The organism is Streptomyces sp. NPDC026394, from assembly GCF_055567735.1.
In genome coordinates this window covers 396847-507193 of the sequence record NZ_JBVHPX010000003.1, presented here as the reverse complement: position 1 = coordinate 507193, position 110347 = coordinate 396847, and the positions used below count along the sequence as shown (strand labels likewise).

Below are 110347 nucleotides of genomic sequence, written 5' to 3'. Positions count from 1 at the left end.
CACCTGGGCAAGCTCACCTTCATCCGGGTGTACTCGGGCCGCCTTGAGGCCGGCTCGCAGGTCACCAACTCGGTGAAGGGCAAGAAGGAGCGCATCGGCAAGATCTACCGGATGCACGCGAACAAGCGTGAGGAGATCGAGTCGGTGGGTGCCGGTGACATCGTCGCCGTCATGGGTCTGAAGCAGACCACCACCGGTGAGACCCTCTGCGACTCGTCGAACCAGGTCATCCTGGAGTCGATGGAGTTCCCGGCCCCGGTCATCCAGGTCGCCATCGAGCCCAAGTCCAAGGGCGACCAGGAGAAGCTGGGTGTCGCCATCCAGCGTCTCGCCGAGGAGGACCCGTCCTTCCAGGTCCACACGGACGAGGAGACCGGTCAGACCATCATCGCGGGTATGGGCGAGCTGCACCTCGACGTGCTGGTCGACCGTATGAAGCGCGAGTTCCGGGTCGAGGCGAACGTCGGCAAGCCGCAGGTCGCGTACCGCGAGACCCTGCGCAAGGCCGTCGAGCGCCTGGACTACACGCACAAGAAGCAGACTGGTGGTTCCGGCCAGTTCGCGAAGGTGCAGATCGCCCTTGAGCCGCTTGAGGGCGACGGTTACGAGTTCGAGAACAAGGTCACCGGTGGCCGTATCCCGCGGGAGTACATCCCGTCCGTGGACGCGGGCTGCCAGGAGGCCATGGAGTTCGGCGTGCTCGCCGGCTACCCGCTGACCGGCGTCAAGGTCGTCCTTCTCGACGGTGCGTTCCACGAGGTCGACTCGTCCGAGATGGCCTTCAAGATCGCCGGTTCGATGGCCTTCAAGGAGGCCGCCCGCAAGGCCAGCCCGGCCCTGCTGGAGCCGATGATGAAGGTCGAGGTGACGACGCCCGAGGACTACATGGGTGACGTCATCGGCGACATCAACTCGCGTCGCGGTCAGATCCAGTCCATGGAGGACCGCCACGGCGCCAAGCTCGTCACGGGCCTGGTTCCGCTCTCGGAGATGTTCGGCTACGTCGGAGACCTCCGCAGCAAGACCTCGGGTCGCGCAAGCTACTCGATGCAGTTCGACTCCTACGCCGAGGTTCCGCGGAACGTCGCCGAGGAGATCATCGCGAAGGCCAAGGGCGAGTAGTACCGGCTCGCACGAGTCGCAAGACGCTTTAGGCTTGACACCGTCTGCCGGGGCCCGTCCCCGCCACCCGCGAGGGGGCCCCGGCGGCCGGCATCCCAGCAAAGATCACCTGGCGCCGATGAGTAAGGCGTACAGAACCACTTCAGGAGGACCCAGTGGCGAAGGCGAAGTTCGAGCGGACTAAGCCGCACGTCAACATCGGCACCATCGGTCACATCGACCACGGTAAGACGACCCTCACGGCCGCCATTACCAAGGTGCTGCACGACGCGTTCCCGGACCTGAACGAGGCCTCGGCCTTCGACATGATCGACAAGGCGCCCGAGGAGCGCCAGCGCGGTATCACCATCTCGATCGCGCACGTCGAGTACCAGACGGAGAACCGTCACTACGCCCACGTTGACTGCCCCGGTCACGCGGACTACATCAAGAACATGATCACCGGTGCCGCCCAGATGGACGGCGCGATCCTCGTGGTCGCCGCGACCGACGGCCCGATGCCGCAGACCAAGGAGCACGTGCTCCTGGCCCGCCAGGTCGGCGTGCCCTACATCGTCGTCGCCCTGAACAAGGCCGACATGGTGGACGACGAGGAGATCCTGGAGCTCGTCGAGCTCGAGGTCCGTGAGCTCCTCTCGGAGTACGAGTTCCCGGGCGACGACGTTCCGGTCGTCAAGGTCTCGGCGCTCAAGGCGCTCGAGGGCGACAAGGAGTGGGGCGACTCCGTCCTCAAGCTCATGGCCGCCGTCGACGAGGCGATCCCGCAGCCCGAGCGTGACGTCGACAAGCCGTTCCTGATGCCGATCGAGGACGTCTTCACGATCACCGGTCGTGGCACCGTCGTCACCGGTCGTATCGAGCGCGGTGTCCTCAAGGTCAACGAGACCGTCGACATCATCGGCATCAAGACCGAGAAGACCACCACCACGGTCACCGGCATCGAGATGTTCCGGAAGCTGCTCGACGAGGGCCAGGCCGGTGAGAACGTCGGTCTGCTGCTCCGCGGCATCAAGCGCGAGGACGTCGAGCGCGGCCAGGTCATCATCAAGCCGGGCTCGGTCACCCCGCACACGGAGTTCGAAGCGCAGGCGTACATCCTGTCGAAGGACGAGGGTGGCCGCCACACCCCGTTCTTCAACAACTACCGCCCGCAGTTCTACTTCCGTACCACGGACGTGACCGGCGTCGTGACCCTCCCCGAGGGCACCGAGATGGTCATGCCGGGCGACAACACCGAGATGTCGGTCCAGCTGATCCAGCCGGTCGCCATGGAGGAGGGCCTGAAGTTCGCCATCCGTGAGGGTGGCCGGACCGTCGGCGCCGGCCAGGTCACCAAGATCGTCAAGTAATTCCTGACGGTCGGGGAGACCCGGCAGCTCTTCCGAGCGCTCTGAGGAGCCCCGCTCGCCTTCGGGTGAGCGGGGCTCCTCGCTGTTTCAGGGCCGGGCCTTCTGCTCCGCCCGCCGGGTGCTTAGCATGTGCGGGTCGGCGCGTACCCCTTCGGGACGCGACCCTCTTCCCGGAAGTGACGCCATGCTGCGCACCATGTTCAAGTCCAAGATCCACCGTGCCACCGTCACCCAGGCGGACCTGCACTACGTCGGCTCGGTGACGGTCGACGCCGACCTGCTGGACGCCGCCGACCTGCTGCCCGGCGAGCTGGTCCACATCGTCGACATCACCAACGGCGCGCGCCTGGAGACATACCTCATCGAGGGCGAGCGCGGCTCCGGCGTCCTCGGCATCAACGGCGCCGCCGCGCACCTCGTCCACCCCGGCGACCTGGTGATCCTCATCAGCTACGCCCAGGTGGACGACGCCGAGGCCCGTACGCTGCGCCCGCGCGTCGTCCACGTGGACGCGGACAACCGCATCGTCGCCCTCGGCGCGGACCCCTCGGAGCCGGTGCCCGGGGGAACGGCCGTGCGCAGCCCGCAGGCGGTCGTACGGGCGGTGGAGCCCGCCTAGGAGGCCAGGGCCGGCGGCCGCGGGACGGCAGGGCTCACGGTGGTACCGGGCGTGCGGGGAAGCCGAAGGCCATCCGGTCGCAGGCCGGCCCCGTGGCGTCGAAGTTGAGACGGCGCATCACGCGGGGCATGCCGGCGGGGACGGGTGTCCTGCCGTGCACCACGGCCGTGTTGTCGGCGATCAGCACGTCGCCGACGGCGAGCTTGAAGCTCAGCCGGTTCGCGGGGGCGGCGAAGAACCGGCACAGCTCCGTGTACTGGTCCCGGACGTCCGCGCGCGGCACGACCCGCGACACGCCGTCCGCCATCCGGAACGTCAGCGTGCAGACGCCGTCCCGGCGCCGGAACAGCGGCTGGGTGCTGGTCCGGTCGGCGCGGGTGATCGTCAGCGCGTCGGGTTCGGCCAGCGCGTCGCGCCGGCCGGGGAAGTGCCGCGCCAGGTACTCGTAGGCGGCCTGGGCGCTGGCCAGGACGGACAGGCCGCCCCGTACGGCGGGCCGGACGCACTGGAGCGTGATCAGGGTTTCGGGGTGGTCACGGAAGGCGCCGTCGGTGTGCAGCAGGTGTTCCACGCGGGTGGAGCCGAGGAAGCCGGCGACCGGCCGGGCCGGGCTGATCGGCACGATCCCGTCGCCGTCCGCGCGCGGGTGCGGCACCGGGGTGCCGAAGCGCCGGCGCAGGCTGAGCAGGTCCTGGCGGCTCCTGGCCCGCTCGGCGCAGCGCAGGATCGTGAAGCCGTACCGGTTGAACGCGGTCAGCATCTCGTGCTCCTGTGCGGCCGACATGCAGCGCATCGAGGGCACCCGGACGATCTGCGCCGCCACGGGCAGTTCGGAGCCGAACGGGCGGCGCAGGTCAGGTGGCGCCATGGCCGGGGGCCTCCGGTCGCGGTGCCGGGGCGAGCGTGGCGAGCCAGCCGCGCAGCACGGCGGCGGCCATCCGCTCGGTACCGGCGCGGTCGTACCGTACGTCACCCGGCGCGGCCCCGAGTCCGTCGGGACGGCGGTGGTGGAAGGCGGTGACGGCCTGGTCGTCGGCCGGGTACTCGGCTCCGCTCTCCACCCGGAGCATGATCTTCGCGAGCAGGGCGGTGACCTTGTAGAGCACCCGCAGGTCGGGTTCGGCGAGCAGGAGCTGCTTGCGGAGGGTGACGGCGGCCTGGACGCCGTCGCGCACACTGACGTCGGCGTACGTGACGGCGTCCGGCACCGGCAGGGCGAGGCCGGGGGCGCACCACAGGGGCGCGAGGGCGCCCGCCCCGCTGAGGGTCAGGACGTGCAGCAGGCGCGGCGGCAGGGCGCCCGCGCGGAACTCGTCCTCGGTGAGGACCGTCATGGTCATCCGCACGCCGTCCAGCACCGGCGCCAGTTCCGTGCGGACGCTCCGGAGCCGGGGGAGGGCGTCCTGCGGTGCCAGGACGAGGACGTCCAGGTCGCTCCAGCCGTGCCGGTACGTGCCCCGGGCCGCGCTGCCGGTCACGGCGACCAGGTCCACCGCCGTACGGGGCCGGGTGAGCCGTTCGCGCAGGGCGCGCAGATATGTCCCGAGGCAGCTCGGGAGGCCCAGGCTGTGTACGGAGACGGGCTTGAGCGGCCGGAACGTCCAGGCGGCGTCGAAGGCGAGGCGGTCCAGGCGCCGGTGGAGGCTGAGCCGGGGCCAGGGGGCGGCGGCTTCCTGAGCGGTGTGCTGAACGGTGGGTTCGGGCGCGGTGTCCTCGTGCGCGGTGTCCTCGGGTGCGGCGCCCGGCACGGAGCCGTCAGGGGCGAAGGAGTGCGGCGCGGGAGCGTGCGGGGCGGCGGCCGGGCCGGTCCCGGGCCCGGGGTGTACGGCGTGCAGCCGGTCGCCGAAGAGCTTGCGCAGTTCCTGGACGGTGGCCCGGTCGCGTACGGGCTCGATGCTCACGCGGTCGAGGAACGGGTGCGCGGCGCAGTAGCGGTCGAGGCCGTCGGCGATGCGTTCGGCCAGGGCCGTGGTGTCGTCGGTGTCCGGTACGGACGGGTCGTGCGACGCGGCGGCGAGGTGCGCGGCGTTGAGCCGGGCGTAGCCGCGTCGGGTACGCAGGTACTCTCCGGCGGCGTCGCGCGCGTGCTCGCAGTCGCCGCCCAGCGCCGCCACCCGTACCCGGGAGAGCGCGCACTCCGGAATCGTGGGGTACAGCCGGTGCAGGCGCTGCCGCAGTTCGTGCTGCACGTCGATCGCGGGCCGGTCGCCGACGACGACGGCCGTGTCGAACCGTCCCTCGCCGAGAAGGCGGTTGATCTGCTCGTGCAGTCGCCGCTGGTAGTACTCCAGGAGGCGGTCAGGGGCCGGGGACCGGGCCAGACCGCGCGCGGCGCTCTGAGCGGGGTCCTCGTCGTGCAGCAGGACGACGCCGCACTCGGTGTCCTCACAAGCGCGCAGGGCGGTGCGGTACGGCGCGAGTGCCGCGCGCGCCTCGCGGGCCGCTCGTGCCGTACCGCACCGCTCGCGTACGGCGGCGACGGCAGCGAGCGTCGCTTCCAGCATGGGCAGGCCCTGCCGTACACAGCGCAGGTACCCACTGGACCGGGGCTGCCGGGCGCGGGCCAGGTAGGCCGTGGCGAGGACGTCTGCCAGCTCCTGGTAGGACGCGCCGTCGAGCCACCATCCAGTCGCCTCCGTGCCGCTCAGGGCGTGCCACCGGGAGGCGTAGGTCTCCGCAGGGGCGGAGGTCTCGATCTGCGGGGTGCGGCGGGCCAGCATGCGGAGCTGGGTGTCCTTGCCCACGTACGCCGGTCCGCTCACGGCGATGACCCGGTGTGCCGCCGGTGGGCGTTCTTCGGCCGGTGGGTTCAGGGGCATGGTGTTTCCTCCGGAGGTTCGCGTTCGGACGGGGTCCGGGCTTTCGGCATAAGGCGGTGTGGTGTGTTTCTTTTCCGTACGGGCGTTTCCGTGTGCGGGCCAGATGGAGGCAGGACAGGTGTTCGCCTCGCGGACCTCGGGAATTTCCTGTAGGGCGGTCTGCGGGGTGTTGCGCGTACGGAGGTGAATACCGGTTGTGCGGGAAAGGCCGGCCCGCGGCCGGGGTTCACGTCTTCGCGGCCGTGTCCGCGTCCCCGTCCGAACGTGTTTCCGCCTCGCACTCCGGCTCGGTGCCGGAATCCGCGCCCGTCGACGCTCTCGTACCCGTCTCCGGCTCCGTCGCCGGACGGGAGAGCGCGCAGCCGACGACGGCGGCCGCCGCGAGCGAGGTCAGGCCGCCGGTGAGGAAGCCGGCGCGGGGTCCGCAGGTCTCGGTGACCCAGCCGACGGCCGGCGCGGCCACCGGTGTGCCGCCCACGAACGCGATCTTGAACAGGCTCATCACCCTGCCCCGCGTCGCGGCGTCCGCGGTGAGCTGGACGTGCGCGTTGGCGGTGGCGGTGACGACCAGACCGGCCATGCCGACCGGGACCAGCAGGGCCGCGAAGAGCCACAGGGCGGGCGCCAGGGCGGCGGCCGTCTCCAGCGCGCCGAACAGCAGCGCCGCCGTGGTCAGCACCCGCCGCGGCGGCGCGAGGCTGCGCGCTGCCCACAGCGCCCCCGCCACCGCGCCCGCCGCCAGCAGCGAGTTGAGCAGGCCGTACACGCCGGAGCCGGTACGGAAGACCTGCACGGTGAACGCGGTCAGCCAGACGGGGAAGTTGAACCCGAACGTGCCGACGAAGGCGACCAGCACGATCGGCCACAGCAGGCCGGGATCGCGCCCGACCTGCCGCAGCGTCGCCCTGACCTGGCCGCTGCCGTGCGGGGCGCGCTCGGCCGGGTGTATCTCGGCGGTGCGCATGAGCAGCAGGGCGGCGAGGGGCGCGAGGTAGGAGAGGGCGTTGAGGAGGAAGGCCCAGCCGATGCCCACCACCGTGATCACCACGCCGGCGACGGCCGGGCCGACCAGGCGCGCGGTCTGGAAGACGGCGGAGTTCAGGCTCACCGCGTTGCGCAGTTGCTCCGGTCCGACCAGCTCGGAGACGAACGCCTGCCGGGCGGGAGCGTCCGCGACGGAGATCAGGCCCAGCACGGCCGCCATGACGTACACGTGCCAGGGCCTCGCCTGGCCGGACAGCACCAGTACGGCCAGGACCAGCCCCGTCGTGCCGAGCGCGGCCTGGGTGTGGAGCAGCAGCCGGCGCATCGGCAGCCGGTCGGCGATCAGGCCGCCGTGCAGCCCGAGGAGCAGCATGGGCGCGTACTGGAGCCCGATGGTGAAGCCGACGGCGGCGGGGGAGCCGGTCAGTTCGACGACCAGCCAGTCCTGGGCGATGCGCTGCATCCAGGTACCGGTGTGCGAGACGGCCTGTCCGGCGGCGAACAGCCGGTAGTTGCGGATGCGCAGCGAGCCGAACGTCGTGGTGGCGTGGCGCACCGAGCCGTCCTCGCGGCGGGGCGGGAGGGCGGCGGATGCGGGGCCCGGTGCCCCGGTCACGCCCGCCGCCTTCGTACGGGGCCCGGGCCGGGGCGTCTCCCGCACGCGGGGGCGGGACTTCTCGCTCCGCGGCGCGATCGGCGTCCGTGGGAAGAACGGTGTCTGGAGCGGGCGCAGCCGCCGCGCCGGAAAGGACGTCCGGAAGGGGAATGCTGCATGAAATCCTCCTTCCTGCTCGCCCGGCCGATATGGTTCAGGGTTCCCCCGGGGGTGCGGCGTAGTCGCCGGGTGCGCAGCTTCAGCCGGAAGGCTTCCATTTCTTGTGAGCTGTAGGATTTTCGGGTTCATTCGATACGGCGTATTTTTGCCCGCGCCGGATAATTCTTTTGCGCTCGGCGCCCGGGGGCGTACGGCGGTGCGCGGGCGTGAGCCGGAGCGGGGGAGCGGGGTGTGCGGCGAGTGGGGTGCGCCGCGCCCCGCGCCGCGCGGTGCGGAAGTTCGGTTCGCGGGTGCGGCGCGCCGGAAATGGCGAGGGACCTTCCGTCATTTGGAGTAACGTACTGATGTCGGAGCGTCACCGCCCGGGGAGGGGCGGCTCGCGCCGAGGGGGTCGGGCGTCGCCAGGAAGTCCAGTCGGCACCAGAGGAGTCAGCCTCTCGTGGTACTTGCTCACCCCGTCACCCGTGTCGCGCCGCGGAGCACCGCCTCCGCGCCCGCCCCGAAGCCGCGCGTGCGCCGCGGACCGCCGGCGTCTTCCGTGCGCGCCGACGGGCGGTGAGCGGGTGGTCGGCAGCGAGATCAGGCCCTGCGATCACCCCAAGAAGGACGTGCGGCGGGTGCTGGAGAAGTGGGCGGCCCGTGGCTGGGTGCTGCGCAAGGACGGGCACTGGGGGCGGCTCTACTGTCCGTGCGCGGGCCGCTGCACGGTCATCCCGGTGGCGGGCACGCCGCGCAGCGCCTCCGCGCACGCGCGCGTGATCGACCGGCTGGCGGCTCGGTGCCCGCTGCCGGACGACGCGGCGAACCGCAGTCTCACGGGGATGCCGCGCGGCGAAGCGTGACCGCGGCGTCAACTGAGGTGGACCGGCGGTGACCGTGCGCTTTACGACGGCTGCCCGTGCAGGCTGCGACATGTTTTGTCATGCTTTGTCTGTTGACGAACGACAACAGACCTGCAACCCTGCCCAAGGACTAGGGGGACGCCGTCATGGACTACGACTTCACCTTCGTCGTCACGGGCGCGACCGTCGACGACCCGGACGCCGTCGACGCGCTGCGCGACACCTGCGACGCCCTCCTGGCGCGGGCCGGCGGCACCGACCTGCTCAGCATCACCTGGCCCGGCGACTGCGCGGTCCGGGCCGCGCTCGAAGCGGCCTCCGCGGCGCGCGCCGCGGTGCCGCGCCTGCGGGTGCGCCGCCTCGACCGCGATGTGGTCGGCATACACGAGATCGCCGAGCGCACGGGACGCTCCCGGCAGAACGTCGCCCAGTGGGCCGCCGGGGTGCGCAAGGCCCAGGGTGCCCCGTTCCCGGCCGCCGAGGGCACCGTCGGGCGCTCCCGGGCGTGGCTGTGGCCGGAGGTCAACCGCTGGCTCGCGGCGTACGGCCTCGACGACGGGGCCGCGTACCCCACGCGCGAGGAGATGGCGGAGATCGACGTGGCGCTGGCCGGCCGGGTCTCGCTGACGTTCCGGTTCGCCGCGACCACGGGCTTCCAGGAGGGACGGCAGCGCGTCATCGACGAGCTGCGCAACCGCCACATAAACCGGTTCCTGGGCATACTGGCGGGGTTCGAGGGCACCACGGACGAGCACGGCGACCATGTGCTGGTCGTGGCCGACGGACGCGAGCCGGCCCGCGGGGTCATGGAGCGGGTGGCGCAGTTCCCGCACGACGTGGTGCTGGTGACCGAGACCGACCAGTTCACGGTCACCGTCCTCGCCAGCCGCGGCCCGGACCGCTCGGGCCGCGTCGTCCCCGTGCCCGGCACGGCGACGGTCGGCGAGTGGCTCCGGCAGATCCGCGACTTCCCGCACGCCACCTTCGCCGTGGAGGGTGACGAGCGTCACGCGGAGGAGTCCGCCCGTATCCAGTGGCAGCTGGCGATCGCGGCGTGAGAGCGGGCCGGCGGCGCCCCGCCGGCGGTCCGTCCCGGCGCGTCGGAGGCGGGTCCGTGCATCCGGGCGGTGTGACGCGGTGTACGATCTCCCGCTCGATTGGCAGCGGCCGCCGCTGATGTGGCACACTGTCCAGGTTGCTCGGTTGAGTGCCGATGCTGCGCGCCTCCCGCCGGGGGGACTGGAAGCGAGTCCTAGGTATTCGTCGTCCCTTATCAGGGGCGGAAGTACGGGAATCTTCCGGGAAGTGCAGCGGGGTGCCTCAGCCAGGCGCCCGGTGGGTGTTCATCCCCCACGTTTTCCTTCTCGAAGGATCGCCCTTGCGGGGATCTGCGGGAAGGAGCGCGACACGCCCGACCGCGTGGGTCGGTGGATGAACGGCAACGTACCGGGTCCCAGAGCGTTACGAGAGACAGGACTACGAAGTAGCCATGGCGGGACAGAAGATCCGCATCCGGCTCAAGGCCTACGACCACGAGGTCATCGACACGTCGGCGAAGAAGATCGTCGAGACGGTGACCCGTACTGGTGCGTCGGTCGCGGGCCCGGTGCCGCTCCCCACCGAGAAGAACGTGTACTGCGTCATCAAGTCGCCGCACAAGTACAAGGACTCGCGCGAGCACTTCGAGATGCGCACGCACAAGCGCCTGATCGACATTCTCGACCCGACGCCCAAGACCGTTGACTCGCTGATGCGCCTGGACCTTCCGGCCGGCGTTGACATCGAGATCAAGCTCTGAGAGGCGCAGTAGAGATGGCTAAGCAGATCAAGGGCATCCTGGGCGAGAAGCTCGGCATGACCCAGGTCTGGGACGAGAACAACCGTGTCGTCCCGGTCACTGTGGTCAAGGCCGGCCCCTGCGTCGTTACCCAGGTGCGCACCAATGACCAGGACGGCTACGACTCCGTCCAGATCGCCTTCGGCGAGATCGACCCGCGCAAGGTGAACAAGCCCCTCAAGGGCCACTTCGCGAAGGCCGACGTCACCCCCCGCCGTCACCTCGTCGAGGTCCGTACCACTGACGCCAGTGAGTACACCCTCGGCCAGGAGCTGACCGCCGAGACCTTCGAGTCGGGCGTCAAGGTGGACGTGACCGGCAAGAGCAAGGGCAAGGGCTTCGCCGGTGTCATGAAGCGTCACGGCTTCCACGGCGGCAAGGCTTCGCACGGTGCCCACCGCGTGCACCGCAAGCCGGGCTCCATCGGTGGCTGCGCCACCCCGGGCCGCGTGTTCAAGGGCATGCGGATGGCCGGCCGTATGGGCAACGAGCGGGTCACCACCCAGAACCTGACCGTCCATGCCGTTGACGCGGAGAAGGGTCTGCTGCTCATCAAGGGCGCAGTTCCTGGTCCGAACGGCGGCCTCGTCCTGGTCCGTACCGCGGCCAAGGGGGCCTGAGGTAACCGATGAGCACCATTGACATCCTTTCGCCGGCAGGCGACAAGGCCGGGACCGTCGAGCTCCCCACGGAGATCTTCGACGCGAAGGTCAGCATTCCGCTGATCCACCAGGTCGTTGTCGCGCAGCTGGCCGCGGCCCGTCAGGGCACGCACAAGACCAAGACTCGTGGCGAGGTCCGCGGCGGTGGCAAGAAGCCGTACCGCCAGAAGGGCACCGGCCGCGCGCGCCAGGGTTCGACCCGTGCGCCGCAGTTCGCCGGCGGTGGCGTCGTGCACGGCCCCGTGCCGCGTGACTACTCGCAGCGGACCCCGAAGAAGATGAAGGCCGCCGCCCTGCGCGGTGCCCTCACCGACCGGGCCCGCAACAGCCGCGTCCACGTCGTCTCCGGCGTGGTCGAGGGCGAGGTCTCCACGAAGGCCGCCAAGGCTCTCCTCGGCAAGATCAGCGAGCGCAAGCACGTGCTGCTGGTCGCCGAGCGCGCCGACGAGGCCGCGTGGCTCTCCGCCCGCAACCTGCCCCAGGTCCACATCCTGGAGCCGGGCCAGCTGAACACGTACGACGTGCTCGTCTCCGACGACGTGGTCTTCACCAAGGCCGCCTTCGAGTCCTTCGTGGCTGGTCCCAAGGCCGCTGAGCTCGAAGGGAGCGCCGCCTGATGACTGAGGCGACCGTTACCAGCAAGTCCTTCTCGGACCCGCGCGACCTTCTGGTCAAGCCGGTCGTCTCCGAGAAGAGCTACGCGCTGCTGGACGAGAACAAGTACACGTTCATCGTCGACCCGCGTGCGAACAAGACCCAGATCAAGCAGGCCGTCGAGGCGGTCTTCTCGGTCAAGGTCACCGGGGTCAACACGATCAACCGCCAGGGCAAGCGCAAGCGCACCCGCACCGGTTTCGGTAAGCGCGCCAACACCAAGCGCGCCATCGTGACCCTCGCCGAGGGCGACCGTATCGACATCTTCGGCGGCCCGGTCTCCTAACGGAGTCCGAGTCGTCCGGAATCGGACGAGGACTGAGAAATGGGTATCCGCAAGTACAAGCCGACGACCCCGGGCCGTCGTGGCTCCAGCGTCGCCGACTTTGTCGAGATCACGCGGTCCACGCCGGAGAAGTCGCTGGTCCGCCCGCTGCACAGCAAGGGCGGCCGTAACAACGCCGGTCGTGTGACCGTTCGCCACCAGGGCGGTGGCCACAAGCGCGCCTACCGCGTGATCGACTTCCGTCGTCACGACAAGGACGGCGTGCCGGCCAAGGTCGCGCACATCGAGTACGACCCGAACCGCACCGCGCGCATCGCGCTGCTGCACTACGCAGACGGCGAGAAGCGCTACATCATCGCGCCGCGTGGCCTGGTGCAGGGTGCTCGGATTGAGAACGGCCAGGGCGCCGACATCAAGCCGGGCAACAACCTGCCGCTGCGCCACATCCCGGTCGGTACGACGATCCACGCCATCGAGCTGCGGCCCGGCGGCGGCGCGAAGTTCGCCCGCTCCGCGGGTGCCTCCGTGCAGCTGCTGGCGAAGGAGGGCTCCATGGCCCACCTTCGTATGCCGTCCGGTGAGATCCGCCTGGTCGACGTGCGCTGCCGCGCCACCGTCGGCGAGGTCGGCAATGCCGAGCAGTCGAACATCAACTGGGGCAAGGCCGGCCGTATGCGCTGGAAGGGCGTCCGCCCGACCGTGCGTGGTGTCGTGATGAACCCGGTCGACCACCCGCACGGTGGTGGTGAGGGCAAGACCTCCGGTGGTCGCCACCCGGTCTCGCCCTGGGGCCAGAAGGAGGGTCGTACGCGTTCGCCGAAGAAGGCTTCGAACAAGTACATCGTCCGCCGCCGCAAGACGAACAAGAAGCGCTAGGAGCGGGTTTAGATGCCGCGTAGTCTCAAGAAGGGGCCCTTCGTCGACGACCACCTGAGCAAGAAGGTGGACACGCAGAACGAAGCCGGCACCAAGAACGTCATCAAGACCTGGTCCCGCCGCTCCATGATCGTCCCGGCCATGCTCGGCCACACGATCGCGGTGCACGACGGCCGCAAGCACGTCCCGGTGTTCGTCACCGAGTCGATGGTCGGCCACAAGCTCGGCGAGTTTGCGCCGACCCGCACCTTCCGCGGCCACGAGAAGGACGACCGCAAGTCGCGTCGTCGCTGATCGACCGGAGTGCGAAGACTATGACTGACACCGAAGGGACAACCATGGAAGCCAGGGCCCAGGCGCGGTACATCCGCGTCACGCCCATGAAGGCCCGCCGCGTGGTGGACCTTATCCGTGGCATGGATGCCACGGAGGCTCAGGCGGTCCTGCGTTTCGCCCCGCAGGCCGCGAGCGTGCCCGTCGGCAAGGTGCTGGACAGCGCCATTGCCAACGCGGCGCACAACTACGACCACACCGACGCCGGCAGCCTCGTCATTTCCGAGGCGTACGTCGACGAAGGCCCGACCCTGAAGCGGTTCCGTCCGCGCGCCCAGGGCCGTGCCTACCGGATCCGCAAGCGGACCAGCCACATCACCGTGGTCGTCAGCAGCAAGGAAGGAACCCGGTAATGGGCCAGAAGGTTAACCCGCACGGGTTCCGGCTCGGCATCACCACCGACTTCAAGTCGCGTTGGTACGCCGACAAGCTGTACAAGGACTACGTCAAGGAAGACGTCGCCATTCGTCGCATGATGACGAAGGGCATGGAGCGCGCCGGCATCTCGAAGGTGGAGATCGAGCGCACCCGTGAGCGCGTCCGCGTCGACATCCACACCGCTCGTCCGGGCATCGTCATCGGCCGCCGCGGCGCCGAGGCCGACCGCATCCGCGGCGAACTGGAGAAGCTGACCGGCAAGCAGGTCCAGCTGAACATCCTCGAGGTCAAGAACCCCGAGACCGATGCTCAGCTCGTGGCCCAGGCCGTCGCCGAGCAGCTGTCCTCCCGCGTCTCCTTCCGTCGCGCCATGCGCAAGAGCATGCAGTCGACGATGAAGGCCGGCGCCAAGGGCATCAAGATCCAGTGCGGTGGCCGTCTCGGCGGCGCCGAGATGTCGCGCTCGGAGTTCTACCGCGAGGGCCGCGTGCCCCTGCACACGCTCCGCGCCAACGTCGACTACGGCTTCTTCGAGGCCAAGACCACCTTCGGCCGTATCGGTGTGAAGGTCTGGATCTACAAGGGCGACGTCAAGAACATCGCCGAGGTCCGCGCCGAGAACGCTGCCGCCCGTGCGGGCAACCGCCCGGCCCGTGGTGGTGGCGGCAACGACCGTCCGCGCCGCGGTGGCGAGCGTGGCGGCCGTGGCGGCCGCAAGCCGCAGCAGAACGCCGCTGCCGAGGCCCCCAAGGCCGAGGCCGCTGCCGCTGCTCCGGCTGCTGAGAGCACCGGAACGGAGGGCTGACCGACATGCTGATCCCTCGCAGGGTCAAGCACCGCAAGCAGCACCACCCGAAGCGCAACGGTATGGCCAAGGGTGGCACCGAGCTTGCCTTCGGTGAGTACGGCATTCAGGCCGTGACCCCCGCCTACGTGACGAACCGGCAGATCGAGTCCGCTCGTATCGCCATGACCCGTCACATCAAGCGTGGCGGCAAGGTCTGGATCAACATTTACCCGGACCGCCCGCTGACGAAGAAGCCGGCCGAGACCCGCATGGGTTCCGGTAAGGGTTCTCCGGAGTGGTGGGTCGCGAACGTCAAGCCCGGTCGGGTGATGTTCGAGCTGTCCTTCCCGAACGAAAAGGTTGCGAAGGAGGCGCTGACCCGCGCCGCCCACAAGCTTCCGATGAAGTGCCGCATCGTGCGGCGCGAGGCAGGTGAGTCGTGATGGCGGCCGGTACCAAGGCGACCGAGCTGCGCGAGCTGAATGGCGAGGACCTCGTCAAGAAGCTGCGTGAGGCCAAGGAGGAGCTGTTCAACCTCCGCTTCCAGGCGGCGACCGGACAGCTCGAAAACCACGGCCGGCTGAAGGCCGTCCGCAAGGACATCGCCCGGATCTACACCCTGATGCGGGAGCGCGAGCTCGGCATCGAGACGGTGGAGAGCGCCTGATGAGCGAGAAGAATGTGACTGAGACGAACGAGCAGCGCGGCTTCCGCAAGACCCGCGAGGGTCTCGTCGTCAGCGACAAGATGGACAAGACCGTCGTCGTCGCTGTCGAGGACCGTGTCAAGCACGCGCTGTACGGCAAGGTCATCCGCCGTACGAACAAGCTCAAGGCGCACGACGAGCAGAACGCTGCCGGTGTCGGCGACCGCGTCCTCCTGATGGAGACGCGTCCGCTGTCGGCGAGCAAGCGCTGGCGCATCGTCGAGATCCTCGAGAAGGCCAAGTAAGGACATTCCCGTTCGGGAATTCCTATAGATACCGCCTGGGGGGTTTCCCCCAGGTCAGTTCCGCCAGGCTCGGCGGTGGGCCTCAGCCATGAGGCCCCCGCCGGGAACCGGCAGACGATCAGGAGATAGACGTGATCCAGCAGGAGTCGCGGCTTCGGGTCGCCGACAACACGGGTGCGAAGGAAATTCTCACCATCCGTGTTCTCGGTGGTTCGGGCCGCCGCTACGCGGGCATCGGTGACGTCATCGTCGCCACCGTCAAGGATGCGATCCCCGGTGGCAACGTGAAGAAGGGTGACGTCGTCAAGGCGGTCATCGTTCGCACCGTCAAGGAGCGCCGCCGTCCGGACGGCTCGTACATCCGCTTCGACGAGAACGCGGCCGTCATCCTCAAGAACGATGGCGACCCCCGCGGCACCCGTATCTTCGGCCCCGTGGGCCGGGAGCTGCGCGAGAAGAAGTTCATGAAGATCATCTCGCTCGCGCCGGAGGTGCTGTAACCGATGAAGATCAAGAAGGGCGACCTGGTCCAGATCATCACCGGCAAGGACAAGGGCAAGCAGGGCAAGGTCATCGCGGCCTTCCCCCGCGAGGACCGTGTCCTGGTCGAGGGTGTCAACCGGGTCAAGAAGCACACCAAGGCCGGTCAGACCGCTCGCGGCTCCAAGACCGGCGGCATCGTGACGACCGAGGCCCCCATCCACGTCAGCAACGTTCAGCTGGTCGTGGAGAAGGACGGCAACAAGGTCGTCACCCGCGTCGGGTACCGCTTCGACGAAGAGGGCAACAAGATCCGCGTTGCCAAGCGGACCGGTGAGGACATCTGATGACTGCCACCACCAACGCGCCGCGCCTCAAGCAGCGCTACCGCGAAGAGATCGCCGGGAAGCTGAAGGACGAGTTCTCCTACGAGAACGTCATGCAGATCCCCGGTCTGACCAAGATCGTGGTCAACATGGGTGTGGGCGACGCCGCCCGCGACTCCAAGCTGATCGAGGGTGCCATCAAGGACCTCACCACGATCACCGGCCAGAAGCCGGCCGTCACCAAGGCCCGTAAGTCCATCGCGCAGTTCAAGCTGCGCGAGGGCCAGCCGATCGGTGCCCACGTCACCCTCCGCGGTGACCGCATGTGGGAGTTCCTGGACCGCCTGCTGTCGCTCGCGCTGCCGCGCATCCGCGACTTCCGTGGTCTGTCCCCGAAGCAGTTCGACGGTCGGGGCAACTACACCTTCGGTCTCACGGAGCAGGTCATGTTCCACGAGATCGACCAGGACAAGATCGACCGGCAGCGGGGCATGGACATCACCGTGGTCACCACGGCGTCCAACGACGATGAGGGCCGCGCCCTGCTTCGTCACCTCGGCTTCCCGTTCAAGGAGAACTGACCGTGGCGAAGAAGGCTCTGATCGCTAAGGCGGCCCGCAAGCCGAAGTTCGCTGTGCGCGCGTACACGCGTTGCCAGCGCTGCGGCCGTCCGCACTCCGTGTACCGCAAGTTCGGCCTGTGCCGCGTGTGCCTCCGTGAGATGGCTCACCGTGGCGAGCTGCCGGGCGTGACCAAGAGCTCCTGGTAACACCCCCTCCCGCACGTCCGACCAGCGCCCTCACGGGCGGTCCGGCGGACGGCAGGAATCATGTGGGTGGTTCCGGAGTCTCTCGGTAAGCATCTGTTCGGCGGGGCCCCGCCCTTTGATCCCGTAGGGTAGAAGGGTTGGGCGCCCCGCCGCCCAGGAACGACTTACTACGCCGAAGGTCCCCGCGCCGCACCCGTCCCGACCCTGCTCGGGGAGAGGGATGGCGCATACAGGAAACCCCGGCGAGAGAGGCCGAAGGCCAATTCATGACCATGACTGACCCCATCGCAGACATGCTCACGCGTCTGCGTAACGCGAACTCGGCGTACCACGACACCGTCGTGATGCCGCACAGCAAGATCAAGTCGCACATCGCGGAGATCCTCCAGCAGGAGGGTTACATCACCGGCTGGAAGGTCGAGGACGCCGAGGTCGGCAAGAACCTCATCCTCGAGCTGAAGTTCGGTCCGAACCGCGAGCGTTCGATCGCCGGCATCAAGCGCATCTCGAAGCCGGGCCTGCGGGTCTACGCAAAGTCCACCAACCTGCCGAAGGTGCTCGGCGGCCTGGGCGTGGCGATCATCTCCACGTCGCACGGTCTCCTCACCGGTCAGCAGGCCAGCAAGAAGGGCGTAGGCGGAGAAGTTCTCGCCTACGTCTGGTAATTCGGGAACGGAGGAATAGCTAATGTCGCGTATTGGCAAGCTGCCCATCCAGGTTCCCGCTGGTGTGGACGTCACCATCGACGGTCGCACGGTTTCGGTGAAGGGTCCCAAGGGCTCCCTGCAGCACACCGTCGCCGCGCCCATCGAGGTCGCCAAGGGTGAGGACGGCTTCATCGCCGTCACCCGCCCGAACGACGAGCGTCAGAACAAGGCCCTGCACGGCCTGTCCCGCACGCTGGTGGCGAACATGATCACCGGCGTGACCCAGGGATTCACGAAGGCGCTCGAGATCAGCGGTGTCGGTTACCGCGTCCAGGCGAAGGGCTCCAACCTGGAGTTCTCGCTCGGTTACAGCCACCCGATCCTGGTCGAGGCGCCCGAGGGCATCTCGTTCAAGGTCGAGTCCCCGACCAAGCTGAGCGTCGAGGGCATCGACAAGCAGAAGGTCGGCGAGGTCGCCGCGAACATCCGCAAGCTGCGCAAGCCCGACCCGTACAAGGCCAAGGGCGTCAAGTACGCCGGCGAGGTCATCCGCCGCAAGGTCGGAAAGGCTGGTAAGTAAGCCATGGCATACGGTGTGAAGGTCGCGAAGGGTGACGCCTACAAGCGCGCCGCCGCCAAGCGTCGCCACATCCGCATCCGCAAGCGGATTTCGGGTACGCCGGAGCGTCCGCGTCTGGTCGTGACGCGGTCCAACCGCGGTATCACCGCCCAGGTCATCGACGACATCAAGGGTCACACCCTGGCGTCGGCGTCGACCCTGGACGCGTCGATCCGCGGTGGCGAGGGCAACAAGACGGACCTGGCCAAGCAGGTCGGTTCCCTGGTCGCCGAGCGCGCCAAGGCCGCCGGCGTCGAGGCCGTCGTGTTCGACCGTGGTGGCAAGCAGTACGCCGGGCGGATTGCCGCTCTGGCCGACGCCGCCCGCGAAGCCGGGCTGAAGTTCTAAGCCCCGGTTCCGTAGCTAGCGGACGTAACAGAGAGAGGTAAATCCAATGGCTGGACCCCAGCGCCGCGGGAGCGGTGCCGGTGGCGGCGAGCGGCGGGACCGTAAGGACCGGCGGGACGGCGGCGCAGCTGCCGAGAAGACCGCCTACGTCGAGCGTGTTGTCGCAATCAACCGCGTCGCCAAGGTTGTGAAGGGTGGTCGTCGCTTCAGCTTCACCGCGCTGGTCGTGGTGGGCGATGGTGACGGCACCGTGGGTGTCGGTTACGGCAAGGCCAAGGAGGTGCCGGCCGCCATCGCCAAGGGTGTTGAGGAGGCCAAGAAGCACTTCTTCAAGGTCCCCCGTATCGGTGGCACCATCCCGCACCCCATCCAGGGCGAAGAGGCCGCGGGCGTCGTCCTGCTCAAGCCGGCTTCCCCCGGTACCGGTGTGATCGCCGGTGGCCCGGTGCGTGCCGTGCTGGAGTGCGCGGGCATCCACGACGTGCTGAGCAAGTCGCTCGGTTCGTCGAACCCGATCAACATCGTGCACGCCACGCGCGCCGCGCTCCAGGGCCTGCAGCGGCCCGAGGAGATCGCCGCCCGCCGTGGCCTGCCGCTGGAGGACGTTGCTCCCGCCGCTCTGCTGCGGGCGCGTGCCGGGGTGAACGCGTAATGGCTTCGCTCAAGATCACGCAGACCAAGTCCATCATCGGCAGCAAGCAGAACCACCGCGACACCCTGCGTTCGCTCGGTCTCAAGAAGATCAACGACGTGGTTGTCAAGGAAGACCGCCCCGAGTACCGCGGCATGGTGCACACCGTCCGCCACCTCGTGACGGTCGAGGAGGTCGACTGACATGGCGGAGAACAACCCGCTGAAGGTCCACAACCTCCGTCCTGCCCCGGGCGCCAAGACCGCCAAGACCCGTGTGGGTCGTGGTGAGGCGTCCAAGGGTAAGACCGCAGGTCGTGGTACCAAGGGCACGAAGGCCCGTTACCAGGTTCCGGAGCGCTTCGAGGGTGGGCAGATGCCCCTCCACATGCGCCTCCCGAAGCTGAAGGGCTTCAAGAACCCCGCCCACAAGCAGTTCCAGGTCGTGAACCTGGACAAGCTGGCCGCGCTCTACCCGCAGGGTGGCGAGGTCACGGTGACCGACCTGGTCGCCAAGGGCGCGGTGCGCAAGAACGAGCTCGTCAAGGTCCTGGGCCAGGGCGAGATCTCCGTGGCGCTGACGGTGACGGTGGACTCCGTCTCCGGCTCCGCCAAGGAGAAGATCACCGCTGCCGGTGGCAGCGTCACCGAGCTCATCTGAGCTCAGTGAATCAACTGACCGGGGATGCCCACGTATTGGGGCATCCCCGGTTGGTCGTTCCAAGGGGGGCATGGTCGCCGGTAAGGTGGCGTGCACTGTTGCTGTATTTTCCGGGGGTTCTTCCCCTGGACCCCCACCGCGTGGGCTAATGTCCTGCGCGGTTTTGGCCGCTTTGTATTCGTCGATCCTCAAGACCGTCACCTCTCGCTCCAGAGGCGGGAGGCGCAGGAGGCACCGTGCTCACCGCGTTCGCCCGAGCGTTCAAGACGCCCGACCTGCGCAAGAAGCTGCTGTTCACGTTGGGCATTGTGCTCGTCTACCGGCTCGGAGCGCACGTTCCGGTGCCCGGGGTGAACTACTCCAATGTCGACACCTGCATGAAGCAGGCCGGCGCCAACGGCGGCCTCTTCGGCCTGGTGAACATGTTCAGCGGTGGTGCGCTGCTCCAGATCACGATCTTCGCGCTGGGGATCATGCCGTACATCACGGCAAGCATCATCCTCCAGCTGCTGACCGTGGTCATCCCCCGTCTGGAGGCCCTCAAGAAAGAGGGCCAGTCCGGACAGGCAAAGATCACTCAGTACACCCGGTACCTGACCGTCGCGCTGGCGGTCCTCCAGGGCACCGGCCTGGTCGCCACCGCCAAGAGCGGCGCGCTGTTCCAGGGCTGCCCCGTCGCCAGCGAGATCGTCCCGAGCGACACGATCTTCACGACCATCACCATGGTCATCACGATGACCGCCGGTACGGCCATGGTCATGTGGCTCGGTGAGCTGGTGACCGACCGCGGCATCGGCAACGGCATGTCGATCCTGATGTTCGTCGGTATCGCGGCCGGCTTCCCCGGCTCGCTGTGGCAGATCAAGATGTCCGGCAAGCTGGCGGACGGCTGGATCGAGTTCTTCGCCGTCATCGTCGTGGGTCTGGCGATGGTCGCCCTGGTCGTCTTCGTCGAGCAGGCCCAGCGGCGGATCCCCGTGCAGTACGCCAAGCGGATGATCGGACGTCGCTCGTACGGCGGTACGTCCACCTACATCCCGCTCAAGGTGAACCAGGCGGGCGTGATCCCCGTCATCTTCGCTTCGTCGCTGCTCTACATCCCGGCCCTGGTGGCACAGTTCAGCGGGTCGAAGGCCGGCTGGGCGACCTGGATCGAAACCAACTTCACCAAGGGCAACCACCCGGTCTACATCGTCACGTACTTCCTGCTGATCGTCTTCTTCGCGTTCTTCTACGTCGCCATCTCCTTCAACCCCGAAGAAGTTGCCGACAACATGAAGAAGTATGGTGGCTTCATCCCGGGGATCCGGGCCGGTCGCCCCACGGCCGAGTACCTCAGCTACGTGCTCAACCGGATCACGTGGCCGGGCTCGCTGTACCTGGGTCTGATCGCGCTGGTGCCCACCGTGGCGTTGGTGCTGTTCAAGGCCAACCAGAACTTCCCGTTCGGCGGGACGAGCATCCTGATCATCGTGGGTGTGGGTCTGGAGACCGTGAAGCAGATCGAGAGCCAGCTCCAGCAGCGCAACTACGAAGGGTTCCTCCGCTGATGCGAATCGTCCTCGTCGGGCCTCCTGGGGCAGGCAAGGGTACGCAGGCCGCGTACCTCGCCAAGAACCTCTCGATCCCGCACATCTCCACGGGCGACCTGTTCCGCGCCAACATCAGCCAGGGCACCGACCTGGGCAAAGAGGCCAAGTCCTACATGGACGCGGGCAACCTGGTCCCCGACTCGGTGACGATCGCGATGGCCGAGGACCGGCTGAACCAGGAGGACGCCCGGCAGGGCTTCCTGCTGGACGGCTTCCCGCGCAACCTGGGCCAGGCCGAGGCGCTGGACACCTACCTCAAGGGCAAGGCCGTGAAGCTGGACGCCGTCCTGGACCTGGAGGTCCCCGAGGACGAGGTCGTCAAGCGGATCGCCGGCCGCCGGATCTGCCGCAACGACAGCAGCCACGTCTTCCATGTGGACTACCACAAGCCGAAGACCGAGGGCGTCTGCGACCTCTGCGGCGGCGACCTGTACCAGCGCGAGGACGACCGCGAGGACACCGTCCGCAAGCGGCTGGAGGTCTACCACACGGAGACCGAGCCGATCATCGACCACTACAAGGCGCAGGACCTGGTCGTCACGATCCCGGCCCTCGGCAAGGTCGACGAGGTCACCCAGCGCGCGATGGCCGCGCTCGGCAAGGCCTGACAGGCACGAGAACCACGCGTACGGCCGCGGTGCCCGGGCACGGGCGCCGCGGCCGTATCGTGTATGTGGCGGCCCGTGCGGCCGCAGCAGCGTCGTAGTAGTCGGTTTGAGGAAGGCGTCAGCCCCCATGGTGGAGATCAAGAACCCCGAGCAGATCGCGAAGATGCGCGAGGCGGGGCTGGTGGTCGCCGCCATCCACGCGGCGACCCGTGAGGTGGCGGTGCCCGGCGCCACCACCAAGGACCTGGACGACGCCGCGCGCAAGGTGCTGGCCGAGCACGGCGCCAAGTCGAACTTCCTCGGGTACGGCGGCTTCCCCGCGACGATCTGCACGTCGGTCAACGACGTCGTCGTCCACGGCATCCCCGACACCGAGACCGTGCTCGCCGACGGCGACATCATCTCCATCGACTGCGGCGCGATCATCGACGGCTGGCACGGCGACGCGGCCTACACCGCCTTCGTGGGCTCCGGTCACGCTCCGGAGCTGGTCGAGCTGAGCCGGGTGACCGAGGAGTCCATGTGGGCCGGCATCGCCGCCGTCCGCAAGGGCAACCGCCTGGTCGACATCTCCAAGGCGATCGAGGGCTACATCCGCCGCCAGCCGCGCCCGGCCAACGGCAAGTACGGCATCGTCGAGGACTACGGCGGCCACGGCATCGGCTCGCAGATGCACATGGACCCGCACCTGCTGAACTACGTCGACCGCAAGCGCGGCCGCGGTCCGAAGCTGGTCCCGGGCTTCTGCATCGCCATCGAGCCCATGGTCAACCTGGGTACGGCCAAGACCCATGTGCTGGAAGACGACTGGACGGTCAAGTCGAACGACGGCGGCTGGTCCTCGCACTGGGAGCACTCGGTCGCGCTGACCGAACAGGGCCCGCTGGTGCTGACCGCCCCCGACGGCGGCAAGGCGAAGCTGGCCGAGCTGGGCATCGAGGCCGCGCCCGACCCGCTGGCCTGAGACCCGCACCCGGCCGGCGGTACGGTCCGGGCCCGAGGCGTAACGATCACTGTCCGTGGGCAATAATCGTGGATTCGTCTTTTCGGGATCGCTGACGTAGACTGACGCGTCGGCTGTCGTGCATCCGTGTGCCTGTTTTCCGGGTATGCGTCCGTACGTAGTCGATCAAGGTAGCCGATTCGAAGGGCGAAGCGTGGCCAAGAAGCAAGGTGCCATCGAAATCGAGGGCACCGTGATCGAGTCCCTCCCGAACGCGATGTTCAAGGTGGAGCTTCAGAACGGTCACAAGGTCCTCGCGCACATCAGCGGCAAGATGCGGATGCACTACATCCGCATCCTTCCGGATGACCGGGTCGTCGTGGAGCTGTCTCCGTACGACCTGACGCGTGGCCGGATCGTCTACCGCTACAAGTAGATCTTGTCGACGCCCCCTCCCGTGGGGTGGCGGCACTGACCCGGAGAACCTCACACCCATGAAGGTCAAGCCGAGCGTCAAGAAGATCTGCGACAAGTGCAAGGTGATCCGCCGCCACGGCCGGGTCATGGTGATCTGCGACAACCTGCGCCACAAGCAGCGCCAGGGCTGACGCACGCCGACCTCTCTGCATTTCGCAGTATCTTCGCGCGACGCAAACGCACAGTAATACGTACATACGCAGACACCCGACCCCCGTGCTCGCTCAGGTAGCGGACGCAGGGGACGACACCCCCGGCTCGGAGGCCGGGGACCCGGCTCGTAATGCTCAAGAGTCTTACGGGAACGGTGCTGCGGAAGACCTCCGAATACCTCAGGAGCCAATCGATGGCACGCCTCGCAGGCGTTGATCTCCCGCGCGACAAGCGCGTCGAGGTCGCCCTCACCTACGTCTTCGGCATCGGGCGCACCCTGTCGCAGCAGACCCTCGCCGCCACCGGCGTGAACCCGGACACCCGCGTTCGCGACCTGGCCGAGGAAGACCTGGTCAAGATCCGCGAGTACGTGGACAACAACCTCAAGACCGAGGGTGACCTCCGTCGCGAGATCCAGGCCGACATCCGCCGCAAGGTCGAGATCGGCTGCTACCAGGGTCTGCGTCACCGCCGCGGCCTGCCGGTGCACGGTCAGCGCACCAGCACGAACGCCCGTACCCGCAAGGGCCCGCGTCGCGCGATCGCCGGCAAGAAGAAGCCGGGCAAGAAGTAGTCCTCAGCGGACGCTCATCAGCGGTCTTCGCTGTAGGACCGACCACCTCCACCGGGAGTAATACATGCCTCCGAAGGGCCGTACGGCCGGCGCCAAGAAGGTGCGCCGCAAGGAGAAGAAGAACGTCGCCCACGGGCACGCTCACATCAAGAGCACGTTCAACAACACCATCGTCTCGATCACCGACCCCACGGGCAACGTGATTTCCTGGGCCTCGGCGGGCCACGTGGGCTTCAAGGGCTCGCGCAAGTCCACGCCGTTCGCCGCGCAGATGGCTGCCGAGTCGGCCGCCCGCCGCGCGCAGGAGCACGGCATGCGCAAGGTCGACGTCTTCGTCAAGGGTCCCGGCTCCGGCCGTGAGACCGCGATCCGCTCGCTCCAGGCCACCGGCCTGGAGGTCGGCTCGATCCAGGACGTCACCCCCACGCCGCACAACGGCTGCCGTCCCCCCAAGCGTCGTCGCGTCTGACGCCGCGCGGCCGTAACAGGCCGCAGCCTGTCGGTCCGCGCTCCGGCGCGGCCCGGCACCGGGCACTTTTCGGGCGGTACGCCGCGACTCCTGGGAGCCGCGCCGTGCCGCCCGTACCCTTGTAGAGACCGCCGGGCCACCGTCCGGCGCAGCTGGCATCAAATAGCGGGTGCCACGACTGGAAGGCGAAACACCTCATGCTGATCGCTCAGCGTCCCTCGCTGACCGAAGAGGTCGTCGACGAATACCGCTCCCGGTTCGTGATCGAGCCGCTGGAGCCGGGCTTCGGCTACACCCTCGGCAACTCCCTGCGTCGTACGCTCCTCTCCTCGATCCCGGGTGCGGCGGTCACGTCCATCCGCATCGACGGTGTCCTGCACGAGTTCACCACCGTGCCGGGCGTCAAGGAGGACGTCACCGACCTCATCCTGAACATCAAGCAGCTTGTCGTCTCCTCGGAGCACGACGAGCCGGTCGTGATGTACCTGCGCAAGCAGGGCCCCGGCCTGGTCACCGCCGCGGACATCGCCCCGCCGGCCGGTGTCGAGGTGCACAACCCCGACCTGGTCCTCGCCACCCTCAACGGCAAGGGCAAGCTGGAGATGGAGCTGACCGTCGAGCGCGGTCGCGGCTACGTCTCCGCCGTGCAGAACAAGCAGGTGGGCCAGGAGATCGGCCGTATCCCGGTCGACTCCATCTACAGCCCCGTGCTGAAGGTCACCTACAAGGTCGAGGCGACCCGTGTCGAGCAGCGCACCGACTTCGACAAGCTGATCGTCGACGTCGAGACCAAGCAGGCCATGCGTCCCCGTGACGCGATGGCGTCCGCCGGCAAGACCCTGGTGGAGCTGTTCGGTCTGGCGCGCGAGCTGAACATCGACGCCGAGGGCATCGACATGGGCCCGTCCCCCACGGACGCCGCCCTGGCCGCCGACCTGGCGCTGCCGATCGAGGAGCTGGAGCTCACCGTTCGGTCGTACAACTGCCTCAAGCGCGAGGGCATCCACTCCGTGGGTGAGCTCGTGGCCCGCTCCGAGGCCGACCTGCTCGACATCCGCAACTTCGGTGCGAAGTCGATCGACGAGGTCAAGGCGAAGCTGGCCGGCATGGGCCTGGCCCTGAAGGACTCGCCCCCCGGGTTCGACCCGACGGCTGCCGCTGACGCCTTCGGCGCCGACGACGACGCGGACGCCGGGTTCGTGGAGACCGAGCAGTACTGAGCCCGTCTGCGGCGGGGTGGCTGACATGTCGGCCGGCCCGCCGCCGGGGCGCAGGCGTTATCGGCCTGCGGCCTCGTCCTCAAGCGCCGGACGGGCTTGTTTTGGCCTGGTCCGGCACGATGGAACAGGCCGCAGGCGGCGCGAAAAATCTTCCACGTGGCACCCGCCCCGTGGGAACTGACACCGGTACCTGATACGGCCGGTGCAGCAATGAAGGAGAAATACCATGCCGAAGCCCGCCAAGGGTGCCCGTCTGGGCGGCAGCGCGTCGCACGAGCGTGCGATGCTGCGCAACCTGGCCACCAGCCTCTTCGAGCACGGCCGGATCACGACGACCGAGGCCAAGGCCCGTCGTCTGCGTCCGTACGCCGAGCGTCTGGTGACCAAGGCGAAGAAGGGTGACCTTCACAACCGCCGCCAGGTCATGACGCTGATCTCGGACAAGAGCGTCGTGCACACGCTCTTCACGGAGATCGCGCCGCGCTTCTCGGAGCGTCCGGGTGGTTACACCCGTATCACCAAGATCGGCAACCGTCGTGGCGACAACGCCCCGATGGCCGTCATCGAGCTGGTCGAGGGCGAGATCGCCAAGAAGGCCACCGTTGCCGAGGCCGAGGCCGCGACCAAGCGCGCGGTGAAGGAGTCCGACGAGGCCGCCAAGGCCGAGGACACCAAGGGCGAGGCCGCCGAGGCCCCGGCCGAGGAGTCGAAGGACGCCTGAGCCTGCCACAGGCCGTAGGACGGGCCCGCTCCCCTCAGGGGGGCGGGCCCGTTCCGCTTGAGAGGATGCACGCGTGAGCGATGAAGTGGAGCCCGGGTTCGTACGGGTGCGGCTGGACCTTTCCTACGACGGGAAGGACTTCTCGGGCTGGGCCAAGCAGCGGGCGCGGCGCACGGTCCAGGAGGAGCTGGAGACCGCGCTGCGGACGGTGACACGGTCGACGGAGACGTACGAGCTGACCGTGGCGGGGCGGACGGACGCCGGGGTGCACGCGCGCGGGCAGGTGGCGCACGTGGATCTGCCGGCCGGGCTGTGGGCCGAGCACGCGGACAAGCTGCTGCGGCGGCTGGCCGGGCGGCTGCCGAAGGACGTACGGGTGTGGCGGGCGGCCGAGGCGCCGTACGGGTTCAACGCGCGGTTCTCGGCGATCTGGCGGCGGTACGCCTACCGGGTGACGGATCACCCGGGCGGCGTGGACCCGCTGCTGCGCGGCCACGTGCTGTGGCACGACTGGGACCTGGACGTCGAGGCGATGAACGCGGCGTCGCAGGCGCTGCTGGGGGAGCACGACTTCGCCGCGTACTGCAAGCGGCGTGAGGGGGCGACCACGATCCGTACGCTCCAGGAGCTGAGCTGGGTGCGGGACGCGGACGGGATCGTCACGGCGACGGTGAAGGCGGACGCCTTCTGCCACAACATGGTGCGCTCGCTGGTGGGCGCGCTGCTGTTCGTGGGGGACGGGCACCGGCCGGTGGAGTGGCCGGGCAAGGTGCTGGCGGCCGGGGTGCGCGATTCGGCGGTGCACGTCGTACGGCCGCACGGGCTGACCCTGGAGGAGGTCGGCTATCCGGCGGACGACCAGCTCATGGCCCGCAACAAGGAGGCACGCAACAAGCGGACCCTGCCGGGGGGCGGCTGCTGCTGAGCCGCCCCGGGCGGGCCCGCGGGGTCAGGACTGGGCGCGGGCGGCCTTGGCCGCCTGGTCCGTGCCGCGCTGCCAGATGCGGTGGAAGGCGTACTGGCCGCCGTCCCGCCCTATCTGGAGGGCCTTGGTGGAGGCGTTGGTGACGGCCGAGCCGTCCAGGTTGCCGGCGATGGTGAAGTAGGCGTAGCGGCCGGTGGCGTTGGCGTACGTGGTGCAGGGCGAGCCCTGGCAGAAGGAGCCGACGCCGTCGCCCGCCAGCGGGGCGAGGCCGGGCTTGCCGGCGGCCTTGACCTTGAACGCGGCGGCCTTGGAGTCGAAGACCGCGACGCCGACGGTGACCGCCACGCCGTCCTTGGCGTAGGTGGCGCGCAGCAGCTTCTTGCAGCCGTTGTGCTTGAGCACCGAGCCCAGGGCGCCGTAGGTGCCGGCCGTGCAGTCGTCGGTGGCGGCGGTGCTGTGGCGGGGGTAGCTGTTCTTGCCGAGCACCATGGTCTTGTCGGGGAAGAGGCCGGCGGGGGTGAGGGCGGCGGTGTCCTTCTTGGGGTCGGTGATGTAGTCCCGCGGGTTCGGCGGCGGGGGGACCGAGACCTCGGAGAAGGACGGCTCGGGGGCGGCGGACTCGGTCGGCAGGGTCACGGGGTGCGGCAGGTCGCCGCCCTTGTTGCTGGTGATGACGGCGGTGGCGACGATGCCGGCCACGGCCGCGGTCGCCAGTGCTCCGCCGCCGATGAGCAGCCATCGTTTGCGGCGACTGCGCGCCTCGCTCTCGTCGGCGAGCGCGTCCCAGTCAGGAGTCGAGGAGTCCGGTCCCCCAGGGCCGAACGGCCCGCCATTCCCAAAGCTCATGCCGCGCATCCTAAACCGGTTGGTGGAACGCGCGGCGGGCGGAGACAATCCGGGGCTATGGGACACGTGGAGGCCGGGCATCTGGAGTACTACCTGCCGGACGGGCGGGTGCTGTTGGGCGACGTGTCCTTCAGGGTCGGTGAGGGCGCCTCGGTGGCCCTGGTCGGCGCCAACGGGGCGGGCAAGACGACGCTGCTGCGGCTGATCGCGGGGGAGCTGCAGCCGCACGGCGGCGCGGTGACGGTCAGCGGCGGGCTGGGGGTGATGCCGCAGTTCGTGGGCTCCGTGCGGGACGAGCGGACCGTACGGGACCTGCTGGTGTCGGTGGCGCAGCCCCGCCTCAGGGAGGCTGCCGCGGCCGTGGACGCCGCCGAGCACGCGGTGATGACCGTCGACGACGAGGCCGCGCAGATGCGGTACGCGCAGGCGCTCAGCGACTGGGCCGAGGCGCGCGGGTACGAGGCCGAGACGGTGTGGGACATGTGCACCATGGCCGCGCTGGGCGTCCCGTACGAGAAGGCGCAGTGGCGGCAGGTGCGCACGCTCAGCGGCGGCGAGCAGAAACGGCTGGTGCTGGAGTCGCTGCTGCGCGGCAGCGACGAGGTGCTGCTGCTGGACGAGCCGGACAACTATCTGGACGTGCCGGGCAAGCGCTGGCTGGAGGAGCGGCTGCGCGAGACGAAGAAGACGGTGCTGTTCGTCAGCCACGACCGGGAGCTGCTGGCCCGCTCCGCCGAGAAGATCGTCAGCGTCGAGCCGGGGCCCGCCGGTTCGGACGTGTGGGTGCACGGCGGTGGTTTCGCCACGTACCACGCGGCACGCAAGGAGCGCTTCGCCCGCTTCGAGGAGCTGCGGCGGCGCTGGGACGAGAAGCACGCGCAGCTCAAGAAGCTGGTGCGCACCCTGCGGCAGGCCGCGGAGAACAGCCATGAGCTGGCCACGCGGTACCACGCCGCACAGACCCGGCTGCGCAAGTTCGAGGAGGCCGGGCCGCCGCCGGAGCCGCCGCGCGAGCAGGAGATCACCATGCGGCTGAAGGGCGGCCGTACCGGTGTGCGGGCGGTGACCTGCGAGAACCTTGAGCTGACCGGGCTGATGAAGCCGTTCGACCTGGAGGTCTTCTACGGGGAGCGGGTCGCGGTGCTGGGGTCGAACGGCTCCGGGAAGTCGCACTTCCTGCGGCTGCTGGCGGGAGACTCCGTGGCGCACACGGGGGCCTGGAGGCTGGGCGCGCGCGTCGTGCCCGGCCACTTCGCGCAGACGCACGCGCACCCGGAGCTGGAAGGCCGCACGCTCCTGGACATCCTGTGGACGGAACACGCCAAGGACCGTGGCAAGGCGATGAGCGCGCTGCGCCGGTACGAGCTGGAGCGCCAGGCCGAGCAGCGCTTCGACCGGCTGTCGGGCGGCCAGCAGGCGCGCTTCCAGATCCTGCTGCTGGAGCTGGCGGGGACGACCGCCCTGCTGCTGGACGAGCCGACCGACAACCTCGACCTGGAGAGCGCGGAGGCGCTTCAGGAGGGGTTGGAGGCGTACGAGGGGACGGTGCTGGCGGTGACGCACGACCGCTGGTTCGCGCGGTCCTTCGACCGGTTCCTGGTCTTCGGCGCGGACGGGCGGGTGCGGGAGACGGCGGAGCCGGTGTGGGACGAACGGAGGGTGGAGCGGAAGCGGTAGCCCCAGGTCACCGCTTGGACGCGTGCGGTGGTGGGGCCGTGGGGGCGGCCCTTAGATGGACGCATGAGCGCGGAGAAGACGGGCACAGCGGGTGCCGGCGAGGGCCGGGACGCGGTGCGGCCCGCGGCCGCGCCGCTCGTCGGGTGGCTGCGCGGGCGGGCCCCGTGGCCGCTGTGGGCGGTGGCCGCCGCCTTGATGGGAGCGGTGATCTTCCATGTCCAGCGGCACAGTCCCACCGTCGGCATGGACAACGACTTCGTCGTGAAGGCGGCGCGGGCGCTGCTGGACGGTGACGCCCCGTACGCCGACAAGCGGTTCCTGTATCTGCCGAGCGCGGTGCCGGCCGCGGTGCCCGAGGCGCTGCTGTCCGCCGGGAAGCTGCGGCTGCTGGTGCCGGTGGTGGGGGTGGGGCTGGTGCTGCTGGGGTGGCTCGTCTCGCTGCGAATCTTCCGGGTTCCCGTACGGAGCCGGCTGGCGGCGCTCGGCGTGGTGGCCCTGGCGTTCTTCGAGCCGTTCCGCAACGTCGTGAACATCGGGAACTGGACGCTGGCCTCCGTGGTGGCGCTGCCCCTGACGCTGCTGCTCGCGCTGCGCTCCCGGTGGATCGCCGCGGGCGCGGTCCTGGGGCTCGCGCTGGCGGTCAAGCCGATGCTGGCGCCGCTGCTGCTGCTCCTGGTCCTCGCGCGGCGGTGGCGGGCGCTCGCGGTGGCGGTGGCGGTGCCGGTCTCGGCGTCCGTGCTGGTGGCGCTGGTGATGCCGCGGCCGGGCATGTTCTTCACCCGTACGCTGCCGTTCCTGCTGCACGGCCAGGACAGCTTCGCGCGCCCGTTCGACGCCTCGCCCGGCATGATCCTCACCCGGCTGGGTGTGCCCGAGACCGCGGCGTACGGCGTGGCGGCGGTGGCGGCGGTCGCGGGGACGGGCTGTGCGTGGCTGCGGTGGCGGCGCGGCGACCCGGGGGCGCAGCGGCTCGTGGAGACGGCCGCGATGCTGATGCTGGCGGCCTTCCTGGTGTCCCGGCCGTCCTTCGACCACTACCTGCTGGTGGTGCTGCCGCCGCTGGCCGCCTCCGTGGTCCTGCCGGACTCCGTGCCCCGTACGGTGTGGTTCTGGGTGGCGCTGGTGCCGCAGATCGGCGGGCTGCCCTGGCCGCACCTGGAGGGACTGCACCGGCGGGCCTTCAAGGACACGGTGATGCTGTGCACGGTGGCCGCCGTGCTGGCATGGACCTGCGTACGGCCGCGGGTGCTGCGAGCGGTGGCTATCATGCCCATGGGGCCCGAGGGCACGGATCGTACGCCGGTTCGGGACGTGTTTTGACCCGGCTGGGGGCGGCCCGGTATTCTGCCAGTTCGTTATGCGTATTGGCTTGCTCTATCTCACGTGAGGGGCCCTTACGCCGGTCCACCGGGCCGATGACCAGCGGCAGGAACCCGGGTTGCGTCACCCGTGGTGCCGCCAGTGCTGGAGATCGACCGAGGTGACCAGTACAGGACCCTATTCACTGAAGAAGCGAAGGCTAACCGTGCGTACGTTCAGCCCCAAGCCCGGCGATGTCCAGCGCCAGTGGCACATCATTGACGCGCAGGACGTTGTCCTGGGCCGTCTGGCCTCGCAGGCCGCGTCCCTCCTGAGGGGCAAGCACAAGCCGGTGTACGCGCCGCACGTCGACACCGGTGACTTCGTCATCATCGTCAACGCCGACAAGGTGCACCTGTCCGGCAACAAGCGCAGCCAGAAGATGGCCTACCGCCACTCCGGCTTCCCGGGCGGTCTGCGCTCGGTGCGCTACGACGAGCTCCTCGACAAGAACCCCGAGAAGGCCGTCGAGAAGGCCGTCAAGGGCATGCTCCCCAAGAACACCCTGGGCCGTCAGATGCTCTCGAAGCTGAAGGTCTACGCGGGTGCCGAGCACCCGCACGCTGCGCAGCAGCCGGTCCCGTTCGAGATCACCCAGGTCGCGCAGTAAGTCCGGCCACCCCCTAAGACGAAGAGAATCTGAGGAGAATCGTGGCTGAGACCACCGCCGAGACCCCGCTCGAAGAGGTAGAGGTCGAGGAGTACACGACCGAGACCGAGGTTCCGCTGGAGGGTGAGTACACCTCCGAGTCCCTCGCCTCGCGCTTCGGCGACCCGCAGCCGGCCGCCGGCCTGGGCCGTCGCAAGAACGCCATCGCCCGCGTGCGGATCATCCCCGGCTCCGGCCAGTGGAAGATCAACGGCCGCACCCTTGAGGGTTACTTCCCGAACAAGGTGCACCAGCAGGAAGTCAACGAGCCCTTCAAGGTGCTCGAACTGGACAACCGCTACGACGTGGTCGCCCGCATCTCCGGTGGCGGCATCTCCGGCCAGGCCGGTGCGCTGCGCCTGGGTGTGGCCCGTGCGCTGAACGAGGCGGACGAGGACAACAACCGCGGCCCGCTGAAGAAGGCCGGCTTCCTCAAGCGCGACGACCGTGCGGTCGAGCGCAAGAAGGCCGGTCTGAAGAAGGCCCGCAAGGCCCCGCAGTACAGCAAGCGCTAATTGCCGCTCGGCTGCTCGCGCGGCTCTTGGCGAACGCCCCGGTGGCACGATCCGTGCTGCCGGGGCGTTCGGCTATCCGGGACCAGCGGCGTATACCTGGACGCAATGCTCTGGTCCACGTACATCAACTCGGAGGACACCAGTGGGACGACTCTTCGGCACGGACGGTGTGCGCGGTGTCGCCAACGCGGATCTCACGGCGGAGCTGGCGCTCGGTCTGTCGGTCGCGGCGGCGCACGTGCTCGCGGAGGCGGGCACTTTTGAGGGCCACCGGCCGGTGGCCGTGGTCGGGCGCGATCCGCGGGCGTCGGGGGAGTTCCTGGAGGCCGCCGTCGTGGCGGGTCTGGCCAGCGCGGGCGTGGACGTGCTGCGGGTGGGCGTGCTGCCGACCCCGGCCGTGGCGTACCTGACCGGGTCGCTCGGCGCGGATCTGGGCGTGATGCTCTCGGCCAGCCACAACCCGATGCCCGACAACGGCATCAAGTTCTTCGCCCGCGGCGGCCACAAGCTCGCCGACGAGCTGGAGGACCGCATCGAGCGCACCTACCGCTCGCACAGCTCCGGCGAGCCGTGGGACCGGCCGACCGGCGCCGGTGTGGGCCGGGTCAAGGACTACGACCAGGGCTTTGACAACTACGTCGCGCACCTGGTGGGTGTGCTGCCGAACCGTCTGGACGGCCTGAAGGTCGTCATCGACGGCGCGCACGGCGCGGCCTCCCGCGTCTCCCCGGAGGCGTTCGCCCGGGCCGGTGCCGAGGTCGTCACCATCGGCGCCGACCCCGACGGCCTGAACATCAACGACGGCTGCGGCTCCACGCACCTCTCCGGCCTGTGCGCCGCGGTCGTCGAGCACGGCGCCGACCTCGGTGTGGCGCACGACGGCGACGCGGACCGCTGCCTGGCGGTGGACCGCGACGGCAACGAGATCGACGGCGATCAGATCCTGGCCGTCCTCGCCCTCGGGATGCGCGAGGCGGGCACGCTGCGCAAGGACACCGTCGTGGCGACCGTGATGTCCAACCTGGGCTTCAAGCTGGCCATGGAGCGCGAGGGCCTGACCTTCGTCCAGACGGCGGTCGGCGACCGGTACGTCCTGGAGGAGATGAAGTCCGGCGGCTTCGCCCTCGGCGGTGAGCAGTCCGGGCACGTCATCGCGCTGGACCACGCGACGACCGGCGACGGCACGCTCACCGGCCTGATGCTGGCCGCCCGCGTCGCGGCGACGGGCCGCCCGCTGGGCGAGCTGGCGGGCGTCATGAAGCGCCTGCCGCAGGTGCTGGTCAACGTGCCGGACGTGGACAAGACCCGGGTCGGTACGTCGCCGGAGGTCACCTCGGCCGTCGCGGAGGCGGAGCGCGAGCTGGGCGCCACCGGGCGGGTCCTGCTGCGCCCCTCGGGGACGGAGCCGCTGGTGCGGGTCATGGTCGAGGCCGCCGACATCGAGCAGGCGGGGGCCGTGGCCGGCCGCCTGGCGGACGTCGTGAAGTCGGCGCTGGGCTAGCAGCCGCCCCTACCGCTGTCGCTGCCCGGCCCAGAAGAATTTCTGGGCCAGCAGCGTCAGCGTGCCCGCCAGGACGATGCCCAGCAGGTTCAGCAGGAGCTGTTCGGTGGAACCCCACGCCTGCCGGTACGAGCCGTAGCCGAAGGCGACGGCCGCGTTGGCGGCGGCCGGGACGGTGGTGACCGAGATCGCCACGCCGACCAGGGCACCGGACTTCGCCGAGGTCAGCGAGAGCACGCCGGCGACTCCGGCGAGGACGGCCACGACGAACGAGAACCAGTCCGGCCGGTAGATGAAGTGGGTGTTCGGCCGCTCCGCGGTCAGCGCACCGGCGTGGAAGAGCCCCACCGCGTCCATGAACAGGCTGAAGCCCACCGTCACCGCCATCGCCGCCGCGAAGCCCACGACCAGGGCCAGCAGGGACCGCCAGGCCAGCCGGGGCGCGCGGCGCACCAGTGCGGTGCAGATCCCGGCCAGCGGCCCGAACTCGGGCCCCACGGCCATCGCGCCGACGATCAGGATCGCGTTGTCCAGCACCACACCGCAGGCCGCGATCATCGTGGCGAGCGTCAGGAACGCCAGGTAGGTGACGGAGAGCGTGGACTCCTCGTGGGTGGCGTCGGTCAGCGATTCCCACAGCACGGCGTCCGCGCCCTCGCCGGGCGCGTCGTCCGCCGCCCGGTCCGCGCGGGCGGACAGGGACAGGTCGATGTGCTCGACGGCGATCGCGCCGTCCCGGTCGATGCCGAGTGCCCGCAGCTCGCGCAGCAGCCCGTCACCGGCCTCGCGGGCCACGTCGCACAGCACCACATCGCCCCGCGGGTCGCGCGCGGCGCCGGTCAGGACGGCGAGGTGGGCGGTGCCGACCGTGCTGTCCACGAGCCGTACGACAGCGTCCGTACGGTCGGCGGGGACGATCAGGCGCAGGTGCAGCACGTGCGTACTCCTCGGGGCGGCGCGACGGTGGTGGGCCGCGTCAGAGTTTGCGCAGCGACAGCCGCTGCACCTTGTGATCGTGCCCCTTGCGCAGCACGAGGTTGGCGCGGCCGCGGGTCGGTGCGACGTTCTGTTCCAGGTTGGGCTTGTTGACGGTGCGCCAGATCATCCGCGCGTAGTCGAGGGCTTCTTCCTCGGAGACCTGGGTGTACTTGCGGAAGTAGGAGAACGGGTTCTGGAAGGCGGTCTCGCGCAGCTTGCGGAACCGGCCCAGGTACCAGCGCTCGATGTCCTCCGTGCGGGCGTCCACGTACACCGAGAAGTCGAAGAAGTCCGCGAGGCCCAGGCGGGTGCGGCCGTCCTTGCCGGGCAGGGCGGGTTGCAGGACGTTCAGGCCCTCGACGATCAGGATGTCGGGCCGGTGCACGGTCAGCCGCTCGCCGGGCACGATGTCGTAGATCAGGTGGGAGTAGACCGGGGCGCTGACCTCGGCCTTCCCGGACTTCACATCGGCGACGAAGCGGGTCAGGGCCCGGCGGTCGTACGACTCGGGGAAGCCCTTGCGCGACATCAGGCCGCGGCGGTGCAGCTCGGCGTTGGGGAACAGGAACCCGTCGGTGGTGACCAGTTCGACGCGCGGGTGCTCCGGCCAGCGGGCCAGCAGCGCCTGGAGGAGCCGGGCGGTGGTGGACTTGCCGACCGCCACGCTGCCCGCGACGCCTATGACGAACGGGGTGCCGGGCTGCGCGCCGTGGCCGCCGCCCGCGTCGCCCAGGAAGGTGTTCAGCGCGCCGCGCAGGTTGCTGGACGCACCCACGTACAGGTTGAGCAGGCGGGACAGCGGCAGGTAGACATCGCGTACCTCGTCCAGGTCGATCACGTCGCCCAGGCCGCGCAGCCGCTCGACCTCCTCGGCGGTCAGCGGCAGCGGTGTCTTCTCCCGCAGGGCGCTCCACTCGGCGCGCGTCAGGTCGACGTACGGCGTGCGCTCGGCGCGGCGGCGGTGCTGCGACTCGGTCGGCTCTGTGGTGAGGGGCACGCGCCCATTGTCCGCAGGCGCGGGGGCCGGTTCACCCCGGGGTGGGGTTGTGGCCGCCCGGTCCGCGTGTCGCGCGTACGGGTCACGGCGGCCCCGGACGGCGCGCGGGCCAGGCGGAGGGTGCGGGTCCGGTGCGCGTCGCCGTTGGCCGGATGGAGCGCGGGGAGGGATCGTACGGCCCCGTAGGCTGCCCTCATGTGCGGAATCGTGGGGTATGCGGGCGGCCGGTCCGCCCTGGACGTCGTGCTCACCGGGCTGAAGCGGCTGGAGTACCGCGGCTACGACTCGGCCGGGGTGGCCGTGCTCGCGGACGGCGGACTGGCGGCGGCCAAGAAGGCCGGCAAACTCGCCAACCTGGACAAGGAACTGGCCGACCGTCCGCTGCCGGCCGGTACGACCGGGATCGGGCACACGCGGTGGGCCACGCACGGCGCGCCGACCGACACCAACGCCCACCCGCATCTGGACAACGCCGGACGGGTCGCCGTCGTCCACAACGGCATCATCGAGAACTTCGCGGCCCTCCGCGCCGAACTGGCCGAACGCGGCCACGCGCTGGCCTCCGAGACGGACACCGAGGTCGTCGGGCACCTGCTGGCGGAGAACTTCTCCTCCTGCGGGGACCTGGCCGAGGCGATGCGCCAGGTGTGCCGCCGCCTGGAAGGCGCGTTCACGCTGGTCGCGGTGCACGCCGACGCGCCGGACGTGGTGGTGGGCGCGCGCCGCAACTCCCCGCTGGTGGTGGGCATCGGCGAGGACGAGGCGTTCCTGGCGTCGGACGTGGCGGCGTTCATCTCGTACACCCGTGAGGCCGTCGAACTGGGCCAGGACCAGGTCGTGGAGGTACGCCGGGACGGGGTGACGGTCACCGGCTTCGACGGCGCGCCGGGCGAGGTGCGGAACTACCACGTGGACTGGGACGCGTCGGCCGCCGAGAAGGGCGGCTACGACTACTTCATGCTCAAGGAGATCGCCGAGCAGCCGAAGGCCGTCGCCGACACGCTGCTGGGCCGGGTGGACGGGGCCGGGGTGCTCTCGCTGGACGAGGTCCGCATCGAGGACACGGTGCTGCGCGAGGCCACCAAGGTGGTGATAGTGGCCTGCGGCACCGCCTTCCACGCCGGGATGATCGCCAAGTACGCGATCGAGCACTGGACGCGCATCCCCTGCGAGGTGGAGCTGGCCAGCGAGTTCCGCTACCGCGACCCGATCCTGGACCCGCGCACGCTGGTCGTCGCCATCTCGCAGTCCGGCGAGACGATGGACACCCTGATGGCCGTACGGCACGCACGGGAGCAGGGCGCGAAGGTGCTCGCGGTGTGCAACACCAACGGCTCGACCATTCCCCGCGAGTCGGACGCGGTGCTCTACACGCACGCCGGGCCCGAGGTCGCGGTCGCCTCGACCAAGGCGTTCCTGACGCAGTTGGTGGCCTGCTACCTCCTCGCGCTGTACCTGGGCCAGGTGCGCGGCACCCAGTGGGGCGACGAGATCCGCGCGGTGGTGCGCGAACTGGCCGCGATCGGCACCCAGGTCGAGCGGGTCCTGGGGACGATGGAGCCGGTCCGGGAGCTGGCGCGCAGCCTGGCGGAGAAGGACACGGTGCTGTTCCTGGGGCGGCACGTGGGCTACCCCGTCGCCCTGGAGGGCGCGCTGAAGCTGAAGGAACTCGCGTACATGCACGCGGAGGGCTTCGCGGCGGGCGAGCTGAAGCACGGGCCGATCGCGCTGATCGAGGAGGGTGTGCCGGTCGTCGTGGTCGTACCGCCGCCGCGCGGCCGGTCCGTCCTGCACGACAAGATCGTCTCCAACATCCAGGAGATCCGGGCCCGGGGCGCGCTCACCATCGTCGTCGCGGAGGACGGCGACGAGGCGGTCGTCCCGTACGCGGACCACCTGGTGCGCATCCCGCGCACGCCCACCCTGCTCCAGCCGATGGTCTCCACCGTGCCGCTCCAGGTCTTCGCCTGCGAACTGGCCACGGCGCGCGGCAACGAGGTCGACCAGCCGCGCAACCTCGCCAAGTCGGTGACCGTCGAATGATCGTCGGGGTGGGGATCGACGTCGCCGAGATCGACCGGTTCGCGGCAGCGCTGGAGCGCACCCCGGACATGGCGACGCGGCTGTTCGTCGAACGGGAGCTGACACTGCCCAGCGGCGAGCGCCGGGGCATCGCCTCGCTCGCCGCGCGGTTCGCGGCCAAGGAGGCGGTGGCCAAGGCGCTGGGGGCGCCGGCCGGGCTGCGGTGGACGGACGCGGAGGTGGCGGTGCTGGAGACCGGGCAGCCGATACTCAAGATCCGGGGCACCGTCGCCGAGCGGGCCGCGGAACTCGGCGTGCGGTCCTGGCACGTGTCGCTCAGTCATGACGCGGGCGTGGCCTCGGCGGTGGTGATCGCGGAGGGCTGAGCGGCGGACGGCCGGTCCGCGCGGGACACCGGCGTCGTGCGGGCGAGCCGGGAGGAATGCCCGCGCCGTCCGGGGTGAGACTGGGGGCATGAGGACTGCGTTCAGCGTGGATGTCGTACGGGCGGCCGAGCGGGACCTGATGGCGCGGCTGCCCGAAGGGGCCCTGATGCAGCGGGCCGCCGCCGGTCTCGCGGTGGCGTGCGCGGAGCTGCTGGGGCGGGTGTACGGATCGCGGGTCGTGCTGCTCGTCGGCAGCGGCGACAACGGCGGCGACGCCCTGTACGCGGGCGCCCGGCTGGCCCGGCGCGGCGCGGGCGTACGCGCCGTCCTGCTGTCCCCGGACCGGGCCCACGCGGGCGGCCTGGCGGCGCTGCGCGCGGCGGGCGGACGGGTGTCCGGCGACGCCCTGGCCGACCTCGCGCGGGCCGACCTCGTCGTGGACGGCATCGTCGGCATCGGTGGCAAGGGCGGGCTGCGGCCGGAGGCGGCCCGGCTGGCCGACGCGGCGCGGCGGTCCCTGGTCGTCTCCGTCGACCTGCCGAGCGGCGTGGACGCGGACACCGGGGAGGTGGCGGGTGACGCCGTACGGGCCGACGCGACGGTGACGTTCGGCGCGTACAAGCCGGGGCTGCTCATCGACCCGGCGCGCGAGTACGCGGGCGCGCTGCGGCTGGTGGACATCGGCCTGGAGCTGCCCGGGGAGGCGACGGCCGAGGCGCTTCAGTACGCGGACGTGGCGGAGCTGCTGCCGCGCCCCACGGCGGAGAGCGACAAGTACCGGCGCGGCGTGGTGGGTGTCGTGGCGGGCTCGGCGCGCTATCCGGGCGCCGCCGTCCTGGCGGTCTCCGGGGCGCTGCGGGGCGGCGCCGGGGCCGTACGGTACGTGGGTCCGGCGGCCGACGCCGTCCTCGCGCAGTTCCCGGAGACCCTGGTGCACGCCGGACCGCCCTCGAAGGCGGGCCGTGTGCAGTCCTGGGTCATCGGCCCCGGCATCGGCGACGAGGGGGACGCCATGGCGGACGTCCTCGACTCGGACGTCCCCGTCCTGGTGGACGCCGACGGGCTGCGCTTCCTGGACCCCGCGCTGGTACGGGGCCGCGGCGCACCGACCCTGCTCACCCCGCACGCCGGAGAGGCCGCGGCCCTGCTCGGCACCGACCGGGCGGACGTGGAGGCGTCCCGCCTGCGCTCCGTACGGGAACTGGCCGAGCGGTACGGCGCCACGGCCCTCCTGAAGGGCTCCACGACCCTCGTCGCCGACCCGGCGGGCGGCCCGGTGCGCGCCAACCCCACCGGCACGGGCTGGCTCGCCACCGCGGGCAGCGGCGACGTGCTGTCCGGCCTGACCGGCTCGCTGCTGGCCACCGGCCTGCCCGCGCGCGACGCGGCCGCCGTCGGCGCGTACCTGCACGGCCTGGCCGCCCGGCTGGCGGCCACCCCGGACGGCGCGCCGATCCTGGCGACGGACGTGGCCGGGGCGCTGGGCGCGGCGTGGCGGGACGTCAGCCGCCACTGAGGGCGCCGGGCCGCGGGCCCGTACCGCGGGCGCCCGCCCGTACCTCCCGCGCCCCCGTCTCTCCCGGCCCCAACACCCCGTTCTGCGACACTGGGTGGATGAACCATGCAGCCATGCGGGCCCGTGCGGCCGTGGACCTCGACGCGGTGCGCTCCAACGTGCGGGCGCTGCGGGCCCGCGCGCCCCGGGCCGAGCTGATGGCCGTGGTGAAGTCCGACGGGTACGGCCACGGCGCGATCCGGTGCGCCCGCGCGGCCCGGGAGGCCGGGGCGACATGGCTGGGCACCGCGCTCCCCGAGGAGGCGTTCGCACTGCGCGCCGCGGGCGACACCGGCCGGCTGATGTGCTGGCTGTGGACGCCCGGCGGGCCCTGGCGGCAGGCCGTCGAGCAGGACATCGACGTGTCGGTCAGCGGCATGTGGGCGCTGCACGAGGTGACCGCGGCGGCCCGGGCGTGCGGCCGTACCGCCCGCGTCCAGCTCAAGGTCGACACGGGACTGGGGCGCAGCGGCTGCCAGCCCGCCGACTGGCCCGAGCTGGTCGCCGCCGCCCGCGCCGCCGAGGCCGAGGGCGCGATACGGGTCACCGGCGTCTGGTCGCACTTCGCCTGCGCCGACGAGCCCGGCCACCCTTCCATCGACGCCCAGCTCGCGGTCTTCGCCGACGCCGACGCGGTGACCCGCCGGGCGGGCCTGGACCCGGAGGTGCGCCACCACGCCAACACCCCGGCGCTGCTCAGCCTCCCGCACGCGCACTTCGACCTGGTACGTGCCGGTATCGGCATCTACGGTGTCTCGCCCAGCCCCGAGATGGGCGTGCCGGAGGACTTCGGGCTGCGGCCCGCGATGACGCTGGAGGCGTCCCTGGCGTCGGTGAAGCACGTGCCCGCCGGGCACGGCGTCTCGTACGGGCACCGCTACACGACGTCCGGGGAGACCACCCTCGCCCTGGTCCCGCTCGGCTACGCCGACGGCATCCCCCGCCATGCGTCGAACAGCGGACCGGTGCTGGTCGCGGGCAAATGGCGGACGGCCGCCGGCACCGTCGCGATGGACCAGTTCGTGGTCGATCTCGGCGGGGACCCGGCCCAGGTGGGAGACGTGGCCGTGCTGTTCGGCCCGGGGGACCGGGGCGAGCCGACCGTCGAGGACTGGGCGCGTGCGACGGGCACGATCGGGTACGAGATCGTCACGCGGATCGGTACCCGGGTGCCACGCGTCTATGTCGACGAGCGCGCGGACACGGGGAGCGGGACATGAGCGACAGGACGGGGGCGGCCGCCGACGCCGCGATCGACGCGGCGGCCGAAGCGGCCACGACGGCCGGCAACTGGACCCGGGCGGGACGGCGCGCGAGCCTCGCGGGCGCCGCGCTCGGCGTGGTCGCCGCGGGCGCCGCGGCGGGCGTCGCCATCGAGCGGCTGACGGTCGGCCGGGGCGTACGGCGCAAGGCGCGGCTCGCGCTGGACGCGGCGGGCCCGTACGGCACGCTGCGCGGCACACCGGGCACGGCGGTGGCCGAGGACGGCACGGAGCTGCACTACGAGATCGACGAGCCGGAGGACGGCAAGGGCAGCAGGAGCAGCAAGGGCGGCGTCGGCGGTGCGCGCCGCAAGCGGCTGCTGGGGCTGCTGGGACGCCGCTCCGGAGCGCCCACGGTCGTCTTCAGCCACGGCTACTGCCTGAACCAGGACTCCTGGCACTTCCAGCGCGCGGCCCTGCGCGGCGCGGTGCGCAGCGTCCACTGGGACCAGCGCAGCCACGGCCGCTCGGAGCGCGGCCGGGCCCAGCGCGACGGCACCGAGCCGGTCACCATCGACCTGCTGGGCCGGGACCTGAAGGCGGTGCTGGACGCCGCCGTGCCCGAGGGGCCGATCGTGCTGGTCGGGCACTCCATGGGCGGCATGACGGTGATGGCGCTGGCCGACCAGTATCCGGAGTACGTCGCGGAGCGGGTGGTCGGCGTGGCCCTGATCGGCACTTCGGCGGGCCGGCTCAGCGAGGTCGCCTTCGGGCTGCCGTCGCTGGGCGTCAAGGCGTTCCACCGCTTCGCACCGGGCGTGCTCAAGGCGCTCGGCGCGCAGAGCGAGCTGGTCGAGAAGGGCCGCCGGGCGACCGCCGACCTCTTCGCCGGGCTGGTCAAGCGCTACTCCTTCGGTACGCCGAAAGAGGTGGACCCGGGGGTGGCGCGGTTCGCCGAGCGGATGATCGAGGCGACCCCGATCGACGTCGTCGCCGAGTTCTTCCCGGCCTTCGCCGTGCACGACAAGACCGAGGCGCTGGTCGCGTTCGACCCCGTACCGGCGCTGGTGCTGGCCGGTGACCGGGACCTGATCACCCCGTCCGACCACAGCGACGCCATCGCCGGCCTGCTGCCGGGCGCGGAGTCGGTGTGCGAGCCGGGGGCGGGCCACCTGGTGATGCTGGAGCGCCCGGAAGTGGTCACCGGTCATCTGGAGACCCTGATCGAGCGGGCGGCGGCGACAGCGGCGGCGGCCCGGTCGGCGCGGGCGTAGCCGCGAGGCCGGGAAGATCCCCGGGCCCGGTGGGCTCGGGGAGCCCGGTGAGGCCGACGTGCCCGGCGGGCCCGACGGCCCCGGCGGCGTCCGCCCGCCGCGGACGGGTTCGAAATGCCGGTTGTGCGCGCCGTACCATCGGCGCATGAGCGCCACCGAGACGATCGAGCACGTAACCGTCAAGTCACCTCAGCGGATGCAGGAGTTGGGCCGCGCACTGGCCGGGCTGCTGTGCCCCGGGGACCTGGTGCTGCTGACCGGGGAGCTGGGGGCGGGCAAGACGACGCTGACCCGCGGGCTGGGCGAGGGCCTCGGCGTGCGCGGCGCGGTCACCTCGCCGACCTTCGTGATCGCCCGGGTGCACCCGCCGCTGGCCGACGGCCCGGCCCTGGTGCACGTGGACGCGTACCGGCTCGGCGGCGGCCTGGACGAGATGGAGGACCTGGACCTCGACGTGTCGCTGCCCGAGTCGGTGGTGGTCGTGGAGTGGGGCGACGGCAAGGTCGAGGAGCTGTCCGAGGACCGGCTGCACGTGATCATCGAACGCGCCGTCGGCGCGGACGCGCCCGTCGTTCCCGCCGACGGTGCGGCGCCGGACGAGGACGACGTGCGCGAGGTCACGGTGCGCGGCGTCGGGCCGCGCTGGGCGGACGTGGATCTGACGGTGCTGGCCGGCGCGTAGGAAGCGCCCGTACCGTAGTTTCCGACAAGCCGTCGGGAAGATGTTGCGCGCGCGGCGCCGGACGTGGTCACATGGGTGCAGAGAGAGCCGGTTAGGTCTGCCTAACTACGCCCGCTTGCCCAGGAGCCACGGGAGGCATCCATGTCGGCCCACCAGCCCGTCACCGCAGCGGTCCGCAACGGCGCGGCCGAACCGACGCCGACCATGAACCAGCTGCTGGCGGCGTGCGCCGCGGCCAGCGCGGTGTCCACGCCCCCGCAGCCGCCGTCCCAGGCCGAGGCCGCGGAAGACACCGAGAACACCGAGAGCGCCGAGGACGACGCCCGCGGCGCCGCGCGGGAGGGCACCGGTCCGGGCCCGCACGGCGCGAGGACGCACGGCGCGGGGGCGCGCGACGCGGCATAGCGGGGGCGCACGCGCCGCGCAGGCTCACGCCCCGCGCAGGCTCACGCCCCGCGTCGGCTCACGCCCCGCGTCGGCTCACGCCCCGCGTCGGCTCACGCCCCGCGTCGGCTCACGCCCCGCGTCGGCTCACGCCCCGCCCAAGCTCACTTCACGACGACGATCTTCGTCTTGTGCAGCGCGAAGTCCCACATCGCCGTGCCGTCCGCCCGCGTCTCCCGGATGCCGCCGGTCTTCTTGGTCGCGTTCGGGTCCGGCATCGAGCCGTCCACCGCCGCGCTGAAGCCGACCACCACACCGTCGGCGACCGTGAAACGCACCACGTGCTCGATCGGCACCCCGTCGGAGCCGGTGACCTTCAACGTCCGGCCGTTGACCTTGTACGTGCCCGGGGCCGGGCTGACGGAGCTCGGTGTGACCTCGTACGTCCGCTTGACCTTGCCGTCCGCCGTGACCAGCCACACCCGCCGCGCGCCCAGCGCGTAGACGACCCGCTCGCCCTCGCCGGAGTCCGGCGGCACCGGCACCTCGGTCTTCCGCTGGTCCGCGCCGCCCTTGCCCGGGGCCGGGCTCGCGGTCGACGACGGCTGCTTGCCCGGGGTGGTGTGATCGGGGGCCGAGGCGGACGCCTGATAGGCCAGGAAACCGACGGCGGCGAGCGCAACCGTGGTCAGAGCGGTGACGATCGAGCTGCTCTTTGCGGACACCGCCGTGCCACCTTTCGTACGCGCGTGACTACGGGTGACGGTAGCACCCGGCAAGGCACCCGCGGCCGCGCCGTAGTCTTGGAGGCGTGCTGCTGCTTGCTCTGGACACCGCAACCCCCGCCGTCACCGTCGCCGTCCACGACGGCTCCCGCGTCCTCGCCGAGGAGCGCCAGGTGGACGCCCGCCGGCACGGCGAACTGCTGCTGCCCGCCGTCGACCGGGTGCTCGCCGAAGCGGGGGTGAAACTCGACGCGGTCAGCGACATCGTCGTCGGCGTCGGCCCCGGCCCGTACACGGGCCTGCGGGTCGGGCTCGTCACCGCCGCGACGTTCGGCGCCGCGCTCGACGTGCCGGTGCACGGCCTGTGCACGCTGGACGGCATCGCGTACGCCGCCGGGCTCGACGAGCCGTTCCTGGTGGCGACCGACGCCCGCCGCAAGGAGGTCTACTGGGCGCGCTACGCCGACGCCCGCACGCGGCTCACCGAGCCCGCCGTGGACCGCCCCGCGGACATCGCCGACGAGGCCGGCGCGCTGCCGTCGGTGGGCGCGGGCGCGCTGCTGTACGCGGACATCTTCACCGGCGTACGGGACGGCGGCCCGGAGCACCAGTCCGCGGGCGCGCTCGCCGCGCTGGCCGCCGAGAAGCTCGCGCGCGGTGATGAACTGCTGCCGCCGCAGCCGCTGTACCTGCGCCGCCCCGACGCGCAGGTCCCCGCCAACTACAAGGTGGTCACCCCGAAGTGACCGCGCGGACGGCGGCCGGGGACGGCGTGCGCGACGGCGCCGTACTCCGCGAGATGCGCTGGTGGGACATCGCGCCGGTCCTGGACCTGGAGCGCGAGCTGTTCCCCGAGGACGCCTGGTCGGCGGGCATGTTCTGGTCCGAGCTGGCGCACGCGCGCGGCCCGGCCGCCAACCGCCGCTACCTCGTCGCCGAACAGGACGGCCGCCTGGTCGGCTACGGCGGCCTGGCCGCCGTCGACGGCACCGGCGACATCCAGACCATCGCCACCGCCCGCGACCAGTGGGGCACCGGCCTCGGCTCCCGGCTGCTGACCGAGCTGCTGTCCGCCGCCACCGCCTTCGAATGCGCCGAGGTGCTGCTCGAAGTACGCGTCGACAACATACGGGCACAGCGCCTGTACGAGCGGTTCGGCTTCGAGCCGATCGGCTTCCGGCGCGGCTACTACCAGCCGGGCAACGTGGACGCCCTCGTCATGCGCCGTACCACCGAGTCCCCCTCCGAATCCCCGGCCGATTCCGCCGCCGGACCGTCCGGCGACGCCCCCTCCTCCCCACCCCCCGCGCAAGGAAACCGGACCCATGGCTGACGAACCGCTCGTCCTCGGCATCGAGACCTCCTGCGACGAAACCGGCGTCGGCATCGTGCGCGGTCACACGCTCCTCGCGGACGCCGTCGCCTCCAGCGTCGACGAGCACGCCCGCTTCGGCGGCGTCGTCCCGGAAGTGGCCTCGCGCGCGCACCTGGAGGCGATGGTCCCCACCATCCGGCGCGCCCTGAAGGAGGCCGGCGTCGCCGCGTCCGACCTCGACGGGATCGCCGTCACGGCGGGTCCCGGCCTGGCGGGTGCTCTCCTCGTCGGCGTCTCGGCCGCCAAGGCGTACGCCTACGCCCTCGGCAAGCCGCTCTACGGCGTCAACCACCTCGCCTCGCACATCTGCGTCGACCAGCTCGAACACGGCGCCCTGCCCGAGCCGACGATGGCCCTGCTGGTCTCCGGCGGCCACTCCTCGCTCCTGCTGGCCCCCGACATCACCTCCGACGTACGCCCCCTCGGCTCGACCATCGACGACGCGGCGGGCGAGGCGTTCGACAAGGTCGCCCGCGTGCTGCACCTGGGCTTCCCCGGCGGCCCGGTCATCGACCGCTACGCACGCGAGGGCGACCCGGACGCGATCCGCTTCCCGCGCGGCCTGACGGGCTCCCGCGACTCGGTCTACGACTTCTCCTTCTCCGGCCTCAAGACGGCCGTCGCCCGCTGGATCGAGGCGAAGCGCGCCGCGGGCGAGGAGGTCCCGGTCGCGGACGTCGCGGCGTCCTTCCAGGAAGCGGTCGTCGACGTCCTGACCCGCAAGGCGGTACGCGCCTGCAAGGACAACGGCGTCGACCACCTGATGATCGGCGGCGGCGTCGCCGCCAACTCCCGCCTCCGCGCGCTGGCCCAGGACCGCTGCGAGAAAGCGGGCATCACCCTGCGCGTCCCCCGCCCCAAACTCTGCACCGACAACGGCGCCATGGTCGCCGCCCTCGGCGCCGAAATGGTCGCCCGCAACCGCCCCGCCTCCGCCTGGGACCTCCCGGCCGACTCCTCCCTCCCGGTGACGGAACCCCACGTACCGGCCCCGGACCACGACCACGGCCCCGGGGGCCACAGCCATACGCACGGCCACGGTCACGGCCATGCGCACGATCACGACCACTTCCACGAGCTGAGCAAGGACAACTTGTACTCGTAGGGGGAGGGGGCGGATGGCCTCGATCACGTTGTTGCACGACGCCGTGGCGCAGGCCACGCCCGCTGCCCTGCCCGCCTTCACCCGTGAGCTGTCCCAGGCCGCCGACAGGGTTCTTCAGGGAGGGGACTTCCTTTCGTTGCGGCGTTTCGCGGCGCAGTGGGCCGTCTACGTACACATCCAGCGTGATCCCGGGACCGCCGCCAGGTTCCGGGAGTTGGAGGACCTGGCGGTGGCCTCCGGCGACCCGGCGGAGGACCGGGGCGCGGTGGGGGAGCTCGGTCGCATTCTGGACGCCGCGCATGCCGCCGTGGCGCACGGCGAAGCGCCGTGATCACGGTGTTCCGGCCTCCGAAGGGTGCCGCCGTGCAAACCTGCCCCGCCCACTCGTGACACCACGTCATACCCTGGCCTAGCCGAAATGCAGACATACGGGGAGGCGGCAGGCTGTGAACTGGTTCTGGTGGGTGTTCGTGTTCTTCATGGCGGGGGGTTTCGCCAAGGTCGCCGATGTGGGGCGGAAGGCGATGGGTACGCGGCACGCGCGGAAGATGGAGCGGCTGGAGAGTACGCGGCGCGAGCGGCTGGAGCTGGAGGCGGCGCAGCGGCCGCCGGAGCCGGTGTGCGGGTGTACGCACCACCTCGCCAAGCATGACAAGCAGGGCAAGTGCCATGAGGTGACGCAGGTTCCGACGGCCTGGGACGCGGAGCAGAAGCCGGTCAGGTACGAGCCGGGGCAGTGCACCTGCCAGCAGTACGTCGGCCCGCAGCCCCTGTCGCAGGTGTTCGCGGAGGAGCTGACGGACCGGGCGTAGGCGTCAGCCCTTCGCGGCCGCAGGGGCCTCCCGGCCCAGGAGCATCGTGGGGGCGCCCGCGACCCGGGTCAGGAAGATGACGCAGGAGTGCGGGCCGGCGAGCTTCAGCTTCTTGCGCAGCTCCTCGGGTTCGACGGCCGAGCCGCGCTTCTTGACGACGGCGACGCCCACGCCGCGTTCGCGCAGCAGCGCCCGGAGCTTCTTGACGTTGAACGGCAGCGTGTCGGTGATCTCGTACGCGGTGGCGTACGGGGTCGGACGGTGCTCGTCGGCCGTGACGTAGGCGATGGTCGGGTCGATCAGGCGGCCGTCCACCCGCTGGGCGACCTCCGCGACGAGGTGCGCGCGGATGACGGCGCCGTCCGGTTCGTACAGCCAGCGGCCGACCGGGCCCGGCGCGGGGTCGGGCAGGCCGGTGCCCAGCAGGAAGTCACCGGCGGGCAGGAGCGTGGCGCGGCGCGCGCCGGGCGCGGTGCCGAACCACAGGACGGCTTCCTTCACGTCGCCGCCGTCGGAGATCCACTCCGCCTCCGCCTCGTCGGGGATGATCTCGTGCGGGATGCCCGGCGCGATCTTCAGGGCGGCGTGCGGTGCCGTACGGGCGGCTTGTACGGCCCAGGAAAGCGGCGGCGAGTACGCCTCGGGGTCGAAGATCCGCCCGCCGCGCCCGCCCCGGCCGCCCCGCCGCGCCGGGTCGACGAACACCGCGTCGTACGCCGAGGTGTCCACCTCGGTGACATCCGCGCAGCGCACCTCGATCCGGTCGGCCAGCCCCAGCGCCTCCGCGTTGGCGCGGGCCGCCGCGCAGGTCAGCGGGTCGCGGTCGACGGCCAGGACATGGATGCCGGCGCGGGCCAGGGCGATGGCGTCACCGCCGATGCCGGAGCACAGGTCGGCGAGCGTGCGGACGCCGAGGGCGGCGAGGCGGGTGGCGCGGTGGGCGGCGACCGTGCTGCGGGTGGACTGTTCGACGCCGTTGGGCGTGAAGTACATGCGCGCGGCGTCCGCCCCGAATTTGGCCGCGGCGCGCTGGCGCAGCCGCGCCTGTCCCAGCGCGGCGGAGACCAGCGGCGCCGGGTGGTCGCGTCGCAGCCGGGTCGCGGTCGCCAGTTCGTCGGCCGGGTCGTGGTCGCGCAGTGCGGCCAGCAGGGCCTGGCCTTCGGGCGTGTGCAGCGCGGAGAAGGAGTCGAGGTCGTTCGCCTGGTTCACCCGGTCCATTGTGGGCCAGCGCGCGGGGTGGGGAGCGGCGGGGCGCTGCGGAGGCCGGTGGTGACCTCCCGGGGTCAGCCGCGTGAGCGGCGGGCGCGGCGGCCGTGGCCCGGCGGACGGCCGCCGGGCCGGGGCATGGCCGGGGCGGGCAGGGCGGCCGGGTCCACGCGCGGGGTGGCCTGGGTGGCGTCCAGGTCCGCCGCGGCGCGGGCGGCGCGCCGTCCCCGCCGCCCGCGCCGTCCGGTCGGCTCTCCTATCGGCTCGCGGCGGCGCTGCGCACTGTCGCTGATGCGGATGAGCAGCGCGACCATGACCCAGTTCGCGACGAGTGAGGACCCGCCCTTGGCCAGGAAGGGCAGTGCTTTGCCGGTGAGGGGGATCAGCCCGGTGACGCCGCCCGCGACGACGAACACCTGGAGCAGCAGCGAGCTGGCCAGCCCGACCGCCAGCAGCTTGCCGAAGGGGTCGCGGGCGGTGAGGCCGACGCGCAGGCCGCGCTGGGCGAGCAGTACGTACAGGAGCAGGACGACCATCACGCCGGCGAGGCCCAGTTCCTCGCCGACGGTGGTGAGGATGAAGTCGCTGTTGCCCGCGAAGCCGATCAGTTCGGGGTGTCCCTGGCCCAGGCCCGTACCGCTGATGCCGCCGCTGCCGAAGCTGAACAGCGCCTGCGCGGCCTGCTCGGATATCAGGCCCGGCGGTCGCTCCTTCTCGGGCAGGAAGATGTCCATGGGGTGCAGCCAGGCCATGACCCGGCCCTTGACGTGCGGTTCGGTCGAGCCGACGACGGCGGCGCCGATCACCGCCATGGCCAGGCCGCACAGCACCCAGCTGGTGCGCTCGGTGGCCATGTAGAGGGTGATCACGAAGAGGCCGAAGAAGATCAGTGACGTACCGAGGTCGCGTTCGAAGACCAGCACCAGGAGGCTGATGACCCAGATGGTGAAGATCGGCCCGAGCTGGCGTCCCGGCGGCAACTGGACGCCCATGACGCGGCGGCCGGAGAGGGCGAGCGCGTCGCGGTTGAGCGTCAGGTAGCCCGCGAAGAACACCGCGATCATGATTTTCACGAACTCGCCGGGCTGCAACGAGAGCGGTCCCACGAAGATCCACCGCTTGGCGCCGAACGTGTCGCCGGGGAAGAACGCCGGGGCCATCAGCAGCACCAGCGCGACGGCCATCGTCAGGTAGATGTACCGCTGGAGGAAGCGGTGGTCGCGCAGCAGCATCAGCACGGCCGTACAGACCGCCACCCCGATCACCGTCCACACCAGTTGCCCGCCGGCCGCCGGGGCCATGTGCAGGCTGGGCTTGGCCGCGTACGTGATGTCGAGGCGGTTGAGCAGCACCAGGCCGAGGCCGGACAGCAGGGTGGCGAGCGGCAGGATCAGCGGGTCGGCGCGCGGCGCGAAGCGGCGCACGACCAGGTGCGGGACGAGCGCCATGAAGAAGACGGCGGCGCTGAAGCCGGGCAGCCCGGCGGGCAGCCGGCCGTTCATCGACAGACCGGTGTACGTGTAGCCGAAGACCGAGATCAGTACGGCGAAGGCGAGCAGCCACATCTCCGTACGCCGCCGGTTCGGGGCCTGGGCGAGCGCGGCGAACGTCATGGTGCGCTCGGCGTCGCTCTCCGGCACCCCGGGGGGCCGGGGCGAGCTCGTCAGTCCACGCACGGGATGCCTCCGCCGTCCATCATGGGAGCCGTCTGCCCGGAACGTTCCGCTCCGGAGCCGGACTCCACCGTCGATGAGGAAGACGAGGGTGACGGTTGCAGGGTTCCCACAGACGGCCGGGGTGCGACAGACCCGCCATCGGGCGCGTCACCGCTGGTGGGAGCAGTGGAATCACCGGCCTCCGGCCTGGTTTCGCGGGCGACGAGCCGCCGTATCTTGTCCGGATCCACCCGGTTCACGTCCTCACCGTGATGCTTGGCGAAGCCCTCCACGGGCAGCGTGGTGAAGCGTACATTCCCGCCCGAAAGGTTCTTCGCCTGCCGGAGGAACGCCAGCAGGTCCCAGCCCTCGTCGATCACCAGGTCCTGCTTCGCGACGTCCGTCAGCTTCAGCAGCCGCAGCGGGTCGGTGAAGGTGCCGGCCGAGTTCAGCTTGTGCGTGGCGGAGGCGAGAAACGCCTGCTGGCGGCGGGTACGGTCCAGGTCGCCGGCGGGCAGGCCGTGCCGCTGCCGTACAAAGGCCAGCGACTGCGGCCCGTCGAGCGTCTGCCGTCCGGCCGGGAAGTCGGCACCCGAGTAACGGTCCCGCACCGCGTGCTTCAGGCACACCGGTACGCCGTCGAGCGCGTCCGCGATGTGCAGGAAGCCCACCAGGTTCACCTCGGCGAAGTGGTCGACCGGCACACCGAGGAAGGCGCGCACCGTCGCGATCTGCGCCCGGCGGCCGGCCTCCCGCCCCTCGTGCTCCAGCCGGTCGTGATCCGTGACGCCCTGCCGCGCCAGCCGCTCCTCCGCCGCGGCCTTGGCCAGCCCGTACGCCTTCTTGATCTTGTCCTTGCCGTGCCCCGGAATGTCCACGAGATCGTCGCGGGGAATCGAGAACGCAGTGGCCCGCCCCCCACCGGCAGGTACATGCAACAGCATCAGCGTGTTGGTGTTGTAACCGCCGATGTCCGACGAGGCGCCCGCGTGCAGCTTCTCCAGCACGTCCTTCGGCAGGTCGTTCCCGTTCTGGTCCTTACGGCTGTCCAGTCCCATCAGCAGGATGTTGACCGCCCCGCCGGACGATCTGGGCGCCCCGTCGCCGAGCGCCCGCGACGAGCCGATCCGCGCGGCGAGATCCCGGTAGAAGTACCACCCGGCGCCCGCCGTGCCCAGCAGGAGCACGGCGACGCACAGGGCCAGCCTGCGCAACACGACACGGCGCCGGCGCCTGTGCCCTCGCGGGTGGGCGGTGTCCGGAGCGGTGGGCCTGCGACGGTGCTTCATCCGAACAGGCTGACGGCCCGCCGCTGAAGAAAATCTGAAAGTCCTGAAGACCCGCTCAGGAGTAACCGCCTCAGGCGGGCCGCCCCCCGTCAGAAACCCCCGGGCCCCCGCTGCCCCCGGTCCGTACGGGCAACACGGCCACGAAGCGGGCACCGGCCCGCCCGTCCTCCCGCCCCCGCACGGTCAGCTCCCCGCCGTGCGCGCGGGCGACCCCCCGGGCGATGGCCAGCCCCAGCCCCGTACCGCCGGTCTCCCGGTCACGCGCCGCGTCGAGCCGGGCGAACCGCTCGAAGACCTTCCCCCGGTCCGCCTCCGGAACGCCTGGCCCGTCGTCCACGACTTCCAGTACAGCCCGGTCGACGGCACCATCGTGTCCGCCTTCCTCCCCCCGCGCCACGACCCGCACCTCGGACGCCGCATACCGCAGCGCGTTGTCGACCAGGTTGGTCAGCAGACGCTCCAGTTGCGCCGGATCACCCCGCACAGGAACGGGTTCACCGGCCTCCACGACCAGCCGCGCCCCACCGCCGCCGCCCGGACGGCGCGCGGCCTCCTCCGCCGCCAGCAACGCCAGATCCACCGGCTCCGCACCACGCGGGGCATGCGCGTCGAGCCGCGCGAGAAGCAGCAGGTCAGCGGCGATCCGCTGTAGACGCTCGGTGTCCCGCAGCGCCGCGCGTACGGACTCCTGATGCTCGCTGTCGCTGTCGCTGCCACCGGTCCCGCCAGCGAGCGCCACCTCCAGCCGGGACCGCACCGCCGCGATCGGATTGCGCAGTTCGTGCGACGCGTCCGCGACGAACTGGCGCTGCCGGGTGACGGCCTGCTCCAGCCGGTCCAGGGTGGCATTGACCGTACGGGCCATCAGCGCGATCTCGTCACCGCCCGCCGGATCCGGCACCCGCCGGTCCAGCTCGCTCTCACTCACAGCGGCCAGCTCGGTCCTGATGGCGGTCACCGGGCGCAGCGCCAGCCCCGTCACCGCCCACGCGATGGCGGCGGCCAGCGCGATCAGCGGCGGGGCGCTGGCCAGCAGGGCCACGCCGATGGCGTGGGTCGCGTCGTCCACGTCCGAGAGCACGGTCACGGCGTACACGTACCGCTCCTGCCCGCCGCCGCCGGGCGGCGACGCCCGGACCACCACCACGTCCGCGCGCGCACCGCCCGCCGCCGCGGCGGGGGAGCCGGTCAGCACGCGGTCGGCGGAATCCTGGCCCGGCGACGGGCGCAAGCCCCGCAACTCGGCGGTCAGCGGTTCGGCGGTACGGAGACTGGTCGCGACGACCCGCCCCGTCGCGTCCAGGACCAGCACCAGATCGACGCCGTCGGCGGGCGAAGGCAGCACCTCCGGCAGGGCACCGGTGTCCGCCTGCGCGGCGACCTTACGGGCCGCCACCTCGGTACGACTGGTGGTGTTGTCCAGAAGGTTGGCGCGCAACAACGCGTAGAGCCATCCACCCCCGACGGCCAGCAGGAGGCCCATCGCGAGCGCCGCGGCCACGGCGGTGCGGCCGCGCACGGACGCGGGCCCGGGCCGGAACCGGCGTTTCTCAGCCGTCATCGGGCGCCATCCGGTAACCCGTCCCGTGCACGGTACGGATGGAATGGCGGCCGAACGGCACATCCACCTTCTTGCGCAGCGACGAGACGTACACCTCGACGATGTTGGGGTCCACGTCGGCCGGCGAGTCCCACACCTCGTCGAGGATGTCCCGCTTGGCGACCGCCTGCCCCTCGCCCGCCATGAGACAGCGCAGCACGCCCAGTTCGCGGGCGGTCAGCTCGATGTCCGTGTCACCGCGGCGACAGCGCCGGGCATCGGCGTCCAGAGTGAGATCACCGCTCTGCAGCGTCCGGGGCCGCTCGGCGGCCCGCCCACGCCGGGTGAGCGCCCGCAGCCGGGCCAGCAGCACAACGAACGAAAACGGCTTGGTCAGATAATCGTCGGCGCCCGCGTCCAGCCCTTCGGCCACGTCGTACTCGCCGTCCTTGGCGGTCAGCATCAGCACAGGCGTCCAGTCGTCCCGGCGCCGCAGCCGCCCACAGATCTCGTACCCGCTGGGCCCCGGCAGCATCACATCCAGCACGATCGCGTCGTACACCCCCGCCAACGCGAGCTCCAGCCCCCGATGCCCGTCCCGGGCCACATCCACCCAGTGCCCCTCAGCAGCCAGCCCCCGCCGCAAGGAGTCGGCGAGCCCCTCTTCATCCTCCACGACCAGTATGTGCATGAACTCATTGTCCCGGTTCCGCCCTATTCCCGACAGGACGGACCGGAGGACCGCAGCAGTGGCGCCCACACCACGTGAGCCTCTCCGCCAGTCGAGCGCGCACCAGAACAATCGTTCTTTCCCACCCCCACAGACCTGGGCTCGCCAATCCGACCGGAGGGGGCGGGTAGGGGACCGTCCCCGCGGGCAGTCCGGACACTGGCCCACGTATCCGATGCACCTCAGCTAAAGGACGCCGTGGGGAGCTAAAGGATGCCTTGGGGGTACCCCCGGCCGAAGGCTGGGGGAGAGTTGGCCCCCTACGCGCCCCCGCCGCCCCCACAACGAACCCCGTCCGAGCCCAGGTCACCCCACAACCCCCGCGCGAAGCGCAACCCAGGATTGCCAAGCCCCCCACCTGGGCAAGGTGCCCCACGAGCAGCCCCCCCCCGAAGAGACGCGCCGAAGGCGCATTGGCACTCCGCTTGACCGAGTGCTAACCGCGTCATAGTCTCGGCTCTGGCACTCTCCACCGGGGAGTGCCAAACACAGCGACGGGCAGGTCCGGCACCCGCGACGACGGATCGACCTGGTCGCCACCTCAGACAGTTAACCCCGTGAGATCTCCGAAGGGGGAGGTCGGATCGTGACGACCGCCAGCTCCAAGGTTGCCATCAAGCCGCTCGAGGACCGCATCGTGGTCCAGCCGCTCGACGCCGAGCAGACCACGGCTTCGGGCCTGGTCATTCCCGACACCGCGAAGGAGAAGCCCCAGGAGGGCGCCGTCCTCGCCGTGGGTCCGGGCCGCTTCGAGAACGGCGAGCGCCTGCCGCTCGACGTCCAGGTGGGTGACGTCGTTCTCTACAGCAAGTACGGCGGCACCGAGGTGAAGTACAACGGCGACGAGTACCTCGTCCTCTCGGCGCGCGACGTGCTCGCGATCATCGAGAAGTAATTCACCGAAGATTGCCTAGTTCTGCGCCCCTGGTTCCCGCGTCTAAACAACCGGTATCCCGGGGCGCAGTTCGTTGCAGAGAACGACTAAGGACACGTAACTCATGGCGAAGATCCTGAAGTTCGACGAGGACGCCCGTCGCGCCCTTGAGCGCGGCGTCAACAAGCTTGCCGACACCGTGAAGGTGACGATCGGCCCCAAGGGCCGCAACGTCGTCATCGACAAGAAGTTCGGCGCCCCGACCATCACCAACGACGGTGTGACCATCGCCCGTGAGGTCGAGGTCGACGACCCGTACGAGAACCTCGGCGCGCAGCTGGTGAAGGAGGTGGCGACCAAGACCAACGACATCGCTGGTGACGGCACCACCACCGCCACCGTGCTGGCGCAGGCGCTGGTCCGTGAGGGCCTGCGCAACGTCGCCGCGGGTGCTTCCCCGGCCGCCCTGAAGAAGGGCATCGACGCCGCGGTCAAGGCCGTGTCCGAGGACCTCCTCGCGACCGCCCGCCCGATCGACGAGAAGTCCGACATCGCGGCCGTCGCCGGTCTGTCCGCGCAGGACAAGCAGGTCGGCGAGCTGATCGCCGAGGCGATGGACAAGGTCGGCAAGGACGGTGTGATCACCGTCGAGGAGTCCAACACCTTCGGTCTGGAGCTGGACTTCACCGAGGGCATGGCCTTCGACAAGGGCTACCTCTCGCCGTACATGGTCACCGACCAGGAGCGGATGGAAGCGGTCCTGGAGGACCCGTACATCCTCATCCACCAGGGCAAGATCGGCTCGATCCAGGACCTGCTGCCGCTGCTGGAGAAGGTCATCCAGGCCGGCTCCTCCAAGCCGCTGCTGATCATCGCCGAGGACGTCGAGGGCGAGGCCCTGTCGACCCTGGTCGTCAACAAGATCCGCGGCACGTTCAACGCCGTCGCCGTCAAGGCGCCCGGCTTCGGTGACCGCCGCAAGGCGATGCTCGGCGACATGGCCGCCCTGACCGGCGCGACCGTCATCGCCGAGGAGGTCGGCCTCAAGCTCGACCAGGCCGGTCTGGACGTGCTGGGCACCGCCCGCCGCGTGACCGTCACCAAGGACGACACGACCATCGTGGACGGCGGCGGCAACTCCGCCGACGTCGAGGGCCGCGTCAACCAGATCAAGGGCGAGATCGAGTCCACCGACTCGGACTGGGACCGCGAGAAGCTCCAGGAGCGCCTGGCGAAGCTGGCCGGCGGCGTCTGCGTGATCCGCGTGGGTGCGGCCACCGAGGTCGAGCTCAAGGAGAAGAAGCACCGTCTGGAGGACGCCATCTCCGCGACCCGCGCCGCGGTCGAGGAGGGCATCGTCTCCGGTGGTGGCTCCGCCCTGGTGCACGCCGCCAAGGTGCTGGAGGGCTCCCTCGGCAAGGAGGGCGACGAGGCCACCGGTGTCGCCGTCGTCCGCCGCGCCGCCGTCGAGCCGCTGCGCTGGATCGCGGAGAACGCCGGCCTTGAGGGCTACGTCATCACCTCGAAGGTGGCGGAGCTGGACAAGAACCAGGGCTTCAACGCCGCGACCGGCGAGTACGGCGACCTGGTGAAGGCCGGCGTCATCGACCCGGTCAAGGTCACCCGTTCCGCGCTGGAGAACGCCGCGTCGATCGCCTCGCTGCTGCTCACGACCGAGACCCTGGTCGTCGAGAAGCCGGCCGAGGAGGAGCCCGAGGCCGGTCACGGCCACGGCCACGCCCACTGAGGCAGCTCACCGCCGTTCGAGGCCCGGTCCCCTTTCGAGGGGGCCGGGCCTCGTCCCGTTGACGGGGCTTCCCGCCGTCATCCCGCGGAACCGTTGGCCAGCGCCGCTCGGACGATGCGGACGGCCTCGTCGGTGCCGATGCCGGCGCGGGTGATGACGGCGGCGTACTCGGCGGCGGCGCGGCGTGCCCGTTCGCGCCCCTTCTCGCCGGCCGCGGACACGAACGAGCCGGCCGCTCCGCGGGTCTCGATCAGCCCTGCCTCCTCCAGCCCCCGGTAGGCCCGGCCGACGGTGTTGGCGGCCAGGCCGAGGTCCGCGGCCAGGCGGCGGATGGCCGGCAGCCGGGTGCCCACGGCCAGTGCGCGGTCCTGGATCTGCCGGGCGAGCTGGGCGCGGAGCTGCTCGAACGGCGGGACGGGGGAGGCCGGGTCGATGACGAGCATCGGTCTCACCGGTCGCTCATGACGTGCTGTGCCACCGTGGAGCTCGGTGCGGTCCGCGCGGTGATCAGGGCGAGCGCGACGACGCTCAGGGCGATGAACGCAAGCCAGGCGACGGTCCACCAGCCGAGCCCGGCAGCGAGCACCGACACGGTCGGCAGGCACCACACCACGGAGGGGGTGGCGACGTAGCGGGCGTCCTCGACCCGCATGATGACGTCGGCGGTCAGCGAGACCTCGTCGTCGGCCACGGCCGGGCGCGCCAGGACATGCCGCAGTTGGACGAGCATGCCGGCCGCGATCCCGCCCAGCCCGATGAGCAGGATGGCCGCCGCGTACCGTGCGGTGGATTCCTGCACGGTCAGGGCATGGATCGCCGGGGCCGTCGCGCCCGCGAACGTGGCAACCGCGAACAGGACACGCGGCCCGCCGAGCACGGTGCGCCAGCCGAGCCGGACCGGGTGGGCCGCCCGCCGCGGCAGCGTCGCCGCGGCCCGCCGGTCGACCTGCCGCACCCGCCGGGCCAGCAGTGACTGGGCCAGCACCAGCCCGGCCACCACCGCCGTCAGGACCAGCAGCGACCAGTGCAGGGGAGGCCCGGTCCCGTCAACCGCGTCGCCGTCGGACCGGTTGACGGTGTGGACGAGGGCGACCGCGATGATGAAAACGGCCAGCAGGACATCAGCGGCCAGGTGGCTGGCCCGCCGGGCCGCCAGGCGCGCGGCCAGCAACGGTGTCGGCCGGACGTCGGCGAGGCCGTGCCAGGTCAGCCACGCGCCGGCCCGTTCAAGGTCGACCGGCCGCACCGACCGGTCGTTGTCCGGAGTCGTTCCTTTCGGCATGACGCCTCCTTGTATCAACCCTTGACTCAACACGGTGCGACAAGGGTTGCGACAAGTCAAGGGCGAAGTGGCCGCAGGCAGCCGGTACTTGACGGCGATCCGGCCTCGCCCCGGCCCTCACGCCGACCGCCCGAGCCCGTCCGGCCGTACGGGATCCGCGAACGGCAACCCCTGCGCGTAGCGCTCCAGTTCGTCCAGGGCCTGGTCGGCCATGCGGTGGAGCTCGCCGCCGAGGGAGCCGGCGAGGTGCGGGGTGAGCAGGACGTTGGGCAGGTCGTAGAGGGGGGAGTCGGGGGGCGGCAGTTCGGGGTCCGTGACGTCGAGTACGGCGCCGATGCGGCCGGTGACCAGCTCGGAGAGCAGGGCCGTCCCGTCGACGAGGGTGCCGCGGGCGGTGTTGATCAAGGTGGCGCCGTCGGGCAGGAGGGCCAGCCGTCGGGCGTCGAGCAGGTGGTGGGTGGCGGGCAGTTGGGGCGCGTGGACGGTGACCACGTCGGAGCCGGCGCAGAGGTCGTCGAGGGAGGCGAGGGCGGCGCCGAGGCGGCCGGCTTCGGCCTCGTCCACGTACGGGTCGTGGAGGAGGACCGTCAGGTCGAAGGGGCGCAGGAGGTCGATGACGCGGCGGCCGATGCGGGAGGCGCCGATCACGCCCACGGTGCGGCGGTGGTTGCCGGCGCCGTCCAGTTCGCGGAGCCAGTCGTGGGGGGCGCGCAGCGCGCGGTAACGGTGTGCGGAGTGCAGGACGCGCTTGTTGGCGAAGAGGATCGCGGCGAGTGTGTACTCGGCGACGGGCTGCGCGTTGGCGGCGGCCGCCGAGGTGACGGCGATGCCCCGCCCCCAACAGGCCTCGGTGACATGGGGTTTGACCGACCCGCCGGCGTGGACGACGGCGCGCAGGCGCGGGGCCCGGTCGAGGACGGCGGCGGTCAGCGGGGTCGCTCCCCACGACGTCAGGAGGACTTCGGCGTCGGCCAGCGCGGTGGCCACGGCCGGGGGCGGGTCGGCCAAGTCGTGGGCCACCAGGCCGGGATCGGTGCGGGCGAGCGCTGTCAGACGGGTGCGGTGGTGGTCGGCGAGCAGACGGCCGGCGAGGCCGGGTTGCATGGCGAGCAGCAGGGTGGGGCGGGAAAGTGCCTGGTCAGAGGAATTGTCAGTGGTGTGGTGCATGGTGGAAGCGTGCTCCTGGTTCGGGGCGTCACTTGACGCTTCCGGCGGCGAGTCCGGCCTTCCAGTGCCGCTGGAGGGTCACGAAGGCGATGATCAGGGGAAGGACGGCGAGGAGGGAGCCGGTGACGACGAGGGGGTAGAAGGACGGCTCGCCGTGCGCGTTGCCGCTCCAGGCGTACAGGCCGAGGCTCACGGGGAAGAGCCGCTGGTCGGAGAGCATCACGAGGGGGAGGAAGAAGTTGTTCCAGATCGCGGTGAACTGGAAGAGGAAGACGGTCACCAGGCCCGGCGCGACCATACGCAGGCCGATGGACCAGAAGACGCGCAGCTCGCCCGCGCCGTCGATACGGGCCGCTTCGAGCGCCTCGTCCGGGATGTAGCCGGCGCTGAAGACCCGCGCCAGGTATACGCCGAACGGGTTGACGAGTACGGGCACCAGCACCGACCAGTAGGTGTTGACCACGCCGGTGCGGCTGGCCAGCAGGTAGAGGGGGAGGGCCAGCGCGGTGGTGGGGACCAGCACCCCGAGCAGGACGACGCCGAACAGCTTCTCCTTGCCCGGGAACCGGTACTTGTCGAAGGCGTAACCGGCTGCCACGCAGATCAGGGCGCAGAGCGCGGCGCCGGCGCCCGCGTAGAGCAGGCTGTTGGCGTACCACCGGAAGTAGATGCCGTCGCCCTCGGAGGCGAGGCGGGAGAGGTTGCCGGCCAGGTCGAAGCCCTCGAAGGACAGGGAGTCCCCGGCCAGCAGGCCGCCCGCGTCCTTGGTGGCGGCGGTGACCAGCCAGACGAGGGGGAAGAGCGTGTAGAGGACGGCGAGGGCGAGGGCCGCGTTGACGGCGGCGGGGGAGAGCCAGCGGCCGCGCGGGTGACGGCCGGCGGCGCGTACGGACGGGGTGCGCGAGGGGCGTACGGGCGCGGGGGCCGCCGGGCCGGCGACGGCGGTGCGGGGGGTCAGCGCCATCAGGGCCTGCCCTTCGGGTGGGCGAGCGGGACACGGGAGGCGTCCGGCAGGCGGCGACCGGGCCGGGAGGAGCGGCCGGAGAGGCGGGTGACGGCGAAGGACAGCAGCGCGGCGGCGAGGGCGAGCAGGACGGACGCGGCGGCCGCGAGGCCGTAGTCGTTGCGGGCGAAGGCGGCGGTGTAGGCGTACATGTTCGGCGTCCAGGAGGAGGTGACGGCGGAGCCGGAGCCCTGGTTGAGGATCAGCGGCTCGGTGAAGAGCTGGAGCGAGCCGATGACGGTGAAGAGGGCCACCATGACGAGGGAGGGGCGGATGAGGGGGATCTTGACGCCGGTCGCGACGCGCCAGGCGCCCGCGCCGTCCACCGTCGCGGCCTCGATCACGGAGCGGTCGACGGCCTGGAGGGCGGCGTAGAAGATGACCATGTTGTAGCCGAGCCACTCCCACAGGGCGATGTTGACGACCGAGGGCAGCGCTCCGGAGGGGGACAGGAAGTCGAAGCCGAGACCGCCGGACTCCATCGCGGCGACGACCGGGCTGAGCTGGGGCGTGTAGAGGTAGACCCAGGTCAGGGCGGCGATGATGCCGGGCACGGCGTGCGGCAGGAACAGGGCGAGCTGGAAGAAGCGCCGGGCGCGGGCGAGGGCGGAGTCCAGCAGCAGGGCGAGCGTCAGCGCCCCGGCCAGCAGGAGGGGGAGGTAGAGGGCGCAGTAGCCGAGGAGGACGAGGAAGCCGTCGCGGAAGGCGTGGTCGCCGAGCGCCGCCGCGTAGTTGCCGAGTCCGCTGAAGACCGTGCGCGTACCGCCGAAGCCGAGGCCGGACTGCTTCTCGGTGAAGAGGCTGAGCCAGACCGCGTACCCGATCGGGACCACCATGACCACGGCGAACAGGGCGAAGAAGGGGGTGAGCAGGACGGTGGCGGCGCGCGCCTTGGCGTTCACCGGCCCATGACCTTCAGGCCGCGCTTCCGCAGTTCGCGCACGGTCGCGTCGCTGCCGGCGCGTACCGCGGCGGTGAGCGAGCCGGTGCCGCCGCCCGCGCCCGCGACCTTGCCGAACTCGTCCTTGAGGGTGGTGTTGGTGGTGCCGGTGGCCGGGCCCCAGCCCCACGCGCCGTTGACCGAGGCGGCCGCGGCGTCGAAGAGGGCGTAGACGTCCTGGCCGCCGTAGTAGCGGGTGTCGAACGCCCGCCGGGCCACCGGGCGCAGTGCCGTGGCGGCCGGGTAGGCGCTGGACTCGCCGGAGGTGACCCGGGCCTTGACCGCGTCGGCGGAGGTGGACATCCAGGTCGCGAACCGTACCGCGGCCTCGGGGTGGCGGCTGTTCTTGGTCACGGCGGTCGTGGAGCCGCCGAGCATGCCGCTGGCGGGCCTGCCGTCCCAGCTCGGCACGGGCGCCGCGGCCCACTTGCCGCTCTGGTCGGGCAGGGTGCCCTTGAGGACGCCCGCGCCCCAGGAGGCGCCGAGGTAGCCGACGGTGCCGCCGCTCTTGAGCGAGTTGGTCCACCCGGGGCTGAAGGAGGCGTGGGTGTGCACCAGGCCGTCCCGGAGGAGGCCCTGCCAGTAGTCGGTGACCTTCCTGGTCGCCGGGTCCGTGGTGTTCAGCTTCCAGGAGTCGCCCTCGGTGGCGAACCAGTGGGCGCCGGCCTGCCAGGCCATCGCCTCGAAGGTGGTCGGGTCGTCGGGGAAGAAGGTGCCGGCGCGCGCTTTCGGGTCGGCCCTCTTCACGGCGGCGGCAGCGGCGCGGAAGGCGTCCCAGGTCCGCGGCACCTCGATCCTGTGCCGGGTGAAGAAGTCCTTGCGGTAGTAGTAGACCTGCGGCGCGGCGTCGAAGGGGACGGCCCAGGCGCGGCCGCCGAGGGTGGTGAGCCGGACGGCCTGCGGCAGCAGCTTCCGCTTCAGCTCGGGCGTCACGTACGGGGTGATGTCCCGGACGGCGCCCTGGCTGACGAACTCCGGGAGGGTCGGGTACTCGACGCTGACCAGGTCGGGCGCGTTGCCCGCCTTGACCGCGTTGGAAATCTTGGCGTAGCCGCCCGCGGTGCCCGAGGGGATCTCCTCGAACCGTACCTTCGTGTCGCGGTGGGTGGCGTTGAACGCGTCCACGGCCTGTTTCGTGCCCTTGGTCCAGCCCCAGTACGTCAGGGTCACGGGGCCTTCGCTCCCGGCGGCGCCACTGCCGCCGCAGGCCGTCAGCAGGGTCAGGGCGGTGAGGCCGCCGGCTAGCGCGAGCGTCGTTCTGCTCCAACTGGGGCTCATGGCGCGGCTCCTGAGCATGGGGGGCGCGGCGCGAAGGTGATGGCCGCGATCCGCGATCCTTGGGCCGGCCTTGAGCGAAGTCAAGAGCGAAAGATTGATTGATCGAAAAAAGAACAGGATGGGGGAGGCGGGTGCGGCGTCCGGAGGTGGCCGAGCGGCCGGGGAGTGGGGAGGGGCGGAATGCGGGAGCGGGTGGCGGGAGGGGGGCAGACGGGTCAGGTGCCTTCGCCCGCACCCGCGCCCGTACCGCTTCCCGCGCCCGCCTCCGTACCGCTTCCCGCCCCGGTACCGCTCCCCGCCCCGCACGAAGCGCGGACCCGCAGTGTCGGCAGCAGGGTGAGGTGGCGCCGCGGACCCGGCCCCCCGAGACCTTCCCCGCCCGGCTCCCCGCCGCCTGCCGCCCCACCGCCACCCCCTCCGGCCCGCTCGCGCAGCCGGTGCATCAGCAGGCCCGCCGCCTGCCGCCCCACCTCCCGCTTGGGCGGCGCCACGGCCGTCAGCGGTGTGTCCGCCAGCGCCGCCACCTCGTCGTCGTACGCGACCAGCGCCAGGTCGCGCGGCACCCGTACGCCCAGTTCGGCGAGCCGCTGCACCATCTGGATCGCGTCCACGTCGTTGTGCACCAGCGCCGCCGTCGCCTCCCCCGAGGCCACCGCCGCCCGCAGCTCCCGTACGGCCCGCTCGAAGCCCGCCGGGTCCAGTTCGGCGGGCACCGACCCAATCGCCGGCCGCGGCCGCGGCACGCCGAGGGCCCGCAGCGCCGCGTCGTACCCTTCGCGTACGGCGAGCGCCGTCGGGCTGTCGGCGCGGGCCACCAGCAGTGGCGCCGCGTGTCCCCGCGCGATCAGGTGGCGCAGCGCGAGCAGCACCCCGTGGCCGTGGTCCGAGCACACCCGGTCCAGCCCCGCCAGCGGGCTGCCCGGCGGCACACTGCGCTCCAACAGCACGACGGGCACCGGGAGTTCGGCGACCCAGCCGCCGTACTCGGCCGGGTCGCCCGGGCCGCGCCAGCCCGGCGCGACGAGCAGCCCTTCGGCGCCGGCGGACAGCAGTCCTTCGGCGCGCGCCGGGTCCTCCTCGGGCCGGTAGTCGGATATCCGCAGGACGAGCCGGGCCCCGGCCCGCGCCGCGGCCTCGTGGGCGCCGCGGATCACGTCGGCGAAGTAGTACGTGGCCGAGGGCGCCAGCAGGCCCAGCACCGGCCCCTCGGCGGCGGGCGCGCGGCCGTCGGCGGCCCGGTCGCGCCGCCGGGGCCAGGACACCGCGCCGTGCACCCGGTCGAGCAGGCCCTTGCCGGTCAGCGCCTCGACGTCGCGCCGTACGGTGACGGGTGAGACGCCGAGCTGGTCGGCCAGGTCGGTGACGCGGGCCGAGCCGCGCTGCCGTACCAAGGACAGCAGGCGGTCATGACGTTGCACAGCACGCTCGCGCACGGCGGCAGCCCCCTCGCGGTGTGGTGGACGGGTGCCGGCCGGGACGGCGGCCGGTCCCGGACCCGGCCCGTCTCCAAGAGAAACAAGAGAAAACGGTGCGGACGCACCCTAGTGCAGCGTGATCGAACGGCCCAGCAAACGGTCGTTCGATCAGGTGGTCTTGACGTTCGATCGCGGCGAGTTGAGGATTCCTGGGGTCGTCGACCGTAAGGGAAGCGCTCATGACCGTGCCCCAGCCCGCCCAGCCCCCGCAGTCCGCCCGGCCCGCCGGCCGGAAGACCGGCGCCCTGCCGCCGGAGGACCGCGAGCGCAGTCCGTACACCGGCTGGACCCGTGCGCACTGGGAAGCCACGGCCGACGGCCTCCTGCAGGCGGTCGTCCCGTACGCGTCGCCCCGCAACGGCCTCATCAACCTCCCCGGCGCCCGTCCGAGTTGGGCCGGACCGCGCTCGGACGGCCTCGAAGGCTACGCCCGTACCTTCCTCGCGGCCGCCTTCCGGGTGGCCGGGAGCGGTGGCCGGGACCCGCACGGCTACCTGGCGCGCTACGGCGAAGGGCTCGCCGCGGGCACCGAGCACCCGGTGACCGAACCGGGACTGGACGGCAAGGACCCCGACGCCTGGCCGGTCATCCCGGACACCCGGCAGGCCATCGTCGAGTCCGCCTCCGTCGCCCTCGGCCTGCGGCTGACCCGCCCCTGGCTGTGGGACACCCTGGACGACAAGGTCCGCACCCGGGCCGTCGACTGGCTGCTGCCCGCCCTCGACCCGCCGCCCATCGACAACAACTGGTGGCTGTTCGGCCTGACCGTCGGCGGTTTCCTCCTCGACGCGGGCGTCGAGACGGAACGCGCGCAGGCGTCCGTCGACCGCGCGCTGGAGCGGATCGACGGCTGGTACCGGGGCGAGGGGTGGTACAGCGACGGCGACAACCAGGCGTTCGACCACTACAACGGCTGGGCGCTGCATTTCTATCCCGTCCTGCACGCCCATCTCTCCGGCGACCGCGCGCTGCTCGACACGTACGGCGAGCGGCTGCGCGCCCACCTGGACGGCTACCGCCGCATGTTCGACGCCAACGGCGCCCCGATGCCGTTCGGCCGCTCGCTCACCTACCGCTTCGCCACCCTCGCCGCGCCCTGGCTCGGCGCGCTCACCGGCCACACCCCGCTCAGCCCCGGCGCCACCCGCCGCCTCGCCTCCGGCACCCTGCGGCACTTCGTCGACCACGGCGCCGTGACGGACGAAGGGCTCCTGCCGCTCGGCTGGTACGGCCCGTACGCCCCCATGCTCCAGGGCTACTCCGGGCCCGCCTCCCCGTACTGGGCGTCCAAGGGGCTGCTCGGCCTGCTGCTGCCGGACGGCCACCCCGCCTGGACCGAGCGCGAGGAGCCGCTGCCGGCGGAGACCGAGGACGCCGTCACCACGCTGCGCGCACCCGGCCTGCTCGTGCAGGCCACGGCAGCCGACGGGCTGGTCAGGCTGCACAACCACGGCAGCTCCTCGGTCTTCGGCCCGGCCGACCCGAACTACGCGCGGTTCGCCTACTCGACGCGTACGGGGCCGTCGGCCGCCGAGGAGGCCGTGGCGATCGTGGACACGGCGGCGAACCCCGGTTCCGACACCACCCCCGTCGCGACCCCGGACAACCACTTCGCGCTGCTGGTGGACGGCGCGTCCACCGGCCGCGGCCCGGTCGAACCGCTGGGCAGCGGACCGGGCTGGGCCGCCTCGGCGCACACACCGCGCCGCGCGGACGGCTCCGAACTCGCCGGAGTACGGGTCCGGTCCGCGACGCTGGCGCACGGCCGCGCCGAGGTACGCGTCCACCTCGTCACCGGGGCCGCGCCCGGCACGCCCGTACGCCAGACCGGCTGGGCCGTCCCGGACGACGGGCCGACCGCCCAGCTCCACGCCGTACACGGTTTCACCCAGGACGGCGGGCAGCCGCGGACCGTACCGACCGGCAGCACGCCTTTCGGGGAGCACACCCGCACCGCCTGCCTCGACGGCACGGTGCCGGACGTCCCCGAAGCCGCCCTCTTCGTCTCGATCGCCTCGCTCACCGCCGAGGCCGACCCGGCGCCGGCCCGCACGCTGGCCGAGGTCCGGCTCAGCGGCTCCCACGCCATCCACGTGACCTGGAAGGACGGCACCACCAGCACCCTGACCCTGACCGCGGACACCGCCACCGCCCCGTAACGGAGGCCCACGGACCATGCGACCCGGACCAGGAACCGCACCAGGAACAGGGCCATGAGACCCGGACCGCGCGCCGCCGCGCGCGCTTGGCCCACCGTGCTCGCTCTGTCCGCCGCGCTCACGCTTGTCGCAGCCCCCGGCGCGTGCGCCGCCGACCGCCCCTCCGCTTCGGCAGGCCACGCCTTCCACGTCGACTGCGCCGCGCCCGCCGGGGGCGACGGCTCGCGCGCCCGCCCCTGGTCCACCCTGGCCCAGGCCAACGCTCAGCCGTACGGGCCTGGCGACCGCCTGCTGTTCCGCCGCGGCATCACCTGCACCGGCACCCTCGCCCCCAGGGGCGAGGGCTCCGCCACCGCGCCCTTCACCATCGCCGACTACGGGAGCGCCGCCGCCCGTGCCCGACTGGACGGGGCCGGCGCCCACGACACCGTGCTGCTGGGCAACACGCAGTACGTACGGCTCAGCGCGCTGGAAATCGTCAACGCGGCACGCTTCGGCAGCGAACGCAACGGCGTACGGCTGCGCCTGACCGACTACGGCACCGCCCGCGGTATCGCGGTCACCGGGCTGTACGTGCACGACGTACGCGGCGGCGACGCCAAGACCCTGACCGGGTCCAGCGGCATCCATGTCGCGGTCGAGGGCACGGCGCGGCCCAGCCGCTACGACGGGCTGGAGATCGCCGGGAACCGCATCGAGGACGTCGACCGGGAGGGCGTGTACTTCAAGTCCACCTGGTCCAGGCGCCCCCTCGTCGGCAACCAGCAGGATCCGCACACCTACCCCGGCGCCTGGACCCCGAGCACCCGGGTCCGCGTCCACCACAACACCCTCAGGTCACTGGCGGGCGACGGCATCAAGCTGGACACCACGGCGGGCGCCGTCGTCGAGCACAACCGGGTGGACGGTTTCCAGCTCCGCTCGCCCTCGGCCAACGCGGGGGTCTGGACGTTCAACACCGACGACACCCTCGTCCAGTTCAACGAGGTCTCCGGCGGCGGCAACACACACGACGGCATGTCCTTCGACGCCGACGGCGCCTCCCGGAACACGGTGTTCCAGTACAACAACAGCCACGACAACAAGGGCGGCTTCCTGCTGCTGTGCCCGTACAGCGGCGCCAAGACCGTCGGCACCACCGTCCGCTACAACGTCAGCCGCAACGACGGCGCGCGCCTGATCCAGAACTGCGCGGGTCCCGTCCTCGACACCCGCATCTACAACAACAGCTTCCTCAACACGGACCGCATCCCCGCCTACCTGGTCCAGGACGACACCTCGTCCCCCACCACCACCGACCACCAACTGACCGTCCGCAACAACATCTTCGTCAGCCGCGGACAGGGCGGTTACGCCCTCAAGAACCCCACACCCGGCCTGCGCTTCGACCACAACGTCTTCCACGGCCTGCCGCCGGCGCACCTGCCCGCCAACCCCGGCGGCACCACGGCCGACCCCGGACTGCGCGACGACTTCCGCCTGACCGCCGGGTCACCTGCCCACGCCGCCGGACGGCACGTGGCGGGCAACGGCGGCCGCGACTACTTCGGCACACCGCTGCCCGCCGGAGCCCCCACCATCGGCGCTTACGAGGGCCCCGGCGTCCACTGACGACTCCAGGACGGTACGGGCCGCGCCCTAAGGCCCGTACCACCCACGGCCCGTACCGCGCCGCGTCACTGCGGCCCGTACTTGCGTCCCGTCTTCGACGTGATCCCGCCGAGGAGGTTGCGCGGCGCCAACTTCGCCACGCCCATCAGCGCCTTGTAGCGCGGGTCCGGGATCGACAGCGACTTGCCGCGCGCCAGGTCCTTCATCGCAGCGTCCACCAGTTTGTCGGGGTCCAGCCACATCCAGTCGGGGATGTTGTCCGTACCCATTCCGGCCCGTTCGTGGAACTCGGTCCGCACGAAGCCCGGACACAGCGCCATCAGCCGTACGTTGCTGCCCGCCAGGTCACGGGCGGCGCCCTGGGTGAACTGCACGACCCACGCCTTGCTCGCCCCGTACGTGCCGCGCGGCACGAACGCGGCCACCGAGGCCACGTTGACGACCCCGCCACGACGCCGCTCGCGCATCCCCTTCAGCGCCTCCGACGTCAGCCGCAGCACCGCCTCGCAGTGCACCTTGAGCATCATCAGCTCGTCGGCCATCGGCACGTCCAGGAACTCGCCCTTGTTGCCGAAGCCCGCGTTGTTGACCAGCAGGTCCACCGGGTGGGTGCGGTCGCCGAGCCGCTTCTCGACCGCGGCGATGCCGTCCTCCGTCGCCAGGTCGGCGACCAGCACGGACACCTCGACGCCGTGCCGGTCGTGCAGCTCGGTGGCCTGCTCGCGCAGCCGCTTCTCGTTGCGCGCCACGAGCACCAGGTTGTGGCCGTCGCCCGCCAGCCGGCGGGCGAAAGCGGCGCCGATGCCCGCCGTCGCTCCCGTAATCAATGCAGTCGTCATACGGGCACGCTATCCGCATCCGCGCACGCCGACCGCCCCGGCCGGTGCCCGTCGGCCGGGGCCCGGGCGCCCCGTTCAGGCGGGTTCAAGCCTCTTGTGCACGGATGTACTTGAGCGCCCATTCGCGCAGCTCGGGGTGGAGTGCCGCACCCGTCTCCAGGAGCCGCGGCAGCACCTCGCGCTCGGTGGTCATGCCGCGGAAGGCGAGGGCGATGGTCACGTCGTGGTCCGGGCGGTGCTCGACGGTGATCGTGTCCCCGGCCCGGATCTCGCCCGGCTCCAGGACCCGCAGATACGCGCCGGGCACCCCGGCCCGCGTGAAGCGCTTGATCCAGCCCGGCTCGCCCAGCCGCCCCTGGAAGGTCATGCAGGGGATGCGCGCGGAAGTCACCTCCAGCAGCAGCCGAGGGCCGACGCGCCAGCGTTCGCCGATCAGCGCGTACGTCACGTCCAGGCCGCTGGTGGTGAGGTTCTCCCCGAACATCCCGGCGGGCAGCGTGCGGCCCAGTTCCTTCTCCCAGACGTCCAGATCCTCGCGGGCGTAGGCGTACACCGCCTGGTCGTCGCCGCCGTGATGCTGGAGATTGACCACCGCGTCCCCGGCCAGACCACTGCCGGCGACGCCCTTGGGGCCGGGCGCGGAGACCGCCACCGGCCCGTCGACGGGCTGCTTTCCGATGCCCGTACTGCCCGTCGCACCGGGGTACTCCATGGGCCCCGGCCGCCCCACGTTCACAGACAGAAGCTTCATGGCGGCACGCTACTGGCATCCGGCCAAAGCAGCGAGTCATTATTTCCCGCTCACCCCAAGGTCCGCTTATGCTCGGAGCATGATCGAGGCCCGCCATCTCCGTGTGCTGCGCGCTGTCGCCCGGACCGGTTCCTTCTCCGCCGCCGCCCGCGCGCTCGGCTGCACCCAGCCCGCCGTCAGCCAGCAGATGAAGGCCCTCGAACAGTCCGCAGGCACCCCGCTGCTGATCCGTACGGGCCGCGAGATGCGGCTGACGCAGGCGGGCGAGGCGCTGGTGCGCCACGCCACCGGCATCCTGGCCGGGCTGACCGCCGCCGAGGAGGAGGTCGCCGCCATCGCCGGGCTGCGGGCCGGGCGGGTGCGGCTGGTCTCCTTCCCCTCCGGCAGCTCGACGCTGGTGCCCACCGCCCTGGCCGCCATGCGCGCCGACCACCCCGGCACCCGCGTCTCCCTGGTCGAGGCCGAGCCGCCGCGCTCGGTCGAGATGCTGCGCAACGGCGACTGCGAGATCACGCTGGCCTTCCGGTACCCGGAGGTGCGCGGCGCCGACCCCGCCGCCGAGGCGGAGTGGGACGACCTGGTCGTCCGGCCGATCCTGGTCGACCGGCTGGTGGGTCTGGTCCCGGAGACGCACCGGCTGGCCGACGCCGGGACGGCGGGCTACGCCGACCTGGCCGGCGAGCCGTGGATCGCGGGCTGCCCGCGCTGCCGGCGGCACCTGGTCGAGGTCTGCGAGGGGGCGGGCTTCACCCCGCGCATCGACTTCGCGACGGACGACTACCCGGCGGTGATCGGCCTGGTGGGCGCGGGTCTGGGCGTCGCCGTACTGCCGGAGCTGGCGCTGGAGTCGGTACGGCACAAGGGGGCCCGTACGGTCGCGATGGAGCCGTGCGTGCAGCGCGAGGTCGTGGCGCTCACCCTGCCGGACCTCGCACAGGTCCCGGCGGTCGAGGCGATGCTCGGGCGGCTGGCGGGCGCGGTCGGGCGCTGAGACGTCCGGCCCTGGCCATGACTCCGGCCCTGGACCCGGCGCGGGCTCGAAGGCGGCGATCGGCGCCCGGCGGGGACCCGGCCTGACTGCGCCGATCGGGTGAAGTTTCCGAGGAAACGTTTCTTCAGTCCGGGCTCTCAGCCACCCCCGGCGCCGAGGTGTCCCACCACCGCCGTCGCCGGCACCAGCCGGTGCCGCGCCCGGCCCATCAGCTCTTCGCGCTCGTCCTCCGTCAGCCCGCCCCACACCCCGTACGGCTCGCGGACGGCGAGGGCGTGCGCCGCGCACTGGGCGCGCACCGGGCAGCGCATGCACACCTCTTTCGCCGATGTCTCACGCGCGCTGCGGGCGGCGCCGCGTTCGCCCTCGGGATGGAAGAAGAGGGAACTGTCCACGCCACGGCACGCGGCGAGCAGCTGCCAGTCCCAGAGATCTGCGTTCGGGCCCGGAAGGCGCGAGAAATCTGCCATTGCTAGTCCCCTCGAAGCGATACCGGTTCGGGCTCGGTGCTCACGACCGTACATCTACTGTCTAAGTAGATGTAAATATGACTCATTGCGAATCTAGCCACAGACACCGTGAAAACGGAAGAAAAGCCACCGAATAGGGCATAGCGTGATGAAGCGGGGCGATACTCGGCCGTGCATCTTCTGCGTGTCCGAGCCCTCACGTAGAGTGCCGAAGGCGGCTGTCGAACCCGTAACTCTTTCGAGTGACCGTCGTTGAGAGGGCGGAAGCGGTTGGCGGAGGTAGGTCTCGGGCAGGTGTCCGAGGCGGTCGATCGCTCAGGTGACGATACGTACCAGCCTGGAGGCTCAAGGTGACGCGCATCAGCTGCGGAGGGCGGTCATGACATCCGTCCTCGTCTGTGACGACTCCCCGCTTGCCCGAGAGGCGCTCCGCCGCGCGGTCGCGACCGTGCCCGGTGTAGAGCGTGTGACGACGGCGGCCAACGGCGAGGAAGTCCTCCGCCGCTGGGGCGCCGATCGCTCGGACCTGATTCTGATGGACGTGCGGATGCCCGGACTGGGCGGGGTCGAGACGGTTCGCCGGCTGCTCTCCGCCGACCCCGGGGCCCGCATCATCATGCTCACGGTCGCCGAGGATCTGGACGGGGTCGCTCTGGCGGTCGCCGCCGGCGCCCGCGGCTATCTGCACAAGGACGCCTCACGCGCCGAGCTGCGCGCGACGGTCACCCAGGCGCTCGCCGACCCCACCTGGCGGCTCGCCCCGCGCCGGCTGCGGTCCGCCGAGATGGGGGCCGCGCCGACGCTCACCGCGCGTGAGATCCAAGTGCTGGAGGGCATGAGCCACGGCCGCTCCAACGCGGAGATCGGACGTGAGCTGTTCCTCTCCGAGGACACGGTCAAGACCCACGCCAGGCGGCTGTTCAAGAAGCTCGGCGCCTCCGACCGGGCCCACGCGGTCGCGCTCGGATTCCGCTGGGGTCTGGTCCGCTAGGACGGCCGTGACGTGCAGCGATGCGGGGGAATGAGGGGCCCCGCCCACCGCATGGCGGGCGGGGTGGCAGCAGGTCCCGCAGGTGCCGGGCCGGGAGTGCCGTCCCGGTTCGGCGCGCGGTGCCGCATCCTTGAGGTATGGAGTTCCTCGGGGACGGGCCGATCCGGTGCGAGGGGAGGGCGCGGGAGATGACAGCCGGCGCACCTGCCGCGCATAACGCTTCGGTGCACAAGTACGGACCTGATGCCGCGGATCGCGCCGCGCCAAGGCACCATGGACCGATGCGCGATGACGGGATTCAGGAGATCGGCGATCTCGTCGCACGCGCCGTGGAAGGGGATCGCCGGGCCACCCACGACCTGCTGGCCCATGTGCACCCCCTCGCCCTGCGCTACTGCCGCACCCGGCTGTCCCGGCTGCCGGGTGACGCGCGGCACTTCGTGGAGGACCTGGCGCAGGAGGTCTGCGTCGCGGTGCTCTGCGCGCTGCCGCGCTACCGGGACACCGGCAAGCCCTTCGAGGCGTTCGTCTTCGCCATCGCCGCCCACAAGGTCGCCGACCTCCAGCGGGCCGCGATGCGCGGTCCCGGCAGCACGGCCGTGCCGTCCAACGAGATGCCCGAGCAGCCGGACGACTCGCTGGGCCCCGAGGAGCGGGCGCTGCTCAGCAGCGACGCCGAGTGGGCCAAGAAGCTGCTGGCCAACCTGCCGGATAACCAGCGTGAGCTGGTGCTGCTGCGGGTCGCGGTCGGACTGACGGCCGAGGAGACCGGGCAGATGCTGGGGATGTCGCCGGGTGCGGTGCGGGTGGCGCAGCACCGGGCGCTGAGCCGGCTGCGGGCCCTGGCCGAGCAGTAGCCGGACCGGCGGGGGCGCGCGCCCCGGCGATGGTCCGGTGTCCGGCGGGGGGCTGTCCGGTGCCCGGCTCGGAGCGGCGTTCCGGTCCCCGGCGGAGGTCGGGGCAGCCGGACGCCGCGGGGGAACGTACAGTCGAAGAAACGCGCAGCCGTAGGAATGTACGTCCGTACCGCGGTCATTTCATAGGAACGCACAAGTGATGCGCTCCTCACCGGTTGTGGAATGAGACGCCTGTGGTGGCCGTTAGCATGGGTGTCCGCGCTGAGGCAAGACCATTTGGGAAGGTGTCATGACTGACAACGTCGACGGAATGCCCGCCAAATTCGCGATGCTCGGTCTGACATATGACGACGTGCTGCTGCTGCCCGGCGCCTCCGAGGTGCTGCCGAACGCGGTCGACACGGCGTCCCGGGTCTCGCGCAACGTGAAGGTCAACATCCCGCTGCTGTCCGCCGCGATGGACAAGGTCACCGAGGCGCGGATGGCGATCGCCATGGCGCGGCAGGGCGGCGCGGGCGTACTGCACCGCAACCTCTCCATCGAGGACCAGGCCAACCAGGTCGACCTGGTCAAGCGCTCCGAGTCCGGCATGGTCACCGACCCGATCACGGTCCGCCCGGACGCCACCCTCGTCGAGGCGGACGCGCTCTGTGCGAAGTTCCGCATCAGCGGGGTGCCGGTGACCGACCCGGCGGGCAAGCTGCTGGGCATCGTCACCAACCGCGACATGGCCTTCGAGCTGGACCGCAGCCGTCAGGTGCGCGAGGTCATGACCCCGATGCCGCTGGTCACCGGCAAGGTCGGCATCTCCGGCGAGGACGCCGTCGAGCTGCTGCGCCGCCACAAGATCGAGAAGCTGCCGCTGGTCGACGACGCGGGCGTCCTCAAGGGCCTGATCACGGTCAAGGACTTCGTGAAGGCCGAGAAGTACCCGAACGCGGCCAAGGACGCCGAGGGCCGCCTGGTCGTCGGTGCCGCGGTGGGCGTCGGCGACGAGGCGTTCGACCGTGCCCAGGCGCTGGTCGAGGCCGGCGCGGACTTCCTGGTCGTCGACAGCGCGCACGGCCACAGCCGCGGCATCCTCGACATGATCGCCAAGGTGAAGTCCAACGTCCGCGTCGACGTGGTCGGCGGCAACGTCGCCACCCGTGACGGCGCCCAGGCGCTGATCGACGCCGGCGCGGACGGCATCAAGGTCGGTGTCGGCCCGGGTTCGATCTGCACCACCCGCGTGGTCGCCGGTGTCGGCGTGCCGCAGGTCACCGCGATCTACGAGGCCGCGCAGGCCGCCAACGCGGCGGGCGTGCCGCTGATCGGCGACGGCGGCCTGCAGTTCTCCGGCGACATCGCCAAGGCCATCGCGGCCGGTGCCGACACGGTCATGCTGGGCTCGCTGCTGGCCGGCTGCGAGGAGTCGCCGGGCGAGATGGTCTTCATCAACGGTAAGCAGTTCAAGTCGTACCGCGGCATGGGCTCGCTCGGCGCGATGCAGTCCCGCGGCCAGGCGCGTTCCTTCTCCAAGGACCGCTACTTCCAGGACAACGTCCTCTCCGAGGACAAGCTGGTCCCCGAGGGCATCGAGGGCCAGGTCCCCTACCGCGGCCCGCTCGGCTCGGTGGCCCACCAGCTCGTCGGCGGCCTGCGCGCCTCCATGGGCTACGTCGGCTCCGCGAGCATCGAGGAGCTGAAGGACAAGGGCCGCTTCGTCCGCATCACGGCGGCGGGCCTGAAGGAGAGCCACCCGCACGACGTGCAGATGGTGACCGAGGCGCCGAACTACGCGCGGCGCTGAAGCCGGTAGGCTTGAGGCGCCTGTTTGAGGGGGCCAGATGTTGTACTCGGTGAGTTACAGCGAACGCGCGGCCCAGATCCGCGACAGTTTGCCCGAGGGCTGCAGGGCTTTGCTGGAGCGGGGCCTCAGGAAGCTGGCGGACGATCCGCGGCCGAAGATTTCCATACCGATCTCAAGCGACGAGAACACCAGGTCGCTGGCGCTCACGCAGAACATCGCGGTCGAGTACGTCATCAGCGACGGCCTGCTGATCGTTGTCGTGGTCCACGTCGTGGACACTTCCCAGGTGCTCCTCGACAACGAAGACTGATCAAGCCCTGATACGTCCCCAGCGTCCCCGGTCGGGGATACTGGGGACGTAATCGTATGGAAGGGCCACACACGTGACTGAGATCGAGATCGGGCGCGGCAAGCGCGGCCGCCGGGCGTACGCCTTCGACGACATCGCCGTCGTACCGAGTCGGCGCACCCGCGACCCGAAGGAGGTCTCGATCGCCTGGCAGATCGATGCCTACCGTTTCGAGCTGCCGTTCCTGGCGGCCCCGATGGACTCGGTCGTCTCGCCGCAGACCGCGATCCGCATCGGTGAGCTGGGCGGCCTGGGCGTACTGAACCTGGAAGGGCTCTGGACGCGCTACGAGGACCCGGAACCGCTGCTCGCGGAGATCGCGGAGCTGGACGGCGAGGCCGCCACCAAGCGCCTCCAGGAGATCTACGCCGCGCCGATCAAGGAAGAGCTGATCGGGCAGCGCATCAAGGAGGTGCGCGACTCCGGTGTGGTCACCGCCGCCGCGCTCTCGCCGCAGCGCACGGCCGAGTTCTCCAAGGCCGTGGTGGACGCGGGCGTGGACATCTTCGTGATCCGCGGCACCACCGTCTCCGCGGAGCACGTCTCCTCGGCCGCCGAGCCGCTGAACCTGAAGCAGTTCATCTACGAGCTGGACGTCCCGGTGATCGTCGGCGGCTGCGCCACGTACACCGCGGCCCTGCACCTGATGCGCACCGGCGCGGCGGGCGTGCTCGTCGGCTTCGGCGGCGGCGCCGCGCACACCACCCGCAACGTGCTCGGCATCCAGGTGCCGATGGCGACCGCGGTGGCCGACGTGGCCGCTGCCCGCCGTGACTACATGGACGAGTCCGGCGGCCGGTACGTGCACGTCATCGCCGACGGCGGCGTGGGCTGGTCGGGTGACCTGCCCAAGGCCATCGCCTGCGGCGCCGACGCGGTCATGATGGGCTCGCCGCTGGCGCGCGCCACCGACGCGCCCGGCCGCGGCCACCACTGGGGCATGGAGGCCGTGCACCCGGACGTGCCGCGCGGCAAGCGGATGGACCTGGGTGCCGTCGGCACCACCGAGGAGATCCTGTGCGGTCCCTCGAACACGCCGGACGGTTCGATGAACTTCTTCGGCGCGCTGCGCCGGGCGATGGCGACCACCGGCTACTCCGAGCTGAAGGAGTTCCAGCGGGTCGAGGTGACGGTCGCGCCGTCGCAGCACGACAAGCCCTGAGGCACGACGCGCAGACGCCGAAGGGCCCGGACCGCACACCTCGTGCGGTCCGGGCCCTTCGGCGTGCGTGCGGGTGTCAGGCCCCGAGCTTCTTGGCGACCTGGAAGCCGCCGGCGGCCGCCAGCAGGTAGAAGACCACGTCGATCGCGCCGAGGTACTCCTTCCACACCGCGTGGACCAGGTCGAAGTGGTCGAAGACGATCTCGGTGAACGTGACGTGCGCGGCGTCGGCCGTTAGCAGGGCCATGCCGAAGACCTGGCCGAGGTAGAGCCCGAGCAGGCCGAGCACCGCGCTGACGACCGGCAGCGCGGCGTTGCGGCCGCCCAGCTTGCCCACCACGGCGCCGATCAGCGCGCCGACGGCGAGTGCCGCGTAGCCGATCGAGGCGCCGTCCACGGCCTTGAGGACCCCGCCGTAGACACCGGCCGCGACCAGCATGGTGACGACACCGAGCACGACGGCCAGGCCGGCGTTGCCCTGGCGGGCGGGCGGCGGAGCCGTCGGAGCCGGGAAGCCGCCCGGTGCGGGAGCGCCGTACGGAGCCTGCGGCGGCTGGTGGGGCTGCTGCGGCTGCTGCGGCGCAGGCGGCATGGACTGGCTCATGAAGATTCCCCCGAGGTGGAAGACCGTCGCGGTGCTGGGCACGGGACCGGTCGGCATGGACGCGCACACGTTCGATGCGCCGGAACAAATTAACAGACCGGTCTGACATGTCCGCTACGGAATACCGCCGTGCTCAGAGCCGGTGCGCGGCCCCCGTCGGCGTCGCCCCCCGGGTGTCCAGGAGGAGCTGCGCCTTCACCGCGAGGCCCTGGAGGTCGTACGTGCGGTGATGCTGGAGCAGCAGCGTGAGGTCGGCCCCGGCGGCCGCGTCGTAGAGGGCGTCGGCGCGCGGGACGGGCCGGTCCCGGACCTGCCACTGGTGGACGTACGGGTCGTGGTACGTGATGTGCGCGCCCAACTCCATGAGCCGGGAGGCGACTTCGCGGGCCGGGGAACCTTCCTCGTCGCCGGTGTCCGGCTTGTACGTGACGCCCAGCAGCAGGACGCGGGCGCCGCGCGCGGACTTGCCGTGCTCGTTGAGCAGGGTCGCGCAGCGCTGTACGACGTAGCGCGGCATCCGGCTGTTGACCTCCTGCGCCAGCTCGACCAGGCGCAGCGGGTAGCCGAGTGAACGGCCTTTGTAGGAGTAGTAGTTGGGGTCGATGGGGGCGGTGTGGCCGCCGACCCCGGGGCCGGGGCGGAACGCCTGGAACCCGAACGGCTTGGTCTCGGCGCAGCGGATGACGTCCCACAGGTCGACGCCGATGTCGTGGCAGAGCACCGCCATCTCGTTCATGAGCGCGATGTTCAGGTGCCGGTAGTTGGTCTCCAGCAGTTTGGCCGTCTCCGCCTCGCGCGGGCCGCGCGCGCGGACGACCTTGTCGGTGAGCCGGGCGTAGAACGCCGCCGCGGCCTCCGTGCAGGCCGGGGTCAGGCCGCCGATGACCTTCGGGACGGTGCCGTAGCGGTGCGCGCGGTTGCCGGGGTCGTGGCGGGCGGGGGAGCAGGCGAGGTGGAAGTCGCGTCCCGCGGTCAGACCGGAGCCTTCTTCCAGGAGGGGGCGCAGGAATTCCTCGGTGGTGCCCGGGTAGACGGTGGACTCCAGGACGACCGTGGTGTGCGGGCGCAACTGCGCCGCCAGTACGCGGGCGGCGTCGGCGACCGCGGTCAGGTCGAGGGCGCCGTCCGCGCCGAGTGGAGTGGGGGCGCAGATGACAGCCGTACGGACCCGGCCGAGCGCGGTGGGGTCGTCGGTGACGCGGAAGCCGGCCGCGAGCAGCCGGCGGGTCTCGGACGCGGTGAGCGGGCTGTGCGCGGTGGCGGCCGGGCGGCTGTCCGGGGGCGCGGCAGCGGGGGTGTCCGGCGCGGCCGTCGCCGGCGGCGGTCCGGGGTCGTAGCCGATGGTGCGGACGCCGGCGAGGGTGGCGGCCTGGGCGAGGGGGAGACCGATATGGCCTAGTCCGATGACGGCGAGGTCTGCGGGCATGGCTGGCTGCCGTCCTTCCCGAGCGGTTCCGGATGAGGCGGTGAAGCATAAGAGCATAAATAGACTAAGCGGACATTTGGCCCAGAATGGGGATTGGCGGATCGGGGGCGGCGGGGTGTTGCCCGGCTCGCCGGAGGGTGGATACGGGCCGGTGGCGCGGCCAAAATCGACGGACGGGGAGTGTGGCCCCGACCACAGCGGGAGGCAGCGGTGAGGACAGCGACACTCGGACCGGCCCAGCGTGCCGAAGCACTCGCACGGATGGCGGAACGGGAGCTGGACATTTTGGTGGTCGGCGGCGGAGTCGTCGGCGCCGGCACGGCACTGGACGCGGCGACCCGCGGCCTGGACACCGGACTGGTCGAGGCCCGCGACTGGGCCTCGGGCACGTCGAGCCGGTCGAGCAAGCTCATCCACGGTGGGCTGCGGTACCTGGAGATGCTGGACTTCGCGCTCGTACGGGAAGCCCTGAAGGAGCGCGGGCTGCTGCTGGAACGGCTCGCGCCGCACCTGGTCAAGCCGGTGCCGTTCCTCTACCCGCTGACCCACAAGGGCTGGGAACGCTGGTACGCGGGCTCCGGCGTCGCCCTGTACGACGGGATGTCGGTCTCCTCCGGGCACGGCCGCGGCCTGCCCGTCCACCGGCACCTCTCGCACAAGCGCGCCCTGCGGGTCGCGCCGTGCCTGAAGAAGGACGCCCTGGTCGGCGCGTTGCAGTACTACGACGCCCAGATGGACGACGCCCGCTTCGTGATGAACCTCGTCCGCACCGCGACCGCCTACGGGGCGGACGCGGCCAACCGGGCCAGGGTGGTCGGCTTCCTGCGCGAGGGCGAACGCGTCGTGGGCGCCCGGGTGCAGGACGTGGAGGCGGGCGGTGAGTACGAGGTACGGGCGCGCCAGGTGGTGAACGCGACCGGCGTGTGGACCGACGACACCCAGGCCCTGATCGGCGAGCGCGGCCAGTTCCACGTACGGGCGTCCAAGGGCATCCACCTGGTCGTGCCCAAGGACCGCATCCACTCGACGACCGGGCTGATCCTGCGCACGGAGAAGAGCGTGCTCTTCGTCATCCCGTGGGGCCGGCACTGGATCGTCGGCACGACCGACACGGACTGGGACCTGGACAAGGCGCACCCGGCGGCGTCCAGCGCCGACATCGACTATCTGCTGGAGCACGTGAACTCGGTGCTCGCCACACCGCTGACCCGCGACGACGTCGAGGGCGTCTACGCGGGACTGCGTCCCCTGCTGGCCGGTGAGTCGGACGCGACCAGCAAGCTGTCGCGCGAGCACACGGTCGCGCACCCGGTGCCGGGCGTCGTCGTGGTCGCGGGCGGCAAGTACACCACGTACCGGGTGATGGCCAAGGACGCGGTGGACGAGGCGGTGCACGGACTCGACCAGCGGGTGGCCGAGTGCGTCACCGAGGACACGCCGCTCGTCGGCGCCGAGGGCTACCGGGCGCGGTGGAACGCGCGGGCCCGCACGGCGGCGCGCACCGGCCTGCACGTGGTGCGCGTCGAGCACCTGCTGAACCGTTACGGCTCCTTGGCCGACGAGGTCTTCGAGCTCGTCCTCACCGACCCGGGGCTCGGCGAGCCGCTCGCCGCCGCCGACGACTACCTGCGCGCCGAGGTCGTCTACGCCTGCACCCACGAGGGCGCCCGGCACCTCGACGACGTCCTCACCCGGCGTACGCGCATCTCCATCGAGACCTTCGACCGGGGCACCCGCAGCGCCCGCGAGTGCGCGGAGCTGATGGCGCCGGTCCTGGGCTGGGACGCGGACCAGGTCGACCGCGAGGTGCAGCACTACGAGAAGCGGGTGGAGGCGGAGCGCGAGTCGCAGCGGCAGCCGGACGACCTGACCGCCGACGCGGCCCGGCTGGGGGCGCCGGACATCGTGCCGCTGTAGGGGGTACGAACCTCAGCCGGCCGGTTCTGCCGGGCGGGCCCGACGCGACCGGGTCCGCCCGGCAGAACTCTTTCCCCGGCACCGGGGGCGACCCGGTCACGGTGCCGGCGCCCGGTCACGGTGAGGGTGAGCAGGCGAAGGAAGGTGCGGCGGGTGGGGTGCGTGCGGCGCGGGGAGAACCGGAGGGGGTGGTGTCGGCGTGGAGGGTAGGGAGGCCGGAGCCGGACAGGGTGACGGAAGGGACGCGGGAGACGCTGGAAGAGATGAGGCCGGTGGTGTCGGAGACCCGGGAGGGGCGGGCGGTGCGTCGTGAATCCGTTCTTGTCCCTGTCGTCACCTGTCGTTTCCTGCTGCCGTCCGCCGTCCCGGCGCCCGCCGGCACCGCGCCGGTGATGCCCTCGTCAGCGGGGACGCCGCCCTCCCGGGCCGTCATGGCGGGTGCGCAACGGGCGCCGAGTCGTGGACCCTGGCCTTCCCCACGGGCGCGGATGAGAGAGAATGAAGGCTCCGCCAGGGTGGGTTGTCCGAGTTGGGCCAGTTTGGTGATCGACAAGTGTTCGAGATGCCAACTCGGCTGGATTGCAGAGGGGATTCAGTGGGCGACGAGGTCGAGATGGACGGCAAGGAGGGCAGGCTGCTCGCCGGCCGGTACCGGCTCGCCGAAGTCCTCGGCCGGGGCGGAATGGGTACGGTCTGGCGCGCACGGGACGAGGTGCTCGGCCGTACGGTCGCGGTCAAGGAACTGCGCTTCCCTGGCGGAGTCGAGGAGGACGAGAAGCGCCGCCTGATCACCCGTACGCTGCGGGAGGCCAAGGCGATCGCCCGGATCCGCAACAACGGCGCGGTCACGGTCTACGACGTGGTCGACGAGGACGACCGCCCGTGGATCGTCATGGAGCTGGTCGAGGGCCGCTCGCTCGCCGAGGTGGTGCGCGACGACGGCCCGCTGACGCCGCGCCGGGCGGCGGAGGTCGGCCTCGCCGTCCTCGACGTGCTGAACGCCGCCCACCGCGAGGGCATCCTGCACCGCGACGTGAAGCCCTCCAACGTCCTGATGTCCGACGACGGCCGGGTCGTGCTCACCGACTTCGGCATCGCCCAGGTCGAGGGCGACCCCTCGGTGACCTCCACCGGCATGCTCGTCGGCGCGCCCTCGTACATATCGCCCGAACGGGCCCGCGGCCAGAAGCCGGGCCCGCCGGCGGACCTGTGGTCGCTGGGCGGCCTGCTGTACGCCTGTGTCGAAGGCGTGCCTCCGTACGACAAGGGGTCGGCGATCGCCACCCTGACCGCCGTGATGACCGAGCCGCTGGAGCGGCCGAAGAGCGCCGGTGTGCTGGAAGAGGTCATCTACGGGCTGCTGGTGAAGGACCCGGCGGCGCGGCTCGACGACCGGGCGGCGCGGGCGCTGCTCCTGGACGCGGCCAGCGCGCCGGAGGACACCGGGCCGGAACCGCCCGCTCCGGACGCGACCCGGGCGATGGCCCTGCCGGTCGTCCCCGAGGAGCCCGCGGCGCAGTCCGAGGTCCGCGGCCGGGACAAGGACCGGGACCGGGAGACGGCGCGGTCGAAGCCGTCGATGCCCCGCCCGCAGTGGAAGCCCAAGACGCGTGGCAAGGACGCCGAGAGACGCGCACCGGAAGCCGGGCACGGTTCCTCGCGGCCGGACGCGCCGGCTGCGCGCGCGGCGTCGGCCGCCGGTCCGCGCACGGCGCCGGGTCCCCGTACCGGATCGGGCGCCCGTACCGGATCGGGCACGGGCACGGGCGCAGGCACCACGGGTACGGGCACGGGCTCCGGGGCCAAGGCGGCGACCGCCTCGACGACGCGGAGCACCACCGGTCAGTCGTCGGCGCAGACCGGCTCGACGAACGGGCCGAAGAACTGGCCGACGGCGGTCGGCTCGGCCGGCCGGACGGGCTTCGAGTCGGAGGGCGCGAAGGAGAAGGTACGGACCGCGCTCCAGGCGGTGCGCAAGGCGGCGGCCGCCGCGGCCGCCGCCGCCAGGCCGGAGCCGAAGCCGGACGACGGCACGCGCCCGTCCGGCCCGCCCCGGGCGTCCGTCACCGACGTCGTACCCCGCCGTACGCTCGTCATCGCCGCCGTGGTCGTGGTGCTCGCCGTGCTCGGCACGGTGCTGGCCTTCGCGCTCAGCGGGAGCGACGAGAAGGACGGCGGCCGGGCGGCGGGCGCCGGCAAGGCGGCCACCGACGCGGCCGGTTCCGCCCCGGCGAGCGCCGGGGACACCCCCGGCGAGCCGACGACGGACGGCAAGCCGGGCGGCGGTCAGGGCGGCAAGCCGGGCGGTGACGGCAAGGACAAGGCGCTGCCGCAGGGCTACGGGACGGTGGCCCACCCCGGCTTCCACTTCGCCGTGGCGCTGCCGTCCGGCTGGAAGCAGACGGACACGGCCGGTCAGAACTCCGGCGCGATCTACAGCGCGTCGGGCGGGTTCCCGCGCGTCCAGATCGACTACAACGCCAAGCCCGGCAGCGACGCCGCGGCCGCCTGGCGCAGCCTGGAGCCCGCCGTCCGCGGCAGCGTCCAGGACTACCGGCGCATCGACATCAAGCCGATCGAGTGGCGGGGCTACCCGACGGTCGCCGACTGGTCGTTCACGCGCAAGCAGAGCGGCCAGGACGTCCGCGTGCTCAACCGCGGTTTCCGCGCGGACGACCAGCACGGCTACGCCATCATGGTCACCTGCAAGGCGGACACCTGGGACGCGGCGGAGTGCCGGCGGCTGCGGGACACCGCGTTCGCGACCTTCCAGGTGAAGGACTGACCTGCCGCGGCCCGCGTACCGAGAGGTGCGCAGGCCGACGAGGTGTGCGCGGTGACGGTCGCAGGGCGCGAGCGAAGTCCTGGGGGAACTGTTGGCCGGAGCGCTCCTCAACCCACGCCCCCGGCACGTATCGTGAGACCCCGAAGACCGTACGCAGCCGCAATCGGAGGGAATGCGACCGGTTTTGACCACTGGGGGTAACCAGTGGAACCGGGAGCTCCCGGACAAAGCCGGGCAGGCGGCGTGAATCGCGCGCTGGGGAGGCGTCGTGGACGAGTACGCGGGAAGAGTGCTCGCCGAGCGCTACCGCCTGCCGGTGCCACCGGCGGACGAGTACGAGTTCGCCGAGACCCGCGCCTTCGACACGTACAGCGGGCAGGAGGTCCTCGTACGCCAGGTGCCGCTGCCCGAAGTCGTGGACGCGGAACTCCTGGACCCGGGGCATCCGGGCGGCCGCCCCGCGCCGGGCGGATACGGGTACGGACCGGGCCACGGCCACCGGGTGTCCGGGGCCGACCGTACGCCGCGGGACCCCGCCGTACGGCGTGCCCTGGAGGCCGCGACCGCCGCGGCCCGGCTGCCCGACCACCCGCAACTCGACCAGGTCTTCGACGTCTTCGCCCAGGACGGCAGCCTCTGGATCGTCAGCGAACGCGTCGCCGCCCGCCCGCTCGCCGCGCTCCTCGCCGAACGCACCCTCACCCCGCACCGGGCGGCGGAGGTCGCCGCCGACATCCTCACCGCCCTGCGCGCCCTGCACGCGCACGGCTGGACCCACCGCAACATCACTGTCCGCACGGTCCTGGTCTGCGACGACGGACGGGCGATCCTGACCGGTCTGGCCGCGGGCGCGGCGGAGGAAGCGCTGTGCGGGTACGACCCGGTGCCGGGGGAGGGGGCGGGAGCGGACGCGGGGGAGCGTGCGGCGGCGCCGGGGCAGGCGCCCATACCGGGGGCTTCCGCGGCGGGGCAGGCTTCCGTGCCGGGGCAGGCCTCCATTCCGGGGCAGGCTTCCGCGGCGGGTGAGACGGTGGCGGAGCCGGCCGGTCCCGAAGCGGCGACCGGAGACGGTGGCGGGGAGCCGGACGCGTCACCCGGAGCGGACCCACGCCGGGCCCGGGCCGGGGCGATAGCCGCCTACCAGGCGGGCACCCGGGCAGCCGCCGCCCGTACGGGCACCGGCGAGGACGCGGCGGCCACCGACCCCGCACACCCCGCCGACCCGCACTTCAGCCCGTACCGGGACCACATCACCGCGCCGACGCCACCGGCCGCCCCGTCGCGGCCGGGCAGCGTCACGTACGGCGGCAGCCTGCCGGGGCCGGGGGCCGGGCCGCGGCCCGGAGGCATCCAGGTGCCGCATCCGCTGCCGGTGCAGCGCCCGGCGCCGGAGGCGGGACCCTCCTTGCCCGAGGAGGGTGCGGAATCGAATCATCCGGAGGGGCCGGGGCAGTCGAAGCGTCCGGAGCGCTCGGAGCACGCGGACCACCCGGACCAGGCCGTTCCGTACGGGCGCCCGGGCGCGGCCCTGGCCGCCGAGCGGGCACGGCAGGTGCGGATCAACGTCGTCGGCCCGGTCACCGAGCGCTGGGCGCCGGAGCAGGCCGGCCCGGTGCACGCCAACTGGCAGCTCGCGCCGCCGATCGGCCCCGCCACCGACCTGTGGGCGGTCGGCGCGCTGCTGTTCCGGATCGTGCAGGGGCACTCCGCCTACCCCGAGGACAGCGCCGCCGAGCTGGTGCAGTCGGTGTGCTCGGAACCGCCGTCGTACGCCGAGGAGTGCGGCGCGCTGCGGCCGGTCGTCGAGTCGCTGATGCGGCAGGATCCGGCCGACCGTCCGGACTTCGAGGAACTGCGCGGCTGGCTGCGGTCGCTGATCCGGACCGCGCCGGAGCCCGAGGTGGGCAGCCGGGTCGTGACCGTGCCGTCGCTGGAAGGGCCGTCCGACTCGCGGCGGCTCCCGATCCTCCGGCGCCGGGGCGAACTCGTACGCAAGGGCCGGCACAAGAAGGCGCGCCGGTCCCGGCCGCAGCGCCCGGCCAAGCCGCCGCGGCAGCCGAAGGGCAAGCGCCCGGCCGTGGCGTACCGGGAAACCACCCAGCACGCCCAGCCCGGCCTCTCCGAAGCGCCCGCCGACCAGCAGCCGCAGCCCTTCATACCGCCGACGGACGACCCCCGGGGCAGATCCCACTTCCAGCCCCCGTCCCCACCTCAGTTCCAGTCACCGCCGCAGTACCAGCCTCCTGCCCAGCCGTTCACGCCCACCACCCAGGACGGCCGACACCCCCACGAAAGCGACCGAGCCCACCAGCCTCAGCAGCCCCACCATCCCTCCGCCCCGCCCACGCACGCGGCGGCCACGGTCCCGCCGCCGCACCGGGCCGAGCCGGCCCGCGCCCCCAAGCAGTCCCGCCCCGCCCGGCAGCCGCGCCCGGCCAAGCAGATCCGGCGGATCGAGGGCGCCGTGCCCCCGGGCGGACGCAGCCCGCGCCGCCTCGGACTGCTTCTCGTGGGGTTGGTGATCCTGCTGGTGGTGGGCACGATTCTGGTCGCGGTGCTGTTCATGCCGAAGGCCGGTCCGGGGGCGGGCGCCGCGGACAGCGTCCGCGAACGCAGGGGCGCCGTGGGCACGCAGAGCTCGACACCTGACGGCGGCTCCGGCGGTCGGCCCGGCGACCAGGGCTCGCGCAAGCAGCAGCCGCAGACGACCGAACCCGTCGACCTCGCCGAAGGCTTCGCGGTGCGCAAGGACCCGGAAGGCTTCCAGGTCGCCGTCCCGAAGGGCTGGCAGCGCCGCGGGGAGAACGAGCGCGGCCAGGTCCGTTACCTGGGGAACGACTTCGAGCTGCTGATCGTGCCCGGCCGCGACACCACGTCCCGCCACGGCACCGACCCGATGGCCTACCAGCAGGACAAGGAGGCGGAACTGGCCCCGTACCGGGAGTCGAGCTGGTCCGGCTCCTCCGGCCTGCGCCGTATCGACGTCGGCCGGGCCGCGATGGCCGAGGGCACCTTCACCTGGCAGGACAGCAGCGGCCGCCAGGTGTACGTACGCAACCTCGCGATGATCCACAACGGCCGCTACCACGTCATCCAGGTCATCGGCCCGGACAACGAACGCCGCGAGGTCGACCGCCTCTACGACCAGGCCACGGGCTCCTACCGGCCCAACTAGCCGATCATCCCGCTGTCGATGGCGACACGGGTCCCCGCCCTCGTCGCCCTCCCCGCACCCTTGCCCGCCCTCGTCGCCCTCCCCGCGAGTCCTCGGCACACCCCTGCCCGCCCTCGTCGCGCGCCTGCGTGCCCCGCCGCGCGCCTTGTCGGCTCCGAGGCGCGCGGCTAGCCTCGTAACTGACGGGCCGTCAGAAAGCGCTTGGCGTACGTCCGTCGGGCACCGGTCGGAAGAACCGTGTGAGGGGAACCGGATGGAGCTACCGCGCATCGTCAGCGTCGACGACCACGTCATCGAGCCCGCGCACCTCTTCGAGACCTGGCTGCCGGCGAAGTACCGGGGACGGGGCCCGCAGCCGCTGACCGCGGGCATCGGCGAGCTGGCGTACACCGGCGGCAAGTATGTGATCACGATGGATCCGGACGGGCCGCCCACCGACTGGTGGATCTACGAGGACCTGAAGTTCCCGTACAAGCGCAACATCGCCGCCGTCGGCTTCGACCGCGACGCCATGACGCTGGAGGGCATCACCCGCGCCGAGATGCGCCCCGGCTGCTGGGACCCGGCCGAGCGGCTCAGGGACATGGACCTCAACCACGTCGAGGCGTCGCTGTGCTTTCCGACCTTCCCCCGGTTCTGCGGCCAGACGTTCGCCGAGGCGCGGGACAAGGAGGTCGCCCTGGCGTGCGTGCGCGCGTACAACGACTGGATGGTGGAGGAGTGGTGCGGGGACAGCGGCGGGCGGCTGATCCCGCTGTGCATCGTCCCGCTGTGGGACATCGGCCTGGCCGTGGCCGAGATCCGGCGGAACGCGGCGCGCGGGGTGCGGGCCGTGACGTTCAGCGAGATACCGACCCACCTCGGACTGCCGTCGATCCACTCCGGCTACTGGGACCCGTTCTTCGCGGTCTGCGAGGAGACCGGGACGGTGGTCAACATGCACATCGGGTCCAGTTCGCAGATGCCGGCCGCCTCCCCCGACGCGCCGCCCGCCGTCCAGGCGTCACTGAGCTTCAACAACGCCATGGCGTCGATGATGGACTTCCTCTTCAGCGGGGTGCTGGTGAAGTTCCCGCTCCTCAAACTCGCGTACAGCGAGGGGCAGATGGGCTGGATACCGTACGCCCTGGAGCGCGCGGACGACGTGTGGGAGGAGCACCGCGCCTGGGGCGGGGTGCGCGACCTGATCCCCGAGCCGCCCTCCACGTACTACTACCGGCAGATCTTCTGCTGCTTCTTCCGCGACAAGCACGGTGTCGCCTCACTGGACGTGGTCGGCCGGGACAACGCCACCTTCGAGACCGACTACCCGCACGTGGACTCGACCTTCCCGCACACCAAGGAAGTCGCCCTGGACCACGTGAAGGGGCTGGACGAGGAGACCGTGTACAAGCTGATGCGCGGCAACGCGATCCGCATGCTCGACCTCGACCTCGTCTGATGGACCTGACGTACTCGCCCGAGGAGGAGGAGTTCCGGGTCCGGCTGCGGGAGTGGCTCGCCAAGACGCTCCCCGGCCTTCCCGCCCGGCCCGATCCGCTGGACTGGCCGGGCCGGCGTGCCTACGACCTCGGCTGGCAGCGGCGGCTGTACGACGCCGGGTACGGTGCCGTGCACTGGGACGCCTCGCCCACCCGGCGGCTGATCTTCCTGGAGGAGACGGAGCGCGCCGGTGCGCCCTACGTGGGCGCCAACTTCGTCGGGCTGCTGCACGCCGGGCCGACCATCGCCGCCGAGGGCACGGACGAGCAGCGCGCCCGCTGGCTGCCGCCCGTCGTGCGCGGTGAGGAGGTCTGGTGCCAGGGCTTCAGCGAGCCGGAGGCGGGCTCCGACCTCGCCGCCCTGCGCACCCGTGCCGTACGGGACGGCGACGACTACGTGGTCACCGGGCAGAAGATCTGGACCTCGCACGCGGAGATCGCGGACTGGTGCGAGTTGCTGGTGCGTACGGACGCGGAGGCCCCCAGGCATCGGGGTGTCTCCTGGCTGGCGATGCCGATGGACGCCCCCGGGATCACCGTACGGCCGCTGCGTACGCTCGCCGGCCCGGCCGAGTTCGCGGAGGTCTTCCTCGACGGGGTGCGGGTGCCGGTGGCCAACCGGGTCGGCGCCGAGCACGACGGCTGGCGCGTCACCATGGTCACGCTCTCCTTCGAGCGGGGCACCGCCTTCGTCGGCGAGGTCGTGGCCTGCCGCCGTACGCTCGGCGAGCTGGCCCGCGCGGCACGGGCGAACGGGCGCTGGGACGACCCGGTGCTGCGCCGTCGGCTGGGCCGGCTGAACGCCGAGTTCACGGCGTTGTGGCGGCTCATCCAGCGCAACGTCGGCGCGGCCCGGGACACGGGCGGGGTACCGGACGCGGGCGGCTCGGTCTTCAAACTGCGCTACTCGCAGACCCGCCAGGAGCTGTACGACGCGGCCGCCGAGGTGCTGGGGCCGTCCGGCGCGCTCGACGCGGACCAGCGGTGGACGGCGGACCGGCTGTCGTCCCTCTCGTACACGATCGCCGCCGGAACGTCGCAGATCCAGCGCGACATCATCGCCGAGCGCATCCTCGGCCTGCCGAAGGGACGGTGAACGGGCACCGTGGACCTCCGACCCACCGCTGATCAACGCGCCTTGCAGGCGGGAACCCGCGAACTGCTGACGCGGCGCTTCGGCAGGGACCGGCTGCGGGAGGCGGTGGAGGCCCCGGCGCTCGACCGCGCGCTCTGGCGTGAGCTGGGCGCGGCCGGGTTCTTCGCGCTGCGGCTGCCGGCGGCGGACGGCGGGGTGGGGCTCGGCCTGCCGGACGCGGTGCTGGTCTTCGAGGAGGCCGGGCGGGCGTTGCTGCCGGGGCCGCTGGTGGCGGGAGAGCTGCTGGCGGGGGTGGTGCCGGGGGCGGCCACGGGGGAGCGGGTGGTGGGGTTGTGCGATGCGGGGAGGGGCGGGGAGCGGCTGTGGGAACACCCTGGGGACTGCGACGAGTTGATCTTGCTGGAGGGCGGCGATCCGGGAGAGAGCCGTGAGCTGGGGGAGGGCGGCGATCTGGGCGAGAGCGGGGAGTCGGGCGAGGGCGGGGAGCCGGGCAAGACCGGCAGGGCCTTCTGGAACGCCCCCGACTGGCCGGTCCTGGAGCCCGTCCGCTCGGTCGATCCGCTGACGCCGCTCGCGCGCGTGACGTCCTACCCGCGCCGCGCGCCGCGCTCTCTGGACGTGCCCCGGCTGCGCCGCGAGGCCGCCCTGCTGACGGCGGCGCTTCAGCTCGGCAGCGCTGCCCGTACGGTCGAGATGGCCGTGGAACACGCCCGGCGCCGAGAGCAGTTCGGCGTACGCATCGGATCGTTCCAGGCGGTGAAACATCTGTGCGCCGAGATGCTGATACGAGTGGAAATAGCGAGAAGCGCCGTATATGCGGCTTCACTCACCGATCAGTCACTCCCCGTAGTCGGCGCCAAGTTGCTCGCCGACGAGGCCGCCGTGCGCAACGCCCGGGACTGCCTTCAGGTGCACGGCGGAATGGGCTTCACCTGGGAGGCCGACGTCCATCTGCACCTCAAACGGGCGTGGTGGCGAGTCGAACAGTGGCAAAGCGGCGGAAAGGCGGAGGAAGCACTCGCCGAGGCTCTGTTGGTCGACGATTTCGGCGTGTAGGGCATTCTGGTGCGGAATGTCGGTTTCCGTACACACAAGCGGTCACAGAGGGTCGATATCGGGTGGTGTCCCAGGCATAACTCGTCACAGGGGGGAGTCGGCGCCCCGCTCGGGTACGCTCCCTTGGGTGCGAGTGGTTCTGAGGCGCAACTGTTCCCGTGGGGTCGTGGCGACCGACCCGGGATGCCGAACGCGCTCCGCTCGCCCCCGAAGGAGGGGCGTGAAGCCCTCTTGTTCGACTCCCGGCAATGCGCGTCGCACAGTATGCACCACGCATACTCCCTTGCGCTGGAATATGCCCGAAGCGCTTGTTGGGGTGACTGAACGTCAACCATGCTGTGCATCACCGAGGTCACGGAGTGTGACCTCGATGAGGTGCGAGGCGATGTGTCCGCCGGTTCGGATGGTGTGAGCGGTGCAGGTGCTTCAGGTGCAGTTGGAAGTCCGGCCTGACCCCGCGGAGGTGGGGCGGGCCCGGAGGTGGGCCAGGTCGCGGCTGGCCGGCTCGGGCATAAGGGCCGACGAGCCGTTGGCGGAGACGCTGATCCTGCTGATCTCGGAGTTGGTCACCAATGCCGTCGTGCATACGGGCAACCCCGCCGAGCTGCGGATGTGCTTCTCGGGTTCGGGTGCCGTGGTGGGCACCGTACGGGTCGAGGTCGCGGACCGCAGCACCCGCGCGCCACGCCCCCGGCGCGCCGACGGTGACGACACGAACGGCCGCGGCCTGGAACTGGTCGACGGCCTGGCGGACCGCTGGGGCTGGCGGCCCGAAGGGACCGGCAAGAGCATCTGGTGCGAGGTGGACCGCGGGCAGTCGATGCTGATGGCGGCCGGGTCGGACCTGGGGGCGTACGACCCGCACTGCGCCGTACCGCACCGCGCCTGACCGAAGGAAAGTCCAGACCAGGTGTTGACGTGGCGTGGCTACGTGATCACGCTGGGGTGGAGCGATCCGCCGTGAGGGGACGCCGAGGGTACGGGGCCGGGGCCTCGGCGAGTGCGGGTCGTGTCCCGTAGCCGGGTGGTGGTCCGCGGTGCCACGCTCGGGGTGCGCATGGGCGTACCGCCACCCGGCTGGGGCAGTGCCGCTGCCCGTACGGCGGCCGGCCCGCTTCCGTCCGGCCTGTCGCAGGCCGGCCCGCTTCCGTCCGGTCCGCCTTCCCGGCGCGGGCGCTCCCGCGCCGGTGCGCAGCCTCAGAGGACCGCGACCGGCGCCACCGGTGTGCCGGTGCCGCCCACGAACGGTTCGGCCATCGCGGCGAGGAAGAACGCGTAACGGTTCTCCTGCGCGCAGGCCCCGGCCAGCTCCTCCAGATTCCAGTTCTGGCCCTGGATCATGCCCATCTCCACCAGGTGGAGCGCGTGCACGGGCATCCAGAGGCCGTCGATCTCCGGCGGGAAGATCTCGAAGGTGAGGGTGTCGTCGGCGACGGCCGCGACGTCGCGGGCGTGGAACCACTCGGGCGTACGGACCGACAGTCCGGGCGACGGGTGGGCGTACGCGTCCCGGTCGCCCGCCAGGTAGTGCTGGATCTGCCCGGTACGGATCAGCACGATGTCGCCGGCCCTTACCCGCGTCCCGGCCAGTTCCTCCGCCGCGTCCAGGTCCTCCGGCGTCACCGCGTGACCGGCGGGCAGCCTCCCGGGCCCGTCGGAGTCCCCGCGGTGGGCGCGGGCCACGTCGAGCAGGACGCCGCGCGAGACGATCGGGGGCGCCTTCTCGATGCCGAGGACGGTGGCGCCGCCGTGCGCGGTGACGGAGTCGGCGGGGCGGTTGTTGTAGAGCCGGCCGGAGTGCGAGACATGGGCCAGGCCGTCCCAGTGGGTGGCCGCCTGGAGGCCCATGGTGACGGCGTCGTCGGAGGTGGCGACCGTCCCCGGGCCGAAGATCTCCTGGTTGATCGCGGTCATGGTGTGCAGGGGGTTGACGCGGCCGGAAATCAGGCCGGTCTGCACGCCGTCCTGCCGCAGTGGCAGCGCGAGGCCGATGCGGCGGCCGGAGCGGACGGCGGAGGCGGCCTCCCGTACGACGCCGGGCGTGAGCAGGTTGAGCGTGCCGATCTCGTCGTCCGCGCCCCAGCGGCCCCAGTTGTTCACGCGTTCGGCGAGGGCGTGGAACTCGGCGGGCAGTGGCATTCCGGTCCTCCTCGGGGCGGTGCGGGGGTGTGCGTCGTGCCGCGTTCCGGGCTGCGCCGGGTCTTGTGCTCGGTGCGGGTCTGCTCAAAAATCTAACGGGCCGTCAGAAACTGCGGGAAGGGGCGCGGCATGGGGAACTTCTTGACGGACAAGGTGGTCGCCGTCACCGGTGCGGGCCGCGGCATCGGGCGCGCGGTGGCCCTGGCCTGCGCCGCCCAGGGCGCCCGGGTGGTCGTCAACGACTACGGGGTGGCGGTGGACGGCGCCGGGCCGAGCAGCGAGGTCGCCGAGGCGGTGGTCAAGGAGATCGAGCAGGCGGGCGGCGAGGCGGTCGCCGTCGCGGACGACGTGTCCACGATGGCGGGCGGGCAGCGGGTCGTCGACACGGCGCTCACCCGCTACGGGCGCGTGGACGGCGTGGTGTGCGTGGCCGGCATCCTGCGCGAACGCATGCTCTTCAACATGACCGAGGAGGAGTGGGACCCGGTCGTCGCCACCCACCTGAAGGGCACCTTCACCGTGTTCCGGGCGGCCTCGGCGGTCATGCGCCGGCAGCGGTCCGGCACCCTCGTCGGCTTCACCAGCGGCAACCACCAGGGCAGCGTCTCGCAGGCCAACTACGCCGCGGCCAAGGGCGGCGTCATCTCGCTGGTGCGCAGCGCCGCACTCGGTCTCAGCCGGTACGGCGTGACCGCCAACGCGGTCGCCCCCGTCGCCCGTACGCGGATGTCCGCCGGCGTGCCGACGGAGCTGACGGAGATCGGCGAGCCCGAGGACGTCGCGGCTCTCGTCGTCTACCTGCTCAGCGACCGCGCCGTGCAGGAACGCGTCACCGGACAGGTCTACACGGTCGCCGGGCCGAAGATCGCGGTGTGGGCCCAGCCGAGGGAACTGCGTGCCGGGTACGCGGAGGGCGGGTGGACGCCGGAGAAGATCGCGGAGTTTCTGCCGGGGACGGTGGGGACCGATCCGATGCCGTTGCTGTCGCGGGTGGAGGCGATGGCCGCTGACGCGGCCGGGGGGCGGCGGCCCAACGTGTAGTTCCAAGTGGCGCTCTTTGGGCGCGGGGTCCGGGGCGCCGGTTCGCTTCTGGCTGCGGGTTCGTCGCGCCTGCGGCGGGCTGTGGCCGCTGCGCGGGGCTGTCAGGTTCGGGGGCGGGCCTGCGCGGCAGGCCGCTCCGGCCCGCCCCCTTCCGTGAGGGGGTGGGAGGAGAGGTGGATCGGGGCTTGTCCCGGTGGGAGGGTGGCGGTGGATTTTTCGGTCGGGGTCGAAGATCAGGTGTTTCGGGGTGAGGTGCGTTGTTGGCTGGCGGAGCATCTGTGTGAGGAGTTGGTGGCCCGGCGCTCGGAGTTCGGCGTACGGCGTGCCTGGGAAAGGGAGTTGGGGCGCGGCGGGTGGGTCGGGATCGGGTGGGACCGTGCGTACGGTGCGTTCGGGAACCGGGGGGCCACGCTGACGCAGCAGGTGGTGTGGGCCGAGGAGTGCGCGGCGGCGCGTGCGCCGGAGCGGGTGGGACACATCGGGGAGCAACTGCTGGCACCGACGCTGCTCGCTTACGGGGACGACGCGCAGCGGAAACGTTTCCTGCCGCCCGTCGCGCGGGGCGAGGAGCTGTGGTGTCAGGGGTACAGCGAGCCCGGCGCGGGCTCGGACCTCGCGGCGGTCCGTACGGCGGCCGTGCGGGACGGGGACACGTACCGGATCAGCGGGCGGAAGATCTGGACCTCGCTCGCGCGGGAGGCCGACTGGTGCTTCGTGCTGGCCAGGACCGATCCGGGGGAGCGGCGGCACCGGGGGCTGTCCTTCCTGCTGGTGCCGATGGACCAGCCGGGGCGCATCGAGGTCCGGCCGATCCGGCAGCTTACGGGGACGTCCGAGTTCAACGAGGTGTTCTTCGACGGGGCGGTGGCGCGCGCCGCGCATGTGGTGGGCGGGCCCGGCGCCGGGTGGCGGGTGGCGATGGGGCTGCTGGCGCTGGAGCGCGGTGTCTCCACCCTCGCCCAACAGGTCGGCTTCGCCGCCGAGTTGCGCGAGGTCGTCCGTGAGGCGGTGCGTACGGGCGCGGTGGACGATCCCGTACTGCGGGACCGGATCGTACGCCAGTGGGCCGAGCTGCGGGTGCTGCGGTGGAACGCGCTGCGCACGCTCGGTCCGGCAGCCGGGGACGCGGGCGCGCCCAGTGTGGCGAAGCTGCTGTGGTCCGGCTGGCACCAACGGATGGGGGAACTGGCGATGCGGGTACGGGGAGCGGGCGCGGCGTGCGGCCCGGAGCCGTGGACGGCGGACTCCGCGTACGCACTCGACGCGGCGCAGCGGCGGTTCCTCTTCAGCCGGGCCGACACGGTCTACGGCGGTTCGGACGAGATCCAGCGCACGGTCATTGCCGGGCGGGTGCTCGGCCTCGGCGGAGGGCGGGAGCGATGATGCGAGGCGTCATGTTCGAGGGTGGCCGGCCGCGGGTCGTCGACGACCTGGAGGTACGGGCTCCGGGGCCCGGCGAGGTGCTGGTCGGCATCCGGGCGGCGGGGCTGTGCCACAGCGATGTGTCAGTGGTCGATGGGACGATTCCTTATCCGGTGCCGGTGGTGCTGGGGCATGAGGGCGCGGGTGTGGTCGAGGAGGTGGGGGACGGGGTCACGCATGTAGCGGCAGGAGATCATGTCGCGCTGTCCACGCTGGCCAACTGCGGGACGTGCGCGGAGTGCGACCGCGGCCGGCCGACGATGTGCCGCGCCTCGATCGGGATGCCCGGGAAGCCGTTCCGGCACGGCGGCCGGGAGGTGTACAGCTTCGCGTCCAACTCGGCCTTCGCCGAGCGTACGGTCGTCCGGGCCGTGCAGGCGGTACGGATCCCCCGCGGGATACCGCTGACGTCGGCGGCGCTGATCGGGTGCGGCGTGCTGACCGGGGTCGGCGCAGTCCTGAACCGCGCGCGGGTGGGGCAGGGCGACACGGTGGTGGTGATCGGCACGGGCGGCATCGGGCTGAACGTGCTCCAGGGTGCCCGGCTGGCCGGTGCCTCGGTGATCGTCGCCGTGGACGTCGAACCGGCCAAGGAGGCGATGGCGCGGCTGTTCGGCGCGACGCACTTCGTGGACGCCTCGGCGGTGCCGGACACCGTCGAGGCCGTGCGCGGTGTCCTGCCGGACGGCGCCGACCACGCCTTCGAGTGCGTGGGCCGTACGGAGCTGATCCGGCAGGCCGTGGACCTCCTCGGCCGGCACGGTCAGGCGGTGCTGCTGGGCGTGCCCCCGGCCACCGCCGAGGCGTCGTTCCTGGTCTCGTCGATGTATCTGGACAAGTCCATCCTGGGCTGCCGCTACGGCTCGTCCCGCCCGCAGCGCGACATCGCGCGTTACGCGAGGTTCTACGAGGAGGGCCGCCTCCTCCTGGACGAGCTGGTGACCAGGACGTACGCGGTCAAGGACTTCGACGGGGCGGTGGCGGACCTGCGGCGGGGCCGGGTGGCGCGCGGAGTGCTGACGTTCTGACGTACGGGCGTACCGCCCTCCGGCCCCGGTGCCCGGCGGGCGGTTCCGTCCTACGCGCTGAAGCGGCCGAAAGCGCCCCGGTGGAAGAGGAGCGGGCCGGCCCCGGCGGTTCCCGGGTCCGTGCCGAGGGCGGCGACCCGGCCCACGACGATGAGGTGGTCGCCGCCGGTGTGCACGGCCTGGATCACGCAGTCGATCCAGGCCGGGACGCCCGCCAGGCGCGGTGATCCGGTGACCGGGGCGGGTGCGTGGGAGACGCCCGCGAACTTGTCGGCGCCGCTGACCGCGAAGGCGCGGCACAGGCCCTCCTGGTCCGCGCCCAGGATGTTGACGCAGAAGACGCCCGCGCGGGCGATCCGGGGCCAGGTGGTGGACGTACGGGCCACCATGAACGTGACCAGCGGCGGGTCGAGGGAGAGCGACGCGAAGGACTGGCAGGCGAAGCCGGCCGGGCCGTGCGCGGTGGTGTCGCCGGGGCCGGCCGGGCGGGGTGCGGGCGCGGTGACGACCGTGACGCCGCTGGCGAAGTGGCCCAGCACGGCGCGGAAGTCGGCCGGGTCGAGCGGGGCGCGCTCGTCCTCCCGTACGGCTCTGAGGGCGGGGCGCGGCACTGTGCCGGCGCGCCCGGCGGGATCCGGCGGCGTGGCGGAGGTCGGCGCGCCCACCGACCGCAGATAACGCACCGCGGTGGCCGCCATACCGGCATGTCCCATCATGCTTCCATTGAACCTGATGGCCCGTCAGATTTGAAGGTGCGGGCGGGGCCGCTCTGCCGGAGCTCACCGCCCCCGGTACGTGGGCCGGCGGCGCTCCACGAAGGCCGTGACCCCCTCCCGCGCGTCCGCCGTCGTCATGTTGATCTCCTGGGCCGCCGCCTCGGCCGCGAACGCCGTGCCCCGGTCGGCCTCCAGTGAGGCGTTGACCAGGTGCTTCGTGAGGGCAAGGGCCCGGGTCGGGCCGGCGGCGAGCCGTTCCGCCCAGTCCCGCGCGGCCTTCTCCAGACCCGTGTCCGGCACGACCCGGTTGACCAGCCCCATGCGTGCGGCGTCGGCCGCCGTGACGGCGTCGCCGAAGAACAGCAGTTCCTTCGCGCGCTGCGGCCCGACGAGCCGGGGCAGCAGGTACGCGCCGCCGCCGTCCGGTACGAGGCCGCGCCGCGCGAACACCTCGACGAACGTCGCGGACTCGGCCGCCACCACCAGGTCGCAGGCGAAGGCGAGGTGCGCGCCGAGCCCGGCGGCGGTGCCGTTGACGGCGGCGAGGACGGGTTTCTCGCAGTCCAGTACGGCGGATACGAGGCGCTGGGCGCCGCGCCGGATCAGACGGGCCACGTCGCCCGCGGCCCGCTCGGCCGGCTGCGTGGCGGCACCGCCGCGCAGGTCGGCGCCGGCGCAGAAGCCCTTGCCGACGGCGGTGATGACGACGGCCCGTACGTCCGGGTCGGCGGACGCGTCGGAAAGTTGCGCGATGATGCGTTCGCGCTGGTCAGGGGTGATGGCGTTGAGAGCGGCCGGGCGGTTGAGGGTGATCCGCAGCACGCCGTTGTCAGTGGTGTGGAGTATCAAGGAGTCAGCGGGGACGGATGCGGGGGAATCGGGGGTGGGGGCCATGGTGAGGCGGCTCCGAGTTCTGTGGTCGACGGTGGGAGCGCTCGGGCGGGCGGGCGCCCGGGCGGCCGCGCGGGCCGCCGGGCCGCCCGCCCGGTCAGTGGCAGACGGCGAGCGCGTCGAGCGCGACGGCGCCCTGGCCGCGCGGCAGCACCATCAGCGGGTTGATGTCCAGCTCGGCGAGTTCGCCGCTCAGGTCCAGCGCCATCCGCTGGACGCGCAGGACGACTTCGACGAGCGCGTCCACGTCGGCCGGCTGCCCTCCCCGTACGCCTTCCAGCAGGGCGTGTCCGCGCAGTTCGCGGAGCATCGCGCGGGCCCGGTCCGCGCCGAAGGGCGGCACGCCGACGGCGGTGTCCCGCAGGACCTCGACGAGCACCCCGCCCAGCCCGACCGTCACGGTCGGCCCGAAGAGGCGGTCGGCGGTGACGCCCACGACCATCTCCACGCCCCGCTCGATCATCTGGCAGACGAGCACCCCGTCCAGCTCGATGCCTTCGTGGCGGGCGATGTCGGCCAGCTCCCGATAGGCGTCCCTGACCTGGCTGGCGGAGGTCAGTCCGGTCTTGACGAGCCCGAGTTCGGTCTTGTGCGCGAGCTGCGGCGCGGACGCCTTCATGACGACGGGGTAGCCGACGAGACTCGCGGCGCGCACGGCCGCCGCCGCGCTGGTGACGAGCTGTTCGCGCGGCACCCTGATCCCGTAGGCGCGCAGGAGCTGTTTCGCCGCGTGTTCGCTGAGCTGCTGTCCCGGGCTCATCAGGTCGTGCGCCTTGCGCGCGGAGGGCGACGGGGTGCGCGGGGCGTCGTCGAAGGGGGAGCGGTAGCCGGCGGTGAAGCGGTGGTGGGCGAGGTGGGCGCGGACGGCCGTGATGCAGTTGGCGAAGGTGCGGAAGGTCGCCACGCGCCGGGAGCCGAGGAGGGTGTGCCGGTAGGCGTCCTCGGTGCCGACCGGCGAGCCCCAGACGACGCACACCAGCTTGTCCGTCTGTTCCGCCGCGTCCACGAGGTCCTGGGCCAGCTTGTCGCTCATCGGGGGGAACGGTCCGGTGATCGGGCAGATCAGTACGCCGATGGACGGGTCGGCGAGGAGCGCGTCGATGATTTTTCGACCGCGCCGGTCGCCGACCGGGTGGCCGCCGCTGTCCACCGGGTTGGCGACGTTCAGACAGTCCGGGATCCACTGGTGCAGCTCGTCCTGCTTCGCGCGGTCCAGGGTGGGCAGCGTGAGCCCGGCGGCCGTCGCCAGGTCCGCGAAGTGGGCGCCGGTGCCCCCGGATATCGAATAGACGACGACGCCGTCGGCCGTCGGGGTACGGGCCCGGGCGAGCAGGGCCGCGGTGTCCTGCAACTCGTCCAGCCCGTCCACCCGGATCACCCCGAACTGCCGCATGGCCGCGTCCACCACCGCGTCCGCACCGGTCAGTTTGCCGGTGTGCGAGGCGGCGGTACGGGCCCCGGCCTCGGTGCGGCCGACCTTGACGGCGACGACCGGGACCTTGTTGCGGGCCGCCCGGTCGGCGGCGAGCAGGAAGCTGCGGCCGTCCTTGAACCCTTCGATGTACGCGGCGACGGCACCGACCTCGGGACGGGAGGCGAAGTAGGAGAGGAAGTCGGCGGTCTCCAGATCGGCCTCGTTGCCGGTCGGGGCCCAGTGCGAGAGGCGGATGCCCAGTTCCTGGAGGGAGAAGACGGGGCGGCCCTGGTGACCTGACTGGGTGATCAGGGCGATGGCGGGGCCGTCCAGGTCCTCGCGGAACGACGCGAAGGCGTTGAGGTTGGTGTTCGGGCCGAGCAGCCGGATGCCGGTACGGGCCACGGCCTCGGCGAGCCGGTCCTGGGCGGCGGCACCGGCCGCCCCGGTCTCTGCGAAGCCGGAGGCGAAGGCGACCGCGAACCTGATCTTCGCGTCGGCCAGTTCCTCGATGACCGGTACGGGGTCGGCGACCAGCAGTACGGCGAGGTCGGCCTGCTCGGGCAGGTCGGAGACGGAGGTGAGGCAGGGCAGGCCGAAGACACGGTCGCGGCCCGGGTTGACCGGGTACAGGCGGGCACCGACACGTTCGGCCCACGCGATGAGCTGCCGGGTGATGCCGGTGTTCGGGCGGCCCTCGCTGTCCGAGGCGCCGACCACCGCCACCGCCCCGGGCCGGAAGAACCGGTCCAGGTCGGGGACGGGGGCGTACAGCGGGCGCCCGCTGACGTCCAGGTCGGGCCCCGTGGCGCCGGCGGGTGTGCCGTCGGCGTGCGGGCCGCCCGCGGGGGGCGCGGCCGTGCCGTGCACGGTGTGCGGTGGGGTCGCCCCGCACGCCACTACGCGGGCCGGGCTGGAGTGAGTGCTGAGGCTGCCGTAGGTCGATCCAAGCATCGCTGACGCCCGCTCCCGTGTGACGAGTGCCGATTCGACTGACGCCTCGTCAGGTTAGGGCAACTGACGTTCAGTCAGGAATGGGTCGTGCGGGATCGGGTGCGGGCGGGCACGGGGTCCGGGCCCTGACGGGCGTGGGCCTCGGCGATGGCGTGCGCGATGCGGCGGGCGTCGTGCGCCAGTTCGCGGAACATGCCGCTGATGGGGTTGGTGTAGCCGGTGAAGTGGAGGCCCGGGCAGGAGGGGAGGGTGCGGGGGCCGTGGACGCGCGGGCGGCCGCGGGTGTCGAGGAGGCCGAGGTGGCCGACGAGGCCGTCCAGGCCGCGCCGGTAGCCGGTGGCGGCGATGACGGCGTCCGGTTCGATCGCGTCGCCGTCCGCGAGCCGTACGACGTCACCGTCGAAGGACGCCACGGCCGCCACCGGCCGTACCGCTCCGCGCTGTACGGCGTCGATCAGCCCCACGTCCTGTACGGGGATCGCCCCTTCCAGGACCCGGCTGTACAGCCCGGTGTCCGGTATCGGCAGGCCGTGCGCCGACAGGTCCGGCACGGAGAGGCGGCGCATCACCCGGGCCGCCCGGTCCACCGCGCGCGGCGGCAGACGGCGTACAAGGATGCCCGTCGCCTGGGCGGGCCAGCCCGCCGTCGAGCGGCGCACGATGTGCGGGGCGGTACGGACCGCCAGCCGCACCCGCGCCGCGCCGCCTTCGGCCAGGTCGACGGCGATCTCGGCTCCGGTGTTGCCGGTGCCGACGACCAGGACGTCCTTGCCCGCGTACGGGGCGGCGTTGCGGTAGTCGCCGGCGTGCCGGAGATCGCCGGAGTAGCTGTCGCGGCCGGGCCAGTCGGGGAGGTGCGGGGTGTGGTTGTAACCGGTGGCGATCACGACCGTACGGGCGGCCGGCGCGCGCCCGCCGTTCGCGTGGAGCACCCATCCGCCGTCCGCCGCGCGGTCCACGCGCCGCACTACGACGCCCGTGGCGACTTCGAGGTGATGGTGCTCGGCGTACTGCTCCAGGTAGCGCACCACGTCGTCGCGCGCGACCCACCGCCCGTAGGCGCGCGGGATGGGCAGGCCCGGCAGGCCGGAGAGGCGGCGTGTGGTGTGCAGTCGCAGACGGTCGTAGTGGCCGCGCCAGGAGGCGCCCACCGCGTCGGCCTTTTCGAGGACGACGGCACGGATGCCGTAGGCACCGAGGGCGGCGGCCGTGGCGAGCCCGCCCGGCCCGCCCCCGATGACATACACGGGTGGGTCGGCGGCGGGCGGTGCGGTGCTGGATGCGGAGGAGCTGGCGTGCGCTGCGGCGTCCGGCATGCCGGTGAGGGTAACCGCGTACGGCGCGCATGTCGCCGTACGGGGCGCTGCCCGTGCCCGCACCCTTGCGCAGCCCGGCCGTCGTCGAGTGAACTGACGGGCCGTCAGGAAAAGCAACGCGCGCTGTGGGCCGTGCGCCGCGCGCCGAGGTGAAGCGGGTGGTCCGGAGTGAGGCCGAAGGCGACATCCACGTCCGAACCCGAGGGGCCTGCGGCGGCGCCGTCCGCCGTGCCCAGGTACGACCTGCCCGGCACCGACGCGTTCAGCCGCGTCTACTGGGACGCGGCTGCTCAGGGCCGCTTGCTGCTGCGCCGCTGCCGCGCCGACGGCTGCGGGGCGGCGCACCACTACCCGCGCGAGTTCTGCCCGCGTTGCTGGAGCGAAGACGTGGAATGGGAGGAAACGAGCGGCCGGGCCACGCTCTACACGTGGTCGGTGGTGCACCGTAACGACCTCCCGCCGTTCGGCGGGCGTGTGCCGTACGTGGCCGCGGTGGTGGACCTCGCCGAGGGCCCGCGGATGATGACGGAGGTCGTCGACTGTCCGGAGGCGGCCCTGCGCATCGGCATGCCGCTACGGGTGCGTTTCCGCACCGCGGACGCTTCAGGAATTGTCGTCCCCGTATTTCGCGCCGCCTGAACTCCACGTGACAGGGAACTGCTGCCGTGAGACGCGCGTTTTACGGTCATGGTGACGCGTAAGTCCCGAAGACTCACCCTGGTGTCGGCCGGTGCCGGTGCGATGACCCTTGTCGCGATCTCGGGGTGCGGTGCGACATCGGCCGGGAGCGCCGGGGCGGGGCGCGGTTCGTCGGCGTACGCCTCGTCCGCCCCGGACGCGAGGAAGGGGCCGGACGGTGCGGGCGGGCTGTTGGCCCGTGGGGTCTGGTCCGTGCGCGCCTTCAAGGGAAAGGAGGTGCCGTACGCATTCTTCGGGACGTCCGTCGGACGTCCGTGGATCGAATTGCATGATGACGGGACCGCGTCCGGCGCCTACGGGTGCGAGGCGTTCCGGATGGAAGCGAAGCTGGGGGCGGCCGAGCTGACTCTGGGAGGAAAGGCGGGCGAGCCTCCGAAATGGCCGGGCCCGCAGAAGAAAGCCCGGTGCGGCGACGAAGTGACCTACGCCGAGGGAGCGGTGCAGTACGAGGAAGGCCTCAAAGCCTTCCTCCAGGGCCCGTTGACGATCACCGAAAAGCCCGAAGACGCTGACCCGGAGTCCGCGAAGCCCCGAAGCCCCCGTTCTTCCCTGGAGCTGAAGAACGACCGCGGTGAGACGGTCACTCTGGTGCCCAACCGTCCCGAGGAGTTCTTCGACACCCGGTACCGGCCGGTGCGAGTGCAGGTGTACGACTCCCCGTACGGTTTCGACTCCGGCACCGAGCTGTATTTCGACTGCCACCCGGACGGCACTGTCACCGGACAGCTCGGTTGCAACGACTTCACCGCCAAGGCCGACTTCGCCGGCACGCACGTCTTCTTCCACGACCCGGAGCTCGCCACGGACCACTCCTGCTCCGAAAAGGAACGGGACGACGCACAGATGGTGCTCCCACTCCTGAAGTCGCAGCCCTACCAGTACGTGGCCGACCGCGACGGCATGACGATACGTTGGGGCGACGACCCCTACATCACCACCCTTGACTTCACCGGCAGTCCACGGCCGTAGCCGCTCTCCCACCGGGCCCGGAAAATCGCTGGCTCCCAGCGTCCGCCCCCGGCATGCTGGCGCGCGTGCTGATCCGAGAAGCGAACGCGGCCGACTGGCCCGCGATCTGGCCGTTCTTCCGTGCCATCGTCGCGGCCGGCGAAACGTACACCTACGACCGCGACACGGACGAGGCGACCAGCCGTGCGATGTGGATGCTCGATCCGCCGAGTCGCACGGTCGTCGCCGTGGACGACGGCGGTACGGTCCTCGGCACGGCCAAGATGAACGCCAACCACATGGGCGGCGGCGCCCACATCGCGAGCGCGTCCTTCATGGTCGATCCGGCCCACGGCGGCCGCGGAGTGGGCCGCGCGCTCGGCGAGTACGCCGTCGGCTGGGCCCGTACGAGCGGCTTCCGGGCCATGCAGTTCAACGCGGTGGTCGAGACCAACACCCATGCCGTCGCCCTCTGGAGGTCCCTCGGCTTCGAGATCATGACGACCCTTCCCGAGGGTTTCCTGCACCCCACCGAGGGCTACGTCGGGCTGCACATCATGTATCGGCGCTTCTGACGGCACACGGCACACGGCACACGGCCGTGACCCGCGACCCACGGCCCACGACCGCCGAACCGTGCGGCGCGGGCCGTCAGCCGTCCGCAGTGATGACTTCGTACTGCTTCGCCGTGGGCGGGATGCCCGTGTGGAGCTTGGCGTTGACCAGGGCGAGCGTGCTTCCGAAACGCGCCGCCGTCGACGGGGTCCGGAACAGCCCCGACCTGATCGTCTTTTTCGCCTTCCCGCTGTTCAAAGGCCCGTTGAGCGTGACCCGCCGCACCTGGCCGAGGAAGCCCTGGACGGCCCACACCGTGCGTCCGTGCAGCACGATGCCGTCGACCCCCGGTACGGACACCCCGGAGACGGCCGTACTGCGCCCGCTCGCGGGATCGACGGTGAAGAGGGCGCCCTTGGAGGAGTGCGCGACGATCAGCGTCCGCCCGTCGGGCGTGGCCTGGATGCCGTTGAGGTTGAACCGGCCGGCGAGGACGGCGGCCGGGCCGCTGACGCGGAGGGCGGTGTGGTGGCCGAGCCGCCCGCGCCGGTCGACGGGTACGAAGTAGAGCCGGGGCCGGGAGGAGTCGGTGAACCAGGCGCCGTAGCGGGTCAGGACCACGTCGTTGACGAACGTCGTGCCCGCGGGGCCGAACCGGTAGCTCGCCACCGTGCGCCCCGTCCCGGTGTCGTAGACGTACGCCCGCCCGGTCCGGCCGCCGCCGACGAACAGCAGGTCGTGTCGGGGGTGTGCCTTCATGCCGAGGGCGTGACGGCCGCGCGGCGCGTCGATGAAGCGGGCGGCGGTACCCGCCTCGATGTCGCCGCGGTAGATGTCGCCACCGAAGTAGTCGCCCGCGTAGAAGGTGGAACCGCGCCCGGCGGCGATGCCCTCCGCCGAGGTGGCGCCCGGCAGCACGATCGTCTTCCCGTGCGCCGCCGCCTGCCCCCGTGCCGGTGCCGGTACCGTCGCCCCGGCCAGGGTGGCGAGCACCAACAGGGGCAGCAGCCCGCGCCGCACCGGGCTCCCGGTCGTACGGCGCATCGGCAGTTCTCCCTCACCTCGGACGGGACCGCTGTATCTCCCGGCACCGTAACGGCGGGGCGCGCGCGGCGCCGTCCTGGTTGGCCCGAATGCCGTAGGGAGGGCCGGGTATGGGCGGGACGTAGGGTGAATGGGTGGAAACGATCGAGTACCGACCCGCGTCCCGCTGGTGGCAGTGGATCGCCCTGGCCTTCGCCTTCGTCGGCGGGGTCGTCCCGCTGTGCGTGGTCACCTTCGGCATGGGGTGGCAGGAGTTCGGGCGCCGCTTCTACGCGGAGCCGCGCGGCAGTGACCTGCGCGAGCTGACCGTCGCGCTCGGAGTGTTCGTGCCGCTTTCCCTCGTCCTGTACTACTGCACCGCCAGCCGTACGTACGTCGGCGACGAAGGCATACGGGTCAGGTCTCCGCTGCGGCGGCGACGCATCGCCTGGCGTGACGTCGCGGGCGTCGGCGTCGACCGCCACGAGGGCACGTCCCTCTACGGCCGTAAGGGCACGCCTCACCACCGCATACGGCTGGACCTGGTGAACGGCGAAAGGATTTTCCTGCCCGCCCCGGTCAAGGAGGAGTTCGACTCGGCCATGGAGGCCGCCAAGGGGGAGGTCATCCGCCGCTGGAAGGCCGCGACGGTACCGGCGCGGGAGGGCGTCGGCCCGGTCTACGGCCAGAAAGGTTCCGGCCCGGCCTAGGGCCAGAGGAGTTCGCGGGTCCAGGCCCCGTTCTCGTCCGCACGGCGGTAGTTGACACGTACGTGCCGTCGGCGGGCGTCGCCCTGGAAGAACTCCACCTCGTCGGGGCGCAGGACGTACAGGGTCCAGCTCGGTACAGGGGCGGTCGGCTCCGCCTGGGCGCGGGCCCAGGCGGCCTCCGAGGCACGTTCCAGTTCGGCGTACGAGGCGAGGACTTCACTCTGGTGGCCGACGAGGGCGGCGGCCAGCGCGCCCGTCGAGCGGCGGTGGAGGTCGGCCGCGCTCTCCTCCGGACCCGCCTCGGTGACCCGGCCCCGTACGCGGACCTGGCGGCCGAGGCCCGCCCAGTAGAAGCCGAGGGCGGCGCGCGGGCGGTCGGCGAGTTCGCGGCCCTTGCGGCTGCCGCGGTGGGTGGCGAAGTGCCAGCCGCGCTCGTCGGCGTCGTGCAGCATCAGGGTGCGGACGTTCGGATCGCCGGACGCGTCCGCCGTCGCGAGCGTCATGGTGTGCGGCTCGGGCACGCCCGCCTCCGCGGCCTCCCGCAGCCACTGCCGGAAGAACGGCAGCGGGTCGGCCGGGGCGTGCGCCGGGTCGGGGTCGATGCCGGGCAGCTCGCAGTCCCAGACGCGGAGGGAGCGGAGGAGGGCGTGGAAGCGCTCGTCGGAGTCCGGGCCCGCGCCCGTACCCGTACCCGTGTCCATGTGCGGGGGCGCGTTCTCTGCCGGGTGTTCGACCATGGCCGGCAGCCTAGTCCGCCGGTCTGCGGGCGGCGGACCAGGCAGTGCCTGTCGCGAGTCGCCCTAGCGGCGGATGACCGAACGGATCCAGGCGAGTTGCTGGGAGACCTCTCCGGCCTGGGCGACCGTCTCCCGGTCCGAGCCGTTGAAGACGCCGAGGAGCGTTTCGCTGCCCTGCGCCCCGATGCTCATCACCGGACCGCCGGAGTCGCCGCCGGCCGGAATCCCGGTCACCTTCTCCATGCAGAAGTCGGGGCCGCCCGGTGCCGTGTAGCCCTTGCAGCGGCGGTCGTCCGGTCGCACGATCCGAAGGTCCGACTGCTTGAGCACGGGGGACTGGCAGGCGTTCTCGTCGTCGGTGCAGGTGGCGCCCCACCCGTACTGCCGCACGGTCTGGCCGACGCGGACGCCGGTCGTGGCCAGGCGCGCCGTGGGGATGTTCATCTTCGGGACCTTGACGAGCATCATGTCGGCGGTGCTGCCCACCCGCTTGCCGGGCAGCGGCCGGACCGTGGTGCCCTTGCGCATGTCGAGGTTGCCGACCCGGAAGGAGATCCGCTTGTCGGCGACCGGCTGCGCCTGCTCGTAGAAGCAGTGCGAGGCGGTGAGTATCCACTGGGGGGCGACCGCCGTCCCCGTACAGGTGGGCTGGCCGTCGATGAGCATGCGTACCGCCCATGGGCCGTAGGTGCTCTTCGCCCCGCCGATGACGGCGGAGGCCGGTGCGGACCAGATCACCGAACCTGTCAGCAGCAGTGCGGCCGTCAACAGCAGCACACGAACTCGACGCACCATCCGAACAACTCCTCCACCTGACCGGGCCCTTACGGGTGAAGAGATGACCCGCCGGGGCAAAAGGTTCCGGCTTGCGCCGATGTGAGAGCCGGGGCCGGTGCTGGGGCCGGGCGGTGGGTGCCGTACGGCTTGAGGGTGATCGCGTGGGCGCAGCGCTGTACGTCCTCGGCGAGCTTCTTCGCCACGTAGTTCTTCCACGGCAGGTGGGGCAGCATCCGCAGCATCACGTGCCGGAACCGGATGGCGGCCCGGGAGGTGGGCGTCATCTGCGGTACGAACTTCTCCGCCATCCGCTGGTTCGCCGTGACGTACGGGCGCATCTCCCCCTCGTAGCGCGCGAAGCCCGTACGGGGGTCGCCGCCCGCCGCCGCGAGTTCCCCGGCCAGTACGTACGCGCCGACCAGCGCCATCCCCGTCCCCTGCCCCGACGCGGGTGACGCGCAGTGCGCGGCGTCGCCCAGCAGCACCACGCGCCCGCGCGACCAGCGGTCCATTTCGATCAGGTCGAGCCCGTCGAGATAGAAGTCGGTGGCGGCGCGGGAGGCTTCGAGGAGGCGCGGCACCTGCCAGCCGACGCCTTCGAAGGCGGTTGCCAGCAGCGCGCGTTGGCCGTCCGCGTCGCGGGGGTCGTAGTCCAGCCGGGGCGAACGGAAGCAGAGCCACGCCTTGGCGCCGTTGGCGCCGTGTTCACCGGACGCGCTGTACGTGCAGATGAGGCGGCCGGGCGTGAGGTGATACAACTCCTCGCCGGGTGCCGCCAACCCGTCCGGAATGCTGAAGGCCGCTATGTACGCGCCGATGCGCCTCAGGTAGCGCGACTCGTCGCCGAAGGCCAGGCGGCGGACGGTGGAGTGCAGGCCGTCCGCGCCGACGACCAGGTCGAAACGGCGCGGCGTCCCGCGTTCGAAGGTGACGTTCACACCCGTGCCGTCGTCCGTGAGCGAGCTGATCGAGTCGCCGAAGACATACTCCACGTCGTCGCGCGTGCGGGCGTGGAGGATACGGGTCAGGTTGCCGCGCATGATCTCGTCGTCGCCGTCCACCCGGGCGCCGAAGATGTCGGCGGGCAGCGTGGCCACCCGCCGCCCGTCGTCGTTCACGTACGCGCCGGTGCGCATGTCCGTACTGGCGCGCCGGATCTCCGGCAGTACGCCCATCCGGTCCGCGACCTCGATCGCGACGCCGCGCAGGTCGACCTTGTAGCCGCCGGTCCGGAGTACTGGCGCGCGCTCCACGACGGTTACGGCGTAGCCGTAGCGGTGCAGCCAGTAGGCGAGGGCGGGGCCGCCGATGCCGGCGCCGGAGATGAGGGCGTGGGGACGGGATGTCGAGGTCACGCAGCGACTATACGAGCGTCATATACGCTTGTCTATGACGCTTGTTTAGGTTCCCGCTGCTCACGGTGCGTGACATGTTCAAGGCAGGCGGCGGCCCCGGCTGTCCGCCACGCGCACGGCGTCGCTGAGCGATTCGGTGAGGCGGTTGGTGATGAACAGCAGTTCCGCGCGCTCGGGCGGCTGCTCCCTGTTCAGGGCCGCGCGCGAATGGTCCAAGAGCTGCACTGCCATGGAGAGTTGCATCTCCTCCAGCCCGTCGGCCAGGTCGGTCACGGGGCCGCGTCCTTCGCTGATCACGTAGCAGGGCTTGCCGTCCTGACCGGCCCAGGGGAGGAGGCGTGGCTCTCGGGGGTGGTTTTCGGTCGTCATGGCTTCAATGGTCGGCATGTGTGCGTAGCGTCACCAGAGAGAAAGCGTCCACAAGGCGGGTTGTAGGGAGGAGTTGGTCATCGTGGCCGTTTGGATGGAGCCGTCACCGGCGCGGGAGCACGTCGGAGGGCTCATCAAGCATTTCCGTCAGCGCACAGGCATGACGCAGAAGCGGCTGGCCTACGAGACGCATGTCTCCGAGTCGCTGGAGGGGGCGTACGAGCGAGGGGAGCGCATCCCGAGCGCCGGGTTCCTGATCGATGCAGACCGACACATGGCGGCCGGCGGAGTGTTGGAGACGTGCGTGAAGCTGATGGAGCAGGAATCCAGCCGTGCACAGTATCTGGAGTGGCGGCTGTTGGAAGCTGAGGCGCTGAGCCTCAGCGGATACGTGGACACGGTGCTGCCTGGGCTGCTTCAGGCTCCTGATTACATGCGTGCGCTGTTCAGGTCGCGGGTTCCGGCCTTCAGCGCTGATGAGGTCGAACGCTTGATGCGCAGGCGGCTGGACAGGCAGCCCGTGCTTCTCCGAAACCCTGCCCCAACCGTGAGTTTCGTAGTGGAGCAGTCGGCGTTGGAGCGGCCGCTCGGGGGGAAGCAAGTCCTCAAAGGGGCTTTGCTCCACGTCCTGGAGACCGTCCGCGCCCTGAGTCACGTCACGCTACAAGTGATGCCCACGAACGTGGAGACGCACTCTGGACTCGAAGGTTCACTGCAGTTGCTGTCCTCCCCCGACGGGCGGAGGAGCGTCTACTTCGACGTGGAAGGGAAGGGTAAGTTGCTCACCAGGCCGGTCGAGTCCGTTCAGTACGTTGAGCAGTACGGTGCCATTCGTGCTCAGGCACTCTCCCCGGCGAAGTCCCTGGACCTGATCGAGAGACTGGCAGGTGAATGATGAACGTCGCACTGGCCTGGCGGAAGTCCAGCTACAGCAGCGAACAATCCGCCGACACCAATTGTGTCGAGATCGCCACCACCCCCACCACCATCCACATACGCGACTCCAAGAACAAGACCGGCCCCGCCCTCTCCGTACCCCCCACCTCCTGGGCCGACTTCCTCCGCCTCATCTCGTAGCGCGGGACGCGTCGTACTCGATGACGCGTTCGTTCATGGCTTGCAGGTGGTCGTCCCAGGAGTAGACCCGCCGGAGGCTGTAGCCGCCCTTGCCGGCCGGTTCGCGGACGATCACGTCCTGGCCTGAGAGTTCGACGGACAGGGGTGTCACTCCGGCGTCCATGATCTGGGTGACCACCCCGTCCTTCGCGGTGAACCCCCACAGGAACAGAAACGTTTTCCCGGACTCGATGCCGAGCAGCAGCTCGTCCTTGCCGTCCCCGTTCAGGTCCCGGTACTGCGGCGCCAGTACGGGGCACCCCTTCTGCCCGGCGGCCCGGCACTCCCCGATCTTCCTGTGGGTGCCGTCCTCGTCCAGCGCGCCGGTCATGGACGCGACCTTGGCCTGCGCGACGGCCAGCGCCGAGACCCGGTGCATGTCACCGGACGGGACGCGCGGCGCCGACCGCAGCGGCGTCGGGCGCTCGGCGGAGTTCGGCTCGTACGTCTGCTCCGGCGCGGGCGTACGGCCGGGCCACAGCAGGGCAGGCGCCGATGCCCCCGCCGTACGCCCCGCACTCTTCGGCTCGCCCGTCCCGTCGCACCCGCTGACCAGCGCGCACGTGGCGGTCAGGGCGAGCGCCACGGCCGGCAGGGAACGGAGCATCGGTACGTCATTTCCGGTCGGGGCCTGAAGGGAGACGGCGGGCGGGGGCCACACCGCACATGATGTTGTCTGCCCTTTGTTGCGGCAATTCGGCGGCGGCGTAACGGCACGCCGTAGACGGAAGTGCGGTGGTGTTACGGGCCTGGAAATGTCCCCCGGATGTAGGACACTCCCTGTCCGCCATGGCGCCTAGCGTCGTTCTCGTCGGCCAGCGCGGCCACCCGGCCGCCCCGTACCGTGAGGAGCACGTCATGAGCCGTGTCACCGGCAATCAGCCCGACGGAACGCCCACCTGGATGGAGCTGGCCGTTCCCGACCTCGACCGTGCCATGGACTTCTACGGGGCGCTGTTCGGCTGGACGTACGAGACGGAAACCATGGAGGGCGGGCGGTACGCCGTCGCCCTCGTCGGCGGGCAGCGCGCCGCGGGCCTGATGGAACGGCCCGACGCGGCGGGCGGCGGGTGGACGATGTACATGGCGGTGGACGACTGCGACGGCACGGCCAAGCGGATCGCCGACGCGGGCGGCCGGGTGCTGTGGGGCCCGGTGGAGATCCGGGACTACGGACGGGCCGCGATCGCCGAGGACACCGTGGGGGCCCAGTTCGGGCTCTGGCAGGGGCGTACCCACGTCGGCTGCGAGATCGTCAACGAGCCCAACTCCCTCGTACGCAACGACCTGGTGGCGCCGCCCGCCCACGCCGCCCGGGCCCGCGACTTCTACGCGGCGGTCTTCGCCTACACGCTGGACGGCAACCCGGACATGCCGGGCGTCGACTTCACGTTCCTGCGCCGCCCGGACGGGCACGAGATCGGCGGGATCATGGGCGACGCGTCCGCCGGGGCCGCGAGCTGGGGGACATGCTTCGAGGTGGCGGACACGGACGCGGCGGTGGCGCGGGCGGCCGCGGCCGGCGGGACGGCGACCGAGCCGGAGGACACGGTGTACGTACGGCAGGCGCGGGTGACGGACCCGTTCGGTACGGAATTCGTGATCGGCGCGCGTCCGACGGCGTGAGGCTGCCGCCGCAGTCCACACAGCTTTGAGCAGCCCCGTACAGCCCGCGCAATCGCGCGCCCGGCGGCCGGCCACGGGGGACCGGCCGCCGGGCGCGCCTGCTTCCGTCGAAGGTCAGCCGCGCTCGGCGGCGGTGCGGCGGCGGCCCGCGACCATCAGGCCCGCGCCCGCGGCGACGGCGACGGCGGCGCCGCCCGCGGCCCACGGGGTGACCGGGCTGACGCCGGTCGCGGCCAGGCTGCTGCCACTGGTGCTGCTGTCGCTGCCGGTGGACGTGACGGCGGTGCCGGAGGCCGTGCCGGAGCCGGTGGTGCCGTGGCCGCCCGCGGGCTT

116 protein-coding genes (2 of these 116 running past the window's edge) are annotated in these 110347 nt (G+C 71.6%); 80 read left to right on the top strand and 36 right to left on the bottom strand.

The annotated features are described in order from the left end of the window. The 3 genes from fusA to panD form a co-directional block, all read left to right on the top strand. Positions 1-1122, top strand: partial view of an elongation factor G gene (gene fusA / locus ACZ4QV_RS10690; RefSeq protein ID WP_361149170.1) — the 3' portion only. Its footprint begins 999 nt before the window's first position; only the last 1122 of its 2121 coding nucleotides appear in the window; the start codon falls outside the window, past its left edge; its stop codon occupies positions 1120-1122. Between the two features lie 155 nt (positions 1123-1277). After that, positions 1278-2471 (top strand): elongation factor Tu, encoded by a 1194-nt coding sequence (gene tuf, locus ACZ4QV_RS10685; RefSeq protein WP_361149173.1) that lies wholly within the window; start codon positions 1278-1280, stop codon positions 2469-2471. A 184-nt stretch (positions 2472-2655) separates the two neighbouring features. Beyond that, positions 2656-3090 (top strand): aspartate 1-decarboxylase, encoded by a 435-nt coding sequence (gene panD, locus ACZ4QV_RS10680; protein ID WP_361584315.1) that lies wholly within the window; start codon positions 2656-2658, stop codon positions 3088-3090. A gap of 34 nt (positions 3091-3124) precedes the next feature. Here panD and ACZ4QV_RS10675 read toward each other — a convergent pair whose 3' ends face one another. The 3 genes from ACZ4QV_RS10675 to ACZ4QV_RS10665 form a co-directional block, all read right to left on the bottom strand. Then, entirely contained in the window at positions 3125-3958 is an 834-nt protein-coding gene (locus tag ACZ4QV_RS10675) for a TauD/TfdA family dioxygenase (protein ID WP_467762777.1), read from the bottom strand. Next, entirely contained in the window at positions 3945-5909 is a 1965-nt protein-coding gene (locus ACZ4QV_RS10670; protein WP_467762776.1) for a nucleotidyltransferase domain-containing protein, read from the bottom strand. Before ACZ4QV_RS10670 ends, ACZ4QV_RS10675 begins: the two co-directional genes overlap by 14 nt. Before the next feature lie 226 nt (positions 5910-6135). Continuing rightward, the gene (locus ACZ4QV_RS10665; protein WP_467762775.1) at positions 6136-7509 is read right to left on the bottom strand and encodes an MFS transporter; all 1374 of its coding nucleotides are present in this window, start codon (positions 7507-7509) and stop codon (positions 6136-6138) included. 722 nt (positions 7510-8231) lie between these two features. On the opposite strand from ACZ4QV_RS10665, the gene ACZ4QV_RS10660 reads away from it, so the two are divergent. The 33 genes from ACZ4QV_RS10660 to truA all read left to right on the top strand — a co-directional run bounded on the left by ACZ4QV_RS10660 (position 8232) and on the right by truA (position 27436). Continuing rightward, positions 8232-8510, top strand: a complete 279-nt coding sequence (locus ACZ4QV_RS10660) for a hypothetical protein (RefSeq protein ID WP_361149184.1) — start codon at positions 8232-8234, stop codon at positions 8508-8510. Positions 8511-8656: 146 nt separating this feature from the next. Next, positions 8657-9568: a helix-turn-helix transcriptional regulator gene (locus ACZ4QV_RS10655; protein WP_361149187.1), complete on the top strand. Its 912-nt coding sequence runs from the start codon at positions 8657-8659 to the stop codon at positions 9566-9568. Between the two features lie 431 nt (positions 9569-9999). Continuing rightward, positions 10000-10308, top strand: coding sequence for a 30S ribosomal protein S10 (gene rpsJ / locus ACZ4QV_RS10650; protein ID WP_004571821.1), 309 nt, complete (start codon positions 10000-10002; stop codon positions 10306-10308). Positions 10309-10322: 14 nt separating this feature from the next. Beyond that, positions 10323-10967 carry a 50S ribosomal protein L3 gene (gene rplC / locus ACZ4QV_RS10645; RefSeq protein WP_030016992.1) on the top strand — a complete coding sequence of 215 codons (645 nt, stop codon included), beginning with the start codon at positions 10323-10325 and terminating at the stop codon, positions 10965-10967. An 8-nt stretch (positions 10968-10975) separates the two neighbouring features. Further along, positions 10976-11626 (top strand): 50S ribosomal protein L4, encoded by a 651-nt coding sequence (gene rplD / locus ACZ4QV_RS10640; protein WP_361149190.1) that lies wholly within the window; start codon positions 10976-10978, stop codon positions 11624-11626. Continuing rightward, positions 11626-11949, top strand: coding sequence for a 50S ribosomal protein L23 (rplW, locus tag ACZ4QV_RS10635; protein WP_030016990.1), 324 nt, complete (start codon positions 11626-11628; stop codon positions 11947-11949). Before rplD ends, rplW begins: the two co-directional genes overlap by 1 nt. A gap of 39 nt (positions 11950-11988) precedes the next feature. Continuing rightward, positions 11989-12825 carry a 50S ribosomal protein L2 gene (gene rplB / locus ACZ4QV_RS10630; protein ID WP_030016989.1) on the top strand — a complete coding sequence of 279 codons (837 nt, stop codon included), beginning with the start codon at positions 11989-11991 and terminating at the stop codon, positions 12823-12825. Between the two features lie 12 nt (positions 12826-12837). Continuing rightward, positions 12838-13119: a 30S ribosomal protein S19 gene (gene rpsS, locus ACZ4QV_RS10625; protein ID WP_030016988.1), complete on the top strand. Its 282-nt coding sequence runs from the start codon at positions 12838-12840 to the stop codon at positions 13117-13119. Positions 13120-13163: 44 nt separating this feature from the next. Beyond that, positions 13164-13511 carry a 50S ribosomal protein L22 gene (gene rplV / locus ACZ4QV_RS10620; protein WP_006604878.1) on the top strand — a complete coding sequence of 116 codons (348 nt, stop codon included), beginning with the start codon at positions 13164-13166 and terminating at the stop codon, positions 13509-13511. Next, complete coding sequence (gene rpsC / locus ACZ4QV_RS10615) at positions 13511-14341, top strand: 30S ribosomal protein S3 (protein ID WP_030016987.1); 831 nt, start codon at positions 13511-13513, stop codon at positions 14339-14341. Before rplV ends, rpsC begins: the two co-directional genes overlap by 1 nt. Before the next feature lie 5 nt (positions 14342-14346). After that, the gene (gene rplP, locus ACZ4QV_RS10610) at positions 14347-14766 is read left to right on the top strand and encodes a 50S ribosomal protein L16 (RefSeq protein ID WP_004571829.1); all 420 of its coding nucleotides are present in this window, start codon (positions 14347-14349) and stop codon (positions 14764-14766) included. Continuing rightward, the gene (gene rpmC / locus ACZ4QV_RS10605; protein WP_030016986.1) at positions 14766-14990 is read left to right on the top strand and encodes a 50S ribosomal protein L29; all 225 of its coding nucleotides are present in this window, start codon (positions 14766-14768) and stop codon (positions 14988-14990) included. Before rplP ends, rpmC begins: the two co-directional genes overlap by 1 nt. Further along, a complete protein-coding gene (gene rpsQ / locus ACZ4QV_RS10600; RefSeq protein WP_004571831.1) occupies positions 14990-15274 on the top strand; it encodes a 30S ribosomal protein S17 in 285 nt (94 codons plus the stop codon). The genes rpmC and rpsQ overlap by 1 nt, the downstream gene beginning before the upstream one ends. Positions 15275-15405: 131 nt before the next feature. After that, positions 15406-15774, top strand: coding sequence for a 50S ribosomal protein L14 (rplN, locus tag ACZ4QV_RS10595; RefSeq protein ID WP_003974257.1), 369 nt, complete (start codon positions 15406-15408; stop codon positions 15772-15774). Between the two features lie 3 nt (positions 15775-15777). Continuing rightward, positions 15778-16101: a 50S ribosomal protein L24 gene (gene rplX, locus ACZ4QV_RS10590; protein ID WP_031003050.1), complete on the top strand. Its 324-nt coding sequence runs from the start codon at positions 15778-15780 to the stop codon at positions 16099-16101. Continuing rightward, on the top strand, positions 16101-16661 hold the full coding sequence (gene rplE, locus ACZ4QV_RS10585; RefSeq protein WP_030016984.1) for a 50S ribosomal protein L5: 561 nt from the start codon (positions 16101-16103) through the stop codon (positions 16659-16661). The genes rplX and rplE overlap by 1 nt, the downstream gene beginning before the upstream one ends. 2 nt (positions 16662-16663) lie before the next feature. Next, on the top strand, positions 16664-16849 hold the full coding sequence (locus tag ACZ4QV_RS10580) for a type Z 30S ribosomal protein S14 (protein WP_004571834.1): 186 nt from the start codon (positions 16664-16666) through the stop codon (positions 16847-16849). A 266-nt stretch (positions 16850-17115) separates the two neighbouring features. Next, positions 17116-17514 (top strand): 30S ribosomal protein S8, encoded by a 399-nt coding sequence (rpsH, locus tag ACZ4QV_RS10575; protein ID WP_004571835.1) that lies wholly within the window; start codon positions 17116-17118, stop codon positions 17512-17514. A 22-nt stretch (positions 17515-17536) separates the two neighbouring features. After that, a complete protein-coding gene (gene rplF, locus ACZ4QV_RS10570; RefSeq protein WP_073768965.1) occupies positions 17537-18076 on the top strand; it encodes a 50S ribosomal protein L6 in 540 nt (179 codons plus the stop codon). Between the two features lie 3 nt (positions 18077-18079). Then, complete coding sequence (rplR, locus tag ACZ4QV_RS10565) at positions 18080-18463, top strand: 50S ribosomal protein L18 (protein ID WP_030375637.1); 384 nt, start codon at positions 18080-18082, stop codon at positions 18461-18463. A gap of 46 nt (positions 18464-18509) precedes the next feature. Then, complete coding sequence (gene rpsE / locus ACZ4QV_RS10560) at positions 18510-19115, top strand: 30S ribosomal protein S5 (RefSeq protein ID WP_030016981.1); 606 nt, start codon at positions 18510-18512, stop codon at positions 19113-19115. Next, positions 19115-19297 (top strand): 50S ribosomal protein L30, encoded by a 183-nt coding sequence (gene rpmD / locus ACZ4QV_RS10555; RefSeq protein ID WP_030016980.1) that lies wholly within the window; start codon positions 19115-19117, stop codon positions 19295-19297. Before rpsE ends, rpmD begins: the two co-directional genes overlap by 1 nt. 1 nt (position 19298) lies before the next feature. Beyond that, entirely contained in the window at positions 19299-19754 is a 456-nt protein-coding gene (gene rplO, locus ACZ4QV_RS10550; protein WP_030016979.1) for a 50S ribosomal protein L15, read from the top strand. Between the two features lie 236 nt (positions 19755-19990). Next, entirely contained in the window at positions 19991-21304 is a 1314-nt protein-coding gene (secY, locus tag ACZ4QV_RS10545) for a preprotein translocase subunit SecY (RefSeq protein ID WP_125046327.1), read from the top strand. Next, complete coding sequence (locus tag ACZ4QV_RS10540; RefSeq protein ID WP_361149201.1) at positions 21304-21954, top strand: adenylate kinase; 651 nt, start codon at positions 21304-21306, stop codon at positions 21952-21954. The genes secY and ACZ4QV_RS10540 overlap by 1 nt, the downstream gene beginning before the upstream one ends. A gap of 127 nt (positions 21955-22081) precedes the next feature. Beyond that, entirely contained in the window at positions 22082-22918 is an 837-nt protein-coding gene (map, locus tag ACZ4QV_RS10535; protein WP_361149203.1) for a type I methionyl aminopeptidase, read from the top strand. 193 nt (positions 22919-23111) lie between these two features. Continuing rightward, positions 23112-23333, top strand: coding sequence for a translation initiation factor IF-1 (infA, locus tag ACZ4QV_RS10530; protein WP_003956442.1), 222 nt, complete (start codon positions 23112-23114; stop codon positions 23331-23333). Positions 23334-23391: 58 nt separating this feature from the next. Next, the gene (rpmJ, locus tag ACZ4QV_RS10525; protein WP_003956441.1) at positions 23392-23505 is read left to right on the top strand and encodes a 50S ribosomal protein L36; all 114 of its coding nucleotides are present in this window, start codon (positions 23392-23394) and stop codon (positions 23503-23505) included. 215 nt (positions 23506-23720) lie between these two features. Beyond that, the gene (rpsM, locus tag ACZ4QV_RS10520) at positions 23721-24101 is read left to right on the top strand and encodes a 30S ribosomal protein S13 (protein WP_004571844.1); all 381 of its coding nucleotides are present in this window, start codon (positions 23721-23723) and stop codon (positions 24099-24101) included. Positions 24102-24165: 64 nt separating this feature from the next. Beyond that, positions 24166-24570 (top strand): 30S ribosomal protein S11, encoded by a 405-nt coding sequence (rpsK, locus tag ACZ4QV_RS10515; RefSeq protein WP_004571845.1) that lies wholly within the window; start codon positions 24166-24168, stop codon positions 24568-24570. Positions 24571-24767: 197 nt separating this feature from the next. Further along, positions 24768-25790 carry a DNA-directed RNA polymerase subunit alpha gene (locus tag ACZ4QV_RS10510; protein WP_003956430.1) on the top strand — a complete coding sequence of 341 codons (1023 nt, stop codon included), beginning with the start codon at positions 24768-24770 and terminating at the stop codon, positions 25788-25790. 226 nt (positions 25791-26016) lie between these two features. Continuing rightward, positions 26017-26511 (top strand): 50S ribosomal protein L17, encoded by a 495-nt coding sequence (gene rplQ / locus ACZ4QV_RS10505; protein WP_125055658.1) that lies wholly within the window; start codon positions 26017-26019, stop codon positions 26509-26511. Positions 26512-26584: 73 nt separating this feature from the next. Then, positions 26585-27436, top strand: a complete 852-nt coding sequence (gene truA / locus ACZ4QV_RS10500; protein WP_467762774.1) for a tRNA pseudouridine(38-40) synthase TruA — start codon at positions 26585-26587, stop codon at positions 27434-27436. 24 nt (positions 27437-27460) lie between these two features. Here the strand turns inward: truA and ACZ4QV_RS10495 are convergent, their stop codons facing one another. Continuing rightward, positions 27461-28282 (bottom strand): hypothetical protein, encoded by an 822-nt coding sequence (locus tag ACZ4QV_RS10495; RefSeq protein ID WP_361149211.1) that lies wholly within the window; start codon positions 28280-28282, stop codon positions 27461-27463. Between the two features lie 57 nt (positions 28283-28339). Here ACZ4QV_RS10495 and ACZ4QV_RS10490 point away from each other — a divergent pair, with 57 nt between their 5' ends. The 5 genes from ACZ4QV_RS10490 to glmM all read left to right on the top strand — a co-directional run bounded on the left by ACZ4QV_RS10490 (position 28340) and on the right by glmM (position 33983). Then, a complete protein-coding gene (locus ACZ4QV_RS10490; RefSeq protein ID WP_361584352.1) occupies positions 28340-29959 on the top strand; it encodes an ABC-F family ATP-binding cassette domain-containing protein in 1620 nt (539 codons plus the stop codon). A 63-nt stretch (positions 29960-30022) separates the two neighbouring features. Further along, positions 30023-31279: a glycosyltransferase family 87 protein gene (locus tag ACZ4QV_RS10485; protein WP_361879070.1), complete on the top strand. Its 1257-nt coding sequence runs from the start codon at positions 30023-30025 to the stop codon at positions 31277-31279. 205 nt (positions 31280-31484) lie between these two features. Next, positions 31485-31928, top strand: a complete 444-nt coding sequence (gene rplM / locus ACZ4QV_RS10480) for a 50S ribosomal protein L13 (RefSeq protein ID WP_031003068.1) — start codon at positions 31485-31487, stop codon at positions 31926-31928. 41 nt (positions 31929-31969) lie between these two features. Next, entirely contained in the window at positions 31970-32482 is a 513-nt protein-coding gene (gene rpsI, locus ACZ4QV_RS10475) for a 30S ribosomal protein S9 (RefSeq protein ID WP_361149219.1), read from the top strand. A gap of 142 nt (positions 32483-32624) precedes the next feature. Next, the gene (gene glmM / locus ACZ4QV_RS10470) at positions 32625-33983 is read left to right on the top strand and encodes a phosphoglucosamine mutase (RefSeq protein ID WP_361634667.1); all 1359 of its coding nucleotides are present in this window, start codon (positions 32625-32627) and stop codon (positions 33981-33983) included. A gap of 9 nt (positions 33984-33992) precedes the next feature. On the opposite strand, the gene ACZ4QV_RS10465 is transcribed toward glmM, so the two are convergent. Beyond that, the gene (locus ACZ4QV_RS10465) at positions 33993-34919 is read right to left on the bottom strand and encodes a DUF389 domain-containing protein (protein WP_361149223.1); all 927 of its coding nucleotides are present in this window, start codon (positions 34917-34919) and stop codon (positions 33993-33995) included. 40 nt (positions 34920-34959) lie between these two features. Beyond that, complete coding sequence (gene coaA / locus ACZ4QV_RS10460; protein WP_361149225.1) at positions 34960-35958, bottom strand: type I pantothenate kinase; 999 nt, start codon at positions 35956-35958, stop codon at positions 34960-34962. 195 nt (positions 35959-36153) lie between these two features. On the opposite strand from coaA, the gene glmS reads away from it, so the two are divergent. From glmS to ACZ4QV_RS10425, 7 genes are all read left to right on the top strand, one after another. Further along, positions 36154-38001: a glutamine--fructose-6-phosphate transaminase (isomerizing) gene (gene glmS / locus ACZ4QV_RS10455; RefSeq protein ID WP_361879073.1), complete on the top strand. Its 1848-nt coding sequence runs from the start codon at positions 36154-36156 to the stop codon at positions 37999-38001. Next, positions 37998-38366 carry a holo-ACP synthase gene (locus ACZ4QV_RS10450; RefSeq protein WP_031003078.1) on the top strand — a complete coding sequence of 123 codons (369 nt, stop codon included), beginning with the start codon at positions 37998-38000 and terminating at the stop codon, positions 38364-38366. The genes glmS and ACZ4QV_RS10450 overlap by 4 nt, the downstream gene beginning before the upstream one ends. Positions 38367-38454: 88 nt before the next feature. After that, the gene (locus ACZ4QV_RS10445) at positions 38455-39882 is read left to right on the top strand and encodes an NAD(P)H-hydrate dehydratase (protein ID WP_467762773.1); all 1428 of its coding nucleotides are present in this window, start codon (positions 38455-38457) and stop codon (positions 39880-39882) included. Positions 39883-39980: 98 nt separating this feature from the next. After that, positions 39981-41141, top strand: coding sequence for an alanine racemase (alr, locus tag ACZ4QV_RS10440; RefSeq protein WP_361149232.1), 1161 nt, complete (start codon positions 39981-39983; stop codon positions 41139-41141). Beyond that, positions 41138-42397, top strand: a complete 1260-nt coding sequence (locus ACZ4QV_RS10435) for an alpha/beta fold hydrolase (RefSeq protein WP_361634676.1) — start codon at positions 41138-41140, stop codon at positions 42395-42397. The genes alr and ACZ4QV_RS10435 overlap by 4 nt, the downstream gene beginning before the upstream one ends. A gap of 145 nt (positions 42398-42542) precedes the next feature. Then, the gene (gene tsaE, locus ACZ4QV_RS10430; protein WP_361149238.1) at positions 42543-43079 is read left to right on the top strand and encodes a tRNA (adenosine(37)-N6)-threonylcarbamoyltransferase complex ATPase subunit type 1 TsaE; all 537 of its coding nucleotides are present in this window, start codon (positions 42543-42545) and stop codon (positions 43077-43079) included. A gap of 141 nt (positions 43080-43220) precedes the next feature. Continuing rightward, complete coding sequence (locus ACZ4QV_RS10425; RefSeq protein ID WP_361634680.1) at positions 43221-43484, top strand: hypothetical protein; 264 nt, start codon at positions 43221-43223, stop codon at positions 43482-43484. 143 nt (positions 43485-43627) lie between these two features. On the opposite strand, the gene ACZ4QV_RS10420 is transcribed toward ACZ4QV_RS10425, so the two are convergent. Then, a complete protein-coding gene (locus ACZ4QV_RS10420) occupies positions 43628-44188 on the bottom strand; it encodes a hypothetical protein (RefSeq protein ID WP_467762772.1) in 561 nt (186 codons plus the stop codon). An 86-nt stretch (positions 44189-44274) separates the two neighbouring features. Here ACZ4QV_RS10420 and tsaB point away from each other — a divergent pair, with 86 nt between their 5' ends. The 5 genes from tsaB to ACZ4QV_RS10395 all read left to right on the top strand — a co-directional run bounded on the left by tsaB (position 44275) and on the right by ACZ4QV_RS10395 (position 47480). Further along, positions 44275-44934 (top strand): tRNA (adenosine(37)-N6)-threonylcarbamoyltransferase complex dimerization subunit type 1 TsaB, encoded by a 660-nt coding sequence (tsaB, locus tag ACZ4QV_RS10415; RefSeq protein WP_361584376.1) that lies wholly within the window; start codon positions 44275-44277, stop codon positions 44932-44934. Positions 44935-44987: 53 nt separating this feature from the next. Further along, positions 44988-45521, top strand: a complete 534-nt coding sequence (gene rimI, locus ACZ4QV_RS10410) for a ribosomal protein S18-alanine N-acetyltransferase (RefSeq protein ID WP_361150152.1) — start codon at positions 44988-44990, stop codon at positions 45519-45521. After that, the gene (gene tsaD, locus ACZ4QV_RS10405) at positions 45514-46668 is read left to right on the top strand and encodes a tRNA (adenosine(37)-N6)-threonylcarbamoyltransferase complex transferase subunit TsaD (RefSeq protein WP_467762771.1); all 1155 of its coding nucleotides are present in this window, start codon (positions 45514-45516) and stop codon (positions 46666-46668) included. Before rimI ends, tsaD begins: the two co-directional genes overlap by 8 nt. 13 nt (positions 46669-46681) lie before the next feature. Further along, a complete protein-coding gene (locus ACZ4QV_RS10400) occupies positions 46682-46999 on the top strand; it encodes a hypothetical protein (protein ID WP_361634689.1) in 318 nt (105 codons plus the stop codon). Positions 47000-47114: 115 nt separating this feature from the next. Continuing rightward, on the top strand, positions 47115-47480 hold the full coding sequence (locus ACZ4QV_RS10395) for a hypothetical protein (RefSeq protein ID WP_361149252.1): 366 nt from the start codon (positions 47115-47117) through the stop codon (positions 47478-47480). Positions 47481-47483: 3 nt separating this feature from the next. Here the strand turns inward: ACZ4QV_RS10395 and ACZ4QV_RS10390 are convergent, their stop codons facing one another. The 5 genes from ACZ4QV_RS10390 to ACZ4QV_RS10370 form a co-directional block, all read right to left on the bottom strand. Beyond that, on the bottom strand, positions 47484-48698 hold the full coding sequence (locus ACZ4QV_RS10390) for a class I SAM-dependent methyltransferase (protein ID WP_361149255.1): 1215 nt from the start codon (positions 48696-48698) through the stop codon (positions 47484-47486). 65 nt (positions 48699-48763) lie between these two features. After that, complete coding sequence (locus ACZ4QV_RS10385) at positions 48764-50299, bottom strand: FtsW/RodA/SpoVE family cell cycle protein (protein ID WP_361150154.1); 1536 nt, start codon at positions 50297-50299, stop codon at positions 48764-48766. A 50-nt stretch (positions 50300-50349) separates the two neighbouring features. Beyond that, positions 50350-51558: an LCP family protein gene (locus tag ACZ4QV_RS10380; protein WP_361584383.1), complete on the bottom strand. Its 1209-nt coding sequence runs from the start codon at positions 51556-51558 to the stop codon at positions 50350-50352. Between the two features lie 142 nt (positions 51559-51700). After that, positions 51701-53191 (bottom strand): sensor histidine kinase, encoded by a 1491-nt coding sequence (locus ACZ4QV_RS10375; RefSeq protein ID WP_361584386.1) that lies wholly within the window; start codon positions 53189-53191, stop codon positions 51701-51703. Beyond that, positions 53181-53861, bottom strand: coding sequence for a response regulator transcription factor (locus ACZ4QV_RS10370; RefSeq protein ID WP_361149261.1), 681 nt, complete (start codon positions 53859-53861; stop codon positions 53181-53183). Before ACZ4QV_RS10370 ends, ACZ4QV_RS10375 begins: the two co-directional genes overlap by 11 nt. A gap of 625 nt (positions 53862-54486) precedes the next feature. On the opposite strand from ACZ4QV_RS10370, the gene groES reads away from it, so the two are divergent. Together groES and groL are read left to right on the top strand one after the other, a co-directional pair. Then, a complete protein-coding gene (gene groES, locus ACZ4QV_RS10365; RefSeq protein WP_030022440.1) occupies positions 54487-54795 on the top strand; it encodes a co-chaperone GroES in 309 nt (102 codons plus the stop codon). 103 nt (positions 54796-54898) lie between these two features. Then, the gene (gene groL / locus ACZ4QV_RS10360; RefSeq protein WP_030022439.1) at positions 54899-56521 is read left to right on the top strand and encodes a chaperonin GroEL; all 1623 of its coding nucleotides are present in this window, start codon (positions 54899-54901) and stop codon (positions 56519-56521) included. A gap of 77 nt (positions 56522-56598) precedes the next feature. On the opposite strand, the gene ACZ4QV_RS10355 is transcribed toward groL, so the two are convergent. From ACZ4QV_RS10355 to ACZ4QV_RS10325, 7 genes are all read right to left on the bottom strand, one after another. Next, entirely contained in the window at positions 56599-56964 is a 366-nt protein-coding gene (locus ACZ4QV_RS10355) for a GntR family transcriptional regulator (protein ID WP_467762816.1), read from the bottom strand. 5 nt (positions 56965-56969) lie between these two features. Then, on the bottom strand, positions 56970-57803 hold the full coding sequence (locus ACZ4QV_RS10350; RefSeq protein WP_361584391.1) for a hypothetical protein: 834 nt from the start codon (positions 57801-57803) through the stop codon (positions 56970-56972). Between the two features lie 117 nt (positions 57804-57920). Beyond that, the gene (locus ACZ4QV_RS10345; RefSeq protein ID WP_361879087.1) at positions 57921-58970 is read right to left on the bottom strand and encodes a hydroxyacid dehydrogenase; all 1050 of its coding nucleotides are present in this window, start codon (positions 58968-58970) and stop codon (positions 57921-57923) included. Between the two features lie 28 nt (positions 58971-58998). Beyond that, complete coding sequence (locus ACZ4QV_RS10340; RefSeq protein WP_467762770.1) at positions 58999-59934, bottom strand: carbohydrate ABC transporter permease; 936 nt, start codon at positions 59932-59934, stop codon at positions 58999-59001. After that, positions 59934-60875 carry a carbohydrate ABC transporter permease gene (locus ACZ4QV_RS10335; protein ID WP_361634703.1) on the bottom strand — a complete coding sequence of 314 codons (942 nt, stop codon included), beginning with the start codon at positions 60873-60875 and terminating at the stop codon, positions 59934-59936. Before ACZ4QV_RS10335 ends, ACZ4QV_RS10340 begins: the two co-directional genes overlap by 1 nt. After that, positions 60872-62191 (bottom strand): ABC transporter substrate-binding protein, encoded by a 1320-nt coding sequence (locus tag ACZ4QV_RS10330; RefSeq protein WP_467762769.1) that lies wholly within the window; start codon positions 62189-62191, stop codon positions 60872-60874. Before ACZ4QV_RS10330 ends, ACZ4QV_RS10335 begins: the two co-directional genes overlap by 4 nt. A 215-nt stretch (positions 62192-62406) precedes the next feature. Beyond that, positions 62407-63624, bottom strand: a complete 1218-nt coding sequence (locus tag ACZ4QV_RS10325) for a substrate-binding domain-containing protein (RefSeq protein ID WP_467762768.1) — start codon at positions 63622-63624, stop codon at positions 62407-62409. Positions 63625-63845: 221 nt separating this feature from the next. Between ACZ4QV_RS10325 and ACZ4QV_RS10320 the strand changes: the two genes are divergently transcribed. Next, positions 63846-65825, top strand: a complete 1980-nt coding sequence (locus ACZ4QV_RS10320; RefSeq protein WP_467762767.1) for a DUF2264 domain-containing protein — start codon at positions 63846-63848, stop codon at positions 65823-65825. A 54-nt stretch (positions 65826-65879) separates the two neighbouring features. Next, positions 65880-67436, top strand: a complete 1557-nt coding sequence (locus tag ACZ4QV_RS10315; protein WP_467762766.1) for a right-handed parallel beta-helix repeat-containing protein — start codon at positions 65880-65882, stop codon at positions 67434-67436. 65 nt (positions 67437-67501) lie between these two features. Here ACZ4QV_RS10315 and ACZ4QV_RS10310 read toward each other — a convergent pair whose 3' ends face one another. Further along, the gene (locus tag ACZ4QV_RS10310; protein ID WP_361149286.1) at positions 67502-68275 is read right to left on the bottom strand and encodes an SDR family NAD(P)-dependent oxidoreductase; all 774 of its coding nucleotides are present in this window, start codon (positions 68273-68275) and stop codon (positions 67502-67504) included. Between the two features lie 85 nt (positions 68276-68360). After that, positions 68361-69026: an MOSC domain-containing protein gene (locus ACZ4QV_RS10305; protein WP_361149288.1), complete on the bottom strand. Its 666-nt coding sequence runs from the start codon at positions 69024-69026 to the stop codon at positions 68361-68363. Positions 69027-69105: 79 nt separating this feature from the next. Between ACZ4QV_RS10305 and ACZ4QV_RS10300 the strand changes: the two genes are divergently transcribed. After that, complete coding sequence (locus tag ACZ4QV_RS10300; protein WP_361584408.1) at positions 69106-70017, top strand: LysR family transcriptional regulator; 912 nt, start codon at positions 69106-69108, stop codon at positions 70015-70017. 137 nt (positions 70018-70154) lie between these two features. Here the strand turns inward: ACZ4QV_RS10300 and ACZ4QV_RS10295 are convergent, their stop codons facing one another. Then, positions 70155-70487 (bottom strand): WhiB family transcriptional regulator, encoded by a 333-nt coding sequence (locus tag ACZ4QV_RS10295; protein ID WP_361149293.1) that lies wholly within the window; start codon positions 70485-70487, stop codon positions 70155-70157. Positions 70488-70866: 379 nt separating this feature from the next. Between ACZ4QV_RS10295 and ACZ4QV_RS10290 the strand changes: the two genes are divergently transcribed. The 5 genes from ACZ4QV_RS10290 (at position 70867) to ACZ4QV_RS10270 (ending at position 75638) form a co-directional block, all read left to right on the top strand. Beyond that, the gene (locus ACZ4QV_RS10290) at positions 70867-71478 is read left to right on the top strand and encodes a response regulator transcription factor (protein WP_003948568.1); all 612 of its coding nucleotides are present in this window, start codon (positions 70867-70869) and stop codon (positions 71476-71478) included. A 281-nt stretch (positions 71479-71759) separates the two neighbouring features. Continuing rightward, positions 71760-72335: a sigma-70 family RNA polymerase sigma factor gene (locus ACZ4QV_RS10285; protein ID WP_361149296.1), complete on the top strand. Its 576-nt coding sequence runs from the start codon at positions 71760-71762 to the stop codon at positions 72333-72335. 289 nt (positions 72336-72624) lie between these two features. Next, a complete protein-coding gene (gene guaB, locus ACZ4QV_RS10280) occupies positions 72625-74127 on the top strand; it encodes an IMP dehydrogenase (RefSeq protein ID WP_361149298.1) in 1503 nt (500 codons plus the stop codon). A 49-nt stretch (positions 74128-74176) separates the two neighbouring features. Beyond that, positions 74177-74437: a hypothetical protein gene (locus ACZ4QV_RS10275; protein ID WP_467762765.1), complete on the top strand. Its 261-nt coding sequence runs from the start codon at positions 74177-74179 to the stop codon at positions 74435-74437. 73 nt (positions 74438-74510) lie between these two features. Continuing rightward, positions 74511-75638, top strand: coding sequence for a GuaB3 family IMP dehydrogenase-related protein (locus ACZ4QV_RS10270; protein ID WP_361149303.1), 1128 nt, complete (start codon positions 74511-74513; stop codon positions 75636-75638). A gap of 76 nt (positions 75639-75714) precedes the next feature. Here ACZ4QV_RS10270 and ACZ4QV_RS10265 read toward each other — a convergent pair whose 3' ends face one another. Next, the gene (locus ACZ4QV_RS10265) at positions 75715-76299 is read right to left on the bottom strand and encodes a hypothetical protein (protein ID WP_361149306.1); all 585 of its coding nucleotides are present in this window, start codon (positions 76297-76299) and stop codon (positions 75715-75717) included. Positions 76300-76375: 76 nt separating this feature from the next. After that, positions 76376-77668, bottom strand: coding sequence for a nucleotide sugar dehydrogenase (locus ACZ4QV_RS10260; protein ID WP_361584415.1), 1293 nt, complete (start codon positions 77666-77668; stop codon positions 76376-76378). 210 nt (positions 77669-77878) lie between these two features. On the opposite strand from ACZ4QV_RS10260, the gene ACZ4QV_RS10255 reads away from it, so the two are divergent. The 7 genes from ACZ4QV_RS10255 (at position 77879) to ACZ4QV_RS10225 (ending at position 90067) form a co-directional block, all read left to right on the top strand. After that, positions 77879-79585 (top strand): glycerol-3-phosphate dehydrogenase/oxidase, encoded by a 1707-nt coding sequence (locus ACZ4QV_RS10255; RefSeq protein WP_361149312.1) that lies wholly within the window; start codon positions 77879-77881, stop codon positions 79583-79585. A 613-nt stretch (positions 79586-80198) separates the two neighbouring features. Then, a complete protein-coding gene (locus ACZ4QV_RS10250; protein WP_467762815.1) occupies positions 80199-82370 on the top strand; it encodes a serine/threonine-protein kinase in 2172 nt (723 codons plus the stop codon). Between the two features lie 268 nt (positions 82371-82638). Beyond that, complete coding sequence (locus ACZ4QV_RS10245) at positions 82639-85545, top strand: protein kinase (protein ID WP_361584421.1); 2907 nt, start codon at positions 82639-82641, stop codon at positions 85543-85545. A gap of 253 nt (positions 85546-85798) precedes the next feature. Next, positions 85799-86986, top strand: a complete 1188-nt coding sequence (locus ACZ4QV_RS10240; RefSeq protein ID WP_361584424.1) for an amidohydrolase family protein — start codon at positions 85799-85801, stop codon at positions 86984-86986. Continuing rightward, positions 86986-88122, top strand: a complete 1137-nt coding sequence (locus ACZ4QV_RS10235; protein WP_361149323.1) for an acyl-CoA dehydrogenase family protein — start codon at positions 86986-86988, stop codon at positions 88120-88122. The genes ACZ4QV_RS10240 and ACZ4QV_RS10235 overlap by 1 nt, the downstream gene beginning before the upstream one ends. A gap of 9 nt (positions 88123-88131) precedes the next feature. After that, the gene (locus ACZ4QV_RS10230) at positions 88132-89178 is read left to right on the top strand and encodes an acyl-CoA dehydrogenase family protein (RefSeq protein WP_361584427.1); all 1047 of its coding nucleotides are present in this window, start codon (positions 88132-88134) and stop codon (positions 89176-89178) included. A 415-nt stretch (positions 89179-89593) separates the two neighbouring features. Beyond that, the gene (locus ACZ4QV_RS10225; protein WP_361149327.1) at positions 89594-90067 is read left to right on the top strand and encodes an ATP-binding protein; all 474 of its coding nucleotides are present in this window, start codon (positions 89594-89596) and stop codon (positions 90065-90067) included. A 308-nt stretch (positions 90068-90375) separates the two neighbouring features. Here the strand turns inward: ACZ4QV_RS10225 and ACZ4QV_RS10220 are convergent, their stop codons facing one another. Next, entirely contained in the window at positions 90376-91317 is a 942-nt protein-coding gene (locus ACZ4QV_RS10220) for a cyclase family protein (protein WP_361616036.1), read from the bottom strand. Between the two features lie 129 nt (positions 91318-91446). On the opposite strand from ACZ4QV_RS10220, the gene ACZ4QV_RS10215 reads away from it, so the two are divergent. The 3 genes from ACZ4QV_RS10215 (at position 91447) to ACZ4QV_RS10205 (ending at position 94808) form a co-directional block, all read left to right on the top strand. Next, a complete protein-coding gene (locus ACZ4QV_RS10215) occupies positions 91447-92358 on the top strand; it encodes an SDR family NAD(P)-dependent oxidoreductase (RefSeq protein ID WP_361149333.1) in 912 nt (303 codons plus the stop codon). 207 nt (positions 92359-92565) lie between these two features. Beyond that, positions 92566-93741, top strand: coding sequence for an acyl-CoA dehydrogenase family protein (locus ACZ4QV_RS10210; protein ID WP_361584433.1), 1176 nt, complete (start codon positions 92566-92568; stop codon positions 93739-93741). Next, positions 93741-94808 (top strand): Zn-dependent alcohol dehydrogenase, encoded by a 1068-nt coding sequence (locus ACZ4QV_RS10205; RefSeq protein ID WP_361150159.1) that lies wholly within the window; start codon positions 93741-93743, stop codon positions 94806-94808. Before ACZ4QV_RS10210 ends, ACZ4QV_RS10205 begins: the two co-directional genes overlap by 1 nt. 50 nt (positions 94809-94858) lie before the next feature. Here ACZ4QV_RS10205 and ACZ4QV_RS10200 read toward each other — a convergent pair whose 3' ends face one another. From ACZ4QV_RS10200 to ACZ4QV_RS10185, 4 genes are all read right to left on the bottom strand, one after another. After that, a complete protein-coding gene (locus ACZ4QV_RS10200) occupies positions 94859-95524 on the bottom strand; it encodes a flavin reductase family protein (RefSeq protein ID WP_361584436.1) in 666 nt (221 codons plus the stop codon). Between the two features lie 63 nt (positions 95525-95587). Next, complete coding sequence (locus ACZ4QV_RS10195) at positions 95588-96418, bottom strand: enoyl-CoA hydratase/isomerase family protein (protein ID WP_361584439.1); 831 nt, start codon at positions 96416-96418, stop codon at positions 95588-95590. Between the two features lie 94 nt (positions 96419-96512). Then, a complete protein-coding gene (locus ACZ4QV_RS10190; protein WP_361584442.1) occupies positions 96513-98783 on the bottom strand; it encodes an acetate--CoA ligase family protein in 2271 nt (756 codons plus the stop codon). A gap of 74 nt (positions 98784-98857) precedes the next feature. Continuing rightward, entirely contained in the window at positions 98858-100099 is a 1242-nt protein-coding gene (locus ACZ4QV_RS10185; RefSeq protein WP_361584445.1) for a flavin-containing monooxygenase, read from the bottom strand. Positions 100100-100327: 228 nt separating this feature from the next. Between ACZ4QV_RS10185 and ACZ4QV_RS10180 the strand changes: the two genes are divergently transcribed. The 3 genes from ACZ4QV_RS10180 to ACZ4QV_RS10170 all read left to right on the top strand — a co-directional run bounded on the left by ACZ4QV_RS10180 (position 100328) and on the right by ACZ4QV_RS10170 (position 102321). Continuing rightward, the gene (locus ACZ4QV_RS10180; RefSeq protein WP_361584448.1) at positions 100328-100738 is read left to right on the top strand and encodes a Zn-ribbon domain-containing OB-fold protein; all 411 of its coding nucleotides are present in this window, start codon (positions 100328-100330) and stop codon (positions 100736-100738) included. A gap of 375 nt (positions 100739-101113) precedes the next feature. Then, positions 101114-101767 carry an META domain-containing protein gene (locus ACZ4QV_RS10175; RefSeq protein WP_361584451.1) on the top strand — a complete coding sequence of 218 codons (654 nt, stop codon included), beginning with the start codon at positions 101114-101116 and terminating at the stop codon, positions 101765-101767. A 65-nt stretch (positions 101768-101832) separates the two neighbouring features. After that, positions 101833-102321 (top strand): GNAT family N-acetyltransferase, encoded by a 489-nt coding sequence (locus ACZ4QV_RS10170; RefSeq protein WP_361149354.1) that lies wholly within the window; start codon positions 101833-101835, stop codon positions 102319-102321. A 76-nt stretch (positions 102322-102397) separates the two neighbouring features. Here ACZ4QV_RS10170 and ACZ4QV_RS10165 read toward each other — a convergent pair whose 3' ends face one another. Then, positions 102398-103345 carry an SMP-30/gluconolactonase/LRE family protein gene (locus ACZ4QV_RS10165; protein ID WP_361584454.1) on the bottom strand — a complete coding sequence of 316 codons (948 nt, stop codon included), beginning with the start codon at positions 103343-103345 and terminating at the stop codon, positions 102398-102400. 134 nt (positions 103346-103479) lie between these two features. Here ACZ4QV_RS10165 and ACZ4QV_RS10160 point away from each other — a divergent pair, with 134 nt between their 5' ends. Beyond that, the gene (locus ACZ4QV_RS10160) at positions 103480-104034 is read left to right on the top strand and encodes a PH domain-containing protein (protein WP_361149360.1); all 555 of its coding nucleotides are present in this window, start codon (positions 103480-103482) and stop codon (positions 104032-104034) included. Here ACZ4QV_RS10160 and ACZ4QV_RS10155 read toward each other — a convergent pair. The 4 genes from ACZ4QV_RS10155 to ACZ4QV_RS10140 form a co-directional block, all read right to left on the bottom strand. Beyond that, positions 104031-104735: a pyridoxine/pyridoxamine 5'-phosphate oxidase gene (locus ACZ4QV_RS10155; protein ID WP_361584520.1), complete on the bottom strand. Its 705-nt coding sequence runs from the start codon at positions 104733-104735 to the stop codon at positions 104031-104033. The genes ACZ4QV_RS10160 and ACZ4QV_RS10155 overlap by 4 nt on opposite strands. A gap of 99 nt (positions 104736-104834) precedes the next feature. Then, a complete protein-coding gene (locus tag ACZ4QV_RS10150) occupies positions 104835-105566 on the bottom strand; it encodes a S1 family peptidase (protein ID WP_361149361.1) in 732 nt (243 codons plus the stop codon). A gap of 29 nt (positions 105567-105595) precedes the next feature. Next, positions 105596-106903, bottom strand: coding sequence for an FAD-dependent monooxygenase (locus ACZ4QV_RS10145; RefSeq protein WP_361584458.1), 1308 nt, complete (start codon positions 106901-106903; stop codon positions 105596-105598). 78 nt (positions 106904-106981) lie between these two features. After that, complete coding sequence (locus ACZ4QV_RS10140) at positions 106982-107272, bottom strand: hypothetical protein (protein ID WP_361584460.1); 291 nt, start codon at positions 107270-107272, stop codon at positions 106982-106984. 82 nt (positions 107273-107354) lie between these two features. On the opposite strand from ACZ4QV_RS10140, the gene ACZ4QV_RS10135 reads away from it, so the two are divergent. Further along, positions 107355-108167, top strand: coding sequence for a helix-turn-helix domain-containing protein (locus ACZ4QV_RS10135; protein ID WP_361584463.1), 813 nt, complete (start codon positions 107355-107357; stop codon positions 108165-108167). Continuing rightward, the gene (locus ACZ4QV_RS10130) at positions 108164-108349 is read left to right on the top strand and encodes a DUF397 domain-containing protein (RefSeq protein ID WP_361879118.1); all 186 of its coding nucleotides are present in this window, start codon (positions 108164-108166) and stop codon (positions 108347-108349) included. The genes ACZ4QV_RS10135 and ACZ4QV_RS10130 overlap by 4 nt, the downstream gene beginning before the upstream one ends. Here the strand turns inward: ACZ4QV_RS10130 and ACZ4QV_RS10125 are convergent. After that, positions 108339-108995 (bottom strand): hypothetical protein, encoded by a 657-nt coding sequence (locus ACZ4QV_RS10125; protein WP_361149374.1) that lies wholly within the window; start codon positions 108993-108995, stop codon positions 108339-108341. The two genes, ACZ4QV_RS10130 and ACZ4QV_RS10125, sit on opposite strands and share 11 nt — an antisense overlap. A 251-nt stretch (positions 108996-109246) precedes the next feature. On the opposite strand from ACZ4QV_RS10125, the gene ACZ4QV_RS10120 reads away from it, so the two are divergent. Continuing rightward, a complete protein-coding gene (locus ACZ4QV_RS10120) occupies positions 109247-110014 on the top strand; it encodes a VOC family protein (protein WP_361149377.1) in 768 nt (255 codons plus the stop codon). A 114-nt stretch (positions 110015-110128) separates the two neighbouring features. Here ACZ4QV_RS10120 and ACZ4QV_RS10115 read toward each other — a convergent pair whose 3' ends face one another. Next, positions 110129-110347 carry the final stretch of an ALF repeat-containing protein gene (locus ACZ4QV_RS10115; protein WP_467762764.1) on the bottom strand. Its footprint extends 777 nt past the window's final position, so the window shows 219 of its 996 coding nt (coding positions 778-996); the start codon falls outside the window, past its right edge; it ends in the stop codon at positions 110129-110131.

What these genes read in the sequence shown, in the direction of transcription:
- ACZ4QV_RS10250 (WP_467762815.1), top strand. Translation starts at nt 80,199, where the DNA reads ATGGACGGCAAGGAGGGCAGGCTGCTCGCCGGCCGGTACCGGCTCGCC.
- rpmJ (WP_003956441.1), top strand. Translation starts at nt 23,392, where the DNA reads ATGAAGGTCAAGCCGAGCGTCAAGAAGATCTGCGACAAGTGCAAGGTG.
- ACZ4QV_RS10450 (WP_031003078.1), top strand. Translation starts at nt 37,998, where the DNA reads ATGATCGTCGGGGTGGGGATCGACGTCGCCGAGATCGACCGGTTCGCG.
- ACZ4QV_RS10320 (WP_467762767.1), top strand. Translation starts at nt 63,846, where the DNA reads ATGACCGTGCCCCAGCCCGCCCAGCCCCCGCAGTCCGCCCGGCCCGCC.
- ACZ4QV_RS10540 (WP_361149201.1), top strand. Translation starts at nt 21,304, where the DNA reads ATGCGAATCGTCCTCGTCGGGCCTCCTGGGGCAGGCAAGGGTACGCAG.
- ACZ4QV_RS10165 (WP_361584454.1), bottom strand. Translation starts at nt 103,345, where the DNA reads ATGCGCCGTACGACCGGGAGCCCGGTGCGGCGCGGGCTGCTGCCCCTG.
- ACZ4QV_RS10390 (WP_361149255.1), bottom strand. Translation starts at nt 48,698, where the DNA reads ATGGACCGGGTGAACCAGGCGAACGACCTCGACTCCTTCTCCGCGCTG.
- rpsK (WP_004571845.1), top strand. Translation starts at nt 24,166, where the DNA reads ATGCCTCCGAAGGGCCGTACGGCCGGCGCCAAGAAGGTGCGCCGCAAG.
- ACZ4QV_RS10375 (WP_361584386.1), bottom strand. Translation starts at nt 53,191, where the DNA reads ATGACGGCTGAGAAACGCCGGTTCCGGCCCGGGCCCGCGTCCGTGCGC.
- ACZ4QV_RS10190 (WP_361584442.1), bottom strand. Translation starts at nt 98,783, where the DNA reads ATGCTTGGATCGACCTACGGCAGCCTCAGCACTCACTCCAGCCCGGCC.
- ACZ4QV_RS10240 (WP_361584424.1), top strand. Translation starts at nt 85,799, where the DNA reads ATGGAGCTACCGCGCATCGTCAGCGTCGACGACCACGTCATCGAGCCC.
- ACZ4QV_RS10435 (WP_361634676.1), top strand. Translation starts at nt 41,138, where the DNA reads ATGAGCGACAGGACGGGGGCGGCCGCCGACGCCGCGATCGACGCGGCG.
- guaB (WP_361149298.1), top strand. Translation starts at nt 72,625, where the DNA reads ATGACTGACAACGTCGACGGAATGCCCGCCAAATTCGCGATGCTCGGT.
- ACZ4QV_RS10350 (WP_361584391.1), bottom strand. Translation starts at nt 57,803, where the DNA reads ATGCCGAAAGGAACGACTCCGGACAACGACCGGTCGGTGCGGCCGGTC.
- ACZ4QV_RS10445 (WP_467762773.1), top strand. Translation starts at nt 38,455, where the DNA reads ATGAGGACTGCGTTCAGCGTGGATGTCGTACGGGCGGCCGAGCGGGAC.
- tsaE (WP_361149238.1), top strand. Translation starts at nt 42,543, where the DNA reads ATGAGCGCCACCGAGACGATCGAGCACGTAACCGTCAAGTCACCTCAG.
- glmS (WP_361879073.1), top strand. Translation starts at nt 36,154, where the DNA reads ATGTGCGGAATCGTGGGGTATGCGGGCGGCCGGTCCGCCCTGGACGTC.
- tsaD (WP_467762771.1), top strand. Translation starts at nt 45,514, where the DNA reads ATGGCTGACGAACCGCTCGTCCTCGGCATCGAGACCTCCTGCGACGAA.
- ACZ4QV_RS10490 (WP_361584352.1), top strand. Translation starts at nt 28,340, where the DNA reads ATGGGACACGTGGAGGCCGGGCATCTGGAGTACTACCTGCCGGACGGG.
- rplO (WP_030016979.1), top strand. Translation starts at nt 19,299, where the DNA reads ATGGCGGAGAACAACCCGCTGAAGGTCCACAACCTCCGTCCTGCCCCG.
- ACZ4QV_RS10655 (WP_361149187.1), top strand. Translation starts at nt 8,657, where the DNA reads ATGGACTACGACTTCACCTTCGTCGTCACGGGCGCGACCGTCGACGAC.
- panD (WP_361584315.1), top strand. Translation starts at nt 2,656, where the DNA reads ATGCTGCGCACCATGTTCAAGTCCAAGATCCACCGTGCCACCGTCACC.
- map (WP_361149203.1), top strand. Translation starts at nt 22,082, where the DNA reads ATGGTGGAGATCAAGAACCCCGAGCAGATCGCGAAGATGCGCGAGGCG.
- rpsH (WP_004571835.1), top strand. Translation starts at nt 17,116, where the DNA reads ATGACCATGACTGACCCCATCGCAGACATGCTCACGCGTCTGCGTAAC.
- rpsM (WP_004571844.1), top strand. Translation starts at nt 23,721, where the DNA reads ATGGCACGCCTCGCAGGCGTTGATCTCCCGCGCGACAAGCGCGTCGAG.
- ACZ4QV_RS10215 (WP_361149333.1), top strand. Translation starts at nt 91,447, where the DNA reads ATGGGGAACTTCTTGACGGACAAGGTGGTCGCCGTCACCGGTGCGGGC.
- ACZ4QV_RS10310 (WP_361149286.1), bottom strand. Translation starts at nt 68,275, where the DNA reads ATGACGACTGCATTGATTACGGGAGCGACGGCGGGCATCGGCGCCGCT.
- ACZ4QV_RS10290 (WP_003948568.1), top strand. Translation starts at nt 70,867, where the DNA reads ATGACATCCGTCCTCGTCTGTGACGACTCCCCGCTTGCCCGAGAGGCG.
- rplB (WP_030016989.1), top strand. Translation starts at nt 11,989, where the DNA reads ATGGGTATCCGCAAGTACAAGCCGACGACCCCGGGCCGTCGTGGCTCC.
- rplR (WP_030375637.1), top strand. Translation starts at nt 18,080, where the DNA reads ATGGCATACGGTGTGAAGGTCGCGAAGGGTGACGCCTACAAGCGCGCC.
- ACZ4QV_RS10155 (WP_361584520.1), bottom strand. Translation starts at nt 104,735, where the DNA reads ATGGACACGGGTACGGGTACGGGCGCGGGCCCGGACTCCGACGAGCGC.
- ACZ4QV_RS10235 (WP_361149323.1), top strand. Translation starts at nt 86,986, where the DNA reads ATGGACCTGACGTACTCGCCCGAGGAGGAGGAGTTCCGGGTCCGGCTG.
- rplV (WP_006604878.1), top strand. Translation starts at nt 13,164, where the DNA reads ATGGAAGCCAGGGCCCAGGCGCGGTACATCCGCGTCACGCCCATGAAG.
- ACZ4QV_RS10510 (WP_003956430.1), top strand. Translation starts at nt 24,768, where the DNA reads ATGCTGATCGCTCAGCGTCCCTCGCTGACCGAAGAGGTCGTCGACGAA.
- rplX (WP_031003050.1), top strand. Translation starts at nt 15,778, where the DNA reads ATGAAGATCAAGAAGGGCGACCTGGTCCAGATCATCACCGGCAAGGAC.
- ACZ4QV_RS10265 (WP_361149306.1), bottom strand. Translation starts at nt 76,299, where the DNA reads ATGCCGACCGGTCCCGTGCCCAGCACCGCGACGGTCTTCCACCTCGGG.
- rpmD (WP_030016980.1), top strand. Translation starts at nt 19,115, where the DNA reads ATGGCTTCGCTCAAGATCACGCAGACCAAGTCCATCATCGGCAGCAAG.
- ACZ4QV_RS10120 (WP_361149377.1), top strand. Translation starts at nt 109,247, where the DNA reads ATGAGCCGTGTCACCGGCAATCAGCCCGACGGAACGCCCACCTGGATG.
- rpsE (WP_030016981.1), top strand. Translation starts at nt 18,510, where the DNA reads ATGGCTGGACCCCAGCGCCGCGGGAGCGGTGCCGGTGGCGGCGAGCGG.
- ACZ4QV_RS10305 (WP_361149288.1), bottom strand. Translation starts at nt 69,026, where the DNA reads ATGAAGCTTCTGTCTGTGAACGTGGGGCGGCCGGGGCCCATGGAGTAC.
- ACZ4QV_RS10295 (WP_361149293.1), bottom strand. Translation starts at nt 70,487, where the DNA reads ATGGCAGATTTCTCGCGCCTTCCGGGCCCGAACGCAGATCTCTGGGAC.
- ACZ4QV_RS10400 (WP_361634689.1), top strand. Translation starts at nt 46,682, where the DNA reads ATGGCCTCGATCACGTTGTTGCACGACGCCGTGGCGCAGGCCACGCCC.
- ACZ4QV_RS10300 (WP_361584408.1), top strand. Translation starts at nt 69,106, where the DNA reads ATGATCGAGGCCCGCCATCTCCGTGTGCTGCGCGCTGTCGCCCGGACC.
- ACZ4QV_RS10125 (WP_361149374.1), bottom strand. Translation starts at nt 108,995, where the DNA reads ATGCTCCGTTCCCTGCCGGCCGTGGCGCTCGCCCTGACCGCCACGTGC.
- ACZ4QV_RS10175 (WP_361584451.1), top strand. Translation starts at nt 101,114, where the DNA reads ATGGAAGCGAAGCTGGGGGCGGCCGAGCTGACTCTGGGAGGAAAGGCG.
- ACZ4QV_RS10220 (WP_361616036.1), bottom strand. Translation starts at nt 91,317, where the DNA reads ATGCCACTGCCCGCCGAGTTCCACGCCCTCGCCGAACGCGTGAACAAC.
- ACZ4QV_RS10670 (WP_467762776.1), bottom strand. Translation starts at nt 5,909, where the DNA reads ATGCCCCTGAACCCACCGGCCGAAGAACGCCCACCGGCGGCACACCGG.
- ACZ4QV_RS10260 (WP_361584415.1), bottom strand. Translation starts at nt 77,668, where the DNA reads ATGCCCGCAGACCTCGCCGTCATCGGACTAGGCCATATCGGTCTCCCC.
- rpsC (WP_030016987.1), top strand. Translation starts at nt 13,511, where the DNA reads ATGGGCCAGAAGGTTAACCCGCACGGGTTCCGGCTCGGCATCACCACC.
- ACZ4QV_RS10340 (WP_467762770.1), bottom strand. Translation starts at nt 59,934, where the DNA reads ATGGCGCTGACCCCCCGCACCGCCGTCGCCGGCCCGGCGGCCCCCGCG.
- ACZ4QV_RS10495 (WP_361149211.1), bottom strand. Translation starts at nt 28,282, where the DNA reads ATGAGCTTTGGGAATGGCGGGCCGTTCGGCCCTGGGGGACCGGACTCC.
- ACZ4QV_RS10285 (WP_361149296.1), top strand. Translation starts at nt 71,760, where the DNA reads ATGCGCGATGACGGGATTCAGGAGATCGGCGATCTCGTCGCACGCGCC.
- ACZ4QV_RS10345 (WP_361879087.1), bottom strand. Translation starts at nt 58,970, where the DNA reads ATGCACCACACCACTGACAATTCCTCTGACCAGGCACTTTCCCGCCCC.
- rplF (WP_073768965.1), top strand. Translation starts at nt 17,537, where the DNA reads ATGTCGCGTATTGGCAAGCTGCCCATCCAGGTTCCCGCTGGTGTGGAC.
- ACZ4QV_RS10150 (WP_361149361.1), bottom strand. Translation starts at nt 105,566, where the DNA reads ATGGTGCGTCGAGTTCGTGTGCTGCTGTTGACGGCCGCACTGCTGCTG.
- ACZ4QV_RS10330 (WP_467762769.1), bottom strand. Translation starts at nt 62,191, where the DNA reads ATGAGCCCCAGTTGGAGCAGAACGACGCTCGCGCTAGCCGGCGGCCTC.
- ACZ4QV_RS10385 (WP_361150154.1), bottom strand. Translation starts at nt 50,299, where the DNA reads ATGACGTTCGCCGCGCTCGCCCAGGCCCCGAACCGGCGGCGTACGGAG.
- ACZ4QV_RS10355 (WP_467762816.1), bottom strand. Translation starts at nt 56,964, where the DNA reads ATGCTCGTCATCGACCCGGCCTCCCCCGTCCCGCCGTTCGAGCAGCTC.
- ACZ4QV_RS10130 (WP_361879118.1), top strand. Translation starts at nt 108,164, where the DNA reads ATGATGAACGTCGCACTGGCCTGGCGGAAGTCCAGCTACAGCAGCGAA.
- ACZ4QV_RS10315 (WP_467762766.1), top strand. Translation starts at nt 65,880, where the DNA reads ATGAGACCCGGACCGCGCGCCGCCGCGCGCGCTTGGCCCACCGTGCTC.
- ACZ4QV_RS10205 (WP_361150159.1), top strand. Translation starts at nt 93,741, where the DNA reads ATGCGAGGCGTCATGTTCGAGGGTGGCCGGCCGCGGGTCGTCGACGAC.
- rplE (WP_030016984.1), top strand. Translation starts at nt 16,101, where the DNA reads ATGACTGCCACCACCAACGCGCCGCGCCTCAAGCAGCGCTACCGCGAA.
- ACZ4QV_RS10370 (WP_361149261.1), bottom strand. Translation starts at nt 53,861, where the DNA reads ATGCACATACTGGTCGTGGAGGATGAAGAGGGGCTCGCCGACTCCTTG.
- rpsQ (WP_004571831.1), top strand. Translation starts at nt 14,990, where the DNA reads ATGAGCGAGAAGAATGTGACTGAGACGAACGAGCAGCGCGGCTTCCGC.
- rimI (WP_361150152.1), top strand. Translation starts at nt 44,988, where the DNA reads ATGCGCTGGTGGGACATCGCGCCGGTCCTGGACCTGGAGCGCGAGCTG.
- rplP (WP_004571829.1), top strand. Translation starts at nt 14,347, where the DNA reads ATGCTGATCCCTCGCAGGGTCAAGCACCGCAAGCAGCACCACCCGAAG.
- rplQ (WP_125055658.1), top strand. Translation starts at nt 26,017, where the DNA reads ATGCCGAAGCCCGCCAAGGGTGCCCGTCTGGGCGGCAGCGCGTCGCAC.
- rplW (WP_030016990.1), top strand. Translation starts at nt 11,626, where the DNA reads ATGACTGAGGCGACCGTTACCAGCAAGTCCTTCTCGGACCCGCGCGAC.
- ACZ4QV_RS10485 (WP_361879070.1), top strand. Translation starts at nt 30,023, where the DNA reads ATGAGCGCGGAGAAGACGGGCACAGCGGGTGCCGGCGAGGGCCGGGAC.
- rpsJ (WP_004571821.1), top strand. Translation starts at nt 10,000, where the DNA reads ATGGCGGGACAGAAGATCCGCATCCGGCTCAAGGCCTACGACCACGAG.
- ACZ4QV_RS10200 (WP_361584436.1), bottom strand. Translation starts at nt 95,524, where the DNA reads ATGATGGGACATGCCGGTATGGCGGCCACCGCGGTGCGTTATCTGCGG.
- ACZ4QV_RS10675 (WP_467762777.1), bottom strand. Translation starts at nt 3,958, where the DNA reads ATGGCGCCACCTGACCTGCGCCGCCCGTTCGGCTCCGAACTGCCCGTG.
- ACZ4QV_RS10425 (WP_361634680.1), top strand. Translation starts at nt 43,221, where the DNA reads ATGTCGGCCCACCAGCCCGTCACCGCAGCGGTCCGCAACGGCGCGGCC.
- alr (WP_361149232.1), top strand. Translation starts at nt 39,981, where the DNA reads ATGAACCATGCAGCCATGCGGGCCCGTGCGGCCGTGGACCTCGACGCG.
- rpmC (WP_030016986.1), top strand. Translation starts at nt 14,766, where the DNA reads ATGGCGGCCGGTACCAAGGCGACCGAGCTGCGCGAGCTGAATGGCGAG.
- ACZ4QV_RS10185 (WP_361584445.1), bottom strand. Translation starts at nt 100,099, where the DNA reads ATGCCGGACGCCGCAGCGCACGCCAGCTCCTCCGCATCCAGCACCGCA.
- ACZ4QV_RS10195 (WP_361584439.1), bottom strand. Translation starts at nt 96,418, where the DNA reads ATGGCCCCCACCCCCGATTCCCCCGCATCCGTCCCCGCTGACTCCTTG.
- rpsS (WP_030016988.1), top strand. Translation starts at nt 12,838, where the DNA reads ATGCCGCGTAGTCTCAAGAAGGGGCCCTTCGTCGACGACCACCTGAGC.
- rplD (WP_361149190.1), top strand. Translation starts at nt 10,976, where the DNA reads ATGAGCACCATTGACATCCTTTCGCCGGCAGGCGACAAGGCCGGGACC.
- rplC (WP_030016992.1), top strand. Translation starts at nt 10,323, where the DNA reads ATGGCTAAGCAGATCAAGGGCATCCTGGGCGAGAAGCTCGGCATGACC.
- groL (WP_030022439.1), top strand. Translation starts at nt 54,899, where the DNA reads ATGGCGAAGATCCTGAAGTTCGACGAGGACGCCCGTCGCGCCCTTGAG.
- ACZ4QV_RS10140 (WP_361584460.1), bottom strand. Translation starts at nt 107,272, where the DNA reads ATGACGACCGAAAACCACCCCCGAGAGCCACGCCTCCTCCCCTGGGCC.